113 protein-coding genes, 4 tRNA genes and 1 riboswitch (2 of these 118 cut by a window edge) are annotated in these 111,112 nt (G+C 69.4%); of the genes, 59 read left to right on the forward strand and 58 right to left on the reverse strand.

What is annotated here, in order from left to right:
* On the reverse strand, positions 1-238 hold the beginning of the coding sequence (locus tag RJQ01_RS02880; RefSeq protein WP_350475203.1) for a pyridoxamine 5'-phosphate oxidase family protein. The gene continues 284 nt to the left of window position 1, outside the view; the window shows 238 of its 522 coding nt (coding positions 1-238); the start codon lies at positions 236-238; its stop codon lies off the left edge, out of view.
* 29 nt (positions 239-267) lie between these two features.
* Complete coding sequence (gene clpX / locus RJQ01_RS02885) at positions 268-1,548, reverse strand: ATP-dependent Clp protease ATP-binding subunit ClpX (RefSeq protein ID WP_350475204.1); 1,281 nt, start codon at positions 1,546-1,548, stop codon at positions 268-270.
* 197 nt (positions 1,549-1,745) lie between these two features.
* On the opposite strand from clpX, the gene RJQ01_RS02890 reads away from it, so the two are divergent.
* The 3 genes from RJQ01_RS02890 (at position 1,746) to RJQ01_RS02900 (ending at position 3,783) form a co-directional block, all read left to right on the forward strand.
* On the forward strand, positions 1,746-2,372 hold the full coding sequence (locus RJQ01_RS02890) for a hypothetical protein (RefSeq protein WP_350475205.1): 627 nt from the start codon (positions 1,746-1,748) through the stop codon (positions 2,370-2,372).
* A gap of 106 nt (positions 2,373-2,478) precedes the next feature.
* Positions 2,479-3,186, forward strand: a complete 708-nt coding sequence (locus tag RJQ01_RS02895; protein ID WP_350475206.1) for a YcnI family protein — start codon at positions 2,479-2,481, stop codon at positions 3,184-3,186.
* A 3-nt stretch (positions 3,187-3,189) separates the two neighbouring features.
* The gene (locus tag RJQ01_RS02900; protein ID WP_350475207.1) at positions 3,190-3,783 is read left to right on the forward strand and encodes a copper resistance CopC family protein; all 594 of its coding nucleotides are present in this window, start codon (positions 3,190-3,192) and stop codon (positions 3,781-3,783) included.
* A gap of 74 nt (positions 3,784-3,857) precedes the next feature.
* On the opposite strand, the gene RJQ01_RS02905 is transcribed toward RJQ01_RS02900, so the two are convergent.
* From RJQ01_RS02905 to RJQ01_RS02915, 3 genes are all read right to left on the reverse strand, one after another.
* A complete protein-coding gene (locus tag RJQ01_RS02905) occupies positions 3,858-4,517 on the reverse strand; it encodes an ATP-dependent Clp protease proteolytic subunit (RefSeq protein WP_350475208.1) in 660 nt (219 codons plus the stop codon).
* Positions 4,518-4,536: 19 nt separating this feature from the next.
* A complete protein-coding gene (locus tag RJQ01_RS02910; protein ID WP_350475209.1) occupies positions 4,537-5,127 on the reverse strand; it encodes an ATP-dependent Clp protease proteolytic subunit in 591 nt (196 codons plus the stop codon).
* Between the two features lie 86 nt (positions 5,128-5,213).
* Positions 5,214-5,801 (reverse strand): TetR/AcrR family transcriptional regulator, encoded by a 588-nt coding sequence (locus RJQ01_RS02915; protein WP_350475210.1) that lies wholly within the window; start codon positions 5,799-5,801, stop codon positions 5,214-5,216.
* 96 nt (positions 5,802-5,897) lie between these two features.
* Between RJQ01_RS02915 and RJQ01_RS02920 the strand changes: the two genes are divergently transcribed.
* Positions 5,898-6,692: an SDR family NAD(P)-dependent oxidoreductase gene (locus RJQ01_RS02920; RefSeq protein ID WP_350475211.1), complete on the forward strand. Its 795-nt coding sequence runs from the start codon at positions 5,898-5,900 to the stop codon at positions 6,690-6,692.
* Positions 6,693-6,752: 60 nt separating this feature from the next.
* Here the strand turns inward: RJQ01_RS02920 and tig are convergent, their stop codons facing one another.
* A complete protein-coding gene (gene tig / locus RJQ01_RS02925) occupies positions 6,753-8,078 on the reverse strand; it encodes a trigger factor (RefSeq protein WP_350475212.1) in 1,326 nt (441 codons plus the stop codon).
* 35 nt (positions 8,079-8,113) lie between these two features.
* Positions 8,114-8,190 (reverse strand) — tRNA-Pro (locus RJQ01_RS02930).
* Between the two features lie 161 nt (positions 8,191-8,351).
* On the opposite strand from RJQ01_RS02930, the gene RJQ01_RS02935 reads away from it, so the two are divergent.
* Positions 8,352-8,422 (forward strand) — tRNA-Gly (locus RJQ01_RS02935).
* Positions 8,423-8,575: 153 nt separating this feature from the next.
* Complete coding sequence (locus RJQ01_RS02940) at positions 8,576-9,853, forward strand: hypothetical protein (protein ID WP_350475213.1); 1,278 nt, start codon at positions 8,576-8,578, stop codon at positions 9,851-9,853.
* Positions 9,854-9,895: 42 nt separating this feature from the next.
* Here the strand turns inward: RJQ01_RS02940 and RJQ01_RS02945 are convergent, their stop codons facing one another.
* The 4 genes from RJQ01_RS02945 to RJQ01_RS02960 form a co-directional block, all read right to left on the reverse strand.
* Positions 9,896-10,252: a hypothetical protein gene (locus RJQ01_RS02945; RefSeq protein ID WP_350475214.1), complete on the reverse strand. Its 357-nt coding sequence runs from the start codon at positions 10,250-10,252 to the stop codon at positions 9,896-9,898.
* Between the two features lie 233 nt (positions 10,253-10,485).
* Complete coding sequence (locus RJQ01_RS02950; protein WP_350475215.1) at positions 10,486-11,940, reverse strand: hypothetical protein; 1,455 nt, start codon at positions 11,938-11,940, stop codon at positions 10,486-10,488.
* A gap of 48 nt (positions 11,941-11,988) precedes the next feature.
* The gene (locus RJQ01_RS02955) at positions 11,989-12,489 is read right to left on the reverse strand and encodes an RNA polymerase sigma factor (protein WP_350475216.1); all 501 of its coding nucleotides are present in this window, start codon (positions 12,487-12,489) and stop codon (positions 11,989-11,991) included.
* 95 nt (positions 12,490-12,584) lie between these two features.
* A complete protein-coding gene (locus tag RJQ01_RS02960) occupies positions 12,585-14,459 on the reverse strand; it encodes a PAS domain-containing hybrid sensor histidine kinase/response regulator (protein WP_350475217.1) in 1,875 nt (624 codons plus the stop codon).
* Between the two features lie 173 nt (positions 14,460-14,632).
* Here RJQ01_RS02960 and RJQ01_RS02965 point away from each other — a divergent pair, with 173 nt between their 5' ends.
* Together RJQ01_RS02965 and RJQ01_RS02970 are read left to right on the forward strand one after the other, a co-directional pair.
* A complete protein-coding gene (locus tag RJQ01_RS02965) occupies positions 14,633-18,247 on the forward strand; it encodes an SCO7613 C-terminal domain-containing membrane protein (RefSeq protein WP_350475218.1) in 3,615 nt (1,204 codons plus the stop codon).
* A gap of 124 nt (positions 18,248-18,371) precedes the next feature.
* Positions 18,372-18,857 carry a Dps family protein gene (locus RJQ01_RS02970; protein WP_350475219.1) on the forward strand — a complete coding sequence of 162 codons (486 nt, stop codon included), beginning with the start codon at positions 18,372-18,374 and terminating at the stop codon, positions 18,855-18,857.
* Positions 18,858-18,884: 27 nt separating this feature from the next.
* Here the strand turns inward: RJQ01_RS02970 and RJQ01_RS02975 are convergent, their stop codons facing one another.
* From RJQ01_RS02975 to RJQ01_RS02990, 4 genes are read right to left on the reverse strand one after another with little or no spacing between them, the layout of a single operon-like run.
* Positions 18,885-20,381: an amidohydrolase gene (locus tag RJQ01_RS02975; RefSeq protein WP_350475220.1), complete on the reverse strand. Its 1,497-nt coding sequence runs from the start codon at positions 20,379-20,381 to the stop codon at positions 18,885-18,887.
* Positions 20,362-20,988 (reverse strand): FMN-binding negative transcriptional regulator, encoded by a 627-nt coding sequence (locus RJQ01_RS02980; RefSeq protein WP_350475221.1) that lies wholly within the window; start codon positions 20,986-20,988, stop codon positions 20,362-20,364. Before RJQ01_RS02980 ends, RJQ01_RS02975 begins: the two co-directional genes overlap by 20 nt.
* 28 nt (positions 20,989-21,016) lie before the next feature.
* Entirely contained in the window at positions 21,017-22,021 is a 1,005-nt protein-coding gene (locus RJQ01_RS02985; protein WP_350475222.1) for an Fpg/Nei family DNA glycosylase, read from the reverse strand.
* A 7-nt stretch (positions 22,022-22,028) separates the two neighbouring features.
* Positions 22,029-22,514: a ribose-5-phosphate isomerase gene (locus tag RJQ01_RS02990; RefSeq protein WP_350475223.1), complete on the reverse strand. Its 486-nt coding sequence runs from the start codon at positions 22,512-22,514 to the stop codon at positions 22,029-22,031.
* A gap of 90 nt (positions 22,515-22,604) precedes the next feature.
* Here RJQ01_RS02990 and RJQ01_RS02995 point away from each other — a divergent pair, with 90 nt between their 5' ends.
* Entirely contained in the window at positions 22,605-23,381 is a 777-nt protein-coding gene (locus RJQ01_RS02995) for an SDR family oxidoreductase (RefSeq protein ID WP_350475224.1), read from the forward strand.
* 79 nt (positions 23,382-23,460) lie between these two features.
* Here the strand turns inward: RJQ01_RS02995 and RJQ01_RS03000 are convergent, their stop codons facing one another.
* Together RJQ01_RS03000 and RJQ01_RS03005 are read right to left on the reverse strand one after the other, a co-directional pair.
* Entirely contained in the window at positions 23,461-23,808 is a 348-nt protein-coding gene (locus RJQ01_RS03000) for a cupin domain-containing protein (protein WP_350475226.1), read from the reverse strand.
* On the reverse strand, positions 23,805-25,226 hold the full coding sequence (locus RJQ01_RS03005) for an NAD(P)/FAD-dependent oxidoreductase (protein WP_350475227.1): 1,422 nt from the start codon (positions 25,224-25,226) through the stop codon (positions 23,805-23,807). Before RJQ01_RS03005 ends, RJQ01_RS03000 begins: the two co-directional genes overlap by 4 nt.
* 122 nt (positions 25,227-25,348) lie before the next feature.
* On the opposite strand from RJQ01_RS03005, the gene RJQ01_RS03010 reads away from it, so the two are divergent.
* Genes RJQ01_RS03010 through RJQ01_RS03030 form a run of 5 tightly spaced genes read left to right on the forward strand, consistent with a single transcriptional unit; the run spans position 25,349 to position 33,007 of the window.
* Positions 25,349-27,307, forward strand: coding sequence for an alpha-amylase family protein (locus RJQ01_RS03010; protein WP_502885219.1), 1,959 nt, complete (start codon positions 25,349-25,351; stop codon positions 27,305-27,307).
* Positions 27,308-27,365: 58 nt separating this feature from the next.
* A complete protein-coding gene (gene pepN, locus RJQ01_RS03015) occupies positions 27,366-29,909 on the forward strand; it encodes an aminopeptidase N (RefSeq protein ID WP_350475229.1) in 2,544 nt (847 codons plus the stop codon).
* A gap of 16 nt (positions 29,910-29,925) precedes the next feature.
* Positions 29,926-30,903, forward strand: a complete 978-nt coding sequence (locus RJQ01_RS03020; protein ID WP_350475230.1) for a mechanosensitive ion channel family protein — start codon at positions 29,926-29,928, stop codon at positions 30,901-30,903.
* Positions 30,900-31,316, forward strand: a complete 417-nt coding sequence (locus tag RJQ01_RS03025) for a globin (protein WP_350475231.1) — start codon at positions 30,900-30,902, stop codon at positions 31,314-31,316. Before RJQ01_RS03020 ends, RJQ01_RS03025 begins: the two co-directional genes overlap by 4 nt.
* Positions 31,317-31,354: 38 nt before the next feature.
* A complete protein-coding gene (locus RJQ01_RS03030; RefSeq protein ID WP_350475232.1) occupies positions 31,355-33,007 on the forward strand; it encodes an FAD-binding dehydrogenase in 1,653 nt (550 codons plus the stop codon).
* A gap of 6 nt (positions 33,008-33,013) precedes the next feature.
* On the opposite strand, the gene RJQ01_RS03035 is transcribed toward RJQ01_RS03030, so the two are convergent.
* A complete protein-coding gene (locus RJQ01_RS03035) occupies positions 33,014-33,682 on the reverse strand; it encodes a DUF8185 domain-containing protein (protein ID WP_350475233.1) in 669 nt (222 codons plus the stop codon).
* Positions 33,683-33,702: 20 nt separating this feature from the next.
* Between RJQ01_RS03035 and RJQ01_RS03040 the strand changes: the two genes are divergently transcribed.
* Positions 33,703-34,596 carry an acyl-CoA thioesterase gene (locus RJQ01_RS03040; protein WP_350475234.1) on the forward strand — a complete coding sequence of 298 codons (894 nt, stop codon included), beginning with the start codon at positions 33,703-33,705 and terminating at the stop codon, positions 34,594-34,596.
* A gap of 22 nt (positions 34,597-34,618) precedes the next feature.
* On the opposite strand, the gene RJQ01_RS03045 is transcribed toward RJQ01_RS03040, so the two are convergent.
* From RJQ01_RS03045 to RJQ01_RS03060, 4 genes are read right to left on the reverse strand one after another with little or no spacing between them, the layout of a single operon-like run.
* A complete protein-coding gene (locus tag RJQ01_RS03045) occupies positions 34,619-35,080 on the reverse strand; it encodes an acyl-CoA thioesterase (RefSeq protein ID WP_350475235.1) in 462 nt (153 codons plus the stop codon).
* Positions 35,077-36,390 carry a DUF2254 domain-containing protein gene (locus RJQ01_RS03050; protein ID WP_350475236.1) on the reverse strand — a complete coding sequence of 438 codons (1,314 nt, stop codon included), beginning with the start codon at positions 36,388-36,390 and terminating at the stop codon, positions 35,077-35,079. Before RJQ01_RS03050 ends, RJQ01_RS03045 begins: the two co-directional genes overlap by 4 nt.
* A 5-nt stretch (positions 36,391-36,395) precedes the next feature.
* Entirely contained in the window at positions 36,396-38,078 is a 1,683-nt protein-coding gene (gene ettA, locus RJQ01_RS03055) for an energy-dependent translational throttle protein EttA (RefSeq protein WP_350475237.1), read from the reverse strand.
* 5 nt (positions 38,079-38,083) lie between these two features.
* On the reverse strand, positions 38,084-38,581 hold the full coding sequence (locus RJQ01_RS03060; protein ID WP_350475238.1) for a DUF6993 domain-containing protein: 498 nt from the start codon (positions 38,579-38,581) through the stop codon (positions 38,084-38,086).
* A gap of 358 nt (positions 38,582-38,939) precedes the next feature.
* On the opposite strand from RJQ01_RS03060, the gene RJQ01_RS03065 reads away from it, so the two are divergent.
* Genes RJQ01_RS03065 through RJQ01_RS03080 form a run of 4 tightly spaced genes read left to right on the forward strand, consistent with a single transcriptional unit; the run spans position 38,940 to position 44,134 of the window.
* On the forward strand, positions 38,940-40,358 hold the full coding sequence (locus RJQ01_RS03065; RefSeq protein WP_350475239.1) for a hypothetical protein: 1,419 nt from the start codon (positions 38,940-38,942) through the stop codon (positions 40,356-40,358).
* Between the two features lie 55 nt (positions 40,359-40,413).
* Positions 40,414-40,806 (forward strand): response regulator, encoded by a 393-nt coding sequence (locus tag RJQ01_RS03070; RefSeq protein ID WP_350475240.1) that lies wholly within the window; start codon positions 40,414-40,416, stop codon positions 40,804-40,806.
* The gene (locus RJQ01_RS03075) at positions 40,803-43,481 is read left to right on the forward strand and encodes a hybrid sensor histidine kinase/response regulator (protein ID WP_350475241.1); all 2,679 of its coding nucleotides are present in this window, start codon (positions 40,803-40,805) and stop codon (positions 43,479-43,481) included. Before RJQ01_RS03070 ends, RJQ01_RS03075 begins: the two co-directional genes overlap by 4 nt.
* On the forward strand, positions 43,478-44,134 hold the full coding sequence (locus RJQ01_RS03080) for a response regulator (protein WP_350475242.1): 657 nt from the start codon (positions 43,478-43,480) through the stop codon (positions 44,132-44,134). Before RJQ01_RS03075 ends, RJQ01_RS03080 begins: the two co-directional genes overlap by 4 nt.
* Before the next feature lie 26 nt (positions 44,135-44,160).
* On the opposite strand, the gene RJQ01_RS03085 is transcribed toward RJQ01_RS03080, so the two are convergent.
* The 3 genes from RJQ01_RS03085 to msrA form a co-directional block, all read right to left on the reverse strand.
* On the reverse strand, positions 44,161-44,643 hold the full coding sequence (locus RJQ01_RS03085) for a single-stranded DNA-binding protein (protein ID WP_350475243.1): 483 nt from the start codon (positions 44,641-44,643) through the stop codon (positions 44,161-44,163).
* A gap of 183 nt (positions 44,644-44,826) precedes the next feature.
* Entirely contained in the window at positions 44,827-45,039 is a 213-nt protein-coding gene (locus tag RJQ01_RS03090; RefSeq protein WP_350475244.1) for a methyltransferase, read from the reverse strand.
* A gap of 92 nt (positions 45,040-45,131) precedes the next feature.
* The gene (gene msrA, locus RJQ01_RS03095) at positions 45,132-45,659 is read right to left on the reverse strand and encodes a peptide-methionine (S)-S-oxide reductase MsrA (RefSeq protein ID WP_350475245.1); all 528 of its coding nucleotides are present in this window, start codon (positions 45,657-45,659) and stop codon (positions 45,132-45,134) included.
* 63 nt (positions 45,660-45,722) lie between these two features.
* Between msrA and RJQ01_RS03100 the strand changes: the two genes are divergently transcribed.
* Genes RJQ01_RS03100 through RJQ01_RS03110 form a run of 3 tightly spaced genes read left to right on the forward strand, consistent with a single transcriptional unit; the run spans position 45,723 to position 48,567 of the window.
* Positions 45,723-46,742, forward strand: coding sequence for an aldo/keto reductase (locus RJQ01_RS03100; RefSeq protein ID WP_350475246.1), 1,020 nt, complete (start codon positions 45,723-45,725; stop codon positions 46,740-46,742).
* 7 nt (positions 46,743-46,749) lie between these two features.
* Positions 46,750-47,715 (forward strand): EamA family transporter, encoded by a 966-nt coding sequence (locus tag RJQ01_RS03105; protein ID WP_350475247.1) that lies wholly within the window; start codon positions 46,750-46,752, stop codon positions 47,713-47,715.
* Positions 47,716-47,769: 54 nt separating this feature from the next.
* Positions 47,770-48,567: a hypothetical protein gene (locus tag RJQ01_RS03110; protein WP_350475248.1), complete on the forward strand. Its 798-nt coding sequence runs from the start codon at positions 47,770-47,772 to the stop codon at positions 48,565-48,567.
* Between the two features lie 321 nt (positions 48,568-48,888).
* On the opposite strand, the gene RJQ01_RS03115 is transcribed toward RJQ01_RS03110, so the two are convergent.
* On the reverse strand, positions 48,889-50,568 hold the full coding sequence (locus tag RJQ01_RS03115; RefSeq protein ID WP_350475249.1) for a choice-of-anchor Q domain-containing protein: 1,680 nt from the start codon (positions 50,566-50,568) through the stop codon (positions 48,889-48,891).
* 127 nt (positions 50,569-50,695) lie between these two features.
* On the opposite strand from RJQ01_RS03115, the gene RJQ01_RS03120 reads away from it, so the two are divergent.
* Positions 50,696-52,147, forward strand: coding sequence for a class I adenylate-forming enzyme family protein (locus RJQ01_RS03120; protein ID WP_350475250.1), 1,452 nt, complete (start codon positions 50,696-50,698; stop codon positions 52,145-52,147).
* On the opposite strand, the gene RJQ01_RS03125 is transcribed toward RJQ01_RS03120, so the two are convergent.
* Positions 52,110-53,201 (reverse strand): serine hydrolase domain-containing protein, encoded by a 1,092-nt coding sequence (locus RJQ01_RS03125; protein ID WP_350475251.1) that lies wholly within the window; start codon positions 53,199-53,201, stop codon positions 52,110-52,112. The genes RJQ01_RS03120 and RJQ01_RS03125 overlap by 38 nt on opposite strands.
* 112 nt (positions 53,202-53,313) lie before the next feature.
* On the opposite strand from RJQ01_RS03125, the gene RJQ01_RS03130 reads away from it, so the two are divergent.
* Complete coding sequence (locus RJQ01_RS03130) at positions 53,314-55,125, forward strand: trypsin-like serine protease (protein ID WP_350475252.1); 1,812 nt, start codon at positions 53,314-53,316, stop codon at positions 55,123-55,125.
* Positions 55,126-55,211: 86 nt separating this feature from the next.
* Here RJQ01_RS03130 and RJQ01_RS03135 read toward each other — a convergent pair.
* Positions 55,212-55,284 (reverse strand) — tRNA-Arg (locus RJQ01_RS03135).
* Between the two features lie 73 nt (positions 55,285-55,357).
* Here RJQ01_RS03135 and RJQ01_RS03140 point away from each other — a divergent pair.
* Positions 55,358-56,077 carry a potassium channel family protein gene (locus RJQ01_RS03140; protein ID WP_350475253.1) on the forward strand — a complete coding sequence of 240 codons (720 nt, stop codon included), beginning with the start codon at positions 55,358-55,360 and terminating at the stop codon, positions 56,075-56,077.
* Here the strand turns inward: RJQ01_RS03140 and RJQ01_RS03145 are convergent.
* Positions 56,014-56,277: a thioredoxin domain-containing protein gene (locus RJQ01_RS03145; RefSeq protein ID WP_350475254.1), complete on the reverse strand. Its 264-nt coding sequence runs from the start codon at positions 56,275-56,277 to the stop codon at positions 56,014-56,016. The genes RJQ01_RS03140 and RJQ01_RS03145 overlap by 64 nt on opposite strands.
* A 167-nt stretch (positions 56,278-56,444) precedes the next feature.
* Here RJQ01_RS03145 and RJQ01_RS03150 point away from each other — a divergent pair, with 167 nt between their 5' ends.
* From RJQ01_RS03150 to RJQ01_RS03180, 7 genes are all read left to right on the forward strand, one after another.
* Positions 56,445-57,092, forward strand: coding sequence for a GDSL-type esterase/lipase family protein (locus RJQ01_RS03150; protein WP_350475255.1), 648 nt, complete (start codon positions 56,445-56,447; stop codon positions 57,090-57,092).
* Positions 57,093-57,101: 9 nt separating this feature from the next.
* Positions 57,102-57,722 carry an oligoribonuclease gene (gene orn, locus RJQ01_RS03155; RefSeq protein WP_350475256.1) on the forward strand — a complete coding sequence of 207 codons (621 nt, stop codon included), beginning with the start codon at positions 57,102-57,104 and terminating at the stop codon, positions 57,720-57,722.
* Positions 57,723-57,760: 38 nt separating this feature from the next.
* A tRNA-His gene (locus tag RJQ01_RS03160) sits at positions 57,761-57,836 on the forward strand.
* A gap of 94 nt (positions 57,837-57,930) precedes the next feature.
* Positions 57,931-58,236, forward strand: a complete 306-nt coding sequence (clpS, locus tag RJQ01_RS03165) for an ATP-dependent Clp protease adapter ClpS (protein ID WP_350475257.1) — start codon at positions 57,931-57,933, stop codon at positions 58,234-58,236.
* Entirely contained in the window at positions 58,233-58,760 is a 528-nt protein-coding gene (locus tag RJQ01_RS03170) for a DUF2017 family protein (RefSeq protein WP_350475258.1), read from the forward strand. Before clpS ends, RJQ01_RS03170 begins: the two co-directional genes overlap by 4 nt.
* Entirely contained in the window at positions 58,750-59,121 is a 372-nt protein-coding gene (locus RJQ01_RS03175) for a metallopeptidase family protein (protein ID WP_350475259.1), read from the forward strand. Before RJQ01_RS03170 ends, RJQ01_RS03175 begins: the two co-directional genes overlap by 11 nt.
* A complete protein-coding gene (locus RJQ01_RS03180) occupies positions 59,118-60,362 on the forward strand; it encodes a D-alanyl-D-alanine carboxypeptidase family protein (RefSeq protein ID WP_350475260.1) in 1,245 nt (414 codons plus the stop codon). Before RJQ01_RS03175 ends, RJQ01_RS03180 begins: the two co-directional genes overlap by 4 nt.
* 10 nt (positions 60,363-60,372) lie before the next feature.
* On the opposite strand, the gene RJQ01_RS03185 is transcribed toward RJQ01_RS03180, so the two are convergent.
* From RJQ01_RS03185 to RJQ01_RS03195, 3 genes are read right to left on the reverse strand one after another with little or no spacing between them, the layout of a single operon-like run.
* Positions 60,373-60,876: an AAA family ATPase gene (locus RJQ01_RS03185; protein WP_350475261.1), complete on the reverse strand. Its 504-nt coding sequence runs from the start codon at positions 60,874-60,876 to the stop codon at positions 60,373-60,375.
* Positions 60,863-63,112 carry an ATP-binding cassette domain-containing protein gene (locus RJQ01_RS03190; protein WP_350475262.1) on the reverse strand — a complete coding sequence of 750 codons (2,250 nt, stop codon included), beginning with the start codon at positions 63,110-63,112 and terminating at the stop codon, positions 60,863-60,865. Before RJQ01_RS03190 ends, RJQ01_RS03185 begins: the two co-directional genes overlap by 14 nt.
* Positions 63,113-63,116: 4 nt before the next feature.
* Positions 63,117-63,755 (reverse strand): ECF transporter S component, encoded by a 639-nt coding sequence (locus tag RJQ01_RS03195; RefSeq protein ID WP_350475263.1) that lies wholly within the window; start codon positions 63,753-63,755, stop codon positions 63,117-63,119.
* Between the two features lie 64 nt (positions 63,756-63,819).
* Positions 63,820-63,932: riboswitch (TPP riboswitch) on the reverse strand.
* Positions 63,933-63,963: 31 nt separating this feature from the next.
* On the opposite strand from RJQ01_RS03195, the gene RJQ01_RS03200 reads away from it, so the two are divergent.
* The 4 genes from RJQ01_RS03200 (at position 63,964) to RJQ01_RS03215 (ending at position 68,285) form a co-directional block, all read left to right on the forward strand.
* Complete coding sequence (locus tag RJQ01_RS03200) at positions 63,964-64,827, forward strand: TerC family protein (protein ID WP_350475264.1); 864 nt, start codon at positions 63,964-63,966, stop codon at positions 64,825-64,827.
* Positions 64,824-66,416: a GAF domain-containing sensor histidine kinase gene (locus tag RJQ01_RS03205; RefSeq protein WP_350475266.1), complete on the forward strand. Its 1,593-nt coding sequence runs from the start codon at positions 64,824-64,826 to the stop codon at positions 66,414-66,416. The genes RJQ01_RS03200 and RJQ01_RS03205 overlap by 4 nt, the downstream gene beginning before the upstream one ends.
* Positions 66,413-67,069, forward strand: a complete 657-nt coding sequence (locus RJQ01_RS03210) for a response regulator (RefSeq protein ID WP_350475267.1) — start codon at positions 66,413-66,415, stop codon at positions 67,067-67,069. The genes RJQ01_RS03205 and RJQ01_RS03210 overlap by 4 nt, the downstream gene beginning before the upstream one ends.
* A gap of 136 nt (positions 67,070-67,205) precedes the next feature.
* Positions 67,206-68,285 carry a baeRF3 domain-containing protein gene (locus RJQ01_RS03215; protein ID WP_350475268.1) on the forward strand — a complete coding sequence of 360 codons (1,080 nt, stop codon included), beginning with the start codon at positions 67,206-67,208 and terminating at the stop codon, positions 68,283-68,285.
* Here RJQ01_RS03215 and RJQ01_RS03220 read toward each other — a convergent pair.
* Positions 68,279-69,178, reverse strand: a complete 900-nt coding sequence (locus tag RJQ01_RS03220; RefSeq protein WP_350475269.1) for a glycosyltransferase family 2 protein — start codon at positions 69,176-69,178, stop codon at positions 68,279-68,281. The genes RJQ01_RS03215 and RJQ01_RS03220 overlap by 7 nt on opposite strands.
* Positions 69,175-69,699 (reverse strand): GNAT family N-acetyltransferase, encoded by a 525-nt coding sequence (locus RJQ01_RS03225; RefSeq protein ID WP_350475271.1) that lies wholly within the window; start codon positions 69,697-69,699, stop codon positions 69,175-69,177. Before RJQ01_RS03225 ends, RJQ01_RS03220 begins: the two co-directional genes overlap by 4 nt.
* A gap of 90 nt (positions 69,700-69,789) precedes the next feature.
* On the opposite strand from RJQ01_RS03225, the gene RJQ01_RS03230 reads away from it, so the two are divergent.
* Positions 69,790-71,232 (forward strand): dihydrolipoyl dehydrogenase family protein, encoded by a 1,443-nt coding sequence (locus tag RJQ01_RS03230; protein WP_350475272.1) that lies wholly within the window; start codon positions 69,790-69,792, stop codon positions 71,230-71,232.
* A gap of 114 nt (positions 71,233-71,346) precedes the next feature.
* Here the strand turns inward: RJQ01_RS03230 and RJQ01_RS03235 are convergent, their stop codons facing one another.
* Both RJQ01_RS03235 and RJQ01_RS03240 read right to left on the reverse strand, forming a co-directional pair.
* Positions 71,347-71,973, reverse strand: coding sequence for a CDP-alcohol phosphatidyltransferase family protein (locus RJQ01_RS03235; RefSeq protein ID WP_350475273.1), 627 nt, complete (start codon positions 71,971-71,973; stop codon positions 71,347-71,349).
* Positions 71,973-72,662, reverse strand: coding sequence for a TVP38/TMEM64 family protein (locus RJQ01_RS03240; RefSeq protein WP_350475274.1), 690 nt, complete (start codon positions 72,660-72,662; stop codon positions 71,973-71,975). Before RJQ01_RS03240 ends, RJQ01_RS03235 begins: the two co-directional genes overlap by 1 nt.
* A gap of 147 nt (positions 72,663-72,809) precedes the next feature.
* Here RJQ01_RS03240 and RJQ01_RS03245 point away from each other — a divergent pair, with 147 nt between their 5' ends.
* The 4 genes from RJQ01_RS03245 (at position 72,810) to RJQ01_RS03260 (ending at position 76,923) form a co-directional block, all read left to right on the forward strand.
* Complete coding sequence (locus RJQ01_RS03245; protein ID WP_350475275.1) at positions 72,810-74,054, forward strand: ABC transporter substrate-binding protein; 1,245 nt, start codon at positions 72,810-72,812, stop codon at positions 74,052-74,054.
* Between the two features lie 113 nt (positions 74,055-74,167).
* Complete coding sequence (locus tag RJQ01_RS03250) at positions 74,168-74,944, forward strand: ABC transporter permease (RefSeq protein ID WP_350475276.1); 777 nt, start codon at positions 74,168-74,170, stop codon at positions 74,942-74,944.
* 9 nt (positions 74,945-74,953) lie between these two features.
* On the forward strand, positions 74,954-75,862 hold the full coding sequence (locus tag RJQ01_RS03255) for an ABC transporter permease (protein WP_350475277.1): 909 nt from the start codon (positions 74,954-74,956) through the stop codon (positions 75,860-75,862).
* Positions 75,859-76,923, forward strand: a complete 1,065-nt coding sequence (locus RJQ01_RS03260; RefSeq protein ID WP_350475278.1) for an ABC transporter ATP-binding protein — start codon at positions 75,859-75,861, stop codon at positions 76,921-76,923. The genes RJQ01_RS03255 and RJQ01_RS03260 overlap by 4 nt, the downstream gene beginning before the upstream one ends.
* 19 nt (positions 76,924-76,942) lie before the next feature.
* On the opposite strand, the gene RJQ01_RS03265 is transcribed toward RJQ01_RS03260, so the two are convergent.
* From RJQ01_RS03265 to RJQ01_RS03285, 5 genes are all read right to left on the reverse strand, one after another.
* On the reverse strand, positions 76,943-78,424 hold the full coding sequence (locus tag RJQ01_RS03265) for a hypothetical protein (RefSeq protein ID WP_350475279.1): 1,482 nt from the start codon (positions 78,422-78,424) through the stop codon (positions 76,943-76,945).
* Between the two features lie 126 nt (positions 78,425-78,550).
* A complete protein-coding gene (locus tag RJQ01_RS03270; protein ID WP_350475280.1) occupies positions 78,551-79,231 on the reverse strand; it encodes a M23 family metallopeptidase in 681 nt (226 codons plus the stop codon).
* Between the two features lie 218 nt (positions 79,232-79,449).
* Positions 79,450-80,529, reverse strand: a complete 1,080-nt coding sequence (locus RJQ01_RS03275) for a VIT1/CCC1 transporter family protein (protein ID WP_350475281.1) — start codon at positions 80,527-80,529, stop codon at positions 79,450-79,452.
* A 98-nt stretch (positions 80,530-80,627) separates the two neighbouring features.
* A complete protein-coding gene (locus RJQ01_RS03280) occupies positions 80,628-81,125 on the reverse strand; it encodes a DUF427 domain-containing protein (RefSeq protein WP_350475282.1) in 498 nt (165 codons plus the stop codon).
* A gap of 1 nt (position 81,126) precedes the next feature.
* Complete coding sequence (locus RJQ01_RS03285) at positions 81,127-81,675, reverse strand: hypothetical protein (RefSeq protein ID WP_350475283.1); 549 nt, start codon at positions 81,673-81,675, stop codon at positions 81,127-81,129.
* Positions 81,676-81,936: 261 nt separating this feature from the next.
* Here RJQ01_RS03285 and RJQ01_RS03290 point away from each other — a divergent pair, with 261 nt between their 5' ends.
* Positions 81,937-82,140, forward strand: coding sequence for a cold-shock protein (locus tag RJQ01_RS03290; protein WP_047567327.1), 204 nt, complete (start codon positions 81,937-81,939; stop codon positions 82,138-82,140).
* Positions 82,141-82,374: 234 nt separating this feature from the next.
* Here RJQ01_RS03290 and RJQ01_RS03295 read toward each other — a convergent pair whose 3' ends face one another.
* Positions 82,375-83,247, reverse strand: a complete 873-nt coding sequence (locus tag RJQ01_RS03295; protein WP_350475284.1) for a DUF3097 domain-containing protein — start codon at positions 83,245-83,247, stop codon at positions 82,375-82,377.
* Between the two features lie 80 nt (positions 83,248-83,327).
* Here RJQ01_RS03295 and RJQ01_RS03300 point away from each other — a divergent pair, with 80 nt between their 5' ends.
* From RJQ01_RS03300 to RJQ01_RS03315, 4 genes are all read left to right on the forward strand, one after another.
* Positions 83,328-84,107 (forward strand): hypothetical protein, encoded by a 780-nt coding sequence (locus RJQ01_RS03300; protein WP_350475285.1) that lies wholly within the window; start codon positions 83,328-83,330, stop codon positions 84,105-84,107.
* A 148-nt stretch (positions 84,108-84,255) separates the two neighbouring features.
* Complete coding sequence (locus RJQ01_RS03305; RefSeq protein ID WP_350475286.1) at positions 84,256-84,612, forward strand: GntR family transcriptional regulator; 357 nt, start codon at positions 84,256-84,258, stop codon at positions 84,610-84,612.
* Positions 84,609-85,514 carry an ABC transporter ATP-binding protein gene (locus tag RJQ01_RS03310; protein WP_350475287.1) on the forward strand — a complete coding sequence of 302 codons (906 nt, stop codon included), beginning with the start codon at positions 84,609-84,611 and terminating at the stop codon, positions 85,512-85,514. The genes RJQ01_RS03305 and RJQ01_RS03310 overlap by 4 nt, the downstream gene beginning before the upstream one ends.
* Complete coding sequence (locus tag RJQ01_RS03315) at positions 85,511-86,263, forward strand: hypothetical protein (protein WP_350475288.1); 753 nt, start codon at positions 85,511-85,513, stop codon at positions 86,261-86,263. Before RJQ01_RS03310 ends, RJQ01_RS03315 begins: the two co-directional genes overlap by 4 nt.
* 12 nt (positions 86,264-86,275) lie before the next feature.
* On the opposite strand, the gene RJQ01_RS03320 is transcribed toward RJQ01_RS03315, so the two are convergent.
* Positions 86,276-87,781 carry a DUF7059 domain-containing protein gene (locus RJQ01_RS03320; protein ID WP_350475289.1) on the reverse strand — a complete coding sequence of 502 codons (1,506 nt, stop codon included), beginning with the start codon at positions 87,779-87,781 and terminating at the stop codon, positions 86,276-86,278.
* Positions 87,782-87,877: 96 nt separating this feature from the next.
* Between RJQ01_RS03320 and RJQ01_RS03325 the strand changes: the two genes are divergently transcribed.
* Together RJQ01_RS03325 and RJQ01_RS03330 are read left to right on the forward strand one after the other, a co-directional pair.
* The gene (locus RJQ01_RS03325) at positions 87,878-88,372 is read left to right on the forward strand and encodes an FBP domain-containing protein (RefSeq protein ID WP_350475290.1); all 495 of its coding nucleotides are present in this window, start codon (positions 87,878-87,880) and stop codon (positions 88,370-88,372) included.
* 27 nt (positions 88,373-88,399) lie between these two features.
* The gene (locus tag RJQ01_RS03330) at positions 88,400-89,185 is read left to right on the forward strand and encodes an alpha/beta hydrolase (RefSeq protein WP_350475291.1); all 786 of its coding nucleotides are present in this window, start codon (positions 88,400-88,402) and stop codon (positions 89,183-89,185) included.
* A gap of 48 nt (positions 89,186-89,233) precedes the next feature.
* Here RJQ01_RS03330 and RJQ01_RS03335 read toward each other — a convergent pair whose 3' ends face one another.
* Together RJQ01_RS03335 and RJQ01_RS03340 are read right to left on the reverse strand one after the other, a co-directional pair.
* The gene (locus tag RJQ01_RS03335; RefSeq protein WP_350475292.1) at positions 89,234-89,407 is read right to left on the reverse strand and encodes a hypothetical protein; all 174 of its coding nucleotides are present in this window, start codon (positions 89,405-89,407) and stop codon (positions 89,234-89,236) included.
* Positions 89,408-89,445: 38 nt separating this feature from the next.
* Entirely contained in the window at positions 89,446-90,054 is a 609-nt protein-coding gene (locus tag RJQ01_RS03340; RefSeq protein ID WP_350475293.1) for a hypothetical protein, read from the reverse strand.
* A 78-nt stretch (positions 90,055-90,132) separates the two neighbouring features.
* Here RJQ01_RS03340 and RJQ01_RS03345 point away from each other — a divergent pair, with 78 nt between their 5' ends.
* Together RJQ01_RS03345 and RJQ01_RS03350 are read left to right on the forward strand one after the other, a co-directional pair.
* Positions 90,133-91,161, forward strand: coding sequence for an NAD-dependent epimerase/dehydratase family protein (locus RJQ01_RS03345; RefSeq protein WP_350475294.1), 1,029 nt, complete (start codon positions 90,133-90,135; stop codon positions 91,159-91,161).
* 94 nt (positions 91,162-91,255) lie between these two features.
* Positions 91,256-92,266, forward strand: coding sequence for an SDR family oxidoreductase (locus tag RJQ01_RS03350; RefSeq protein ID WP_350475295.1), 1,011 nt, complete (start codon positions 91,256-91,258; stop codon positions 92,264-92,266).
* On the opposite strand, the gene RJQ01_RS03355 is transcribed toward RJQ01_RS03350, so the two are convergent.
* Complete coding sequence (locus RJQ01_RS03355; protein ID WP_350475296.1) at positions 92,238-94,241, reverse strand: putative bifunctional diguanylate cyclase/phosphodiesterase; 2,004 nt, start codon at positions 94,239-94,241, stop codon at positions 92,238-92,240. The genes RJQ01_RS03350 and RJQ01_RS03355 overlap by 29 nt on opposite strands.
* Before the next feature lie 206 nt (positions 94,242-94,447).
* Between RJQ01_RS03355 and RJQ01_RS03360 the strand changes: the two genes are divergently transcribed.
* Positions 94,448-95,416 carry an NYN domain-containing protein gene (locus RJQ01_RS03360; RefSeq protein ID WP_350475297.1) on the forward strand — a complete coding sequence of 323 codons (969 nt, stop codon included), beginning with the start codon at positions 94,448-94,450 and terminating at the stop codon, positions 95,414-95,416.
* Positions 95,417-95,425: 9 nt separating this feature from the next.
* On the opposite strand, the gene RJQ01_RS03365 is transcribed toward RJQ01_RS03360, so the two are convergent.
* Complete coding sequence (locus tag RJQ01_RS03365) at positions 95,426-95,995, reverse strand: cysteine hydrolase family protein (protein WP_350475299.1); 570 nt, start codon at positions 95,993-95,995, stop codon at positions 95,426-95,428.
* Between the two features lie 149 nt (positions 95,996-96,144).
* On the opposite strand from RJQ01_RS03365, the gene RJQ01_RS03370 reads away from it, so the two are divergent.
* Both RJQ01_RS03370 and RJQ01_RS03375 read left to right on the forward strand, forming a co-directional pair.
* Positions 96,145-96,696: a type 1 glutamine amidotransferase domain-containing protein gene (locus RJQ01_RS03370; protein ID WP_350475300.1), complete on the forward strand. Its 552-nt coding sequence runs from the start codon at positions 96,145-96,147 to the stop codon at positions 96,694-96,696.
* Positions 96,697-96,807: 111 nt separating this feature from the next.
* Positions 96,808-97,950 (forward strand): AI-2E family transporter, encoded by a 1,143-nt coding sequence (locus tag RJQ01_RS03375; RefSeq protein ID WP_350475301.1) that lies wholly within the window; start codon positions 96,808-96,810, stop codon positions 97,948-97,950.
* Positions 97,951-97,960: 10 nt separating this feature from the next.
* Here the strand turns inward: RJQ01_RS03375 and RJQ01_RS03380 are convergent, their stop codons facing one another.
* The 5 genes from RJQ01_RS03380 to RJQ01_RS03400 form a co-directional block, all read right to left on the reverse strand.
* Positions 97,961-98,494 carry a DUF1697 domain-containing protein gene (locus tag RJQ01_RS03380; RefSeq protein ID WP_350475302.1) on the reverse strand — a complete coding sequence of 178 codons (534 nt, stop codon included), beginning with the start codon at positions 98,492-98,494 and terminating at the stop codon, positions 97,961-97,963.
* A gap of 19 nt (positions 98,495-98,513) precedes the next feature.
* Positions 98,514-99,020, reverse strand: coding sequence for a hypothetical protein (locus tag RJQ01_RS03385; RefSeq protein WP_350475303.1), 507 nt, complete (start codon positions 99,018-99,020; stop codon positions 98,514-98,516).
* Positions 99,021-99,070: 50 nt separating this feature from the next.
* Complete coding sequence (locus RJQ01_RS03390; RefSeq protein WP_350475304.1) at positions 99,071-99,379, reverse strand: DUF1905 domain-containing protein; 309 nt, start codon at positions 99,377-99,379, stop codon at positions 99,071-99,073.
* A 95-nt stretch (positions 99,380-99,474) separates the two neighbouring features.
* Positions 99,475-100,230, reverse strand: a complete 756-nt coding sequence (locus RJQ01_RS03395) for a YidC/Oxa1 family membrane protein insertase (RefSeq protein WP_350475305.1) — start codon at positions 100,228-100,230, stop codon at positions 99,475-99,477.
* Positions 100,231-100,339: 109 nt separating this feature from the next.
* Complete coding sequence (locus RJQ01_RS03400) at positions 100,340-100,642, reverse strand: hypothetical protein (RefSeq protein ID WP_350475306.1); 303 nt, start codon at positions 100,640-100,642, stop codon at positions 100,340-100,342.
* A 63-nt stretch (positions 100,643-100,705) separates the two neighbouring features.
* Here RJQ01_RS03400 and RJQ01_RS03405 point away from each other — a divergent pair, with 63 nt between their 5' ends.
* Both RJQ01_RS03405 and RJQ01_RS03410 read left to right on the forward strand, forming a co-directional pair.
* Positions 100,706-101,350, forward strand: a complete 645-nt coding sequence (locus RJQ01_RS03405) for a hypothetical protein (protein ID WP_350475307.1) — start codon at positions 100,706-100,708, stop codon at positions 101,348-101,350.
* 104 nt (positions 101,351-101,454) lie between these two features.
* A complete protein-coding gene (locus tag RJQ01_RS03410) occupies positions 101,455-101,835 on the forward strand; it encodes a nuclease-related domain-containing protein (RefSeq protein WP_350475308.1) in 381 nt (126 codons plus the stop codon).
* 81 nt (positions 101,836-101,916) lie between these two features.
* On the opposite strand, the gene RJQ01_RS03415 is transcribed toward RJQ01_RS03410, so the two are convergent.
* From RJQ01_RS03415 to RJQ01_RS03435, 5 genes are all read right to left on the reverse strand, one after another.
* A complete protein-coding gene (locus RJQ01_RS03415; protein ID WP_350475309.1) occupies positions 101,917-102,870 on the reverse strand; it encodes an IS481 family transposase in 954 nt (317 codons plus the stop codon).
* A 35-nt stretch (positions 102,871-102,905) separates the two neighbouring features.
* The gene (locus RJQ01_RS03420; protein ID WP_350475310.1) at positions 102,906-103,217 is read right to left on the reverse strand and encodes a DDE-type integrase/transposase/recombinase; all 312 of its coding nucleotides are present in this window, start codon (positions 103,215-103,217) and stop codon (positions 102,906-102,908) included.
* A 145-nt stretch (positions 103,218-103,362) separates the two neighbouring features.
* A complete protein-coding gene (locus tag RJQ01_RS03425; RefSeq protein WP_350475311.1) occupies positions 103,363-104,016 on the reverse strand; it encodes a luciferase domain-containing protein in 654 nt (217 codons plus the stop codon).
* Complete coding sequence (locus RJQ01_RS03430) at positions 104,013-104,699, reverse strand: O-methyltransferase (RefSeq protein ID WP_350475312.1); 687 nt, start codon at positions 104,697-104,699, stop codon at positions 104,013-104,015. Before RJQ01_RS03430 ends, RJQ01_RS03425 begins: the two co-directional genes overlap by 4 nt.
* 7 nt (positions 104,700-104,706) lie before the next feature.
* On the reverse strand, positions 104,707-105,306 hold the full coding sequence (locus RJQ01_RS03435) for a TetR/AcrR family transcriptional regulator (RefSeq protein WP_350475313.1): 600 nt from the start codon (positions 105,304-105,306) through the stop codon (positions 104,707-104,709).
* Between the two features lie 97 nt (positions 105,307-105,403).
* Between RJQ01_RS03435 and RJQ01_RS03440 the strand changes: the two genes are divergently transcribed.
* Entirely contained in the window at positions 105,404-105,724 is a 321-nt protein-coding gene (locus RJQ01_RS03440; protein ID WP_350475314.1) for a MoaF N-terminal domain-containing protein, read from the forward strand.
* A 50-nt stretch (positions 105,725-105,774) separates the two neighbouring features.
* Complete coding sequence (locus RJQ01_RS03445) at positions 105,775-107,337, forward strand: glutamate synthase-related protein (protein WP_350475315.1); 1,563 nt, start codon at positions 105,775-105,777, stop codon at positions 107,335-107,337.
* Between the two features lie 271 nt (positions 107,338-107,608).
* On the opposite strand, the gene RJQ01_RS03450 is transcribed toward RJQ01_RS03445, so the two are convergent.
* Entirely contained in the window at positions 107,609-107,920 is a 312-nt protein-coding gene (locus RJQ01_RS03450; RefSeq protein WP_350475316.1) for a putative quinol monooxygenase, read from the reverse strand.
* Between the two features lie 133 nt (positions 107,921-108,053).
* Between RJQ01_RS03450 and RJQ01_RS03455 the strand changes: the two genes are divergently transcribed.
* Complete coding sequence (locus RJQ01_RS03455; RefSeq protein ID WP_350475318.1) at positions 108,054-110,147, forward strand: nuclease-related domain-containing DEAD/DEAH box helicase; 2,094 nt, start codon at positions 108,054-108,056, stop codon at positions 110,145-110,147.
* 7 nt (positions 110,148-110,154) lie between these two features.
* On the forward strand, positions 110,155-111,112 hold the 5' portion of the coding sequence (locus RJQ01_RS03460; protein WP_350475319.1) for a restriction endonuclease. 479 nt of this gene lie beyond the right edge of the window; the window shows 958 of its 1,437 coding nt (coding positions 1-958); it begins with the start codon at positions 110,155-110,157; its stop codon lies off the right edge, out of view.

The raw sequence follows: 111,112 nt of genomic DNA on the forward strand, positions 1-111,112 counted from the left end.
CCCACTGGCCTTCTGTGAGGTCCTTGAGGATGAGGGTGCGCGCTGTCACGTGACCGGTGGGGCCGGCCGTGGAGAGCGTGCAAGCGTGCGGTTGATGCACGCCGAAGTGCAAGGCCTCGTCCAGCCAATCGACGAAGAGGACTTCGGCCGAAGCGGGCGCCATGGTTGGGTCGAAGGTCGGCAGATCGTCGGGAAAGTCGGGCAGGGCGCGCAACCTGTCGCGCATCGACTCGCTCATGGCGTCAGCGTAGTCGCGCCACCTGCGAACTACGCCGACTTCTCGCGGCGCTGAGCCGAGCGGCGCGGCACGATCGTCGGCGCCGCGTTTTCCATGACCGCCTCGCGGGTCACGACGACACGGCCGACCTCGTCGCTCGAGGGCACCTCGAACATGATCGGCCCGAGCACCTCTTCGAGGATCGCGCGCAGGCCACGAGCACCGGTCTGCCGCAGCACGGCGAGATCGGCGATCGCGTCGAGCGCGTCGGGGGTGAACTCGAGCTCGACGCCGTCGATCTCGAACATGCGCTGGTACTGCCGCACGAGAGCGTTCTTGGGCGCGGTGAGGATCTCGATCAGTGCGGTGCGGTCGAGCGGCGTCACGGTCGTGACCACGGGCAGGCGACCGATGAACTCGGGGATGAGCCCGAACTTGTGCAGATCTTCCGGCAGCACCTCGCTGAAGAGGTTCTTCTCCTCAGCCTTGTCGTGCAGCGGGGCGCCGAAGCCGATGCCACGCTTGCCGGCCCGCTGACTGATGATGTCCTCCAGCCCGGCGAACGCGCCAGCGACGATGAACAGCACGTTCGTCGTGTCGATCTGGATGAACTCCTGGTGCGGATGCTTGCGCCCGCCCTGCGGGGGCACGCTCGCCACGGTGCCCTCGAGGATCTTGAGCAGCGCCTGCTGCACCCCTTCACCCGAGACATCGCGCGTGATGGAGGGGTTCTCGGCCTTGCGGGCGATCTTGTCGACCTCGTCGATGTAGATGATGCCCGTCTCGGCACGCTTGACGTCGAAGTCGGCGGCCTGCAGAAGCTTCAGGAGAATGTTCTCGACGTCCTCCCCGACGTAGCCCGCCTCCGTCAGGGCGGTCGCATCGGCCACCGCGAAGGGCACGTTCAGCCGCTTCGCGAGGGTCTGCGCGAGATAGGTCTTGCCGCACCCGGTGGGGCCGATAAGCAGAATGTTGCTCTTGGCGATCTCCACCTCATCGGCCAGCTGGTCGGCCGAGGTGAGCGACTGCCCGGCCCGAATGCGCTTGTAGTGGTTGTAGACCGCCACGGAGAGCGAGCGCTTGGCTGCCTCCTGCCCGATGACGTACTCGCCGAGGAAGTCGTAGATCTCTCGAGGCTTCGGCAGTTCGAACTCGGCCGCCTCGTTCTCGTTCGACTCAGCGAGGCGCTCTTCGATGATCTCGTTGCACAGCTCGACGCACTCGTCGCAGATGTACACGCCGGGGCCAGCGATGAGCTGCTGCACCTGCTTCTGGCTCTTTCCGCAGAAGGAGCACTTGAGCAGGTCGGCGCTTTCTCCGATGCGGGCCATGAGGCCCCCCTTCCCATGCGTGCGTGTACCGAGCCTAACCCGCGGTACCGACGATGTGCGCGCACCTCTCCCCGCCAGGGTGTCGCACGCGCCGCGGCCCTCGGCGCGGCTCGGTCCGCATCGCGACCCGTCGCCACCACCCAGGTCTCCGAATGCTGAGCAGAACCACAAGCCTGGTCACCTAGTCTGGAGCCCTCATGAGCACCCACGATCGCCTCGCCGCGCGACGCAGTCGCGTGGCCGCGTCGTGGCTCGTCGGGGTCGTCGCGACCGTCACCGCCGCCACCGCTCACGCGCTCGGGGGCGGGGGCACTCCGTCGATCGCGGCTCTGGCGACGGCACTCGTGACCTCGGGCCTCGTCGGCATGCTCGTCATCGGTGCGCGACCGTCGAGCCCGCGCATCCTCATCGGTGTCGCGATCGATCAGGCGATCTTCCACAGTCTTTTCTCTTTCTTCGCGGCGGCAGGCGCCAGCGGAACGGCCCTCGGAGTGGTCGGCTCTCACGCGGCGCACGGCGCTCCGTTGTCCCTCGTCGCGCCCGCGACGGCGGCGCACCATACCGCCTCCGGGCCGATGGTGTTCACCCACATCGCGGCCGGTGCTGCCGCGTTCCTTCTGGTGCGCTTCGGTCTCGGGGCACTCGCCCGCGCGCTCCGCACGCTCGCCCTGCGGGTCGCCGCCGCGCTGCGGGATGCTCCCGCCGTGGTGCCGCTGCCCCGTGCCCCGCGCTTCGCGCCCGCGGCGCCCATCGTGCCGCCGCTCGGCGGAATCCTCGAGCGTCTCGAACTGCGGCGCGGCCCGCCCGCTCACGCCGCCGTCTGACGCGGCACCCGCAACAAAACACTCTTCCCGGCGCCTCACGCGCTCACGACCGTGCCGTCGTGCACAGCCGAGCGCGCGCCTTTCGACTCTCAGCTAAGGACACACCATGAAGAACCGCACCCGCATCACCGCCGCCGCCCTTGCGGGCGGCCTGCTCGCTCTCGCCGCACCCGTCGCCGCGCAGGCGCACGTCACGGCGACCGCCACGAGCGACTCCGCAGGCTCCTACACCGTCGTCACCTTTTCCGTGCCGCACGGCTGCGATGGATCGCCCACACAGATCGTGACGATCGATATCCCCGAGTCGATCCCGAGCGTCACACCGACCGTCAACCCGCTGTGGAGCGTCGAGAAGGTCATGGTGCCGCTCGAGGAGCCGCTCGAGGCGGCCGAGGGCGCCGAGCCGGTCACGGAGCGCATCGGCCAGGTCGTCTACACCTCGACCACCGGGGGCCTCGCGGATGGATTCCGTGACTCGTTCGCGCTCTCCCTGCGCCTGCCCGATGGAGCACCCGGCGACACGGTGGAGTTCCCCGTCACCCAGACCTGCGACGAGGGCACGGCGGTGTGGGAGGGCGAGGATGTTCCGCTGGTGACCCTTGCAGCCTCCACGGGCGACGGGCACAGTCACGGAGACGACACGGAGATGGCGATGGCCGAGACGGCCAGCACGGAGACCGACGCTGTCGCGAGCACCACGCAGCCCGACGTGCTGGCGCGCGTGCTCGGAGCGCTCGGCATCCTGGTCGGCGCCGGAGGCCTCACCGCGGCGATCCTCGCCCGTCGTAGCGCGCGCACGACCGCGGAGCAGTAGGCCGTGCGACGCGCCTCCGCTCCCCTGGCAGCTCTCGGGCTGGGCCTCGCCGTCGTGGCGGGGCCCGCCCTGCCCGCCTCGGCGCACAACTCTGTCGTGTCGACCACACCTGAGGCTGGCGAGACCCTCACCGAGGTTCCCGAGTTCTTCGTCGTGACAACGAACGAGGCACTGCTCGACGTGGGGGGCGAGGGCGCGGGCTTCGCGATTCAGGTGACCGACGAGGCCGGGCTCTACTACGGCGACGGCTGCGTCGACGTCGGTGGGCCTTCCCTGTCGACGCGCGGCGCGCTCGGCGGGGCCGGCGAGTACACGATGGCCTTCCAGTACGTCTCCGCTGACGGTCACACGCTCTCCGACACGCTCGCGTTCCGCTACGAGCCCGAGCCCGGCGCGGAGGTCGGCACGGGGTCACCCGTCGCTCCCGAGTGCGGTGCGACTGCCGCGACGCCCACCGACGGCGAGCCAGCAACCGCAGTACCCGGAGACGAGTCGCAGGCTGTGCTCGGCGCGGCCGCTGCGATCGGCGTCGGCGTGGTGCTGCTCGGGGGCATCGCGGCGGTCGCCGTGTGGCTCGCCCGACGACGGCGCGCCTGAACCGGCACGCACGACGACGCGAGCCCCGCATCCCGAGACGGGGATGCGGGGCTCGCGTGCGCAGCGCCGCCTCGTTACGAGGCGAGGGCCGGCAGGTTCTTGCGGCTCGTGAGCACCTGGTCGATGAGACCGTATTCGAGCGCCTCCTGAGCGATGAGGATCTTGTCGCGGTCGATGTCTTTGTTGACCTGCTCGACGGTCTTGTTGGAGTGCTTGGAGAGCGTCTCCTCCAGCCACTCGCGCAGGCGGGCGATCTCGCGCGCCTGAATCTCGATGTCGCTCGCCTGGCCACGACCGGCGTCGCCGGTGGCGGGCTGGTGGATGAGCACGCGCGCGTTGGGCAGGGCCAGGCGCTTGCCAGGCGAACCGGCGGCGAGCAGCACGGCGGCCGCTGACGCGGCCTGGCCCAGCACGACCGTCTGGATCTCCGGTCGGATGTACTGCATCGTGTCGTAGATCGCCGTCATGGCCGTGAACGAGCCGCCGGGGCTGTTGATGTACATGACGATGTCGCGGTCGGGGTCTTGCGACTCGAGCACGAGCAGCTGCGCCATGACGTCATCGGCCGAGGCGTCGTCGACCTGCACGCCGAGGAAGATGATGCGGTCTTCGAAGAGCTTCGCGTACGGGTCCTGACGTTTGTAGCCGTAGGCGGTGCGCTCTTCAAAGCTGGGGAGGATGTAGCGGCTGCTCGGCATGGCGGGCTGGCCTGCGGAGAAAGTGGGCGTTTCCATGGGGTTCCGTTTCCGTCCTTTACTTGCCGTGCTCGGTGCCGCCGCCGCCGACGACGTCGCTCGCCGAGGCGCGGATGTGGTCGACGAACCCGTATTCGAGGGCCTGCTGCGCGCTGAACCAGCGGTCGCGGTCGCCGTCCTTGTTGATCTGCTCGACCGTCTTGCCGGTCTGCTCGGCGGTGATCTCGGCGAGGCGCGTCTTCATGTCATTGATGAGTTGCGCCTGCGTCTGGATGTCGCTGGAGGTGCCGCCGAAACCGCCGTGCGGCTGGTGCAGCAGCACTCGAGCGTTGGGCGTGATGTAGCGCTTGCCCTTCGTGCCGGAGGTCAGCAGCAGCTGACCCATCGACGCCGCCATGCCGATGCCGACGGTGACGATGTCGTTGGGCACGAACTGCATCGTGTCGTAGATCGCCATGCCCGCCGTGACGGAGCCGCCGGGAGAGTTGATGTAGAGATAAATGTCTTTGTCAGGGTCCTCCGCAGCGAGCAAGAGCAGCTTCGCGGCGATCTCGTTGGCGTTCTCATCGCGCACCTCTGATCCCAGCCAGATGATGCGGTCCTTGAGCAGTCGGTCAAAAACACTGTTGGGCAGTGTCGGTTCGGCCATGGGGGGAGCTCCTGTTCGTCTCGTGCTTCGAATCTACGCGAGGCGGCACGCGCATTCTGGCGTGTTCGCCGTGGGCAGAGTTCGCGTCATCCCCCGGCTGGAACGATGGCGTGCGCGACTCGCTCGATGTCGTCCTCCAGAGACCGCGGCCACTCCAGGGCGGGCTTGTGAATGCGCAGCAGCACCAGACCGTGCACGCTTGCCCACAGCAGCATGGCATCGGCTCGAGCGCTCTCGACGTCGCCGCTGCGACTGGCGGCGACGAGGTCTCCGAGCATGCCGATAATGTCGTTCTCCGGGTCGTCGCTCCCCGTGACCCCCGCCTGCGGCGCGGTCTCGAAGATCAGCTGATACGCGCCGGGGTGCGCGATGCCCCACCGCGCGTATCGGCGTCCGATGGCGACGATGTGCTCTCGGGCGGTGCCGCCCGAGTACTCCTCCAGCAGTGCCGAGCGCATCGACCGCAGCTGCGCATCGACCACGGCGCGCAGGAGGGCGACTTGCGAGTCGAAGTGCAGGTACACCGCCGATGGCGATACCCCGCAGGCCCGCGCCACCGCGCGCAGGGAGGGCAGCGCGACGGGCTGGGCGCTCGTGAGCATGGCGCTCGCGGAGGCGACGAGCTGGGCGCGCAACTGCTCGCCGGTGCCCCGCGGATTGGGTGATCGAGTCATGCCTGCGCTCCCCCCGACAAAGTAGGTGTACATGTGTCAACCTAATGGGAGAACACCTGTTCATCTTACTCATTCGCATCCGAGAGGAACCCCACTATGACCGTCGACTACCGAGGAACGACCGCCCTCATCACCGGAGCGAGCTCGGGGCTCGGCGCAGAGTTCGCGCGGCAGCTCGCCCGACGAGGCGCGAACGTCGTGCTCGTGGCACGACGCCTCGATCGGCTGACTCAGCTCGCCGCCGAGCTGCACGAGGAGCACGGCATCACCGCGACCCCGCTCGAAGCCGACCTCGTCGAGCCAGGCGCGGTCGACCGCGTCGTCGCGACCGTGACCGAGCGCGGCCTGACCATCTCGAGTCTCGTCAACAACGCGGGCTTCGGCACGCGTGGACGATTCGACGAGGAGGACCCTGCACGTATCCACGAGGAGATCACGCTCAACGTCACCGCCCTAGTCGACCTCACGCGGGCGCTCCTCCCCGGTCTGTACAGCGCCGGCCGCGGCTCGCTCATCACGGTCGCCAGCACGGCGGCCTACCAGCCCGTGCCCTACATGGCCGTCTACGGCGCGACGAAGGCCTTCGTGCTCAGCTTCACCGAGGCCCTGTGGGTCGAGGCTCAGGGCACCGGGTTGCGCGTGCTCGCGCTCTCCCCCGGCGCGACGCGCACAGAGTTCTTCGACATCGCTGGCGAATCCGCGCGCGTGGGCGCTTTTCGCGAACCGCGAGACGTGGTCGCGGCAGCCCTGCGCAAGCTGGACGGTCGCAATCCCGGGCCGAGCATGATCGACGGAGCCCGCAATCGCGCTACAGCGATCTCGACTCGACTGATGCGGCGTCGCGGCGTCGCCGCTCTCACCGGCCGCATCATGGCGCCCGACCAGGAATGAGGTACAGGATGCACGAGGGGCCCGGCACCTGCGGCGCCGGGCCCCTCGTGACGGGTGCCGCTAGTGGTCGTGGCCCTCGTGCTCGCCGCCGTCAGCCACCGGTGCGGTCGCCGCTGCCGTGAACGCACTGAGGTCGACCGTCGTGCCCTTCGTGTCGACGACCGTCACCTTGCTGAGCGCGACCGAGAGGGCCTTGGAGCGAGCGACCTCACCGACCATGCCGGGAATCTGCCCGTTCTGGTCGAGAATCTTGATGAACTCGCCGGGCTCCATGTTGTACTGCTGGGCGCCCTGGATGAGGTACTGGGTGAGTTCGTCCTGGCTGACCTTGACCTCCTCCTTCTCCGCAAGAGCGTCGAGGAAGATCTGGTTGCGGAACGTCGTGGTGGTCGACTCGGTGACCTCGGCGCGGTGCGCGTCGTCCTCGAGGCGATCCTCGTTCTCGAGGTGGCGGTGCACCTCGCCCTCGATGAGCGAGTCGGGAACGGGAATCTCCACCTGCTCGAGCATCGCGGCGAGAAGCTTGTCGCGCGCCTCGGCACCCTGGCCGAACGACTTCTGCTGGGCGAGCTGCGTGCGCAGGTCATCCTTCATCTCGGCGATCGTGTCGAACGGGCTGGCGATCTGCGCGAAGTCGTCGTCCGCCTCAGGAAGCTCGCGCTCCTTGACCGACTGGATGGTGACCTCGATCTGCGCCATCTTGCCCTCGTGGTCACCGCCGAGCAGCTGCGACTCGAAGGTGGTCGTCTCGCCCGCGGTCAGCGACTCGACAGCCTCGTCGATGCCCTCGATGAGCTCACCGGAGCCGACCTCGTAGGAGATGGAGTTGGCGGTGTCGACGGTGTTGCCCTCGACGGTCGCGACGAGGTCGATCTGCACGAAGTCGCCTGTCGCCGCGGGGCGGTCGACGGTGACGAGCGTGCCGAAGCGGCTGCGCAGGTTCTGCAGCTCCGCCTCGACCTCGTCGTCGGTGACCTCCGTCGCCTCGACCTCGATCGTGAGCCCCTCGTAGGCGGGAAGGTCGAACTCGGGCCGCACGTCGACCTCGACCTCGACCTGCAGGTCGCCGGAGAAGTCCTTCTCGCTCGGCCACTCCTTGACGTCGGCGCTCGGGCGGCCGAGGGCGCGCAGCCCCTGTTCGGCGATCGCGTCGCGGTAGAACTTGTCGAGGCCCTCGCTCACGGCGTGGTTGAGCACCTCACCGCGACCGACGCGCTGGTCGATGATGGGCGGCGGCACCTTGCCCTTGCGGAAGCCGGGAATCGTCACCGTCTCCGCGATGTGCTTGTAGGCGTGCTCGATGCTCGGCTTCAGCTCCTCCGGGCTCACCGTGATGGCGAGCTTGACGCGGGTGGGGCTGAGCTTCGTGGCCGTGGACTGAACCAAAAGGATCTCCTGAGTGTGTAGACGTCGTGTGGGCGTGGTCGGGGCGACAGGATTTGAACCTGCGGCCTCCCGCTCCCAAAGCGGGCGCTCTACCAAGCTGAGCTACGCCCCGTAACCGTGACCGTGCGGCCATGAGCGTCACGACGGGGGTCGCTCCGAAAAATGGCCTTCACGAGTCTAGCCGAGTCGGCACCCGAGACCGCCGAGAGCCGAGCTGGATACGTTAGGCTCATCCTTTGATACCGGAAGTCTCGCGGACAACCCGCCGATTTCGGGGCTGTAGCTTAGTGGTAAAGCCTCTGTCTTCCAAACAGATGATGCGAGTTCGATTCTCGTCAGCCCCTCCGTTTTTTGCCGTGATGTGCGCCGTGGTCACCACAGCCCACGCATTCTGCGCCGCGAGCGCGATCGCTCCTGAGCGGCCACGGCCCTTGTGTACGACGTGACATACCTGCAGGCTTGATCGAGTGACGATCCGGCGGAGCAGATCACCGTTCATGACCGCGGGCGTCGCTGCGCTATCGGCGCTGGCGGCACTCGCCGCCTGTTCCTCGCCGGCACCTGACGGTGGACTGTCCACACCCGAGGCGGAGGCACCTCGCGCGTTCGACGGAGTAGTCGGGCGCGACTGGGTCGAGATCGACACAGCCGGCGACGTATTCGACGATGTCTCCAGGATTGACTACGGACTCGGGGCCCTGTGGGCAATGCGCAACGACACTCTCCTGACAAGCACCGACGCCGTCACGTGGACGGAAGTACCTCTCGACCCTCGACGTCCCGCCGGTGCGTCCGAGTTCCCCCCGCTCCTGTACTTCGACGAGGAGCGGATAGTCGTCGCTGAGCGAGACAGCGGCGGTGCGGCACCGTGGATCGCCATCGGGGATGGCAGCGACTGGGACTTCTTTTCTCCCGACGAGATCGGCAGTCCGGTCGTGACCGGCGATAGCCCGCTGAGCATCAGGAATGTTGTCGACATCGCGCCCGTGGGTGACTCCCTACTTTTTCTCGTCGGCGTGAACTGGGAGGACCCGGGCCGAGGCACCGTCCCCTGCTCCTGCACGGCGCCCCTTGTCCTGCATCCGGACGGTTCGAGCGAGTGGGTCGCGGTGGAGAACAGCCTGTTGGGCACCCCCAACAACTCATTCGCCTCCCACGATCTCCTTCTTGTCGACGATGGCGTGCTGCTGATCACCATGGGAACGCGGGACGACGAGGCCGGGGTAGGGATCCAGACTTTCTTCAGTGCCAACGGAATCGACTGGGTGGACCGTACTGCGCCGTCGATCGCCTTGAGCGGCACAAACATTCTCGCGCCGGTGGTGCGGAAAAACTCACGCTGGCTGACCGCAGCAACGGTTCGCGATGGGGAGGTAACCGAACCCGACCGAGTCGTACTGCTCGCGTCCGACAACGGCATCGACTGGGAGCCCGTTTTCTACGGCGGTGACGACGAGTACGACGCGCCTCAGGGCAGCATCGGGGCTACTGTCGCTAGCGACGACGGGTTCTTCGTCTTTCTCTCGCACCCGAGACTCCGAGCGACCGATGTGCTCTACTCGGCCGACACCGTCGAGTGGACCACCTTCCGCGAGGCTTTCCAGTTTGAGACACCGATCGTGGTTGACTCGATCGTGGCGGTCGAGGGCGGGTTGATTGCCCTCAGCAGACACCTTCCCCTCACGACGGAAACGCCGTCTCGACTGTGGGTCTCGGGAGCGACGCCCTACACGCCAGAGCAACCGGAGGACGAGGACAGCAGCGGGAACGACTAAAGGGTCACGGCTCCGGCGTCGACATCAGCGTTGTGCCCGCGATCAGCTGCGTGTGCACCGGGCGGTCAACGCTTGGCCATCCTCCTCCTCTGTCGATGTGAGGGTGTCGATCTGGCAGTCCGTATCGAGGCTGCCGCTCCACGCATCCGTGGCCACTTCGCGCGGGTCGAGTTCCCCCGACACAGCATCGACCTCGGCGTTCACCGTAGTTGTGAAGTCCTCACCAGAGGGGGCCATCGCGAAGTCGGTGTCTCCCGTTGGCGTACAGGCGCCATCCTCCACGCCGTCGACGACGATCACGACATCCGCGTCAGCTCCGTTGCCGACCACGCGAGCATCCGTTGTGTGCTCGTTGGCGTGCGTTTCGTAGGAGCCGTCAGCCGACCACTCGAGCACCATGGGGTCGGACTCATCGAGCCAGTCCGGGCTCTGCGGCGCCGTGTCAACCTCGCCGTTCGGGCTCGAACTGTCGGCTACTGGCTGCTCGAACCGGCGTCTCCGGATCCCGACCCCGTGGGGCTAGAGCCCGCCAGCACAGCGATCATCGCCCCACTCGTGAAGGCTGCTGCCGTGCGCGGGATGCACGGCCCTGCAACCACGGAGCGCTCAAAGCATGGGCGTGGCGAGCGCGACTACTCCTCGACGGGCGCCGGCTCGATGACGCCGGGCTCGATCGTTGCCGGGTCGATCGGCTCGGGCAGGGCGATGACGCCCTCCACCAGAGAGACCACGGCGTTCCACCAGCCCTCCGGCTGCTGCATCGCGTAGCCCGGCACGAGCCAGGCGTTGCCCTGGGCATCCCACAGCATCAGCAGCGTCGCCTCTGCCTTCTCGACCGTGACGACGACCGTCTCCGGCTCGGGCAGCGGCTCGGGCAGCGGCTCCGGCTCCGTCGGGGTCGGCTCCCCCTCACCGGGCTCCACCGGCTCCGGCTGCTCTTCGTCGGGGGCACCTGCGCCACCACCGGCGCCGCCGCCGGGCTCCACCGGCATCGGCTCGGTCGGGGTGGGCTCCTCCGCACCCGGCTCAGCGGGCTCGGGTTCGACCGGCGACGAGACGGAAGCATCCGGATCACCGGCGACCGCGTCGCGCGCGACACCCGACTCCGCGGCCAGAATGCTGTAGCCGCCCTGATAGGCGGGGCCGGCGGCGCCGAACCAGCGCCAGTCGCTCAAGCGGTCGACCGCCGCGACCGCGGAGACCGTGTCGAAGGTGCCGCGCTCGACGACCTCGATCGCATGGCCGTAAGCCCACACCAGCTCGCCGGTCTGCGCCGACCAGGCGATGCCCCAGTCGAGAGCGGTCGTGACGCCGTCGACCGTCAGATTGGCGCTCGCCATTGTCTGATACGCATCGACGGCGACGGTGATGTCTGCGGGTGCGACCTCCAGCCCGGTCGCCGCGAAGGTCCCCGAGGCGAGTGAGCGTGCCTCCGCCTCGGCGGGCGCGAGCGAATCCTCCAGCCGCGGTTCGACGAACTCACTCTCGTCCTCGCGGATCACCGGCGGGTAGCCTCCCGGGTTGCTGTACCACCAGTTCGCGGTGCCCACCCACGAGATCGTCACCGACGGCGCAGAACCGTCCTCCGGCCCGACCACGTAGCTCGGGTACTGCTCATCGAAGTATTCGGTGCGCTCCACGGGGCCGTCGACGCCGTAACGTGCCGAGACCTGCCCGAGCACGCTCTCCGGGCTGCCGATGCGCTGCAGGGCATACACCGCGCCGCGCCCGCCGGTCGTGGAGAGCCCCTCGCCCGGCAGGTACTCGTAATCGATCCACTGCGCGATGCGCAGGTCGGCATCCGCCGACTCGGACGCCGCCGATAGCGCGCTCGATCCGCCCTGGCCCGAGGCGGTGAAGAGGGGCTGCGGGGCGAACGGGTTCGCGATCACCAGCGAGCCTACGGCGACAGCGGCGACCGCCGAGACGGAGAGGCTCGCCGCCCGCGTGACGCGGCCGTGGTTGACGAGGCGGGGGGCTCGGCGCTCGGCGGCGCCGCGCACGACGTCGGATGACAGTTCGGCACTCTGCTCGGTCGTGAAGGAGCGGCGCAAACGCTGCGACAGGTTCTCGGAAGAGTCATTCATACCCGGTTTATGTCGCGGCGGCCGACGATCTTTCGCGCTGCGCTCGCCTCACTCCGGGTCATAGCCTCCGGATGCGCCCAGCGCCGCCGCGAGCGACTTCTTCGCGCGGTGCAGCCGCACGCTCACCGCGTTCGGCGTCACCCTGAGCGCGACCGCAGCGTCCGCGACCGCGAGGTCGTCGATCACGACGAGGGCGAGCACCTCGCGCTCCGTCGCGCTCAAAGAGGCCCATGCCGCGGCGAGCGTCGGGTCGCCGTCGAGAGCCGCGTCGGCGGGCGGGGCCGAGTCGGGAACGGCGAACCAGCCCAGCACGGAGGCTCGTGAGGCGAGCCTGCGGCGGTGGTTGGCCACGAGGTAGCCGGCGATGCGGTAGAGCCACGGCAGCTCCTCTCCCGGCGCGACCGCGTCGCGCTTGCGCCAGGCGACCGCGAAGACGTCGGCAGCGAGGTCGTCGACATCATCGCGCGCGACACGTCGGCGCAGGTAGGCGTTCACGGCGGGAAGGTGCTGCTCGTAGAGCGCGGTGAACTGCGCGCGACTGACCGTCATGCGGCCATTCTGGCGAGCGGGTCGTCCCCGCGCGACCCAACGATTCGAGCGTGTCGAGCGTCTGCGGGTCGACGCTCAGATCTGCGGGTCGACGCTCAGAGCCGTGGGGCGCGAGCCGGTGAGTCCAGCGCCGCGCGCACCGCGTTGAGCAACGCAGGCGCAGTGAAAGGCTTTGCCAGAAAAGCCACGTCGCCCGCGTCCACCGCGCGAGCGATGGCGTCGTTGCTCGTGAAGCCGCTCGCCGCAATGACGCGCAGCTCGGGACGGTGCTGGAGGATGTGAGCGATCACGCCAGCCCCGTCGAGGATGGGCATGCTCACGTCGGTGAGAACCAGCTGCACGGGCGGATCGGCTGCTGCCAGAGCATCCAGGCCCGCCCGTCCATCGGCGGCCGTGATCGTCGAGTATCCAGCACCGTCCAGAAGCTCGCTCACCGTGCGCGCGATGTCGCTGTCGTCATCGATGACGAGGATGCGCTCGCCGCGACCCGGAGCAAGCTCGAAGCGGTGCGACCGCACGTCGGCCGGTTCACTGGGCACGACGCCGTCGCCCACGGGGAACCACAGGGTGAAGGTCGTGCCGGCACCCGGCTCGCTCGCGACATCGCTGCGGCCGCCGTGACTGGCGACGATCGCCTGCAGCGTCGGCAGGCCCAGACCCGTGCCCTGCCCGACGCCCTTCGTCGTGTAGAACGGCTCGAAAATGTGGGAGATCACCTCGGGAGTCATGCCGACGCCCGTGTCGGTGAGACTCACCCGCACCCACTCGCCCTCCTGCCGGGCCTCTAGGATCAGCTCGCCGCCGTCGGGCATCGCATCGCGGGCGTTCGTGGCCAGGTTCACGAGCACCTGCATGAGCTGCGTATCGTCTCCCATGAGCGGCGGCAGATGCCGATCGACGCGCTGTGTGACGCGAATGCTGCTCGGCAGCGTCTCGTGGCAGAACTGCACGAACTCATCCAGCAGGGCGTGCGTGTCGAGCAGGGCGTGCTCGCTGTCCGCACCGCGCGCGAAGGAGAGCACCTGCCGGATCATGTCGGCGCCGCGCACGATGCCGCGCTCCATCATGCGCAGGGTGTCGCGCCGGCGCGGATCGCTCTCGTCGCGGTCGAGCATCTGCACCGACATGAGGATGGGCGTGAGGATGTTGTTGAGGTTGTGCGCGATACCTCCCGCGAGCGTGCCGAGGCTCTGCATGCGCTGCGCGCGCACCCGCCCTTCCTCCGCGAGGCGGGCGTCCGTCACGTCGGTGTTGACGGCGAGGACGGAGACGGCGTCGCCCCGATCGTTGAGGATCAGCTGGCGACGGGAGTCGATTCGCCGGCGCGAGCCGTGCCGGGTGCTCTGCGCGATCTCGCCCGCCCAGTGCCCCTCGCGAGCAAGCTCCGTCGCGATGGCGTCCGCGACACCGTCGTCGGTCACCGTGAGGGCGTCGTAGTGCTCGCCGAGCGCCTCCTCGGCGGTCCAGCCGTAGATCGCCTCGGCGGCCGGGTTCCAGTACTGCACGATTCCGTCGAGGTCGCACAGCACGATTCCGTCGCGCGCGGCGTGCAGCAGCGCACCCCGCACCGTGAGCTGCGCCGTGCTCTCGAGCAGGCGCGCCCTGCTGTGCTCGTCGGCGGTCACGTCGCGCAGGATCACGGCCACCCCGTCGGCTGTGGGTTCGGCGCGCAGTTCGAGCCAGCGCTCGGTGCCGGGCATCCAGTGGCGGGTGGTGCTCGCCAGGCGTGTGCGGACCACGCGATCGAAGGCTTCGTCGAGAACGTCGTGATCCAGCTCGGGGAAGCGCTCGCGGAAGCTCGAGCCGGGAGCCGCCGAGAGCCGCTCGGCCGCACGATTCGCGTAGCGCACACGCCAGGCGCTATCGAGGAACAGCACGCCGTCGCCCAGCTCGTGCAGGGCCGCGACCAGCTGCGTCTCACTCAGGGGGTCGACCTGGCGAGATGCGGGGGTGTGGGGAGGATGAAACACCGGCTCTCTCGAAGACTCTGCACTGCAGCCGGTGCGGGGTGGACAACTCTGCGGAGAGCGACAAAGGCACAGAAACGTTCCGACGATTCTGCCTGATCGCGACCCGGTTCCGCCAGAGACGCCGAGCGTGGGTTGTCGCTATGCGAATACGCGCGGGCCAGTACGGTGTCGGTATGAGCGAGTCCGCCGACGGCGCGCGTCCCGACCGTGCGTGGGCGGGTACCCTGCGGTTTCCCCGCGGCCCCGGCGACCTGCGGTCGACGACCGCATGCCCGGCATGCTTCGCCGCCGTGCGCAGCACCCCGTGCGGTACCTGCGGCCTCGATCTCACGCATCCGGCAACGGCCGAGCTCGCCGCGCTGTCGGCGCGTATCGCCGACGAGCTGGATGCCCGGGCCGACATCGTCGGACGCATCCGGCGCGACACGGCAGACCGTGCTGCGGCCCGGGCCGCAGCACGCGCAGATTCCCCGTCTGCCGCAGCCCCTGCTCCGCGCGCGCCAGCGCACGGTCCTGCTGCGGCGCAGCCGGCCGCAGGGGCCACACGTCGCTCGAGCATCCAGATCGCCCTCGTCGTCGTCGGCGTCTCTCTGCTCGCCGTGTTCGCCGTCTTCGGCCTCGTCTTCGCCTTCGTCACCTACGGCGAGACCGTGCGCATGCTCATCATCGGTGCGGGCACTCTCGCGACGCTCGCCACAGCCGCGGTGCTCTCACGTCGGGGCCTCGCCGCGACCGCGGAAGGCGTCGCTGTACTCGGCACCATCGTGCTCGTGCTCGACGCCTGGGCACTCCGGCTGAACGACCCGGCCGGGCTCGGCGCGCTGCCTGAGCGCGGCTACTGGGGCGTGGCCCTGCTCGCGGTCGGCGTCATCGCCGCGACCTGGTCGCGATGGGGACGGCTCGCGAGCCCCGCCGTGGTGGCGGCCGCCCTCCTGCCGATCGGCGCGGGGCTCGCCACCTCTCATCTGGTGGCGCGGCTGGCCTCGACGAGCGTCGGCGACTCGGGGTCATCACTCGCAGCCTTCCTCGGTGCCCTCGCCGTGGTCGGCACGGCGGGATTCTCTGCCAGAACGGTCTCCCGCGCGCAGCCCGCGACGCGACGCGCGGGGCACGTCGTCGCGCGCCTCGTCGGCGCGGTCGCCGCGGTCGTGGCGCTCGCCGAGCTCGTCAACCTTCTGCCGGGCGAGCGCTTCGCCCCGCTGCTCGGCGGGCTCGCACTCGGCGGTCTCGCCGTCGCCCACCTCGCCCCGCTCGACCGCGAGGCTCGAGGCGCTTCCGACCGGCGCCGCACTCTCGACACGCTCACCGCGGCCGCGCTCGGCGCGGGCAGCGCCCTCGCGGCGCTCGTCGGCGGGCTCGTGACGACGCTGCGTGTCGACCAGGATCGCGCGACCGTCAGCATGCCCCTCCTCGTCGCGGTCGTGATCGCTGTCGTCGGCGAGCAACTCTGGCGACGTTCTCGAGCCCCCGGGGTCTGGCGAACCGGCTACGCCAGCGGCACCGTCGCGGCGTCAGCGGCCGCCGTCGTCGCGGCCGCGCTCGCGGGTCTCGTGGCGGCGTCGGCGTTCGCCGAGGCGGCCACCGCGGGCCTCCGCGTGCTGCCCGGCTCTGTCGGCGGCGCTGTGGCGACGCCCGAGCCCGCCGTGCTCGCCGCCCTGGGTGCGCTCGCCCTCAGCGCGGGTGCGCTGGCGGCGAGCTGGGCGAGCATGGGCCGACTGCGGTCGCGGGCTCGCGCGCTCGGCCCCGCCCTGGCCGTCATTCTCGTACTGACCGTGCCGCTCGCGGGCCCCTGGTGGCTCGTCATGCTGCTTCTCGCCGCCTTGTCCCTCGGCGGTGCGGTCACCGTGCACCGGGCAGTGCGTGTCGACGACGAGGAAGGGCGGCGCGCGCTCATCGCCTCGCTCAGCCCGCTCGTCGTGGGTTCCGCCTTCGGTGCGTTCGCGATCGGCTGGGCGGTGCAGCGCGGCTGGATGCTCGGACTCACGATCGCGCTTCTCGCACTGCTGCTCGCTCGCCCCGCGACGAGCGTGCGCTGGGTACGCGGGATCGCGCTCGGGGTGGCGGCCGCGCTCGTGATGGGCGTCGCCGCGGCCGCCGAGACCGAACTCGCTCGCCTCGGCCTCGACTGGGGAGTGCCCGCCGTCGCCCTCCTCACCGCTTCGGTGGTGCTGCTGGCCATCGGTGTCGGGAGGCTCGAGCTCGTCGAGCGCCTCGCCGCGGGGGGTGTCGCCCTGGGCGGTGCCCTGCTCGCGCTGGCGCTCCAGCCGCGCGGCCTCGACCCGAACAGCCTCAGCATCGGCGGCCTCGACATCGGCGCAGACGTGCCGTACGTCGCGGCCATCGTCGCGCTGCTCGGCGCGCTGACGGTGATCGGCGCACGCGGGCACCGCGTCGAAAGGTGGGCCGCCCGCATCGTGGTGCCGCTCGTCGTCGCGCGGGGCGCATTCGCATTGGCCGACGGGCAGAGCGTCGCCGATCTCACGCTCCCGCTGACCCTGTCGAGCCTCATCGTGGTCGCGGCGATCGCGCTCGCCGTGGTCGTGAGGCCACGAGAGGATGCCCGGCTGCGCCTCGCGACCGATCTCTCGATCGGCGCTGTCGGCGTCGTGGTGCTCGCCGCCACGATCGCGCAGCATGTCGAGCGCGCATCCATCACGGTGGCACTCGGTCTGCTCGCTGCATCGGTCATCGCGGTGATCCTCGCGACGAGTGCTGACGGTCTCGTCGGGTCGTCGAGCCCGCGACGCCACGTGGGCTGGCTCGCGGTCGCCCTCGCCACGGCGGCGCTGTGGTGGCTGCTGCTCGACGCCGAGATCACCCAGCTCGAAGCCTTCATCCTGCCCGTCGCCGGGGCGTTGCTCGTGATCGCCGCTCTCATCGCTCGCGCCGGACGGGGCACCACGGCGGGGGTTGCGATCGTGGTCAGCGCGGCCCTCGCCCTCGCCCTCCTGCCGCTCGCGGCCGCCAGCGGTGTGGACGCTCCGTGGCGACTCATCGTCGTCGGCGCTCTCGGCGCGGTGATCGCGCTCGTGCCGCTCGCGGTCGGCGGTCGACTCGAAGCGGCGTTCCGCGGCCTGTCTGTCGGCATGGTCGTCGTCGGGCTCGGCAGCACGACTCTCTCCGCCGCCGCCCAGGTGGTGCGTGCGAGCGAACTGCTCGGTTCGCCAGCAGGCATCGCGCTCCCCCCGCTCGAGCAGGTGCGCATGGCGCTGCTCGTCGCTCTGCTCGCGGCGCTCGCCCTGCTCGCCTGGTTCGCCCCTCCCAGCACCGCGCGCGTCGCGGTCACCGCGACCGCCGCGGGCCTCGCCGCCGCGGTCGCGGGCCTAGCGGGCGTGCTCGGCGCTGTGCAGCCTGTCGAGCTCGTGAGCGTGCCCCTCGCTCTGGCCCTTCTCGGCATCGGCGCACTGCAGCTCGGCCGGGAGGCGAGCGCCCGCAGCTGGCCGTGGCTCGGGCCGGGCATCCTCGCTCTGCTCGTTCCCTCCCTGCTGGCGGTCGACGGCGCCGGAGAGCCGCTGTGGCGCACCATCGCGCTCGGCGCGGTCGCGGTACTCGTCTTCGTGCTCGCCCTGCAGCAGCGTCTGCAGGCCCCCTTCGTGATCGGCGGCGCCGTGCTGCTCGTGCATCTTCTCGTGCAGTCCTGGCCGCTGCTGGAGCGCGTCGGCCGCGCGGTCGAGTGGTGGATCTGGCTGGGCCTGGCCGGCATCGTCGTCGTGCTGCTCGCCGCCCGCTACGAGCGCCGGGTGCAGAACGTGCGCAGCATCGCCCGCCGCATCGCCGACCTGCGGTGACCAGACGGCACCGACCGCCAACCTGAAGGCCGCCTGGGCAAGGAATGGATGCTCTCAGGGGCGTGTTCTATCGTGATGACCCGCACGGCACCGTGTGACGACCCCTACGCAAGAAGGAGTTTCCATGACCACCGTCGCCGACGCCCCCAAGGGCGCGAAGGACCCGGCCCTGACCTCCGGAGTCGCCCAGTACTTCACCCCCATCGTCATCGACCTGAGCGCGCTCTCGCTCGAGGGCAAGCAGGCGCACTGGCACGTGAGGGGTAGCAACTTCCAGCCCGTGCACGAGTTGCTCGACACCCTCGTGGAGCACACGCGCGAATGGACCGATCTCGCCGCCGAGCGCGTCGCCGCCCTCGGCCTGCCGATTGACGCGCGCACGGCGACGATCGCGCACAAGACGACAGTGCCCGGCGTCAGCACGGGGTTCCAGAAGACAGATGTGCTGATCGCCGACATCATCGCCGGCATCGACGCGACGCTCGTGAGCCTGCGGGCGGCGATCGAAGGCCTCGAGGAGATCGACCCGGTCAGTCAAGACATCGCGATCGAGATCACCAACGGCCTTGAGCAGGACCGCTGGTTCCTCTACTCCCACATCGCCGAGTAGCGTCGCTGCGCGGCGGGAGCGGCATCGTCAGAGTTCGACGATCTCGAGCGGTGTGCGCACCGTATCGATGATGCTGAACGTGACGCGCCCGCCGAGGAGCGTGAGCGCAACCGGCATCGTGCGCAGCAGAGCTTCGTCGGCCTCGAGAGGGTCGAACTCGACGGCGATGAGATCGGCGGGTTCTCCGACTTCGACGCGCGAGCGCGTCGAGCATCCGATGGCCTCGGCGACGCTGATGCACTGCTCGGGGTGGAACGGCTCGCGATGGTCGCGCGTGCGCGTGGTCGCGGCGGCGATCGCGCGCCACGGATCGAGATTCGCCACCGGGGCATCTGAGCCGAGCACGACGTGCGTGCCCGCATCGATGAGCGAGCGCACCGCGAAGGCACGCTGCGTGCGACCGCGCCAGTAGTGCGCTGCGACATCGCGATCGTCGAGAAGGTGCTCGGGCTGCACGCTCGCCGTCACCCCGAGCGCCGCGAACCGCGGAATGTCGGCCTCGTGCACGAGCTGCGCGTGCTCGATGCGACCCCCGCCGCCGAGCGCTGCGAACGCGTCCAGGGCCAGCCGATTGGCGGCGTCGCCGATCGCATGAACCGTCGCCGACAGCCCCGCGTCACGGGCCTTCACCAGCATCGGTTGGAGGTCGCACGGCGGCACGAGCAGTCGACCGTAGGGGTTCGGCGCCTCCTCGGGGTACGGATCGCAGCAGTACGCGGTGCGGGTGTTGAGGGAGCCGTCGGTGATGACCTTCAGCGGGCCCACCGAGACGGTTCCCCCCACGCTGTCACCCGTGCGCAGCCCGGCTTCGATCGCGCGATCGAGGTCATCGGGGTAGATGCCGAACTCCACGCGCAGCGTGTCGAACCCCTCCGCCACACGTCGCTGCCAGTCGGCGTGGTTCCAGCGCATCTCCAGATCGACGATGCCCACCACGCCGCGCGCCGCCGCATCCGCGGCGGCCTGCGCGACCCATCGGTCGAGCTCCTCGTGAGTCGACGCGTCGATCATCGCCGTGACGGCGAAGGCCTCCTCCTCCCGGAGGATGCCGTCTGGCGAGTCGAAGCCGTAGCGCTCGAGCGCGAGCGTGTTGAGCCACGCGCAGTGCACGTCGCCGCTGATCAGCACGACGGGTCGATCGGGAACGACGGTGTCGAGCAGCTCCGCGGTCGGCTCGTCGGGCCAGAGACCGTCGCGGAAGCCCCCGCCGATGATGACCGTGTCGTCCTCGAACTCGCCGTGCACGATCGCCGAGCGTACGATCGCGACCGCCTCTGCCGCGGTCTCGGCTCCAGAGAGATCCAGTCGGGTGATGTGCTGCGCCCACTGCGTGAAGTGGACGTGCTCGTCCCACAGACCGGGCAGCAACCAGCGGCCTTCAACGTCCACCGCTTCGCCCTCCGCGAAGGCGCGAGGGTCGACCGAGCCGGCAGGAGCGATGCTCGCGATGACGCCGTCGGCGATCGTAAGGTCAATCAGGTCGTGACCGCCGAGCGGTCGCGCGTTAAGGATCGCGCGGATCATGCACCCTCCTCATCTCGCGCGCCAGTTCCGACTGCGCGTACGGCCCGTCGCCCTCGAGCTCATCAATGATGCGCCGTGCGACAGGCTGCGGCTTGTTCTGGCTGAGCTTCGCGCGCGCGTCGACGCGGTCGATCGTCAGGCGCAGACCGACCGTGCCCCGTGCCACGCGACGAGAATACTCCGCGTCGAGGTGCAGCCCGCGCGGCTCGACGACGTGCTGCTCGAAGTGGTCGGTGAGGCGCGAGAGCACACGCAGGTTTTGGTCGTCGCTGAGAATCTGCGGAGTGCCGTAGAGATGCGCGGTCACGTGGTTCCAGGTCGGGATGATGTCGCCCGGCTCGTACCAGCTCGGCGAGATGTAGCCGTGCGGCCCCTTCACGATGACGAGAACCTCGTGGTCGCCGAGCTCGTGCAGCGTCTCGTCGGGGCGCCCTACGTGGCTCAGAAGCGTGAGCTGCTCGGCCTCCTCGTCCAGCAGGAACGGGTAGTGCGAGGCGACGAGACCGTGCTCGCTCGTGGCCGAGACGATCGTGCACCACGGGTTCTCGCGCACGAGCCGACGCAGCTCGACCTCGTCGTCGAGGATGTAGTGCGGCGTGTGCCTCATGGTCGAACCTCTCGAACGATGGTGACGATCACTGCTGGCACGACGGGCAGTAGTACAGCTTGCGCGCCGCGGCGAGCTCGAGCACGATGTGCGTGCCGCAGATGCGGCACGGCAGCCCCTCCCGCTTGTAGACCCAGTGCCGGTCGGCACGGCTGCGCCGGGCACGACGCTGGGCCTCCTCATCGAGGCCGTCCATCGTCAGCATCTGGCCTGTCTCGACGCCGACGCCCAGCAGATACCGCCAATCGCGCCACAGCTCGCGCACGACCTCCTCCGGCAGGCTCGCCCCCGGCGTGTGGGGGTCAAGCCTGGCGCGGAAGAGCAGCTCGGCGCGGTACACGTTGCCGATGCCGCTCACGACCGACTGATCCATGAGCAGAAGCCCGATCGGCACCCGCCGGCGGCGCACCCGCTCGAGCATGCGCTCCTCGCCCACCTCAGCGTCGTCGACAAGCGGGTCGGGCCCCAGACGGTCGACGACCTCCTGCACGGCGGCGGCGTCGAGCACTTCGCACGCCGTCGGGCCACGCAGATCGGCGACAGCCGTCGTCGTGAGCAGTCTCGCCCGTACCTGGCCGACCGGCTCAGCGGGAAACGACTCGAGCACCTCGGTGGTGCTCGACTGCTCGCCCATCCGCAGTCGTGCGCGGCGCGGCGCCCCGATCGAGGCGAGAGAGTTCTCGTGCTCGTCGACGACCGTGCCCGGAGCATCCGCGTCGTCGTCGCTCTCGACGCCGTGCTGACCGGTCTGGCCCATCCGGCCGCCCGACGACCGCGTCACGGGGTCATGGCCGACGGACCCGGCGAAGTCCCAGGCCCCGTAGATGCCCAGGTGCACGCGCAGGTACAGCGCCTGATCGAACTCGAGGAAGAGCTGCTTGCCAGCCGCTCGAGACTGCGTCATCGTGCGGCCGTCGAGCAGCGCCGCACCCTCGGCGAAGCGGCCCTGGGGCGAGCTGGCGGTCACGCGCTCACCGACGAAGTGCCGTGCGAACTGCAGCGCGATGCGGTGAACGGAGTGACCCTCGGGCACGGCAGCGTCAGTGGATCTCGTGGCCGACGATCGCGCCCGTCGACTCGTACTCGGCGAGCTGCGCGATGCGGCGCGCGTGGCGCTCCTCCCCGGGGAACGGGGTCGCGATGAAGACGTCGATGAGCGTCAGGACCTCGTCGACCGCGTGCTGGCGGGCGCCCACCGCGATCACGTTCGCATCGTTGTGCTCACGGGCCAGGCTCGCCGTCGCTTCGCTCCAGACAAGCGCCGCGCGGATGCCCTGCACCTTGTTGGCCGCGATCTGCTCGCCATTGCCCGAACCGCCGAAGACGACGCCGAGCGCCTCCACTCCCGCCATCTGGTCGCGCGCGACGGCGCGCGCGGCATTGATGCAGAAGCTCGGATAGTCATCGAGCGCGTCGAACTCGATCGGCCCGTGGTCGATGACCTCGTGCCCCTGCGCGGCGATGTGCGCGCGAACCGTGGCGCTGAGCTCGAGGCCGGCGTGGTCGGTGGCGACGTGGATGCGCATGGCCTCGATTCTAGGCCGGGACGAAAGGCCCTGGACGCGCGCGAGCAGGGCTGACACCGTGGGGCGCATCGAGACGAAAGGAGTCACCTCATGACTCGCACCTACGTCATCACCGGCGCGGCGAGCGGCATCGGCGCCGCACTCGCCGAGCTTCTGCGCGGCCAGGGCCACACCATCATCGGTGTCGACCTGCACGACGCCGACGTCACCGCCGACCTCACCACGCCCGAAGGCCGTGACGCCCTCGTGGCGGAGGCCACGCGGCTCAGTGGCGGCACGATCGACGCGGTCGTCGCCAACGCGGGGCTCGCGACGGAATCCGTGGCGACCGTCGCCGTGAACTACTTCGGCGCTATCGCGACACTCGAGGGGCTGCGCCCGCTGCTGGCGGGCTCGGATGCTCCGCGAGCGGTGGCCACGGCATCCATGGCCTCGCTCTTCCCCGTCGACGACGAGCTCGTCGATGCGTGCCTCGCGCACGACGAGAAGGCCGCGCTGCACCGCACGCAAGAGCTCCTCGACGCCGAGCAAGGTGCGCTCATCTACGGCTCGACCAAGCGGGCGCTCGTGCGCTGGATTCGCCAGAACGCGGCGACAAACGACTGGGCGGGGGCGGGCATTCCGCTCAACGCGGTCGCGCCGGGCGTCATCCGCACGCCCATGACGGCCGACCTGACGGCGACCGAGGAGGCGACGAAGGGCCTGCTCGAGATGGTGCCCATGCCTCTCAACGGCATCGCCGAACCGGCGGCAGTGTCGAACCTGCTCGCCTACCTCGTGAGTGTCGAGAACACCCACCTGTGCGGTCAGATCGTCTTCGTCGACGGAGGCAGCGACGTCGTCATCCGGGGGGATTCGACGTTCTAGCACCGCCTCGACGAACGGTCGCGCCAGGGCATTCGGGGCCCGCAGAGCGCGGTCGGCGCTGGGAGGTCAGCACGGGGCGCTACGCGATGTAGATCTTGCGCAGCGTCTCGTGCACCTCCCACTCGGTCTCCTCGCCGTCCTCGAGACGGCCGACCGTGCCGGCGACGAGCTCAGACTCGCTGCCGTCCTCGCGACGCAGGGTCGCGTGACCTCTGAGCACGACGAACACCTCGTCGACCTCGACATCGGTCACGATGCCGGGGGTGATCTCCCACACCCCGATCTCGACGTCGTCGAGCTCCGCGAGCGCCGCGATGCCCGTAGTCGGGCTGCCCGATACGACCTGATCGGCGTCCACGGGCTCGTGCTCGAGCTCGAGCGACAGTGCCTGCAGCACGGTCGCGGCGTCGAGCGGAAGTCGGGTCACGAATCGAACCCTAGCCCTACTGCGTCGAGGGTGCGAAGGAAAAGATTGCGGTGCCCCTCGCGGTGGTCGGCGCGGTCGAGCGCCCAGCGCACCGACTGCACTGACGGGTAGGTGGCGGGCTCGGGTGGGAACGGCAGGGGCAGCTCGTTTACCATGCGCAGTGCGGTGCGCTCGGTCTGCTCGCCGGCGAGCTGATCGAGCATGACGTTGGCCGCGAATCGCGTCGCCGCGACGCCGAGGCCGGTGAAGCCCGCCGAGTAGGCGACGCGCCCCTGATGCGCCGTCGCGTGGAAGGCGCAGAAGCGACTGCAGGTGTCGATGACGCCGGCCCAGCGGTGGCTGAAGCGCACACCTTCCAGCTGGGGGAAGGTTGTGAAGAAGTGGCTCGCGAGGGTCTCGAAGCTTTCGCGTCGGTCGTCGTACTCGGGCCTGATGCGCCCGCCGAAGTGGTAGATGGCGTCGTAGCCGCCCCAGAGGATGCGGTTGTCGGCGCTCAACCGGTAGTAGTGGAACTGGTTGGCGCTGTCGGCGATGCCCTGGCGGCCCTCCCACCCGATCGAGGCCAGCTGGGTGTCGGTGAGCGGCTCCGTCATGAGCACGTAGTCGTACACGGGCACGGTGTGCAGCCGGTAGCGTTTCAGCAGGGAGGGGAAGGCGTTGGTGGCGAGGGCGACTCTGTCGGCGAGCAGCACGCCTCCGGTGCGGATGCTCAGCTCGATTCCGTCTGCCTCCGCACGCAGCCCGCTCACGGCGGAGTGCTCGAACACCTCGACTCCCGCGTCGAGGCACGCGCGCAGCAGGGCGTCGGCGAGCTTGCCGGGATGCACGAGCGCCGTATCGCGCATCGACCAGAGCCCGCCCTCGTACGTCGGGGAGTGCACCTGCTCGCGCATGGCGGCCGCGTCGTAGAACCGTTCGGTCTCGCCGTCGTGGGCGGCGGCGAGCTCGGCCACCTGGTAGGGCTCGGTCGCGACGGCGAAGGAGCCGACGCGCTCAAGGTCGCAATCCCAGCCGCGGTCGCGCACGGTGCGCCCGATCGCGTCGAGGTTCTCCATGCCGAGCCGGTCGAGGGTGTCGAGCTCGGCGGGGAATCGCGTCTGGCCGTTCTTCTCGCCGTGGGTGAGGCTCGCCTCGACGAAGCCGCCGTTGCGGCCGCTCGCCGCCCAGCCGACGCTCTTGCCCTCCACGAGCACGATGCGCGCGCTCGGGTCGCGCTCCTGGGCGAGCAGCGCCGTCCAGAGTCCCGTGTAGCCGCCGCCGACGACCGCCAGGTCGGCGTGCATGCGGCCGTCGAGTGCCGGTAGTGCGGGACGCTCGGGCAGGTCGTCGAGCCAGAACGGGGAGAGGCGGGAGCCCTCGAGGGCGTCGGCGATGAGGCGGGCGTCAGGGCGGGCGCGCTCGAACACGGTCGTGGCCATGCCTCTATCGTCGCACGGGTTGTCCACCTGGACAACAGTTGATGCCTTGGGATGCCCGGAGTCGGCCCGCCTAGAATGGCCCCGTGACGCCGCTGCAGAACTGGCCGCGCGCGCTCGACGAGGTGCGCCGCCCTGAGACGACCGAGCAGGAGTGGGCCCGCTTCACGGCCCGCGTCGAGCGCGAACTGCCGCGCCTGCAGAGCCTCATCACCCGCGTCTACGGCGACTCCGACGCGACCTCCGAGCATCTCGACGCCCTGCTCGTGCAGCTCGCCGAATCCTGGCAGGAGCGCCCCCCCGACCTGCGGGCTCTCGACGCCGGTCGTGAGGATGACCCGGGCTGGTTCCTCAGCAATCGCATGCTCGGCGGGGTGTGCTACGTGGACCGGTACGCGACCAACCTCGAGGGTGTGCGCGCGCGCATCCCGTACTTCCAAGAACTGGGCCTCACGTACCTGCACCTCATGCCGCTGTTCCTCGCCCCCGAGGAGAACAGCGACGGCGGCTACGCCGTCTCCAGCTACCGGGAGGTGAGCCCCGCACTCGGCGACATGGCGCAGCTCATCGCTCTCGCCGCCGAGCTGCGCGCCCACGGCATCGCGCTCGTCGTCGACTTCATCTTCAACCACACCTCGAACGAGCACGAGTGGGCGCGGCGCGCCCTCGCGGGCGAGAAGGAGTTCGAGGACTACTACTGGGTCTTCCCCGACCGCACCATGCCCGACCGGTACGAGCAGACGGTGCGGGAGATCTTCCCCGACGACCATCCCGGTTCCTTCGTGCCGATGCCGGACGGCAGCGGTCGCTGGGTGTGGGCGACCTTCCACTCCTTCCAGTGGGACCTCAACTACTCGAACCCCGCGGTCTTCCGCGCCATGGCGGGCGAGATGCTCTTCCTCGCCAACCAGGGCGTGGAGATTCTGCGCATGGACGCCGTCGCCTTCATCTGGAAGCAGCTCGGCACGAGCAGCGAGTCGCTGCCCGAGGCGCACCTGCTGCTGCAGGCTTTCAACGCCGTGTGCCGCATCGCGGCGCCCGCCCTGCTGTTCAAGTCGGAGGCGATCGTGCACCCCGACCAGGTCATCGAGTACATCTCGCCCGAGGAGTGCCAGCTCAGCTACAACCCGCTGCAGATGGCCCTCATCTGGAACTCCCTCGCGACGCGGGATGCGCGCCTCCTGCAGCAGGCGCTCGACCGGCGTCACGCCCTGCCGCCCGGCACCGCGTGGGTCAACTACGTGCGCAGCCACGACGACATCGGCTGGACCTTCGCCGACGAAGACGCCGCCGAGCTCGGCATCGACGGGTTCGAGCACCGGCGCTTTCTCAACAACTTCTACGTCGGGCGGTTCCCCGGCAGCTTCGCGCGCGGCATCCCCTTCCAGGACAACCCGGCCACGGGCGACTGCCGCATCTCGGGCACGACCGCGTCCCTCGCGGGTCTCGACATCGGCGACGCGGGAGGCCTCGACCGCATCGTGCTCGCGCACTCGATCGTGCTCTCGACGGGCGGCGTTCCGCTGCTGTACCTCGGAGACGAGGTCGGGCAGCTCAACGACCCGGGCTGGGCCGAGGAGCCCGGCCACGCCGACGACAGCCGCTGGGCGCACCGCCCCCACTACCCCGCCGACCGGTACCGCGACCGCCTCGACCCGAGCACGGAGCCCGGGATGCTCTACTCGCGCCTACGCGCGCTGATCGACGTGCGCCGCCGCACCCCCGAGTTCGCCGGAGGCACCCTCATCGGCTTCGACGCGAAAGTGCCGAGCGTCGTCGGGTACCAACGACCCGGGTCGCACGCTGGCGTGGAGACGCTCGTGCTGTGCCTCGCCAACGTCGGCGACGACCCCGCCCGCATCGAGCCGCTCACCCTCTCCGGCCTGCCCGCGCGCGCCGTCGACCTGGTGACAGACAAGGATCACGACCTGACCCGCGGGCTCACGATCCCGGCTCACGGTTTTCTCTGGCTGCGCGTCGAGCTCGATCGCGGCGAGCCGTCAGCCATCAGCGGCCCCGACGGCACGAAGCTCGCCCCCAGCGCCCCCCGGCCCTCGCCGGGCGCGCCCAGCACGCGCCACTAGGCTGGGCCAGCGCGGCCACGAACCGCGCATCGCCCTGCAGCCGAAGGAGGCCACACCCGTGCCCGGAGACAACCTGACCCGCGCCGAAGCGCACGAGCGCACGAGCACCGTCTCGACCGAGAGCTACCACGTCGCCCTCGACCTGACGACCGGGGACGAGGTGTTCCGCTCGACATCGACGGTCACCTTCACGGCCACCGCCGGCTCGAGCACCTTCCTCGACGCCATCACACGCACCGTGCACAGTGTGGAGCTCAACGGCGAGCAGCTCGACCCCGCCGCGGTGGCCGACGGCACGCGCATCCAGGTGCCGAACCTCGCCGAGCGCAACGTGCTCACCGTCGTCGCCGACCACGAGTACACCAACACGGGCGAGGGCCTGCACCGCTTCGTCGACCCCGTCGACGGCGAGGTGTACCTGTACTCGCAGTTCGAGGTGCCCGACAGCCGTCGCGTCTTCGCCGTCTTCGAGCAGCCCGACCTCAAGGCCGTCTTCCACTTCACCGTGACCGCCCCGCAGAACTGGGCCGTCGTCTCCAACTACCCGGTCGCGACGCGCACCGAGGACGGCGACGCCGCGACCACGGTGTTCGAGCCGACCCAGCCCGTCTCGAGCTACATCACCGCCGTCATCGCGGGCCCTTACGAGAGCGTCCACAGCGAGCTGACCAGCAGCGACGGCCGCACGATCCCCCTCGGCATCTACGCGCGCGCGAGCCTGTTCGAGTACCTCGACTCCGACTACATTTTCGACATCACGCGCAAGGGCTTCGTCTACTACGAAGAGCAGTTCGGGGTTCCGTACCCGTTCGACAAGTACGACCAGCTCTTCGTGCCCGAATTCAACGCGGGCGCCATGGAGAACGCGGGTGCGGTGACGTTCACCGAAACCTACGTCTTCCGCAGCAAGGTCACCGACGCCATCAAGGAGCGCCGCGTCGTCACGATCCTGCATGAGCTCGCCCACATGTGGTTCGGCGACCTCGTGACGATGAAGTGGTGGAACGACCTGTGGCTCAACGAGTCGTTCGCCGAGTGGGCCTCGACCATCGCCACGGCTGAGGCCACCGAGTGGACGGAGGCGTGGACGACCTTCCAGGCCATGGAGAAGAGCTGGGCGTACAAGCAGGACCAGCTGCCCTCCACCCACCCCGTCGTCGCCACCATCAACGACCTGGAGGACGTGCAGGTCAACTTCGACGGGATCACCTACGCGAAGGGCGGCAGTGTGCTCAAGCAGCTCGTCGCGTGGGTCGGGCGTGAGGAGTTCTTCTCGGGCGTCTCGGCGTACTTCCGCAAGCACGCCTGGGGCAACACCGAGCTGAGAGACTTGCTCACCGAGCTTGAAGCCACGAGTGGGCGCGAGCTCAGCACATGGTCGGAGAAGTGGCTCGAGACGGCGGGCGTCAACACCCTGCGCCCCGAGCTCGAGGTCGACGACGAGGGCGTCATCACGAGTTTCGCCGTGCTGCAGAGCGCGCACCCCGACTACCCGACCATCCGTCCGCACCGCATGGCGATCGGCTTCTACGAACTGCAGGATGGCTCGCTCACGCGCATTCACCGTCACGAGCTCGACGTCGACGGCGACCGCACCGAGGTGCCCGAGCTCGTCGGCCGCGCACGCCCCGCGCTCATCCTCCTCAACGACGACGACCTCGCCTACGCGAAAATCCGCCTCGACGAGGCGTCCCACGCCGTCGCGATCGAGCACCTCGCGGCCATCGAGAGCCCCCTCGCCCGCGCACTCGTGTGGGGCGCGGCGTGGGATGCCACGCGCGATGCCGAGGCCCCCGCGCGCGACTATGTGCGCCTCGTGCTGAACAACATCGCGACCGAGACCGAGTCGACGACGATCCGCACGACCCTCATGCAGCTCGCCGCCGTGGCCCGCACCTACGTCGACCCCGCCACGCGCGCCGCGACGATCGAGAAGATCGCCGACGCACTGTGGCAGCTCGCCCAGGGTGCCGAGGCCGGCAGCGACGCGCAGTTCCAGTTCGTGCAGTACTTCGCGAACCTCACCGCGACGCCCGCCCACGGGCAGACGCTCGCGGGCCTGCGCGACGGGTCGATCACCCTGCCGGGGCTGGAGATCGACACCGACCTCGACTGGCTGCTGCTCGAGGGTCTCGCCCTCGTCGGGGCCGCGACGAGCGACGACATCGACGCCGCACTCGCGAAGGACAACACCTCGAACGGGCAGCAGGCCGCCGCACGCGCACGGGCCGCCCTGCCCGACGCCGCGAGCAAGCGCGCAACCTTCGACCGCCTCGTGGGCGACGACAGCGTGCCGAACGCAATCGTGCGCATGACGTGCCTCGGCTGGCAGCACGCCAACGACCCGAGCGCCTTCGAGAAGCTCGTCGAGCCGTACTTCGCCTCGCTCCTGGATATCTGGAACGACCGCAGCTACAAGATCGCCGAGTACCTCGTGCTCGGCCTCTACCCGGCGGCGCTCGCCAACCAGACTCTCGTCGACGCGACTCGGGCGTGGCTCGACGCGAACCCGGGCATCCCGGCCCTGCGCCGCCTCGTGACCGAGAACCTGGCAGGCGTCGAGCGAGCCATCGCGGCGCAGGAGCGCGACGCCCGCGGCTGAGTAGGCTGAGCGCCACATGGACGACATCGACTGGGCCACGATCTGGCAGAACCTCGCCGATTTCGCCGTGACCTACGAGGCGCCGCTGCGCATCGCGGGCGTGGTGGTCGGTGCGATCCTGCTGCGCTGGGTGCTGCTCATCGCCATACATCGCGTCGTCGATCGGGTGGTCCACGGCGTCAAGAAAGCGCAGAACGTCGAGCACACGACAGAGCTGACCGCCTCGCCCCTGCACGCTGTGCGCGTCGTGCAGCGCACCCGCACGATGGGCAGCGTCATGCGCAACCTCGTGACGTGGGCCATCGTCTCGGTCGCGTTCGTGCTCGTGCTCAGCGAGCTGAACTTCTCGGTCACCGCCCTCATCGCCTCCGCCGGCATTCTGGGGGCCGCCCTCGGCTTCGGCGCGCAGAGCGTCGTGAAAGACATGCTCAACGGCCTCTTCATGGTGTTCGAAGACCAGCTCGGCGTGGGCGACGTCGTCGATCTGGGCGAGGCCGTCGGGGTCGTCGAAAACGTCGGGGTGCGGGTCACGCAGGTGCGCGATGTCGGCGGCACCCTGTGGTTCGTGCGCAACGGCGAGATTCTGCGAGTCGGCAACAAGTCGCAGGGCTGGGCACGGGTGATCATCGACCTGCCCGTGCCGTACACGGCCGACGTGCACGCCGTCGAGGAGGTGCTGCTCGCGACCGCGGTCGACATGTCCAGCGACCCGGTGTGGAAGCGCAAAGTGCTCGAACCCCCCGAGATCTGGGGTATCGAGTCGATCTCGGCGGAGGCGCTCGTCGTGCGCCTGGTCATGAAGGTGCGCACGGCCGACCAGTGGGAGATCGCACGCGAGCTGCGCCTACGCCTCAAGCTGGCCCTCGACGCCATGGGCGTGAGCCTTCCCGCGCTCAACCGCGTCGTCATGGACGGCCTCGAGCGCCCCGCGGGCCGCAAGGGCTCCCCGCGCACGAAGCCCGTGCCGCTGCCCGACGAGGAGTCGCGCTCGTGAACCCCGCCCCGACCCCCGTCGGGCCACCTGAGCCGTTCTTCGAGCAGGTCGGCGGTCACGCCACCTTCGAGAAGCTCGTGCGGCGCTTCTACGACGGCGTCCGCGACGATGATGTGCTGCGCCCCATGTACCCCGACGACGACCTGGAGGGCGCCGTGTGGCGCCTCACCGCCTTCCTCGAGCAGTACTGGGGCGGGCCCACCACGTACAGCCAGCAGCGCGGTCACCCTCGGTTGCGGATGCGCCACGCGTCCTTCCACGTCAACCCCGACGCGCGCGACCGGTGGCTCGGCCACATGCGCGCGGCGGTCGACGAGCTCGAGCTCTCCCCGATGCACGACGCCGCCCTGTGGGACTATCTGGAGCGCGCCGCGCACGCCATGGTCAACACCTTCGAGGAGAATCCGGAGTAGGTCCCCCACGGCGGAGCGCCACCGACGAAGGAGTCAGCGTGACACAGCGAGCAGACGCGATCATCGTCGGCGCGGGCCTGGCGGGGCTCGTCGCCGCCGCCGAGCTCGTCGCCGCGGGCAAGCGCGTCACGATCGTCGACCAGGAGCCCGAGGCGACCTTCGGCGGGCAGGCGTGGTGGTCCTTCGGCGGGCTGTTCCTCGTCGACAGCCCCGAGCAGCGCAGGATGGGCATCCGCGACTCGATCGAGGTCGCCCAGCAAGACTGGGATGCAACCGCCGGGTTCGACCGGCCCGAAGACGACCATGCCCGCCAGTGGGCGGAGTCTTACCTCGACTTCGCCGCCGGTGAGAAGCGCGCATGGCTGCGGCAGAGGGGCGTGCGGTTCTTCCCCGTCGTCGGCTGGGCCGAGCGCGGCGGCGATACCGCCACGGGCCCCGGAAACTCGGTTCCGCGGTTCCACATCGTATGGGGCACGGGCCCCGGCATCCTCGAGCCGTTCGTCGCGACCGTGCGCCGCGGCGTCGACGAGGGCCTCGTGACCCTGATGTTCCGCCACCGCGTCGACGCTCTCACCGTCGTCGACGGGCGAGTCACCGGGATCAGCGGCAGCGTGCTCGCGCCCGACGACGCCGAGCGCGGCGCCGCCTCGAACCGCGAGATCATCGCCGACTTCGCACTCAGCGCCGACGCCGTCGTCATCGCCAGCGGCGGTATCGGCGGCAACCACGACCTCGTGCGCGCCGCGTGGCCCGACCGGCTCGGCACGGCCCCGACCCGCATGGTCAGCGGCGTGCCAGCACACGTCGACGGGCGCGGGCTCGGTATCGCTGAGACGGCCGGCGCGCGGCTGATCAACGGCGACCGCATGTGGCACTACGTGGAGGGCATCCAGAACCACAGCCCCGTGTGGGCGCGCCACGGCATTCGCATCCTGCCCGGCCCCTCCAGCCTGTGGCTCGACGCGACGGGACGCCGCCTGCCCGCGCCGCTCTTCCCCGGCTTCGACACGCTCGGCACCCTCGCCCACCTGCGCAGCACCGGTCACGACCACAGCTGGTTCGTCACCACCCAGTCCATCATCGAGAAAGAGTTCGCGCTCAGCGGCAGCGAGCAGAACCCCGACCTCACGGGGCGCAGCGTGCGCGAGCTGCTGCGGCAGCGCCTCGGCAGGGGCGCAACCGAGGCGGTCGAGCGGTTCATGCGCGACGGCGCCGACTTCATCGTCGCCGGCACGAAGGACGAGCTCATCGAGCGGATGCGCGCCCTCGACCCGGAGGCGCCGCTCGACCCCGCCCGTGTCTGTCACGAGATCGAATCGCGCGACCGGATGCTCGACAACGGCTTCAGCAAGGACGCTCAGCTCACGGCGATCCGCGGCGCGCGCGCCTATCGGGGCGACAAGCTCATCCGCGTCGCCGCGCCGCACCGCCTCACCGACCCCCGCCACGGGCCCCTGATCGCCGTGCGGCTGCACGTGCTCACGCGCAAGAGCCTCGGCGGCATCCAGACCGACCTCGACTCGCGCGCGCTCACGCCGACCGGGGAGGTGCTGCCCGGGCTCTGGGCCGTGGGCGAAGCTGCGGGCTTCGGCGGCGGCGGCATGCACGGCTACCGATCGCTCGAGGGCACCTTCCTCGGCGGGTGCCTGCACACGGGTCTGCGCGCGGGCCGCGCGATCGCCCGGATGTAGGCCGCATCAGGCGCCGAGCGACCAGGCGCCCTGCTTGACGAGCACGTGCCCGCGCTGCGTGCTCAAGCGAATCCACGGACCCGTCGCGAACTGCTGAACGGGGTCCTCGCCGAGGAACCCGAGAGCCTCCGCCGCGAACGCGACCCCCGCGGGCAGATGATCATGGCCCTCAAGCGGGCGACCCCAGACCTCTGAGCGCACCCGCTGCACGATCTGCTCGCCCGCGTTCGCGGGAATCGCGGCGGCGACCTCCTCGATGCCCGCGCGAGCGGCGGTCGCGAGCGGCGCCGGGTCGAGCGGGGTCATGCGCTGCCAGCCGCCGCGGGGCGGCGAGATGCCGGCCCACACCACGGTGTGCACGGCGGTCGGCACGCGCACGGTGACGGGACCGTCTGGGGCCGAGCCGAGCGCAGCATCCAGGCGTGCCTGCAGCGAGGCGATCGGCACGACCACGTCGAAGGAACCCTCCAGGAGCGCCGTCGTGCGCAGGCCCAGGACGGTGGGGCCCCGGTCGAGCAGGCCCTTCGGGGTGATGACCGCGACGTACATGGCCAGCACCCCCGAGTCGGCGATGAGGCGCACGGCGGCCGCAGCGTCGAGGCGTGCGGCGCGCCCGAGCAGCACAGCGAGATCCTGTGCGGCGGCGGGAGTGGGGAGGGTGAACGCGTCGTTCATCGATCTCTAGACTACGACGGATGACTGATGCGCCTCGCGACCCCGTCGCCGACCTCCTCGCCGCCCTCACCCTCACCGACACGGGTGCGCGCACGAGCGAGGACATCTTCACCGCGCCGAGCCTGTGGACGCCTCAGCGGCGCGTGTTCGGCGGCCAGGTCATGGCCCAGGCGGTGCTCTCGGCCATGCGCACGGTCGAGGCCGACCGGTACATCCACTCGATGCACGGCTACTTCCTGCGGCCGGGCGACATCGACAGGCCGATCACCTTCTCGGTCGACCGCATCCACGACGGCCGCTCGTTCTCGACGCGCCGTACCCAGGCCTATCAGCACGGGCGCCCGATCCTGTCGATGATCGCAAGCTTCCAAGACATCGACCCGGGGCTCGACCACCAGGCAGCGATGCCGATCGACGTGCCCGACCCGCAGTCGCTGCCGAGCGCGGCCGACATCCTGGGCGCCATCGACCACCCGGCCGCGCAGTACTGGGCGCGCGGCCGACCCTTCGACATGCGCCACGTCGACACGCCTGTCTACCTGCACGCGAGCGGCGATCAGGTCGCGCACCAGGCCGTCTGGCTCAGGTGCCTCGAGCGCCTGCCGGACGACGAGAACCTGCACCGCGCGGCCCTCGCCTACGCGAGCGACTACTCGATCCTCGAGCCGATCCTGCGCCGACACGGCCTCGGCTGGTCGACTGCGGGGCTCAAGATGGCGAGCCTCGACCACGCCATGTGGTGGCACCGCTTCGCGCGCGTCGACGAGTGGCTGCTGTACGTTCAGGAATCCCCCAATGCGATCGGCGGGCGCGGCCTGTCGACGGGGCGCATCTTCACCCGCGACGGGATGCTCGTGGCCTCCGTCGCACAGGAGGGCATGGTGCGCGTGCCCGAGTCGCCTGACCACCACTGAGCCGCGCGGGCGCCGCCCGACGTCAGTCGCGAAACGCGATCGGCGGCTCGACGTACGGCTGCCAGGCGGCGCGGGCGTCATCGCTGAGCCGGCGCGGGGAGCCCGTCGCGCGGTCGACGAGCACGATGGTCGTCGCCGCGCGGGTGTAGAGAGTGCGAGGCTCGTGATCCGACGGGCTGAAGATCTCGTAGCAGACCTCGAGACTCGCGCCGCCCAGCCGGCCGATCCAGAGTTCGACATCGAGCGGATCGCGGTGGAACGGGATGGGATCGAGGTACTCGATGCGCTGCGCCGCGACGAGCGTGATCGAGGGCGACCCGGGGCCCGTCTCGAGAACGGCCGTCGGCGCGCCGCCCGCCGGATCGCTCCAGAAAGCGGCGATGCGGGCCTCCTCCAGAAGCGTGAGCATGCGCGCATTGTTGACGTGCTCGTACGCGTCGAGATCGCTCCAGCGCACGGGCACCGGCACGTGCAGCCGCGTCACAGCGTCACACCCGTGTCGGCGCGCGCCGCCCGCACCTGCGCGAGATCGTAGGCGGCAGGCGAGCTCGCGGTGAAGTCGTCGACCAGTCGATCAGCAGCGGCCAGCAGCATCGGCCGGGCCGCGTCCGGCGCGCGCTCGACCACCCGGTGAACGAGCAGAATCGCCCGGCACACGACAGCGGAGTGAGAGATCGCATACGGACGCAGCAGGTCGAGCGCGTCGGTCGTCAGATCGCAGACCCGGCGGCGCACGACACGCACCCGGACATCGCCGTCGGCATCGACGAGCACGCGGGGCGGATCAGGGCGGCTGATGCCGTGAGCGAGCGCGGCCGAGAGGTCGTCGAGAGCATTGATCGCCGTCAGGGGGTCGTTCGTGCCCGGGCTGAGCGCCCGCACAGCGAGGTCGATGAGCTGGCGCACGAGATGCTCGAGATCCTGGTACGGAGTGCGCGCGTCCTCGAGAGCGACCGCGGTGCGCACCGCACTGACGATCGCGCGATCACCCGCCGCGTCATCGCCCGTGCGTTTGGAGCCCTCGACGGTGGCCAGCAGGTCACCCTCGACGACGTAGGTGCCTGGCTGCACGACGACGTCGATGCGCACGTCGTGGCGACGGGCGGCCTCGATGAGGTCGTCGGCGGCGATCGCCCCGACGTAGCCGTCGCGCCCTGCGCGCACGGGCCTGCCGGAGGAGTCGATCCACTCGCGCGAGGGCACGACCTCGGCCTCGGCGTCCAGCGGGAACTGCTCATCGAGCCGGCGGATGAGCTCGCCGCGCACCGCGGCCGACAGCGTGGAGACCTGAATGTCAGACGCGATGTGGTGGATGAAGTAGACGAGCAGACCAATGCCGGCCACCAGCAGCACCACCGCGAGATTCACCGCGAGGTGCGGCACGAATGACGAGCTGTCCACGTCCTCAATCCTGATGTGCCGCACGACGATGAGGGCGTACAGCGCGATGGAGACCAAGCCTCCCAGCACCACCTGATTGCCTCGGTCTGCCATGAAGTTGCGCACGAGCCTCGGACCGTAGTTCGACGAGGTCAGGGCGAGAACCGCGATCGTGATCGAGAACATCGTCGCGGCGGCACCCAGCATGGAGCCAGAGATCGCCGTGAGCAGGCCGCGCGCGCCGTCGGCACCCACCTCGAGAATGAGTCCGCCAGCCCAGGCAGGTACTGGCGCGAGCCGATCCAGCAGCACGACCAGCTCGGCGAGCACGATCGAGCCGATGACGAAGAGGCCCGGCACGAACCAGAACGAGTCGCGCGTGCGAGCGATGAGGTGCAGCAGACGACCCTTCATGGCGGTCAGTCGCGCGTGAGCTTGCGGTAGGTGGAGCGATGCGGCTTCGCCGCATCCGGCCCGAGACGCTCGATCTTGTTCTCCTCGTAGGCCTCGAAGTTGCCCTCGAACCAGTGCCAGTAGCTCGGGTTCTCCTCCGTACCCTCGTACGCGAGGATGTGGGTGGCGATGCGATCGAGGAACCACCGATCGTGCGTGATCACCACGGCGCAACCGGGAAACTCGAGCAGCGCGTTCTCGAGGCTGCCGAGCGTCTCCACATCGAGGTCGTTCGTCGGCTCGTCGAGCAGCAGCAGGTTGCCGCCCTCCTTGAGGGTGAGGGCGAGGTTGAGACGGTTGCGCTCACCCCCGGAGAGCACGCCGGCTTTCTTCTGCTGGTCAGGGCCCTTGAAACCGAATTGCGAGACGTATGCCCGCGACGGAATCTCCGTCTTGCCGACCTGGATGTAGTCGAGGCCGTCGCTCACGACCTCCCACAGAGTCTTGTTCGGATCGATGCCGCCGCGACTCTGGTCGACGTATGAGATGTCGACGGTGTCGCCGATCTTGAGGGTGCCGCCGTCGAGCTCTTCGAACCCCACGATGGTCTTGAACAGCGTTGTCTTGCCGACCCCGTTCGGACCGATGATGCCGACGATGCCGTTGCGCGGCAGGGTGAAGGAGAGGCCATCGATGAGGATGCGCTCGCCGAAGCCCTTACGCAGCTTCGACGCCTCGATCACCTGCGAGCCGAGCCGCGGGCCCACGGGGATCACAATCTCCTCGAAGTCGAGCTTGCGCGTCTTCTCTGCCTCCGCCGCCATCTCCTCGTACCGGGCGAGACGCGCCTTCGACTTCGCCTGCCGGCCTTTCGCGTTGGAGCGCACCCAGTCAAGCTCGCCCGCCAGTCGCTTGGCGAGCTTCGCGTCCTTCTTGCCCTGCACCTCCAGGCGAGCCGCCTTCTTCTCGAGGTAGGTCGAGTAGTTGCCCTCGTACGGGTAGAGCCGCCCCCGGTCCACCTCGGCGATCCACTCGGCGACGTGATCGAGGAAGTACCGGTCGTGCGTGATCGCGATGACGGCGCCCGGGTACTTCTGCAGGTGCTGCTCGAGCCACAGAACGCTCTCGGCATCGAGGTGGTTGGTGGGCTCATCGAGAAGCAGCAGATCGGGCTTCTCGAGCAGGAGCTTGCAGAGCGCGACACGGCGCTTCTCTCCTCCACTGAGGTGGGTGATCATCTCGTCGCCGGGCGGGCAGCGCAGAGCATCCATCGCCTGCTCCAGCTGACTGTCGAGATCCCAGCCGTTGGCGGCGTCGATCTCCTCCTGCAGGGTGCCCATCTCGGCCATGAGCGCATCGAAGTCGGCCTCAGGGTCGGCCATCGCGAGCGAGATCTCGTTGAAGCGGGCGAGCTTGTCGCTCAGCTCCCGCACGCCGTCCTGCACGTTCTCGAGCACCGTCTTCGACTCGTCCAGCTCGGGCTCCTGCATGAGGATGCCCACCGAGTAGCCGGGGCTCAAACGTGCCTCGCCGTTGGAGGGCTGGTCGAGGCCCGCCATGATCTTGATGATCGTCGACTTGCCGGCGCCGTTCGGGCCGACCATACCGATCTTCGCACCAGGGAAGAACGACATCGTGACGTCGTCGAGGATCAGCTTCTCCCCGACCGTCTTGCGGGCGCGGACCATGGTGTAAATGAATTCGGCCATGCCTATCAGTCTAGGGAGAGCGTGCGCCCCACCAGGCACCGCCCGGTGCTGAGCACCGGGGCGACGCCGGCGACCACCTGACCGTCCACGACCTGCCCGAGCAGGCAGTCGTCGCCCAGGCGAACCGCGACAAGGATCGAGTCGGCCGCCATGCCCGTCGGCGTGGTGTCGGCCGTCACCTCCATGGCAGCCTTGTCGAAGCCCGCGTCGACCACACTGTCGACCAGCTCGCGGCTGGTCGGAGACTGGACCTGCGCGATCAGGGCGTCCAGGCGGAACGCGAAGTAGTCGAGGTTCTCGGCGGCCGTGCCGCCCTCGACGAACTCGGGCACGATCCCCGGAGTGATGCGAGGCTGCTCGAACGGGTCGACGGGCGCATCGCTGCTGGGGCTCGGCACCGGCTCGCGCTCGACGGCGCAGCCAGCCAGAACGAAGGCCGACACGAGGATGCCCGCCGCACGCGCTGAGGCCCGCCCACGGCGAGAAGACGGGCGCGAGAGCATCCCGAACCTCCGTGATCTGCCAGCCTCATCGGAGCCGCGTCGCGGCCCGGGAGCGAGTCTACGCAGACGCCGTTCGGTATTCGAACACGCCTGACCGGCGGTGGTTGCCCGCATCGCGTCATGGGAGGAGACTCACTCCAACGCAAGCGGTAGGTGATCGGGGGGTCACCGGGGGACCGCGAACCGTGGTAGCGCTTCGGCCCGTTCGGGTCGGGCCCGAATCGCTCAGACAAGTGCCGGTGGTTCCTGATCTCTTCGGGTGAGATCAGGAACCACCGCCTTCCTCAACCATGATGTGCACCAGGGGCGTCGAACCGAGTCGGCCTACACTCCCTCTCGGCGAAGGGAGGCGAGTGCAGTGGGCGGTCTCACGGCGCGAGAGGCGCTCGGCGGGCCCTGGGCGACGCACTGGGCGGTCTGGGTCAGCCTGTACCCTCCGACGACGCTCCTCGTCATCCTGCGCGAGAACATCACCCCGTTTGCGGAGTGGTGGTGGCCGTTGCTCTCCGCCACGCTGCAGCACCTCGCCGTCGGCATCATCATTGCGCTTGGCGCGGCGATCGCTCGCCGGCGGCACGCGATCCTTCCGCTGACCGTCGTCGCAGCGATCTGGGGCACCGCCGCTGTCTCCCGTGCCGTCATCGGGGGATTCGTGGCGAACGCCGTGACCGGCGTCGACCCTGAGTACGCCTTTCGCATCGCGACGTGGGTGACTGCGAGTGCCCTCTGGGTGCCCATCTTCGTCTACACTCTCGCCCAGTTGGACCAGAGACGCCTCCTGCTCGGCGCGCTCGACGCGGCTCACCGCGACCTCGAGCGGGCCCGACACGCGTCGATCGAGTCGGCCGACGAGGTGCAGCGGAACCTGCGCGAGTCCGTGCGCCACACCGTGGAACCGGTGCTCGAAGATCTTCGGGTCAGTCTCTCCAACACAGGCACGAACCTCACGAGACCGCAGCTGGAGCAGTTGACCGCCCAACTCGGCCGCCTGCATGACGATGTCGCAGCCGTCGTCGACTCGGCCGGCGTCGACCCTCGTGCATCGCAACAGGCTCATCAGCGAGCGTCCCTTCGACGAGCTTTCGATGTACGACCCGAGCGCCCCGTGCTGACCGCGCTCCTGGTCACGGTGGCCACCATCGCTCTCATCGCGCCGGACGCCTGGCGCGTTTTCGGGGCGCCCGCCGCTCTCGAGGTCACCATCGCGGCCGTCGTCTCCGGAGTCTTCCTCGGTATCGGGCCCGCCGTCGCTGTGCACATCGGCCACAGCGTCTCCGTGTTCCCGGGGCAGGCCGTGACTGTCGTATCCCTCGTCCTCGCGCTCGGCGCCATGACCCAGATCATGCTCGCGAGCGAGATCGACCCGATCACCTGGCATGGTCTCCTCATTGCGCCGCTCATGGCGGTCTCCCTCATTCTCACCAGCACCGTGTTCGCGCTCGCGACAGCGCTGTACCGACTCAATGAGGATGCTGGAGCCGAGCTCGCGCAGACCAGGACCACCATCGAGGCCCTCGACCGGGAGCGCGCCGAGACCCGCCGGCGTGAGCGACGCAAGCTCGCCATCCTCTTGCACGGTCCCATTCAGGGCCGGCTTGCCGCGTGCGTCATGGCCCTGAACTTCCACACCGCTGCGTTGGCCGATGGCTCATCGGCGGGACCCACTTCCGCCGTGATCGATGCCGTCGCGCTTCACCTCGACGATGTCTCGCTCGGCCTCGTCTCCCTCGCGACCATGAGCGACGCGGACGGCCTGCGCACCCCCGAACAGGGGTAGGCGGGCCCGCCGGCTGCTCTCGCACCGAGGAGAGTGGCCGCCTAGACTGGCGTGCATGGCCGACCCCGAGCCGCTCGACACCGTCGTCCTGGTGGCGGACGACGACGACCTCGTGCGGACCGTCCTGGGCCTGGCGCTCGCGTCGCGAGGCCTCGCCGTGGTCGAATCCGCCGATGTCGACGGCACACGGCGCGCTGGGAAGGCGCACACGCTCGAGCTCGCCGTTCTCGATGTCAACATGCCCGGAGGAACGCTGCGCGACTCTCTGGACGCGGTGCGCACATCGCACCCGCGACTGCCGGTGCTCGTGCTGAGCGGCGAGCCCACCCGACCGGATGATCTGGATGACGTGGACGTCGAGTTTGCGCGCAAGCCCATCGACTTGGACGACTTCCTCGAGCGTGTGGATCGTCTTCTCGACCCCGCGCGCAACGAGCCGCGGCCATGACCTCTGCACTTCGCGACCCGACGGCCCTCGCGGCCGTGCTTGACAGCGCGCTCGCAGACCTCGCTGACGTCGCCTTCGTGACCGATACCGACGGCACGGTCATCGCGGCGAACACGACGCTTCTCACGCGATCGGGGCTGTCCCGCGATGAGGCCGTCGGGCAGCGGCTGCTCGACATCATCAACGGTGAGGATCGTGACGTCACCGGCGAGCACATGGCGCGCGCGCTGCGCGGGGAGGTTGCCGCGTTCCGGATCGTGCGAGCGATCAATGAGCAGACCCAGTACGTCTCGGATGTCACCCTGCATCCCGTGCGCGACGGTCGCGACGTCGTCGCCGTCCTCGGCACTGCACGAGATGTCACGGAGGCCATGGCCGTGGCCCGCGAACGCGAGTCGGCGGAAGAGCTCCTCCAGATCGCCGGCCGCATGGCGGGTTTCGGGGGTTGGTCGATGGACGCAGCCGACCGAGTGCTGCGGCTCTCCGACGAGGCGCGAAGCATCTTGACGATCGCCCCCGATGCGCAGATCGTTCTCGACGAGCTTCTCCATGCTCAGCCCTCGCACACTCGCGACGCTTTGCGCGGCGCGATGCGGCGGTGCCTCGAGGAGGGCGAGGGCTTCGACGTGCAGCTCGACATCGTCACCACGTCGGGCGCGCGGGTCGTCGCGCGCATCCTGGGGCGCCCGGAGCGCGACCACACGGGAGCGGTCGCGCGCGCACTCGGTGCGATCTGGGACGTCACCGAAGCGGAGGCCGAACGGTCTCGACTCGTCGAGCTGGAAGAGCGCCTGGCGCTCACCCTCAACACCATCAGCGACGGCATCATGTTCCTCGACCGCGACTGGCGCTTCACCTTCGTCAACCCTCGAGCACTCGAGCTCGTCGGAAAGTCAGAGGAGGAACTGATCGGGGCGTCCTTGCGGGAGGCCTTCCCGGAGTCAGAGGGCTCAGATTGGGAGCAGGCATACCATCAGGCGATCGAGACAGGTAGCCGCCAGCAGGTCAGATCGTTCGATGAGTCGTTGGGCATGTGGTTCGACGTGACCGCGTACCCGAGCGCTTCCGGACTCGCGCTCTACGTGCGGGATGCCACGGACGACGAGCGGACGCGTCAGCACATGATCGAGAGCCAACGACGCTTAGGGGAACAGGCCCGTCTGCTCGACGCCGCCCGAGACGCCATGATCGTTCGCGGCCTGGACCACAGGGTCCAGTATTGGAACCGCGCGGCAAGCGAGCTGTACGGGTGGAGCTCCACTGAGGCGATCGGTCGGCCGGTTACCGAACTGATCTTCGACGACACGACGGCGTTCGACAACGCCACCGCCGCCGTCCTGCGGGAGGGCTTCTGGAGCGGAGCGCTCGAGCAGCGGGCTCGCGACGGGCGGCCGCTCGTGGTGGACTGCCGATGGCAGCTCGTGCTCGACGAGACCCATCAGCCATCCGCGATCTTCGCCGTCAACAGCGACATCACCGAGCAGCGGAAGACAGACGAAGCGCGCTTGCGCGCGCAGAGAATGGAAAGCCTCGGCACGCTCGCCGGAGGAATTGCGCACGACCTCAACAATGTGCTCACACCTCTCCTGATGTCGGTACAGCTCCTTTCCCGCCGAGCACACGACGACGACGAGCGCCAGATTCTCGACGGCATGGAGGCTGCCGTCAAGCGAGGTGCCGACATGATCCGCCAGGTGCTCGCCTTCGCGCGGGGCGTGGAGGGCAGACGCATCCGGGTCTCGGCCCGTGACCTTCTCAACGACGTGACCTTCTACACCCGCACCGCGCTCCCGAAGGAGATCACGATCACGACCGCGCTCGAGGGCGGTAGCCGAGACACGATGGGCGACCCCACCCAACTGCTGCAGGTGCTCATCAACCTCGTCTCGAACGCGAGAGATGCCTTACCCGAGGGCGGCCACATCCATGTCCGACTGAAGAGCCTCGCGATCGACGAGCAGAACGCATCGGACGGCCTCTCGGGGCGTCCCGGGCAGTATCTCCTCTTCGAGGTAGAGGACGACGGCATCGGGATGCCTCCGGAGGTTGCCGCGAAGGTATTCGAGCCCTTCTTCACTACGAAAGCGCCCGGCCGCGGCACAGGGCTCGGGCTTCCGAGCTCTCTCGCCATCGTCCGCAGTCACGGTGGCTTCATGGAGGTCACGAGCGAAGCGGGCACCGGGACGACGTTCCGCGTCGCACTGCCGGTCGCGCCCGACGGCGAGGCACCTGCCGCTCAGGCCAATCAGAAGAAGGTCGGCGCACCACGAGGCAAGGGCGAGCTCATCCTCGTCGTGGACGACGAGCCGATGATCCTGGACGTGACGGCGCAGACGCTGCAGGCCCACGGGTACCGCGTCGCCACGGCCCGGAACGGGCAGGAGGCGATCGACCTCGTGGAGGCGGGCGACCAGCGCATCGACCTCGTGCTCACCGACATGATGATGCCCGTCATGGACGGAGCTGAGGCGAGCGCGTACCTCGAGAATCACCACCCGGATGTTCCGATCGTCGCGATGAGCGGTCTCACCTCGAACGGCTCGGCGCGGCGCGCTGTCGGCATGGGCATCACTCGATTTCTACCGAAGCCGTTCACGACGAGCCTTCTGCTGACAACCGTTGCTGACACCCTCCGCGGGGTGCCGGGAGATGGAGACCAGGAGGAGCAATCGTGACCGAAGCCGAATCCCACGCTTTGCGCGTCGTCGTTGCCGACGACGACCCCTTCACCCTCTCGCTCGTCTCGGGTGGGCTGGAAGCTCAGGGCTTCGCCGTCACCTCGGCGACGAGTGCCGAGGAGGCCCTGACCGCCGTTGCTCGTGTGGAGCCCCACGCGCTGGTGAGCGACCTCAACTTCGGCCATGGCCGCACCGGTGCCGCGTTGCTCGATCGGGTAGCGGCGGAGTTTCCCTGGATCGGCCTGGTTGTGCTGACATCACACCGCTCCCCCGAGCTCGCCGTATCCGATCCCGAGCTGATCCCTGCGACGGCGGTCTACCTCGTGAAGTCTCAAGTGAGCCGCGTCGACGAGCTCGCCGAAGCGGTGCATCGCGCGATCAGCGGCCAGATCGACGCGGAGGTGATCCGAGAAGACGACGTGCCCACCGTTACTGCCGCGCAGGCCGAAGTGCTGCGGATGCTCGCCGAGGGCGCATCGACGCGCGCGCTCGCCGAGCACCGCGGCACGACGGTGCGGGCGGTGGAGACGATGCTGACGCGCCTCTTCCTCGCTCTCGGACTCGACACCGGTGAGAACGCGAGCCCCCGAGTGGCCGCCGTGACTCTGTGGCAACGCGGGGGAATCCGCGTGCGCCGGCCCGGCACCTGACGCCAGGCGCCGCACGTTCGGATGCCCTAGAACGGCGTCGACTCGAGCAACTCGTCCTTGCTCTGCTCTGCAGAGTCGCGGTCTGACGCGGCATCCTGCGCGGTCGGCGCCTCGCCCGCTTCCGAGCCGTCGTCCCGGGCGGGGCTCTTCGCGATGACGCTGCGCGTGAACGTCGCCCGGCCCCACGTCAAGTCGTGCCCGATGGCCTCGGCATCGATCTCGACCGACGTGCCCGACTTCTCGTCGGTCTCCCAGTCGCGAATGCGCACGCGCCCCGTGACGAGCACGCGGTGACCCTTCTCGAGCGACGAGGCCACATGGGTGCCGAGTTGGCGGAACGCGGTGACCGTGTACCAGTTGGTGTCACCGTCGATCCAGGCGTTCTGACCGCGATCGAAGCGGCGCTGGTTCGAGGCGAGGCGGAAGCTCGTGATCGTGAGCCCCTCGCTGGTGACGATGTGGCGCGGGTTCGTCGCGACGAGCCCCGTGAGAGTGATGGTGTCGGTCATGGTGTCCTCCGGTCTGCCAAGGGTGGCGAGACGCCGGACGGTTCGTGCCGGAAGAGCGCCCGGCGTCTCGTACCGGAGAGTGTGGTCGCCTCGCTCCGTGGCCGCCCGCGCGGCCATGGAGCTGAGGACAACCGACCGTCTGCACCGTGATGGGGAGGGACCGGCCTCCCCCACGACCAGCGGTCAGTGCTCGGTGAACTCGGGGCGCTCCGCCCCGGGCCCGAGAGCGGCATGCAGCGCGCGCTTCGCGACGTCGAGCGATTCGTACGGCCCGCGCCGAGCATCCTCACCCGGCAGTGACACAAAGAAATCGTCGCCGCTGCGCTGAACGGCTCCGACGGCTCCTGCGGGGCCGTGCGCTGCCCAGGTCTGATCGATCTCGATCGGTGTGCTCATGGTTCGCTCCCTTCGGTCGGCGGACGCCTCGTGGTGCGTTCTCAGAAAATACGCCTCCGTGCGGGCGTCTGTCGAGGGGGTGCGGGCCTGTCTCAGCGCGCCGTCACGTACGGCGCGTACGCCCTGCGTACCTTCGTGACCTTCGGCAGCGCGACAGCGAGGCAGTAGCCCTGGCTCGGGTTCTTCGCGAAAAAGTCTTGGTGGTAGTCCTCGGCGATGTAGTAGCGGCCGAGCGGCGAGATCTCGGTCACGATGCCGCCCTCCCACGTCTCGGATGCTCGGTCGCGCGCCGCCTCGAACAGCGCCTTCTGCTCCTCGTCGGCGTAGAACATCGCCGAGCGGTACTGCGTGCCCACATCGTTGCCCTGCCGGTTCAGCTGGCGCGGATCGTGCAGGGTGAAGAAGATGTCGAGGATGACATCCGCAGGGACGACATCCGGGTCGAAGGTGACAGCGACGGCCTCAGCGTGACCCGTGGACCCGGTGCAGACGAGCTCGTAGCTGGGCGTCTCCACATGGCCGCCGGTGTATCCGGAGACGACGTCCGAGACGCCCTCGATGGTGCGGTAGACGGCGTCGAGGCACCAGAAGCAGCCCCCGGCGAGGTGGAATGTGCGCATGGTGAGAGTGTACGTCTGCCCGCCGTGCACGAACCGTGCGCTCGCCGGTCGTACGCTGGACGAATGCCCATCGAACGCACGCCGTACGCGGCCGCCGCCAACCGCTACGAGCAGCTCGACTACGCGCGCGTCGGGCGAAGCGGTCTGAAGCTGCCGCGCATCTCCCTCGGTCTCTGGAACAACTTCGGCGAGGACAAGCCGATCGCGACTCAGCGCGCGATTCTGCGTCGCGCGTTCGACCGCGGCGTGACCCACTTCGACCTCGCCAACAACTACGGCCCGCCCACCGGCAGCGCCGAGACCACCTTCGGGCGCATCTTCGCCGACGACTTTCGCCCGTACCGCGACGAGCTCGTCATCTCGTCGAAGGCCGGCTACTTCATGTGGGATGGCCCCTACGGCGAGTGGGGATCGCGCAAGCATCTGCTGAGCTCGCTCGACGCGAGCCTTGCCCGCCTCGGGCTCGACTATGTCGACATCTTCTACTCGCACCGGCCCGACCCGAGCACCCCGCTCGAGGAGACCATGGGGGCGCTCGCGACCGCCGTGACGAACGGCAAGGCGCTCTATGTGGGTGTCTCGAACTACGACGCCGAGCAGACCCGCGAGGCGCACCGCATCCTCGGCGAGCTGGGAATCCCGCTGCTCATCCACCAGCCCCGCTACAACATGTTCGACCGACGTCTAGAGGACGGGCTTCTGGATGCTCTCGCCGAGCTCGCGCTCGGCAGCATCGTGTTCTCCCCGCTCGCCCAGGGCTTGCTCACCGACCGGTACCTCGACGGCATTCCCGCCGACTCACGTGCCGCCCAGGGCCGCTGGATCACGGGCGACACCATCGACGACGTCTACCTCGAGCGAGCGCGAGCGCTCAACGAGCTCGCGCGGCAGCGGGGCCAGTCGCTCGCTCAGCTGTCGCTGCTGTGGGTGCTGCGGCACCCGCAGGTGACGAGCGCGCTCATCGGCGCGAGCAGCGTGCGCCAGCTCGACGACAGCCTCGACGCCCTGAACGGTGCCGCGCTGACCGTCGAGGAGATCGCGGCGATCGAGCCGCACGCCGTGCACGGCACCGGCACTCGGTAGCCCGACCGTGGGATACGTCTACGCCCTGCTGGCCGCGGTGCTGTTCGGCGCGAACGGCAGCGTCACCAAGCTCATCATGGCGGCGGGGCTGACGCCCGCGCAGGTCACGCAGTTCCGCCTCGTGGGCGCTGCTCTCATCGCCGGGGCGGTGCTGCTCGTGATCGACCGTCGGGCTTTTCGCATGCCGCGGCGGCAGTGGCCGATCATGATCGTGCTGGGCGTCGTGGGAGTCGCCTTCCTGCAAGGCACCTACGCCGCTGCGGTACAGCTGCTGCCGGTCGGCATCGCCCTGCTGCTCGAGTACCTGGCCGTTCTGCTCGTCGCCCTTGTGGCGTTCTTCTTCTTCCACGAGAAGGTGAAGGCACGGCTGTGGGTCGCGATCGGGCTCGTGCTCGTCGGGCTCGCGGTGGTCGCGCAAGTGTGGGCGAGCACTCTCAACGCGCTGGGGGTGCTTTTCGGCCTCGCAGCGGCGATCTGCCTCGCCACGTACTTCCTCGTCGGGGAGAAGCAGGTCGTGCGCACATCGCCGCTCGCCGTGTCGTTCTGGACGATGTCGTTCGCGGCGATCTTCTGGGCTTTCGTGAGCGGCTGGTGGCAGCTCGACCCGAGCGTGTTCACCGCGCCGGTCGACCTCGGCGGCCAGGGAGCCGAGCTTCTGGTACCGATGTGGCTGCCGCTCGCCTGGAACGTGGCACTCGGGTCATTCGCGCCGTTCATGCTCAGCCTCGCGTCGCTGCGATACCTGACGGCGACCGCGGCGGGCATCGTCGCCTCCTCGGAGGTGGTGTTCGCGTTCGCTGTGGCGTGGTTGTGGCTCGGGGAGACCTTGGGATTCGTGCAAGTGGCCGGGGCGGCGGTCGTGCTGGCGGGCATCGTCCTCGCCCAGACAGCCCGCAGTACGAAGACCGTCGTCGACGCCGATCTGGCCCTCAACACGGGGCCGATCACCACTGTCGATATCCCCGCGCGCTGATCTTTCGTCAGGTTGAGGCTCGCCACGACCCCTGTTCGGGGGTACAGTGCTGGCATGACATGGGGGAATGATGTCGTCCAATGGTGGGCCTCGGATGACGGCTGGCGCGTGCTCACGGGCGCGGTCATCCCCGCACTCTCGATTCTGGTCGCCGGAGTCGTCGCGGCGCTTATCGCCCGCGGCTCGACGAAGCGCCTGCTGAAGCACCATGATCGGGATGCTCTCACCAGCGCCGTCGGTGCTTTCGTACTCGCCGGGCGCACCGCAGCCGAGTGGCACGACCACGACGACGCCGAGCGGCGCCGTGTCGACCAGCTCATCTCAGAGGCGGAGACGCGCCTGCGCCTGCTGCCGATACCCGGCGCGGCCCTCGCCGCGAACTGGGCCAGCCACCAGCTGGAGTCGATGAAGGGTCACTCCTCGGGCTTCCGCTTCCAGGCCCAGCAGACTCTCGGCGACTATCGCGACGCGCTCATCACGTGGTCGCAGAAGCCACGTACGGCCAAGAAGCTGTTCGGCGCCGACCTCGAGCGCTGGCGTTACGAGACCGCCGAGACCGCCGAGCCGCCTGTGCACGACATGCCGCCCGTGTCGTCGGACGCGACCCCGACCGAGGCATCGTCTGACGCCTCCCCCTCGACCCGATCAGCAACCGCGCCCCAGCTGCCCGAGCCGCCCGCCACGACGGGCCCCGTGCGCGATCCCGCGCTCGCCGCCGCACTCGCCGCCGCTCCTCCCCCGAGCAGCCGCACCGCCGCAAGCCCGGCGATCGTCGACGATGCCGAGGATGCACCACGACCTATGGCCGCATCGATCGTGCGCGAGCGCATCACGTCCACCGACCAGGACTGAGCATCCGGCGCCGGCTCGCGGAGGAGCCGACGTCCCCAGCAGCGCCAGGCCGATCACGAGCGCTGCGATGGCTGCACCTGCGAGCTGCGCCGTGGGCGCGCCCGTTTCGGCGTGCTCGAGACACCGGGTATCCGCCGCGGCGACGACGAGAGTCAGGTCGCCCGGCGCGGTCACTCCGAATGCACCGCAGGAGAACCGTGCTCCCGCGACGTCAGGCATCACGATGCGCTGGGTATCGACACCCGTGATCACGCGCATTAGCGAGCGGAAGGCGCTCGCGGCCGGTGGAGAGGGAGTGCCCTCAGCCGGTCAGTCCGTTCATCAGCGCGTGGCGCGACGCGTGGCGCCGCGCGTCGACGCGACCACCATGGCGCCCGCGGCCAGCAGCGCAGCGCCGAGCCACCCGAGCGCGTTCGTCGACGCGGGGCCGGTCGCGGCGAGCTCGGCATCGCCGAACTCGAAGGCTCCCGCGTCGCGCAGTCCGGTGCGCTCCTCACCGCGCTGGTCGAGGTCTGGGCTGTCGGAGGTTGCCGCGAGCTCAGAGGCAGCGGCGAACTCCGATGCCTCGGCGAAGCCGGTCGACGCGGTCGGCCCGAAGCCGAAGCCATCCTCGAACACGTCTGCGGGCACTGCGTCGATGGCGGGGCTGCCCGGCACGAGAGCAACGGTCTGCGTGGTTCCGCCGTTGCCGGCGAGCGCGGGGCTACTGCCGAAGATCTCGGTCTTCGATCGTGAGAACAGCGTGCTCTCGGCCGGCGCGGTCAGTGCGGTCTCGACCGCCTGGGAGGTGGAGAAGACGTTGCCGCCCTCGTCGGCGAACTCAGGGGCGTCGACCTCGTCGATCCGACCCAGCTGCGGGAGACCACGCGAACCGGCGAAGATGCTGCCGCCGATAGACATCGTGTTGGAATCGTCGATGCCGGGGTAAATGAAGACCGCCTCCGCGGACTCTCCCCCTTCGTCGCCCTGCGCAGTGTTGTCGAGGAACGTCGACAAGGCGATCTGACCTTCCGCACCGGCGAGGGCGCCGCCGACCCCGTTCGTGTCGTTGCCGACGAAGGTCGAGTTCAGCACGAGTGCCGCGCCGTAGCCCGCGAACCCGCCGCCAGCGAGCTCAGCGGTGTTCTCCACGAAGGTCGTGCCGATCGCTGCTCCGTACGTCCCCCCGGCCACGCCGCCGCCGATCGGCGATTCGTTGCCCGTGAACGTGGAGTCGATACTCGCCATCAGGACGCCGTACAGCCCCCCACCGGCCTCGCTCGAGACGTTGTCGGTGAAGGTCGAATCACTGACGAGCACCGCATAGCCGAAGACAGCACCGCCGAACTCGCTCGCGGAGTTGCCGGTGAACGTCGAGCCCTGGATCGCGAAGAAGTCGCTCGAGCGGTTGTAGATCGCGCCACCCGAGTAGCCGTCGGGGTCGGCGACGCCCGTGGCGTTGTCGACGAAGACAGAATCAATGATCTCCACGTCGTTGCCGGAGGAGTCCTCGACGTAGATGGCACCCCCGTCGAGCACCGCTGAGTTTGAGTCGAACCGCGAGTTCTCGACGAGCAGATCGCCGTCGATGAGGATCGCGCCGCCGAACGCGCCAGAGCCGTCGACCATGGCGAGATTCTGCACCGTGAGCGACGAGCCGGTCGTTCCCTCGATGATGCGCGTGAGGTTCTGACCGTTGAGCTCTGCGCCGCTGAGCCCGAACAGCGTCAGAGAGTGGTCGAAGGTGAGCTGCTCGGTGAGCGGGAAGCTGCCGGAGAGGCACACGATGGCCGTGTCGGCATCGAGGAGCGCTTGGATGTCTGCGGCGCCGTCGCCGGGTGCCGTCAGTGTGTTCGTGCCATCGCAGTCATCCGAGGTCGCCGCGAAAGCGGGAGCGGCGCCGGCCGCACCCATGCCGACGATGAGGCCACCGGAGGCGACGGCGGCGGCGGCGCGCGTCGCGCGACGCCGAACAGGAGCACTCCGGGCGGGCAACGGCTCGTACCGCATCAGAACGGTCATGGCAGGGACTCCTCGGGCATCGGGTCCGGCGAAAGACGTGTCGTCGAGGCAGGCAGGGGCTCTCGTAGAACCCTACAGTGGTGATCGCCCCTGAAACAGTCTCTTTTCCGCGAGCGGAGCGCCGCCCATGTTCAGCCCCCTGCAGCGACTGACGCAGCATGCCGATGAGCGACCCGATGACCCGGCGCTCATCGCCGCCGAAGGAACGATGACCTTCGCCGAGCTCGACCGCGCCGTGAGCGCCGTCGCGGCACGACTGCGCGCGCTCGGTGTCGCGCCGCGCCAGGTCGTCGCGACCGACCTCGCGCCGGCCGACGACTGGATCGTCACGCTGGCCCTGCTGCGCATTGCGACACGCACGGTGTCGCTGACCGCGGTCGGTTCCGTTCCGGGGTTCGTGCCGGATGCTGTGCTCGCCCGACCCGGAAGCGACGCCGTCGAAGCGCCTCTCGTGCAGACGGTCGACCGGCTGTGGATCGAGCAGGTGGTGGCGGAGCACGACGAGAACGCGGAGACCGCTCGAGCCTCCACCGTGCTCTACCCGCGGTCGGATTCGATCTGCCGCCTCATCCTGACCAGCGGAACAACCGGCACACCGCGACCCGCAGAGCTGACGGTCGGAGCAGTGGAGCACCGACTGGCGAATCTGCACCACTACTGGACCGACCATCGTCGTGAGCTCAACCTCATGACGCTCTCCACCACGGGCGGGTTTCACACAGCGCTGGCCTGCCTCATGCACGGCACGCCCTACCTCACCGTGGATCCGGGAGGAGACCGGCACTTCGCGCGCGCCGCGAGCGCGCGCGTGCAGGTGCTCACCGGGTCGCCCGTGCAGGTCGGGCACGCGATGGTGGTGCTGCGTGAGCGAGGCATCGAGCTGCAGGGCCTCGAGGAGGTGCGCACCGCGGGCGCGGCGGCCTCGCCGACGCTTCTGGGTGAGATCGCCCGCACGCTCGCCGTGCCGGTGCGCGGTGTGTACGGCTCGACCGAGGGCGGTGGAGTGTGCACACGCATGCTGCACCGCGGGGGCGAGCCCGATGATGTCGGCGAACCCGTGCCGGGCATCCGGCTGGAGATCGTCGATGAGACGGGGCAGCCGGTGCCCGCCGGGGAGACCGGAGACGTGCGCTACCGGGGCCCAGCCCTCGCCTCCGGCTACTCCGGTGCCGACCCCGATCGCCGCTTTCGCGACGGCTGGTTCCACCCGGGCGACCGCGGGCGGCTCACCGCGGAAGGACATCTCGTGCTCGCAGGGCGGACGTCAGAGCTCGTCAACGTGGGCGGCGTCAAGATCGACCCCGCGAGCGTCGACCGAGCGATCGAGGGCTTCCCCGGGCTGAAAGACGGCGGAAGCTTCCTCATCGAGCGGCTCCCCGGCGTGCCCGAGCTGGGTCTCGCGGTCGTGGCCGACGCCTCCTGCGACCTCAGGGCCCTCGATCGCCTGCTGCGTCAGCGGTTGCCCGGCAAGCACCCGACCGTCTTCGGGCACGTCTCGGTCATCCCACGCAATCGCATGGGCAAGGTCGAACGCGGCCGGCTCACCGAGGAGTTCCGCCGACGGCTCGAGCTCGAGTGAGCCGAGAGGGGCGCGCGGCACGCAGCGCCCCGAGGAGGAGGCGGAACGACAGACGCGGCACGGCGAGCTGATTGATCGTGCCGACGACGCAGACGCCGCTCACGGGATCGGCGAACATGACGTGACCGGTCATGCCGGCATGGCCGACGAGCACCCCGGGTCGCGGAAGACCGGTGAGCAGGCGCGGCAGCGTGAGGGCCATGATGCCCACCCCGTACTCGACGCGGGGGAACAGTCTGAGCCGGTCGCGCAGCGCGAGCTCGAGGCCCGCCGGGTCGAGCGCCTCGCCATCCAGGAGCGCGCGCAGGAAGCGCATCGAGTCGGAGACGGAGGAGACCATGGCTCCCTCGGCACCGAGTGAGGCCAGGCGGCGCGTGCCGCGATACGACTGGAGACCGTGCAGGATGGGCGACATCGACTGCGCGGCCGTGAGGTTCTGCGGCGTGAGCAGAGCGGTGTCGCGCAGCCCCAGAGGCTCCAGCAGCTCCGACTGCAGCACAGCATCGAGCGGGCGGCCGTGCACTGCCTCGATCAGCCGCCCCACTAGCTGGTAGTTCGTGAAGCTGTACTGGGCGCGACCGCTGTGCGGCGCGAACGGCGCATCCATGCCGCGAGCCAGCTCGAGCGTCTCCTCGTAGGTCCACCCAGGGTCGGCCGCTGTGGCCACGGCGATGTCGCCGGAGGGATCGAGGGCTTTCTGCGCGTAGTAGTTGGGGATGCCCGAGGTGTGGGCGAGCACGTCCCGCACGGTGATCTCCTCCGCGTGATCGACGCCCCCGTAGCGGTTGAGGTCGCGAAGATCGTCGCGCGGCAGGATGCTCACGAGAGGCTGCTCGAGCGTCAGGTCGCCCGCGGCGACCCTCCGCAGCACGAGCGTGGCGGCGAACAGCTTGGTGGTGCTCGCGATGGCGTGCGTCCGCTGCGCCGACGAGGCCAGCCACTCGTAGTCGAGGTCTCCTCCCCGATGGGCGACCCGCAGCGCCAGCTCGCTCACTCTCACATCGGCGCTCATGCGTCGACACAGAGCGTCCAGTCGTTGCTCTGGAGTGCGCACGACCAGAGGGTACTCCACCGATTCACCGCAGCACTTCCCCTGAGCGGTGCTCACCGTTTAGGGTGACGATGACGCATCACCCTCGAGGCGCCGCGATACCTGCTGTAGGAAAGTGAGACGCCTCGTGTCCTTCCTGTCTGCGCGCCGAGCGCGCGTCGCTGCCGCCCTGACTGCTCTGGGAGGCGTCGTCCTCTCGGTCGCGATGGCCCCCGCCGCGGTAGGGCGCACTGCCGGTGATGACGCCTACGACCCGTCGATCGTCGGAGGCTCGCCCATCGCGATCTCTGCCGCACCGTGGCAGGCCGCCCTCGTCTTCGCCGGCTACAACGACTTCCAGGGTCAGTTCTGCGGCGGGTCGATCGTCTCCTCGTGGGAGATCGTCACCGCGGCGCACTGCGTCGACGATCCTGACGTCGGCCCGCTCCCACCATCGCAGCTGCGCATCGTGGTGGGCACATCCGAGCTCAGCACGTCCACGAGCACGGGCCTTGCCGTCGCGTCCATCGAGGTGCATTCGGAGTGGGATGACCGGCAGTATCTGTACGACCTCGCCATCGTGCGTCTGGCATCACCCCTGACCCTGGTCGAGGGCCGCACAGAGCCGATCGCGATCGCCGAGACCTCCCCCGCAGCAGGCGACCCCGTCGTCGTCACCGGGTGGGGCAGCACGTCACGAGACCAGGATGCTCCCGTCTGGCCGACGAAGCTTCGCACGGCAACCCTGCAGGCCGTCGCCGACAACCCGTGCGGCGCGGCTCTGTCTGCATACGGCAGCATCCTGAAGCCGACCGCCCTGTGCGCCGCGTCACCGACGTTCAGCGCCGACACCTGCCAGGGCGACAGCGGCGGGCCGCTCACGTACCTCCATGAGGGCCGTTGGGTTCTCGCGGGAGTCACCAGCTGGGGAGTCGGATGCGCCGAAGCATCGTTCCCCGGCGTGTACACCGAGGTGAGCTACTTCGCCTCGTGGATCGGCGAACGTCTGACCGGCAGCCCGCAGCGCATCGCCCGCATCTCGGGAGACGACAGGTATGCCACAGCCATCGCCATCTCGCGCGCGGCCTTCCCCGACCCCGTCGACGGCACTCCCGTCGTGTTCATCGCCTCCGGCGTGAATTTCCCTGACGCGCTCAGCGCGGGTCCGGCAGCGGCCGCGCTGGGCGGACCCCTCCTGCTGACCAGCCCGACGACGCTCCCCAGCTCGGTACGAGCCGAGCTCTCACGATTGAAGCCCGACAAGATCTGGGTGGTCGGCGGCACAGGCGCCGTGTCAGCGCGGGTCTACTCAGCCCTCGCCGACCTCGCCCCCGAGATCGACCGCGTGTTCGGATCAGACCGCTACGAGACCTCCCGAGCGGTGACCAGGCTCGGATTCACCTCCAACGATGACGGTGGCCTTCCCGGTGCGGCGACCGTGTACATCGCCACTGGTGCGGGTTTCGCCGATGCCCTGGCCGCGGGTGCCGCCGCCGGCTCAGCACCAGCCCCGGTCGTCCTGGTGCCGGGCACGGCGGCACGCGTCGACTCCGCCACGAGCGCGCTCCTCGCGGAGCTCGGTGCAACGAGCATCCAGGTCGTGGGAGGCACCGGGGCTGTCTCGGCCAGCATGTTCCGCTCGCTCGACGAGCGCGCGGCGGCTGAGCGTCTGGCCGGCGCTGATCGCATCGCCACCGCTGTCGCCGTGAATGCGTCCGCGTTCTCCTCGAGCGAGTTCGTCTACCTCACGAACGCGTACTCCTTCCCTGACGCGCTGGCGGGAGGTGTGCTCGCCACCCTCGAACCGGGGCCGATGTTCACGGTTCCTGCCACGTGCGTGCCCCGCGCCGTGCTCGCCGCGATCGCGAACCTCGGAGCGGACGAGGTGCGGTTGCTCGGGGGTACCGGAGTGCTCTCCGTTCGGGTGGCCCAGCTGCGCCGCTGCTAGAGCGGCACCGCGAGACTCGCTCCGCGCCCCCGGCAGGAATCGAACCTGCGACCAAGAGATGAGACAGCACCGCGAGACTCGCTCCGCGCCCCCGGCAGGAATCGAACCTGCGACCAAGAGATTAGAAGGCTCCTGCTCTATCCGCTGAGCTACGGGGGCATCGCGCGCGACCAGGATACTGGTCGCCCGCCGCCTCTGGCCGAGTCGGACGGTGATTCCGTAGCCTCGGGTGATGACCTACGCACACTGGACCCGCGTCTCGGAGTGGCCGCTCGCGGCCGCCGCTCTCGTCTTCTTCGGCATCTACGCCTGGCTCGTGATCGGTGAACCGCCCACCGCTTTGGAGATCGCGATCGAGGTGGTGCTCGTGATCATCTGGGCCGTCTTCGTGCTCGACTACGTCATGCGCCTCGCACTGACCACGAATCGTGTGCAGTGGTTCGTGCGGCATCTGCACCTGCTGGCGATCGTGATCCTGCCGTTCTTCCGGCCGCTGTACCTCATCCGCCTGATCAGTCTCGTAGGACTGCTGAGCAAGGCGAGCGCGTTCCGCGGACAGGTGACCATGTACTTGGTGACCGCGTCGAGCATGCTCATCCTCATCGCCTCGGTTGCGATCCTCGACGTGGAGCAGGATGCGCCCGGCGCCCTCATCACCTCCTTCGGCGACGCGATCTGGTGGGCATTCGTGACGATTACGACGGTCGGCTACGGCGATCTGTACCCCGTCACGACGGCCGGTCGACTGGTCGCGGCAGGCCTCATGGTCGCAGGCATCGCCCTGCTGGGCTCGGTGACGGCGACGTTCGCATCATGGTTCGTCGAGCGCGTCGCGGCACCGGCGACCGCGGCAGCGGCGGAGACGGACGAGGTGGACGAGGACAGGGTTCAGTCGGCCGCGGAAGCGAGTGCGGCGAGCAGCCGCGGCAGCGGCGGAACTCCGTCGGCCTGAATGACCACCTCGCCGTCGTCGTCGAGGATCACAACGGTGGGGGTGCGCGTGACGCCCCGCGATTCTGCGCGTTCGAGGTGGTGGGCCACGTCGAGATCTTCCCAGTGCAGCGCCGACACGAGCCGAGCGGCCTCGGCGACGACATCGCGCGCGCGGTGGCAGGGCTCGCAGAACGCTGACGTGAAGAGCTCAAGACGCATGGGTCGAGCCTAGAGGCGCAGCATCCGCGCACGCTGGTGTTGGCGTGCAACGCGAACGCGCCGCGTCTCGCGTAAGGAGGCGAACGCCGGATGAATACTGTGTGACCTCTAATTCTCGACCGCGCGCGTGTCGCCGCGTGTTCACCCGCAGGGGTGAGACTCGTGGGATGGCACGCTGGGGGAACTACTGCGCGCTCGGCGACTCGGTGAGCGTCATGCGTCGCGGTGCGAGCGATCTCGCGTTCGACTCCCCGGCGTGGTCGTGGACGGACCGCGTGGCCCTCGCGGTGGAGAGCGTGGCGCGACTGCGCGGCGAAGCGGCTCGCGGATGCTCGCTCGCACGCCCCGGCGCCACGGTCGAGCACGTCGTGCACGACCAGGTTCCTCGGGCGATCGCCGAGGGCGCCGATCTTGTGACGATCCTCATCGGCACCTCGGAGCTTCTGGATGGTTCTGCACGGCCCGCTCCGCTCGCCCGCCGCCTCGAGTCGGGCGTGCGCGTTCTGGCCGCGGCCGGTATCGACGTCGTCCTCGCGACGTGCCTGAACCCGGCAACCGCGATCGTGCCCCGAAGACGGCGTGTGCGCACGGCCGAGTTCACGGCCGAGCTGTGGTCGATCGCCCGCACCCACGACGCGTCAGTCGTTGACGCCTGGTCGCTGCGCGATGCACGCCTGCGGCCACTCGGCTCCGGTGATCGCGTGCAGCTCGGGGAGGACGGTCACCGCCAGCTGGGCACTCGCGCGGTTCACGTGCTCGGGCTTCCGTTCGTCGAGCTGGGCAGCCGCCCTCGAGCGTCGGCGGGCGACGGCTAGACTGCCCGGGTGAGTGCCGCTACCGATCGTCTCGTCTGGATCGACTGCGAGATGACGGGGCTCGATCTCGCCGTCGACGACCTCATCGAGGTCGCGGTGGTCGTCACGAACTACGATCTCGAGCCCGTGCACGAGGGCTTCTCGATCGTGATCGCCCCGACCGAGCGCGGTCTCGCGAGCATGAGCGATTTCGTGCGCGACATGCACGCCTCGAGCGGGCTTCTCGACGAGCTTCCCGAAGGCGTGCCGCTCGACGATGCCCAGGCGCAGATCATGGCGTACCTCACCGAGCATGTTCCGACCGCCGGTCAGTCTCCCCTGGCGGGCAACACGATCGGCACCGATCGAGCGTTCCTTGCCCGCTCCCTCCCCGAGGTCGACGCGCACCTGCACTACCGCAGCGTCGACGTCTCCTCCATCAAGGAGCTCGTGCGCCGCTGGTTTCCCCGCATCTACTTCAATGCGCCGGCGAAGGACGGCGGCCACCGCGCCATGGCCGACATTCTCGAGTCGATCCGCGAGCTCGACTACTACCGCCGGGCAGGCTTCGTCGCCGAGCCGGGGCCCAGTTCTGACGAGGCCCAAGCGGTTGCGGCCGACATCGTGCAGAAGTGGGAGCCTCGCCTGTAATACACTGGGGCGGCAGCGTGCGCGAGCACGATGGCACGGTGGGTATAGCTCAGCTGGTAGAGCGCCTCGTTGTGGTCGAGGAGGCCGCGGGTTCAAGCCCCGTTACTCACCCCACTCATCGATCGGGCCCGGGATCCTCCCGGGCCCGATCGCACTCCCACCCCGCGTCCCGGCGCGTTTCTGCAGGAGGCTGCGGGAGACTGGTGGGGTGACTCCCCCCGCCGGCACCTCCTCGTCCGTCGCCGAGAGGCTCGACGAGCAGACACTCCATGCCTCGCAGGTTCCGTGGTCGACGGTGATCTGGAACGACCCGGTGAACCTCATGAGCTATGTCTCGTGGGTGTTCCGCCGGCACTTCGGCATTTCGCGCGAGGACGCCGAGCGCGCGATGCTCGCCGTGCACACCGACGGTCGGGCCACGGTGGCCGAGGGCAACCGCGAGGCTATGGAGCGGCATGTGGAGGCGATGCACGAGTACGGGCTTTGGGCGACCGTCGAGCGGGCTCCGCGATGAGGGGCTTCCAGCCGACGGCGGCGGGGTGGCAGGCCGTACTGGAGCCGGAGGAGGCGCGCATCCTGCTCTCGCTGAGCCGTCAACTGCAGTCTCTGCTCGCCGACAGCCTCGAACCGGATGCTCTCGCGGACGGAGCGGTGCGTCGACTGCTGCCCGATGCCTACCGCGATGACCCGGACGCCGCGGAGGAGTGGCGGCGGCTGAGCCGTCGCGGGCTGGTCGAGCGCAAGGTCGCGCATGCGGCCACCCTCAGCAGGGCTCTCGCGGGCCCCGCCGCGGCCGCCGAGCCGTCGACGATCACGATCGACGCGGACGACGCGCTCGACTGGGTGCGCGCCGTGGGCGACCTGCGGCTCGTGATCGCCGACCGCATCGGCATCGTCGTCGACGGCGATGAGGGCACGACGTCGGAGCCAGGTCTGCAGGAGCTCTACGACTGGCTCGCGTGGATTCAGGATGACCTCGTGCGGGCGCTCGACGGTGACGGGAGCGGTCTCGGGAACGGTGACGACGGTGTCGAGTGAGCCCTCCGCGCTCGACCTGGACGAGGCCGCGTTCGAGCGGCTCGTCGTGGAGGAGCTCGACGCGCTGCCCGACGAGATGGTGGAGGGTCTCGACAACGTCATCTTCGTCACGGAGTCGAGACCCGAGGACGGCTCTCTCGACCTGCTAGGGCTGTACGAGGGGGTGGCGCTCACCGATCGCGGCCAGTACGGCTTCGGCGAGCTGCCCGACCGCATCATCCTCTTCCGGGAGCCTCTGCTCGCGGCCGCCGACGGCGATCTCGAGGAATTGCGCGCGCAGATCCACGTCACCCTCGTGCACGAGATCGCCCACTTCTACGGCATCGACGACGACGAACTGCATCGCCTGGGGTGGGCGTGAGCAGCGGTGCGCGGCGCGCGCGCGCGATCGTGAGCGGCGTGATCGCCGTCGTCGTGGTCGGCGGGGCCGCCTACGCTGCCGCAGCGCTCCTGAGTCCGCTGCCGGCGCTGAGCGTGGAATCGCGCGCACTCGACGTGAGCGGGGTGGGCGCCTCGCTCGACCAGCTCGTGCTGCCAGAGGCCGGCGCGGCGGCGGTGTCGCTGCCCTCAGGCGAGCCGGTTCTCGCCGGCGACGTCGAGCCGCGGCCGATGGCGGGTGTCGCCAAACTCGTGCTCGCGCACGTCGCCCTCGACGCTGAGCCGATCGAGGCGGGACGCACCGGCGAGGCCGTCGAGATCGATGCCGCGACCGCGGCCCGCTTCCGCGAGCTCTCGGCGGCCGGCGCGCGCACCGTGCCCGTGCAGCAGGGGCAGGTCTGGACGCGCCGCGACCTGCTCGCGGCGACCGTCATCGGCTCGGGCAACAACACCGCCGAGCTGCTCATGCTGGAGGTCTTCGGCGGCCTCGGCACCTACACGGCGGCGGCCGCGAAGTGGCTCGACGTCGCCGGGCTCTCGGATACCGACGTCGTCGACGCGACGGGCCTCGACTCGGGCAACGTCTCGACGGCGCACGACCTCGCGCGGCTGGCCCAGCTCACCCTCGCGCACCCCGTGCTCGGTGAGCTCATGTCCGACCGTCCGCTCAGCGCCACCTCGGGCGCAACATGGGGCGATGAGGCCGCGTACGTGGTCGACACCGGAGCGATCGGTCTTGCCCGCACCTACACGGATGCGGCCGGTGTCGTGCTGCTCCTGGCCGTGCCCGTCGTACCGGTCGGCGCGGACCCCGAGTCGGCTGTGCCCGTCGCTCTCGCGCTGCAGGGCCAGCCAGGCTACCCCCGGGCGGAGGAGGCCGTGCGCGCGCTGATCGCCTCCCTCGCCGATGTCGTCGCGCCGACGACCCTCGTCGAGGCGGGCGCCAGCGTCGGCGAGCTGCGATCGTCGTGGGGCCAGAGCTCGAGCATCATCGCCCGTGACGCGATCGCCGTCACCCAGCTGGACGCCAGCACGATCGACGTGCGCCTCGACGTGCCCGAGCGCCAGACGGTGCTCGAGGGCACGACCGTCGGGCGCCTCGTCGTCTCGACCCCCGACGGTGAGCAGGTCTCCCCACTCGTGGCGGGGGCCACGATCGCGCAGCCGGGCGTCGCCTGGCGCTTCGCCGATCCGGCGACGGTCATCGGCCGCTGGACGGGCTGAGGGCCAGCTCTCAGCCCGGCACGAGTTCGTCGGCGACCCCGCGCGGGTCGTGCAGGTGGGCGTGCCACTCCTCCTGCCGCGCCCACCGCTGCCAGTGGCGCGCGAACTCTTCCCCGTCCCGCGCAACCGCGCGGCGCTGCCGCTCGACCTCGTCGGGGAGCTCGATCCAGACGGCGTGGTCGGCGAGGGAGCGAGCCGCCGTACTGATCGCGCCGCAGCCCTCGATCACGAGCGGTCGCCGTGGGTCGAGCTCGTGCCACGGGCCGGGCCGGGCATCCGCCCAGTTCCATGCCCGCCACCGAGGCGTGCGCCCGTCAGCGATTGCCCGCAGCACATGGTGGAGCACGTGCGACTCCGCCGCCTCAAGGCCGTCCCACCCGGGGTAGACGTCGTCGAGGCTCAGCAGCTGCGCCCCGCTCGCCCCTGCGAGCGCGGTGGCCCAGGTGGTCTTGCCCGAGCCCGACCGCCCGTCGACGAGGGTGAGTCGCGGGCGGGCGCCGTCAGCGGAGGACACCCGTGAAGCTTCCCGTGAACACGGCCACGGCGAGCGCGACGCTCGAGACGAGCATCCCGAACACGACGACGACCGTGTCGAGCGCCGTCCACGTGGCGGGGCGCGTCCAGGTGCGGCGAACGGGCGCGCCGAACCCGCGGGCCTCCAGGCCGATGGCGAGAGCGGAGCCGCGCCGCAGCGACAGCACGAGCAGCCCGAGCAGGATGCCGGCGAACCGGCGGATGCGCCCGCGGTCGCCCAGGCCTCGGGCGCGGCGCGCCCGCTCGAGCGTCGCCGCGTCGCCGCGCAGCAGCGTCACGAGGCGCAGAGCAGCGACCGCACCGAGCACGAAACGGGCTGGCAGCCGCAGGGTCTGGCCGAGGGCATCACCCAGGCGGGTCGCGTCGGGTCGCGAGAAGAGCGCGATCGCGGGCAGACCGATGGCGAGCACCCTCAGCAGAGTCGCGAGGGCGAGCTCGATCGAGCCGTCGCTGATGCGCACGAGCAGGAACTCGACGTACACCTCGCCCGAGGGTCGCCCGTAGAGCACGATCGTGAGCGCCGTGAAAGGGGCCGCGATGAGGATGGGGAGGCTCCGGCGCGCGAGCGTGCGCACGGGCACCCCGAGCAGTGGAAGCAGCAGCAGCTGGAGTGCGAGCGCCGTCGCCGCGGAGACCGGGTCGATCGAGATGACCAGCAGCAGTGCGGGGATGAGCGAGGCCGCGAGCGCCGCCACGGGGTTGATGCGGTCGACGAGCGGCGGTCGAGCAGTCTGGCGCGGCGCAACGGGAGTGGACGCGTGGTCGACGGGCGGCAGGCGCACTTCGCGGGCGTGCAGTGCGTCGACGAGGGCGCGATCGTGCGTCGCCATGACGACCGCACCTCCGGCGTCGCGGTGCGCCGCGAGCAGTGCGGCGAGCTCGGCCCAGGTGCGAGAATCCTGCCCGAAACTGGGCTCGTCGAGCAGCAGGATCGGCGGCGCCGTCGCGAGGGCCGTCGCCACGGAGAGGCGACGTTGCTCGCCACCGCTCAGGGTGTACGGGCTCGCCCCGGCGCGGGGCGCGAGCCGCAGCTGGTCGAGCAGCGCAACCGCCCGCTGCTCGATGCGCGCGGGCTCCTCGCCGAGCGCCCGGGGCCCCACGGCGAGCTCGTCGCGCACGGTGGCGCTGACGAACTGATGCTCGGGGTTCTGGAACACGACGCCGAGCCGCGCGACCAGCTCGCGGGAGCTCCACCCGGCCGGTTCGCCGTGCTGCGCGACCTCCACGCGCCCGTCGGCGCTGGGCATGAGCCCAGCAAGGGCGAGCAGCAGTGTGCTCTTGCCCGACCCGTTGGGGCCGGTGAGCGCGACGACCTCACCTGCACGCACCTCGAGGTCGATCCCCCGCGCGAAGACCTCGCCGCCGGGCTGGCGCAGGGCGAGGTGGCGCGCCGCGAGGAGCGTCTGGCCGGGCGGCCGTGGAGCCGGAGCAGGATGCTCGGGCTCGTGCCCGGGAACCCACACGCCTCCGCGCGCGAGCGGCACGCCGCGATCCCGCAGCACGCGCGCGACCGGACCATCGGCGACGACCCGACCCTGCTCGAGCACGATGACGCGGTCGACGAGCGGCGCCCACACGTCGACGCGGTGCTCGACGACGACGAGCGTCATCTGCCGGTGCTCGAGGAGCCCTGCCACCGCCGCGGCCACCTCGTGCACCCCGGCCGGGTCGAGCTGCGCCGTCGGCTCATCGAGCAGGAGCGCGCCGGGGCGCATCGCCAGCACACCCGCCAGAGCGAGCCGCTGCTTCTGGCCGCCCGAGAGCCGGGTCGTGTCGTGGTCGGTACTCACTCCCTCGAGTCCCACCGCGCTGAGAGACTCCGGCACACGGTGCGCGATCGTCTCGAGCGGTACGCCGAGGTTCTCGGGCCCGAAGGCGACATCGTCACCGGTGCGCGCGAGCACGAGCTGTGCATCGGGATCCTGCAGCAGCAGGCCCGTGCGTCCCCGCACGGCGCCGACCGCGATGCCGTCGACGGTCAGTGCGCCACGCTGCAGACCTTCATCGTCGCCGCCGAGCACGCCCGCCCACGCCTGCAGCAGCGTCGACTTGCCGCTGCCGGAGGCTCCCAGCAGCAGCACCCGCTCGCCGGGCGAGATGCTCACGTCGAGGCCGTCGAGCACGGGCTGGCGCCGGCCGGCGGGGGTCCAGCTCCAGTCGTGCGCGGCGAGGGACGCGGCGTGCGGGGATTCCCCGTGCGCCGCGTCCCGCGTCATCGCGTCAGGATTCGGCACGCGAGCCGAGCTCGCGTCCGGCCGCGAAGCGGCTGAGCGCGCCCGTGCGGGCCAGCCCGCGCATGATCAGCCAGGAGCCGAGGCCGGCGAACACCGCTCCCGAGAGGATGCCGCTCACGGCATAGATCATGGCGAACTCGACAGCCGCGCCCGGGTACCAGACGATGAGGTCGAGGACGACCATGCCCACGCCGGCGCCCGCCCCGGCGACGATCGCCGGTACGAGGCCCCAAGCCTTGTAGAGAAGGATCGCGAGAACGAGCTCGGCACCGAGACCCTGCACGAGGCCGGAGAGCAGCGTGAGGGGGCCCCACTCGGTTCCGCTGATGAGCACCGAGGCGCTCGCCGCGACGATCTCGCCGTACAGCGCCGCGCCGGGCTTACGCACGATCAGGGCGACGAGCACGCCCGGAAAGAGCCAGACGCCGTGGAAGAGCGCCTGCAGGCCAGGCAGGAAGGCCTCCAGCGGCGCCGTGACGGGGTTGTAGGCGAGGTTCCACAGCACGAAGACGAGCCCGCCGGCGACGCCGAGGACGCTCGCGATCACGATGTCGACGACCCTCCAGCGCATCGAGGGGCGGGGGGAGCTGGTGGCGGTGGCGGTGGCGGGTTCTGGAGCAGCCATGAGGGTGTGCCTTTCGCTCTGCGCGGGCACGCTCGCACGGCCCGCGAATCGGTGCGGCACGGGTGATGTGAGATGGAGTCCTCCCTGCGCCGGCATGATCCGGATCAGGTTCGACGGTCGAAGCGTCTCTTACGCTTCCTCTCAGCCCGGTTCCACCGGACTCCCGTGTACGAACGCCAGTGTATCCGCACTCGCTAGGATCGCGGGCATGGAACTCGACTTCGTCTTCAGCCCCGAGCTGCTCATCGCGTTCGCGACGCTGCTCGTCCTGGAGATCCTCCTGGGCATCGACAACGTCATCTTCATCTCCATCCTGGCGAGCAAGCTTCCTCCGGAGCAGCAGAATCGCGCGCGCATCACCGGTCTCTCGCTCGCAATGCTCATGCGCATCGCCCTGCTCTTCGCGGCGAGCTGGATCATCGGTCTCACGGCCGATCTGTTCAGCGTGCTCGGTATGGGCATCTCGGGCCGAGACCTGATCCTGATCATCGGAGGACTGTTTCTCGTCTACAAGGCGGTCATCGAGATTCACGAGAAGCTGGAAGGCGAGAAGGAGCACGCGTCGGGCGCACCGAGCAAGGCGGTGACCTTCGGCGGGGTGATCGTGCAGATCCTCCTCATCGACATCGTCTTCTCACTCGACTCGGTCATCACGGCGGTCGGCATGGTGGACGAGTTGTGGGTGATGATCGCCGCCGTGGTCCTCGCGATCGTCCTCATGCTCTTCACCGCGAAGACGATCAGCGACTTCGTCAACAAGCACCCCACCGTGAAGATCCTGGCGCTCGCCTTCCTGGTGCTCATCGGCACCACCCTCATCGCCGAGGGCCTCGACGTCCACGTCGACAAGGCACTCATCTACGGCCCGATCGCCTTCGCGATCAGCGTCGAGGTGCTCAACCTCATCTACCGCGGCCGTCAGGCGAAGCGACGCGACGCAGAGATCGAGCCGGTGGAGCTGAGGCCGTTCCTCGTCAAGGACGCCCCCGAGGGGCGCCTCACGCCGATTCCGGTGGGGGCGGAGCGCCGTGCGGTCGACCGTTCGATGAACCATCCCGACGGAGCCCCGTGACGTCATCCTCGCGGCGCCCGCCGCTGACGAGCCCGACGACGAGCGTCGCGATCGAAGCACTCGTACGACGCGTGCTCGACCGTGCCTCGAGCCCCGAGGAGGGGCACCATCGGCTCGCCGTGCTGCTGAGCGCCGCGGGGTCGGTGACGCAGGAGCTCGACCTCACCGCTGCCCTGCAGAGGATCGTCGAGGTCGCCCGAGAGCTCGTCGGCGCGCGCTACGGCGCCCTCGGCGTCATCGCCCCGGACGGCGGGCTCGAGCGCTTCCTCCACGACGGCTTCACGCTTGAGCAGGTGGCGGCGCTCGGACCTCCCCCGAGCGGCAAGGGCATTCTCGGCGCCGTCATCAGCGAGCGGAAGAGCATCCGGCTCGATCGTCTGGCCGATGATGCGCGGTCGGTGGGGTTCCCCGCGCACCATCCACCCATGGGATCGTTTCTCGGTGTGCCGATTCCGGTCGGCGACGCCGTGTTCGGCAACCTGTACCTGACCGAGCGCGCCGACGGCCCGTTCGACGATGTGGACGAGGCGGTCATCGCCTCGCTCGCCGCGATGGCGGGCACCGCGATCGCGAATTCCCGCCAATACGAGCAATCGCGGGATGACCGGCGCTGGCTCGCCGCCTCGGAGCGCCTCAACCAGCGACTGCTGGCGGGCGAGCTCGGCCCCGACGATCTGACAGCCGTCACGGACGTGGTGTCGGAGCTCACCGGCACCGCGACGGTCGTCGCGATCGACTCGTCGGACGACGCTCACGAGCATGCGCGAACGGAACTGCTGCGGCGCGCCGCCGGATCCCCGGTCGGCCCCGTGCTCATCGTTCCTCTCGAGGGCGGTCCTGACGGGGAGCCCGGTGCCCTCGCCGTCGCGCGCGGCGAGCGCGGGCACCCCTTCACCGCCGCGGAGCGCGAGACGATCACGCGGTTCGCGCGCTCCGTCGCGATCGCGCGCGAGCTCGCCCGCATTCGCAGCGACGAGGAGCGCATCGCCCTCGCCGACGAGCGCGACCGCATCGCGCGCGACCTCCACGACCATGTCATCCAGAGCCTGTTCGCCGTGGGCCTCTCGCTCCAGAGCGTCGTCGGCGATCCACGCACCCCGGTGGGCGGCCGCCTCGCGGCCCAGGTCGAAGCGATCGATGCGACGATCCGTCAGATTCGCCACGCGATCTACCGGCTGGATTCGCCTGCGGGAGCGAGCGACTACAGCCTGCGCACCCGCATCACCACGCTCGTGCGCCAGACCCTCGAGGGCGAAGAGCTCGACTCGCGGCTCGAGTTCTCCGGCCCGGTCGACACCCTCGTCGACACCGAGCTCGGCGACGAGGTAGCGGCGGTCGTTCGGGAGAGCCTCTCGAACGCCGTCCGGCACGCACGCGCTTCCCGCGTGGCCGTCTCGATCGCCGTGCGCGGGGCTCAGGTGACCGTCACCGTGGCCGATGACGGCGTGGGCATCGCCGCGCACTCTCGGCGCAGCGGCCTCGACAATCTGGCCGCCCGAGCCCGGCAGCGCGCGGGAGAGTTCGCCGTGACGGGTGCGGATCCGCACGGCACCGTGGTCAGCTGGACGGTACCGTGGGAGGCACGATGAGTGTGCCCGTGAGCGTCTTCCTCCTCGACGACCACGAAATCGTCCGCCGTGGTCTCAGCGATCTCCTCGAGCACGAGGACGGCATCGTCGTCGTCGGCGAAGCGGGCCTCGCCCGAGGTGCTGCCGCGGCGATCCTCGCCTCGGGAGCCCGCGTCGCCGTGCTCGACGGCCGCCTCCCGGACGGCAGCGGCATCGACGTCTGTCGCGATGTGAAGTCCCTCGACCCCGATATCGGCTGCCTGATCCTCACGTCGTACGACGACGACGAGGCCGTGCTCGCTGCCGTGCTGGCCGGCGCCAACGGCTATCTGCTCAAAGAGCTGAGGGCGTCTGCACTCGTGGATGCGATCCGGCGCGTCGCGACCGGGGAGTCGCTGCTCGAGCCGGGCGTGACCGAGCGCGTCACCGCGCGGTTGACCCAGACCGTCGACGGTCCCTCCCCTTTGGACGCGCTCACACCGCGCGAGAAGGACGTCTTGGCGCTCATCGCCGAAGGGCTCTCGAACCGGGAGATCGGTGCCAGGCTCTTCCTCGCCGAGAAGACGGTCAAGAACAACGTGAGCGCGATCTTCGCGAAGCTCGGCATGCAGCGACGCACGCAGGCGGCCGTGCTCGCCGCGGAGTGGCTGCCGCGCGAGCGTCCCAGCGACTGAGGCCGTCACCGCCGCGGGCGACGGCTCGCCGACCCGCCGAGAGCTGGGCGAAACCTGAGAGCCGCCCAGACGACCTCGCTATCGTGGGCCGCCCCGCGCCGAGGCCAGCGCGCGGCGCCGACGAGAGGAGCGCAGCATGATCAGTCGAGCCGACGTGACCGAGCTCATCATCGCGACGCCCGATCCGGGTGTCTCCATTCTTCTGCCCATGCACATCACGGGCACGGAAACGACGCAGAACCCCATCCGCTTCGGCAATGCCCTTCGTGAGGCCGAGCGAGGGCTCTCGCACTCCGGGATCGACGACGACGGCATCGACGCGATGCTCGCGCCCGCGCGCGACCTGCTCGACGATCACGACTTCTGGCAGCACCAGAGCGCGGGTCTGGCCGTGTTCGCGAGCGGTGAGGGCGTGCACGTGCACAGGGTCCCCTTCGCCCTGGATGAGCGCGTCGTCGTGGGGGGACGATTCCACTCCGCGCCGCTCCTTCGCCTCGTCGTCGAGAACGACAGCGCTCTCGTGCTCACCGCGACAGCCTCGGGCGCGCACCTCTACCGCGCGACGCGCGACAGCCTCACCGAGCTCGAGGTCGACCTTCCCGCAGGTGTCGACGACGACGCCGCCGAGAACGACTACGAGGCGCCCGCGCAGGCGAGTCCTCCCGCACGCCCCAACACCGGCTCGGCCAATATCAGCCGCGCGCAGGTCTACGGAGACGGCCCACCCGAGTGGCGGGAGACCCGTGTCGACGACTTCGTGCAGAGGATTGCGAGCGAGCTCGAGCGGGTCACGGCCGCGGAGAAGCCCCCCGTCGTGCTTCTCGCGGGCGCCGACATCATCGGTCGGCTGCGGCCGACCGGACTGCTGACGGCAGACGTGGAGGTGAATCCCGACGGTCTCGACGAGACGGAGCTGCACGAGCGCGCGTGGGAGGCGCTGCGGCCCGCGGCGGAAGAGAGCCTTCGCGAGCTGCTCGACCGCTATCGCTCCCTCGTCGGCTCGGGCGACGGCCGCGGTGCGAGCCGGCCGGGTGCGGTGCGCTCGGCGGCGAGAGACGGCCGCGTGGAGTCGCTCTTCGTGCCTCGGTCGAGCCTTGATGAGCCGGACGAGAGCCTCGCCGAGCTCGTGGCCGACACGGTCAGCGCGAGCGGCAGCATCCACCTCGTCGACGAGGAGGATGAGATCGAGCATCCCGTCGCGATCCTGCGCTACTGAGCGGGGGCGAGCTCAGGCCCCGTCGGCGGCACGCCGGGCCGGCGCCGCGCCGCGATCTCGCTCTGCCCCCAGCGGATGCCCTTGAGCGCCGGGTAGACGGCGAGGAACACCCAGGCGGGCACCCGCAGGGCGCGGTTGCGCACACGATGGTGCGTGTAGGTGCGATCGAACCGACCCACGTACGAGTAGTAGTCGCGGGGGCTGTCGTCGATGCGCCGGGCCGACATCCCGGTCACCATCGTCGGCACGTAGACGGCCTTGAGCCCGCAGTCGTGCAGGTGCACGGAAATGTCGATGTCCTCGTGGAAGAGGTCCTCCTCGTCCCGACACACCTCCCCGCGGATGCGCTGCCAGGCCGAATCGCGCAGCGCCATGTTGCTGCCGAAGACGAAGTGATACTCGCGAGCGAGCAGAAGCATGGCCCGCCGGAGGGTGTCGTCGGCCTTCAGACCGAATCGCCGCAACGGCATGTCGTAGTAGATCACCGGCCCGGTGGCCGCCGCCACCGACTCGTCGGCGAACGCCCGCTGCACCTCCGCCACCCAGGTCGGCTCGAGCACGGAGTCGGCATCGATGCGCCCGATCACCTGCCCGGTCGCGGCGTCGAGACCGAGATTGCGCGTGGGCACGAGGCCCTGCTCGTCGAACTGCCGGAGGTACCGCAGAGGAGCATCCGGATGCTCGACCTGCAGCTCCGCGACGATCTCCGCCGTGCGATCCGACGACCGGTTGTCGACCACGATGATCTCGTGCGCTGGCACGGTCTGCGCGAGAGCGGCCAGCACGCACGGCCCGATCGTGAGCTCCTCGTTGAACGCGGGGATGACGATCGAGACGGTGAGGGGCGCCGCCGCCGACTCGTCGGAGGCAGGCCCCCGTGCCGACGGCGTCACAGCGGCGCGCTCAGGAGAGCCACGGTCACGGTGCCGCCCTTCGTGGGCTGGCTGCCGAGCTCGCGGAAGCCTCGCCGACGGTGGAAGGCCATGCTGCCGGGATTCGGCGGGTCAAGGTTGACCTCGCAGGTCACCTCGGCGCGGCCCTGCTCGCGCGCCGCGTCGAAGACGGCATCGTAGAGAAGCGCCCCCAGCCCGTGGCCGCGCTCCTCATCGGCGATGACAATGCGGTCGACGTAGAGGTGGTCGACGTCGCGCGACTCGAAGAAGCGGTAGTTCTCGCTCGCGTAGTCCGCACCGGGCGCGAGTGCGAGCACGAAGCCCACGAGGGAGCCGTCGCCCCTCTCGACGCCGAGGGCGAGCGACGACAGAGCGATGAGGGCGGCGAGCTGCGGCACCGGAGTGAGGGGAACAGCAGGAGCGGCGGCATCGTTGAGCGGCTGGAGGAAGGCTGCGTCCGCCGCGGAGAGCGGCCGAACCCGGTACTCCGGGGATGCGTCGCTGTCGCGAAGAGTGGTCACGACTGGTCAGCGTAGCAACGGCGGCACCCGACGAGGGCGGTGGGCACTGCCGTTCACGCGCACGCCAGAGCAGAGCGATACTCTCGGCGCATGACTCAGACTCGCTCCGAACGCGCCGTCGACCTGCTCGTGATCGGCGGCGGCACCGCCGGCATCGTCGCGGCGAAGACAGCGGCGCGCTTCGGCGCCGACGTTCTGCTCGTCGAGCGTGACCGCATGGGCGGAGACTGCCTGTGGACCGGATGCGTGCCCTCCAAGTCGTTGATCGCCGCCGCCGACGCCGCCACGCGCGCACGCACCAGCGCCGAGCTCGGCGTGAGCGCGAGCGTCGTGGCGGTCGACTTCGCCGCCGTCATGCGGCACGTGCGGGATGCGATCAGCGCGATCGAGCCGGACGACTCCCCTGAGGCGCTCGAGTCCGTCGGCGCTCGGGTCGAGCGCGGCTCGGTGCGCTTCGTGGGCCGCCGCGAAGCGGAGGTCGACGGTCAGCGCATCCGCTTCGGGCAGGCGATCATCGCCACGGGCTCGGCGCCCGTCATGCCCGGCATCGACGGGCTCGAGCGCGTCGAGGCGCTCACGAGCGAGACGGTGTGGGATATCGACGAGCTCCCCGACCGGCTGCTCGTGCTCGGCGGTGGTGCCATCGGTTGCGAGCTGGCGCAGGCGTTTGCCCGGTTGGGATCGCGCGTGACCCTGGTGCAGCGCAACGCGCGCCTCCTGCCGAAGGAGGATGAGGCCGCGTCGGCGGTCGTCGAGGCTGCCTTGACGGCCGACGGCGTCGACGTGCGCACGCGCACGGAGCTCGAGTCGGTCGAGCCCGCCCCGGGCGGCGGCGGCACCGCGGCACTCTCGGTCGGCGGCGAGGTGGCCTTCGACCGCATCCTCGTCGCCCTCGGGCGCACCCCCCGAGTGGACGACCTCGACGTCGCGGCCGCGCACGTGCGACTCGACGATCGGGGCTACGTCGACGTCGACGATGCGCTGCGCTCGAGCAATCGACGCATCTGGGCCGCTGGTGATGTGACCGGGCTCCCGGCCTTCACCCACCTTGCCGGCGTCGGCGGCAGCACGGCGGCGACCAACGCGGTGCTCGGCCTGCGTCGGCGCATCGACCGTGATGCTGTGCCGCGAGTGACCTTCACCCACCCCGAGGTCGGCGCGGTCGGCGTGCTGCCCGACGATGCCGCCTCCCACGGGTGCACCGTGAGCGAGATTCGGCACGAGCACACCGACCGCGCGATCGCGGAGAGCGAGACGAGCGGCTTCACCCGACTCGTGATCGACCGTCGCGGCCGCGTGCGCGGGGCCACCATCGTCGGGCCCCGAGCGGGCGAGTCCCTCGGGGAGGCCTGCCTGGCCGTGAGCGCGGGCCTCACCACGAGCGCGATCTCCAGCGCCACCCACCCCTACCCGACCTACAGCGACGCACTGTGGAACGCGGCGATCGCCGACGTGCGCTCGCGCCTGGAGCGGGGCGCCCTCGCCACCGTGATCGGGCTGCTCGCCCGGCTTCGCCGACTCGCCACCCGCTGACCGCGGCGTTTGTGACACATCACGTCGAACGTACGGCGTGATGTGTCACGAACGGAGTGACGAGGTGGCCGGCGGGTGACGAGGGGCCACGCGACCGGCGCCGAGCATCCTGCCTCAGCGCAGAGCGCGGAAGCCCGCGATCATGCGCTGCACCGCACTCACGGCCACGAGCGCCGCCCAGCCGACGGCGATCGGAGCGGCCCAGAAGGGAAGGATGAACCAGAGGCTGTGCACGACGATCGTCTCGGTGCCCTCCGCGATGCGACCGAGGAACGACAGCGAGCGGCCGTCGTCGATCGTTCGGCCCGTGCGCTCGGCGATCGACGAGAACGCGAGGAATGCCGTGCCGTTGATGTAGTACGCGAACAGGACCAGTAGGAACGGCCACCACGGCGCCGCGAAGGCCGCCGTAGCGCCCACGGCGACTCCGACGACCGTCGCTCCGTAGGCGACGAAATCGGCGGTGATGTCGAGGAAGCCGCCCGCTTCGCTCTCGCCAGCACGCCCGTCTGATCTGCGCAGGCGCGCAAGAGCGCCGTCGAGCCCGTCGACCACGCGCGACACGAGCCACAGGACGAGAGCCGCACCCCACCATTGCAGTGCGGCGGCGGCGGCGGCGGCGAGTCCGAGCGCAAGACCCGTCATCGTGAGTCCGTTCGGCGACACCCAGGGGCGGTCGAGAGCTCGAGCCAGCACGTCGACCGGTCGGGCGAGCACGGAGCGCAGGGGTCGGTCGAGCATCAGGCGCGCTCCCCCTGGTCGGCGGAGGCCGGCCGGGTGATGTCCGCCGGAGCGGCTGGCTGCTGGACCGCGCGACGGCGACGGAGGCCAGCGAACACCGCCCCGGCCACGGTCAGCGCGCCCAGCAGTCCGACAGCCGTCCACGCGGGCCAGCCGAACTCGAGCCCGTAGGCGCCGAGCGCCACGTAGGCGACGGTGCCGGGAAGGATGCCCAGGGCGGTGCCGAGCGCGTAATCGCGACGCCGCACCGCCGTGAGGCCTGCTCCGTAGTTGATCGCGGTGAAGGGCAGCACGGGGATCAGCCGCACACCGATCACGGCGAGAAGCCCTCGGCGGCGCAGGATGTCGTCGAGACGCGCGACGCGGGCGCCCGTGAAGTGCTCCACCGCGTCGCGGCCGAGCGTTCTGCCGAGCGCGAAGGCCACCGCAGCACCCGCGAGCGCCCCCGCGTAGACCGCGGCGAGCGCCGCGCCGAAACCGAAGAGCAGGCCGGCGGCCACGGAGAGCACGTTCTTGGGTGCGGGAGTGAGCGTGATCGCCGCGTACAGCAGGGCGAAGCCGACGCCTCCCGCAGGCCCCAGCTCGGCCGTCCAGCCACGAACGTCCTCCAACTGGGGAAGGGGAAGGAGAACCCCAACCGCGATGGCGAGGGCGACGAATACTGTCAGAGTGACGGCACGCAGAATCACGCCGCGACGACGAGCGCCACTGTCGCCTCGGGCGGGAGATACTGGGACACCGCTCATCATCAGTCAGTGTAGGAGCATGAAGATGGACGCGATCGCTCACGACCGCGCGCAGCTCGCCAGCCCTTCCACCCACCGCCAAGGAGAATCGTGAACAGTCACCACCGCGCTCGCGCCGGCCTCGCTGCGAGCCTGACGCTCGGCCTCGTCGCCGCGCTCGCCGCCTGCTCGGCAGATGCCCGTCCAGTGGACGACCAAGACTACGCATCGTGGGAGGAGGTCGTCGAGGCGGCCCAGGGTCAGACGGTGAAGCTGTGGATGTACGGCGGTGATGAGCAGGGCAACGCCTACGTCAACGACGTGCTCGTTCCCGCTGCCGCCGAGCAGGGCGTCACGCTCGAGCAGGTTCCGATCGCCGACACCCCCGATGCTCTCAACCGCATCCTCAGCGAGGTGCAGGCGGGCGAGACCGACGGCGAGGTGGACCTCGTCTGGGTGAACGGCAACAACTTCGGAACGGGCAAGGAGGCGGGCGCCTGGGAGTGCGGCTGGACCGATCTGCTGCCGAACATGGCGCTCACCGACCCCGCTGACCCGCTGCTGCTCGACGACTTCGGCACCCCGGTCGACGGCTGCGAGGCTCCGTGGCACAAGGCGCAGTTCACCTTCGTGTACAACAGCGACACCGTCACGAACGTGCCGAGCACGCTCGACGAGCTGCTCGACTGGGCTCGCGCCAACCCGGGGCGCTTCACCTACCCTGCGCCACCGGACTTCACGGGCTCGGTGTTCGTGCGCGAGGTGCTCTACAGCGTCAACGGCGGCTACGAGAACGTGCCGCTCGCCTACAGCGAGGAAGCGTTCGAGCAGCTCACCCCGGCGCTCTTCGAGGAGCTCAATAACCTGGCCCCCTCGCTGTGGCGCGGCGGCGAGACCTATCCGCAGAACTCGAACGAGCTCAACGAGCTGTACGCCAACGGTGAGGTTGACTTCACGATGACCTACGGGCCGGCGACGCTCACCGATCTCGTCGCGGACGGCACCTACCCCGCCGGTACGAGGGTGCTGACGCTCGAGGAGGGCACCGTCGGCAACGCGAGCTTCCTCGGCCTCGCCTCGACCTCGGGCAGCAAGGCTGGCGCGATGGTCGTCGCCAACCTGGCACTGTCGGTCGAGCAGCAGGTCGCCAAGGCCGAGCCCGACGTCTGGGGCCAGTTCACGGTGCTCGACCTCGATCGGTTGAGTGACGAGGACCGCGCGCTCTTCGAGGCCCTGCCCGACTCGCCCGTCGTGCCGAGCTACGACGTGTTGAGCGAGAACGCCAACCCCGAGCTCGCCGCCGCCTGGGTCACGCCCATCGACGAGGCCTGGCGCGCGCAGGTGCTCGCGCGGTAGGGCCGACCATCACCGCGCTCGACCGCCCGGCGGCGGGAGCCCCCCCGAGGGGTTCCCGCCGCTGGTCGTCGATCGCGCTCGTCGCCCCTGCAGTTCTCATTGCGCTCTTCGTCGTGGGCGGAGGCATCGGTGTCTCCCTCGTGCAGAGCCTCGGCCTGCTGCCCCTCGTGGGCGACGCGTCGCTGAGCCTCGACGCCTATGTCGCGAACGGCGACGATCTCGTGCGCGGCATCGGCCTCTCGCTCGCCATCGCAACCGCCTCGACAGTGCTCTCGTGCATCATCGGCCTCACCGCCGCACTCGTCATCACGCAGGGTCGCACGACGGGTCGGCTCGTCGCGGGCCTCAGCGCCCTCACGATCCCCATCCCGCACCTCGTGGGCGCGGCGTCCGTCGGCCTTCTGCTGAGCGATGCGGGCATCATCCCGCGCCTGTTCGGCATCCCGGGAACCGAGTGGCCCGACATCGTCGGCGGCACGTGGTGGATCGCCGTCGTGCTCGAGTACACGTGGAAGGAGTCAGCGTTCGTCGCTCTCGTCGTCGCCGGGGTGCTCGCGAGTCGTGTCGCCCGCTACGACGAGACTGCAGCGCTGCTCGGCGCATCCCGCGCCCGCCGCCTGCGGCACGTCGTCATCCCGCTCGCCCGCCCCGCCGTCATCGTGAGCGCGATCATCATCTTCGTCTACACGCTGGGCTCCTACGAGGTGGCCTGGCTATTGGGCAGGCCCTACCCCGAGCCGTTGCCCGTGCTCGCCTTCCGCCTGTTCACCTCGATCAGCCTCACCGCACGGCCCGAGGCGGCTGCTGTCGCGGTGGTCACGACCGTCATCGCGCTCGCCGTCGTCGCGCTCGGCATGGCGGCGCTGCGGCGCACGCCGCTGTGGAAGTAGGGCTGAGCGATGACCATGATGATCCCGTACGGCCAGCGCGTCACGCCCGACAGTCAGGCGACATCTCGCGGGCTCATGCGGCCGCGCCCGGCAGGCCGCGCTGCGCGCATCATCCTCAGCGGGATGCTCGCGCTCTGGTTCGCGCTGCCCCTCGTGCCTCTGCTGCTGTGGTCGGTCGCCGACCGCTGGTCGTTCCCCGCCCCGCTGCCCACGCAGTGGGGCTTCGACGGTCTCAGTACCGCGCTCGAGCAGGGCGGTGTCGAGGCGTTCGGGCGCTCGCTGGTGCTGAGCCTCGCGGTCGCCGCCATCGCAACGCCGGTGGGAGCCATGGCGGCTCGAGCCCTCGCCGTGGGCTCGGTGCCCGCGCCGCGGCTCGTGAGCGGCATCCTGCTCTCGCCCCTCGCCCTTCCGGCTTTCGTCGCCGTGATGGGCCTCACGGTCGTCCTCCTTCGCCTGCGCGTGCCCGCGATCGTCGGTGTGCTGCTGTTGCTCGTCGCCGCCGCCCTGCCCTACACGGTGTACACGATGCGCGTCACCTACGCCGCTCACGACCTCGCCTTCGAGGAAGAAGCGCGCACCCTGGGGGCCTCCCGCTGGCAGGTGCTGTGGAGGGTGCACGTGCCGCTCATCGCTCCGGGTCTCGCGCGTGCCGCCTTCCTGGCTTTCCTCGTCGGCTGGAGCGATTACGTCATCACCGTGCTCGTGGGCGGCGGCACCATCGTGACACTGCCCTTCCTCGTGGGCTCCTTCGCCGCGGGGGTCGGCAACGACGCGATTGTCGCGGTGCTCTCCCTGAGCGCGATCGTGCCGCCCCTGCTGCTGCTGCTCGCGCTCGGCCGCTTCGGTCGGCGTTACGCCGGCGGCACCCGCACCCCGAGCGCCTCGCCGCTCGCCCGATCGGAGAAGGGCTTCCTGTGAGCACCACCCTGCACCTCGACGCGCTGACCAAGAGCTTCGACGGCCGCACCGCCGCTGTCGACGACGTGACCCTGACCGTGGAGGCAGGCGAATGCCTCGCGATCCTCGGCCCGTCGGGCTCGGGCAAGAGCAGCGTGCTGCGGGCGATCGCGGGACTGGACACGCCCACGAGCGGTCGCATCCTCGTCGACGGCGCCGATGTCGCCGGCGTCGCGCCGGAGCGCCGTGGCATGGCCATGGTCTTCCAGCGCCCGCTCCTCTTTCCCCACTTGAGCGTGCTCGACAATGTCGCGTTCGCCGCGACCGTCGCCGGCACGCCCCGCCGCGAAGCGAGAGAGGATGCGCGCCAGTTCCTGGCGCTCGTGCAGCTCGAGGGCTTCGGAAGCCGACCGGTCACGGCACTGAGCGGCGGCCAGGAGCAGCGCGTCGCACTCGCCCGCGCTCTCGCTGCTCGGCCGCGCGTGCTGTTGCTCGACGAGCCGTTCAGCGCCCTCGACCCCGAGCTGCGGGCCGACATGCACGATCTGCTGGGTGCGCTGCGGGAGCGACTGCGGCCCACCGTCGTCATGGTCACGCACGATCGGGACGAAGCGGCGATCGTCGCGGACCGGGTCGCGCTGCTGCGCTCTGGGCGTCTGCTGCAGCACGACACGGTGGAACGGCTCTACACACGACCGGCGTCTCTCGACGTCGCGCGCCTGATGGGAGGCCGCATCGAGGTGGAGGGCGTGGTGAGGCAGGGAGTGCACCACTCAGCACTCGGCAGCATCGAGGCGCCCGCGGGCGAGTCGTGGGCCGACGGCGAGGGTGTGCTCGTGGTCCGCCACGAGGCGGTGCACCTGGCCTCGCCCCCGGTGCCGGCTCCCGGCGGCATGACCGGTGTTGCGGCGGTCGTGACGGCGCGGCACGCGCGAGGCCCGCGCGCCGCGATCGAGCTCGCGGTGGGAACCGCCATGCTCGCAGCCGAGGTGCCGGCGAGCCGGCCCCTCGCGGTCGGGCACGAGGTCGCCGCGCACATTCCACGCTCAGCATGCACGGTCGTACCCCCCGCCCTCCTCTAGAGAGGCGGTGGGAGGAGCGCTACCAGCGTGAGGCGGGCTCCTTCATGAGCTCGTCGACACGGCCGTTCGAGATGCCCGTCGCGGCATTGTTCTTCGCCGCCTTGTCCTTGGGCTCGAGCGGCAGCAGCTTGCGCAGGCCGATGTTCTCGATCGGGTCGAGCACCGAGTGCTGCGTGCACGCCGGAACCAGGCGGCCGGTCTCGGGGTGGCTCATCGCATACATGCACGAACCGAGTCGCTCCTGCGTCTCCCGCAGCGTGGGGTCGTCAGCGACGATGCCCTTCTCCATCATCTCCCAGGCGGGCTTGACCTGCTCGGCGTCCATGAAGTTGTGCACGACGAAGGTCTTGAAGCTCACCTTTCCCTTGCGGGCAGCGCGCAGCACCGCTCGCAACCCGCCGCCGCGCCGGACGATGCGGTTCATCAGACCGATAAGGGGCGGGAGATCCTGTGGGTGGCTGAGAATCGCGCGCAGAACCTTGATCGTGAGCGCCCACCGCGGAATGTCGCCGAAGATCATGCCGCCGTAGTGCTTCAGGAAGCGATCCCGAGCGGCGATGTCTTTCGGCTCGTCAGAGTCGAGCACACTCGCGAAGCGGCCGTCGACCATGACGCCGACCGTGTGGCGATTGCAGCGGGGGTCGCCGAACTGCACGGCCTTGTGCGGCAACCGCTGGCCTGCGCCCGCCTCGATGCGCTCCCAGACCGCGTCGATCGTGACCTCTTCGAAGTTCTCCTTCCAGCGGCGGTCGTCGCCGATGAAGGCGGCAGGCTGGAACGACATCATGTCGTAGGGCATCTGCAGCACGTCGCGCGTGACCTCCTCGACCTCATCGAGGTTCGTCGGCGTCACGGTCATGTTGTGCGCGAGATAGGAGTCGACCTTGTGCTGCTTCTTGAGGTCGAGGAACATCTGCGCGAACTTCTCGCGGAACGGGTTCAGCTCGGCCTCGCTCTTCGGACGCACGGCGCCCGTGCGGCCGCGCATGAGCGAGTCGAAGTGCGCCGCGAACGACACCTTCTTGAACGCGGGCTTGCCCGTCTCATCGAGCACGACGTCGAGGAGGTACTGATAGTCGAAGTCGCCGTGCGTCATCGACATCGGCTCGCGGCCCACGGCGCGCATCGCCTGGAGGGCAGCGCGGTGATCCTCAGGCGCGAGCAGGCTGACCTCGCCGCCGATCAGCTGAGCGTGGGCGCGCGGGCCGCGCACCTCGCGCAGGTAGTTCATCTGCTTCGTGACCTCGGAGACGGTGTGATTGCCGTCGATGCGCACCTTGTTCGCGTCAGCCGAGTGGTAGCAGGGCGAGCAGGTCAGGTTGCACTTGGGGAACACGCCGTGCGTCCCCTCGCAGCCGACGGCGCACTTGCCCAGCAGTTGCTCGGGTGTCTTGGCATGCTCCGGCAGCTCCGCCCAGCGCTTGTCGAGCGCCCTCCGCGTGTCTGGGTGGATGGGCCGGGTCTCCAGCTCGATGCGGCGGGCGAATGCTGCCAATGACATGGGCTCTCCTCGTGCGATGGGTCGGCTGCGGCCTCACGCTGACGCGTGTGGGCCAGTCTATGCAGGAGAGATTCGGAGCGGTGGCCTGCGCGGTTGGGTTCTCGGGAAGAGCGCAGGAGAGCAGGGTCAGCCTGCGGCGCCCATCGCCCTCAGCCACGGCAGCGGGTTGACCTGGATTCCGTCGAGGTGCAACTCGAAGTGCAGGTGAGGCGCCGTGGTGACGCCCGAGGTGCCGATCTGGCCGATGACGTCGCCCACCCGCACCTCGTCGCCCGCGCGGTGCGGGTTCGAGCCGGGCACCATGTGGGCGTACAGGCTCGTGACGCGCTGGCCGTCGATGATGTGGTCGATCGTCATCCAGTGCCCGAGGGTGCCCGCGATGCCGCCCGGCGTGCCCACTTCCGACACGATTCCATCGGCCATGGCCTTGATCGGCGTGCCGTACCCGAGAGTCCAGTCGACTCCACGATGGTCGGTCGAGCATGCATCGCATGCCGCCGCGCGCAGTCCGAATCCGCTCGCCACCGCGTAGTCACCGACGGGGAAGATGATCGGCGGGCGCACGTCCATGGTGACCTCCTCGCGCTCGAGGAGAGGCATCGTCGCGAGCTCGCTCGCCTCGAAGGTCTGGCTCGGCGGCTCTGCCGAGGCACGCTCGGTGGAGGTCGCCGCGATCGCCGACACACCGGAGGGCAGGAGGGCCGCGATCGCCACCAGCGCGGCGGCGGCCACGAGCATCCGGTGACGGAAGCGGTAGGGGTCGAGGTGCGCCGCGCGCACGGCAGAGACGTAGAGAGAGTGGATCATAGAGGTATCGGCAATCTTGGTGGCGGCCATCGGGGCCGTGGACACGGTCGGTGCACGTCATTGCGCAAGGGCTCCAGAGGGAGCCGGAGGTCACCGTGACAGGTCCGGCGGTTTACTCACACCGGGATCACTCGCTCCTGTGCCGACCGGGTGGCCGACCCTTCATCGTACGACACGAGCATGGGAAAACCCTGATCGGGGTGCGCTGCCGGTGTTCGCTAGACGAACGCCGCTCCGAAGGCGAGCCCCAGCAGGTACGTAGCGGCGGCCGCGCCGTAGCCGATCGCGAGCTGGCGCAGCGCCCTCTTGACGGGCGACGCGCCCGACAGCAGACCGACGACTGCTCCCGTCAGCAGCAGTGCGCCGCCGACCAGGGTCGCGGCCATCAACACGGCGAGCGGGCCGCTGAGACCCACCAGGTACGGGATCACGGGAATGACCGCACCCGAGGCGAAGAAGGCGAAGCTCGACCCTGCGGCACCCCACGCCGAGCCGACCGCCTCGTGCTCGTCGGGTGCGACCGCCGAGGTCAGCCGCGCGCTCGCACCCTCACTCGTGCGGGCGAGGGCCGCCCGGGCTCGCACCTCCGCCTCCTCGACCGGGATGCCCCGGGCTCGGTACACGAGCGCGAGCTCATTCGCGTCGACGTCGAGGTCGGCGAGCGCCGTGTGCGCATGCGGGTCGGGCGTGGACGCCGCCAGCAGCTCGCGCTGCGAGCGCACCGACACGAACTCCCCCGCCCCCATCGAGAGCGCACCCGCGAGCAAACCCGCGAGCCCCGTCACGAGCACGGTGCCCGTCGACACGCCCGTCGCCCCGATGCCGAGCACGAGCGCGAGATTGCTGACGAGACCGTCGTTCGCGCCGAACACCGCCGCGCGGAAGGAGCCCGCGAGCCTCTGCCGTCCGCGCGCCGCGAGCCCGCGCACGACCTCGCCGTGGATGCGCTCGTCGGCGGCCATCGCGGCCGTGGCATCGGCATCCCCCTCGTACGGCGACCGCGATTCCGCGCGTTGGGCGAGAGCCAGGACGAAGACGCTGCCGAAGCGCCGCGCGAAGAAGGCTAGGATGCGCGTGCGCAGCGATACCGCCGGAACGCGGGCGGCATGAGCCCCCAGGAGCGCGAGCCAGTGGGCCTCGTGGCGTCCCTCGGCGTCGGCGAGGGCGAGCAGGATTGCGCGCTCCTCGCCCTCGCGGCGAGCTGCGAGGTCGCGGTAGACCGCCGCTTCAGCGCGCTCGTCGGCCAGATAGCGACGCCAGCGGCGGATGTCGACGGAGCGCGGCGCGGTGACTGTCACCCGGTCATCCTGCCAGCGGGTGCCCGCCCTCCGCAGTTCGGCAGCCCGAAACGGGCTCAGCCTCGCCCGGGTGAGGGCACCCGATCACCACGGTGCGGCTACCAGCCCCAGGTGCCCGGCGCTCCCTTGAAGGGACCGACGATGTTGGCCGTGATCCAGCCGCCGTAGAAGTCGCCCTCCTGCGCCTGCACGACCTCGCCGTCGACGGTGCAGCGATCCATGCGGCCCGGGTAGACGGAGACGAAGCCCGCGATCGACGCGAAACCCGGGCTCGGGTTGGCGTAGTACCAGGCGCTGCGCGGCGCCGAGAGGTCACCGCCCACGACGTCGTAGTACTGAGCTCGGCCCTTGAACTCGCAGAACGATGTGCCCTCGGCCGGAACCAGGGCACCCGCCGCGAAGTCCTCCGGCGGCAGGTAGTACGCGGGCGGGTGGCTCGTCTCCAGCACGCGCACGGCCCGCGTCGACTCGGCGATCTGTCGACCGCCGAGCTCGATCGTCACGCGCGCGTGCACGGGCTCCACCCGTGGCGGCCGCGGGTAGTCCCACACCGACTCCTGGCCGGGCCCCGGCTTCTGCCGCTGCGGTCGAGGCATGTCAGAACCCGAAGTCGCCGAAGTCGCCGAACCCGCCGCCGACATCGCCGAACGCATCAGCGCCCGGGTCAGCGCCCGGGTCGGCGCCCGCCTGGGTCGCGCCGGCATCAGCGAGCCCCGCATCGACCGGCGGCAGGAAGGCGCTCACGATCGCTGAGCCGATCACGTACCCCGCGACCGTGCCCAGCAGTGACGCACCGAGCATCTGGCCGAACCCCGGGCCGACGAGCGAGCGCTCCATCGTGCCCGGCTGCCGCAGCTCCGACCGGGTGGCCGCCTGCGCGAGAGACTGCGGGTCGTCGGCGCGAGGCGCATCCCCCGCCGGCGCGTTCTCGGTGAGCTGCGCGAAGACGAGCTGACGCTGCTCGGGCGTGAGCTTCGCGAACGCTTCCGCGTGCACCTGCTCGATGGCCTCCGGGGGCGCCGTCTCGAGCAGATAGCGGTAGCGCTCGACAGCGCGCTCGTCGTCGCCGCGCACACCGCTGGCGGCCTGCGCGCGGGGCTCCGGCTCGGGCGTGGGGGCGCCGAACAGGCGGTCGAAGAAGCTCATGGGTCCTCCCAAGGGTTCAATGACCTTCACGCTAGGGCTCGGCCATAGGGAAGTGCTGAATGACAGCCCGATAACAACTCGGTGAAGGATGTTCTGCCGTGCACCTTTGTGCACTACTGTGAGCGATGAAGTTGATACGCCTCGGCGATCCGAAACATGCAGTGTCACAGCGGCAGGTTGCTCTCGTATAGAGCAGGATTCATGAGTGGTTCGACTGGTGGTTTCGACAGTCGAAACTCCGTGAGTAACAAGGAGTCAGCAATGACGACAGGCACTGTGAAGTGGTTCAACGCCGAAAAGGGTTTCGGCTTCATCACCCCCGATGACGGAAGCGCCGACGTGTTCGCGCACTTCTCCGCCATCCAGTCGAGCGGCTACCGCTCGCTCGACGAGAACCAGAAGGTCGAGTTCGACGTCGCGCAGGGCCCCAAGGGCCTGCAGGCGGAGAACATCCGTCCCCTCTAGTTCCACCCTCGTCGCGTCGGGTCCGCCCGACGCCGACTGAACGACAGCCGCCTCCCGACGACGTGGGGCGGCTTTCGTCGTTCTCGGGGCACGGGGCGTCGCCAGGGCGTCGCTCTCAGCCGACGGAACTCGTCGCCCGATGACACCGGTCGCGCTCCTCGCACCGTCACCGACACCTCGCACGCTCGCACACGTGCGAGGCGTCGTGAACCGCGAGAAAAGCCTGAGGTCTGCCTAGTCGGCGGTCACGAAGTCGATGAGCTCTTCGACGCGGCCGAGCAGCGCCGGCTCGAGGTCGGCGAAGCCGCGCACGCTGCCGCGGATGCGCCGCCAGGCTGCCGCCCGATCCGCGGCCGACTTGTGGGGCCACCCCAGGGCCCGGCAGGTGCCGGTCTTCCAGTCGATGCCGCGCGGCACGTCCGGCCACGCCGCGATGCCCACCCGCTCGGGCTTCACCGCCTGCCACACGTCGATGAACGGGTGGCCGACGACGAGCACGCTGCTCGCCGACGCACGCCCGTGGCCCGCGAGCGCCTCGCGCGCGAGGCGCTCCTCCTTCGACCCGGCCACCCAGTGGTCGACGAGCACGCCCACCCGTCGCCCCGGGCCCGGCGCGAACTCGCGCAGCCGCTCGCTCAGGTGGTCGACGCCCTCGAGGTACTCGACGACAACGCCCTCGACGCGCAGGTCGTGGCCCCACACCTGCTCGACCAGCTCCGCATCGTGGCGGCCCTCTACCCAGATGCGGCTCGCGCGGGCGACCCGCGCGGGCGCATCCTCGACGGCGAAGGAGCCGCTCGCCGTGCGGGCGCGCCCTGCGGATGCTCCGCTCGACGGCGCGGGCTTCACGAGCGCAACCGGCGCGCCGTCGACGAGGAAGCCGCCGCCCAGTGGGAAGGCCCGAACCCGTCCTCGCCGGTCCTCGAGGTGCACGTTTCCCGCGCCGACGTGCACGACCGTGCCGACGAAGCCCGATCCCTCGAGACCGTCGTCGGGCAGCTCGACGACGAGATCACGCACTGCGGGCACGTCGGGCACGACGCGTCGGCCCGCCGCGCGCCAGTCGCCGGAGAGCACGTCGCTGCCGTATCGATCGCCGTGGGTCACGACGCGACTGTACGGGGCCCTGGTGGCGGCCGAGCCGCTCCACGCCGGTATCGCTACAGTGGGCTCGTCGAGGGGAGATCATGAGGATGCGCGCTGCCGCTCTGTTCCGCTGGGGGCTCACGTGCCTCGCACTCGTGCCGTTCGCGCTCCTCGCCTGGTGGGTGTTCCCGGTGGGAGCCGCTCTCGGCTGGGTCGCTCTCGCTCTCATCCTTGCCGGCGGGGCGCTCAACCTCGCCGCGGTCGCGCGCGGCCTGCGCGGCCTGCGGCCTGCCGAGCTGGACGGCTCCGGCAGCGCCGGAAGCACGCCGCTCGAGCCTCGGCAGCGCATCCTGTACCCCTTCGAGCCGGAGCCCCTGCCCGACCCCGCCGTGCGCCGCCGCATCGGCACCGGCTCCGCGCTCGCCCTTCTCGGGCTCATCGCCTTCGGTGCCTGGACTCTCGCCATCGAGCAACCGCTCGCGATCGCGCAGGGTCAGCTGACGCTTGAGCAGACCTATGCGGCGTGGGGCGACGTGGCGCAGACCGGGTTCTTCGTCGCCCTCACCGTGTGGGCCCTGCTCGGAACCGTCCTCGCCGGTGGCCTCGCCGTTCTGGGGCGCCTCGACGGCCCCACCCTCGAGCGCGTTCTCGCCCCGCGCCGTTTTCTCGCTCTCGCCGCGATCGTCGGCAGCGCCATCGTCGCCGCGGCGTTCGCCCCCTTCTTCGCGGTCGGCATCAGCCTGCCTGACGACCTGCCGTTCGTCGCGGGCGGTACGCAGAGCCCCGGGTCGATCCTGTTCGGGATGCTCGGCTTCGCCCTCAGTGCAGCGGCGATCCTGCTCACCGTGCCGTCGTGGCGCGCGCGACCGCGGTCTTTCTGACGACGCGCCTCCCGCGACCGCCCGCCCGCCCCCTCAAGGCTTCTGCGCGTCGGGCGCCGGCTTGACACGCGCTCGGTTGTCTGGTTAGTTACTCTAGTAATTAACCAATACGGAGGGTGTGCGCTCCACGACAAGAAGGGAGGTGGCCATGGACGACAGTCGCCCGATCTTTCGGCAGCTCGCCGAGCAGATCGAGAACCAGATCATCGACGGCTCGCTGGTGGAGGGCGCACAGGTGCCGTCGATCAACGAGTTCGCGGCGTTCCACCGCATCAACCCCGCCACCGCCCTCAAGGGCATCACCCTGCTCGTCGAGGCCGGCGTGCTCTACAAGCGCCGCGGCATCGGCATGTTCGTCGCCGACGGCGCCCGAGCCGCCCTCATCGCTGAGCGTCGTCAAACGTTCCACGTCGAGTTCATCCGCCCCCTCCTCGCCGAAGCCCGAGCCCTCGGCATGAGCGCCGACGAGCTCGCCGACCTGATTCGAAAGGACACCACCCCATGACCCCCGCACTCGAGGCCCGCGGTCTCACCAAGCGATACGGTTCGCTCGCCGCCGTCGACGACGTGACCTTCACGATCGCCGAGAACGCGATCACGGGCCTGCTCGGTCGCAACGGTGCCGGCAAGACGACCCTCATGCGCCTCATCACCGGGCAGGAGTTCCCCACGAGCGGAAGCGTTCGGCTCTTCGGCGCCCCGCCGGTCGAGAACGCGGCCGTGCTCCAGCACACGTGCTTCATCGCCGAGAGCCAGCGCTACCCCGATGAGTTCCGCGTCAAGCACGTTCTCGCCGGCGCCCCGCGGTTCTTCGCGAACTGGGACGCAGAGTTCGCCGACGAGCTCGTCGACGAGTTTCGGCTCTCGACGAGGCAGCGCATCAAGAAGCTCTCCCGCGGCCAGCGCTCTGCCGTCGGCGTCATCGTCGGTCTCGCCTCGCGCGCACCGCTGACGATCTTCGACGAGCCCTACCTGGGTCTCGACGCCGTGGCCCGGCAGATCTTCTACGACCGACTCCTCGCCGACTACGGCACGAACCCCCGCACGGTCATCCTCTCGACGCACCTCATCGACGAGGTCAGTCAGCTGCTCGAGCACGCGCTCGTGATCGACTCCGGCCGCATCGTCATCGACGCTCCCGTCGACGAGCTGCGCTCGAGCGCGGCGACGGTGAGCGGCACCACCGAGGCGGTCAACCGCTTCACGGCCGGCCGCGAGGTCGCGCACCGCGAGCAGCTCGGCGGGCTGCAGAGCGCCACCGTTTCGATTCTCTCCGACGCCGACCGAGAGGCGGCCCGCAGTGCCGGTCTCGAGGTCGGGCCCGTCTCGCTGCAGCAGCTCATCGTGCGCCGCACCGGCGGATTCACCACAGCACCCACCACGATCCCCGAGGAGGCGACGGCATGACCGCGCTCACCGCAAACACCCTGCCCACCACGGCGCGCCCGCTGGGGCGCCGCACCGCGACCATCATGCTCCTGCAGCTCACCAACCCGATGACGCTCATCGGGTGGCCGCTGGCGATCCTGGGGTTCATCTACGGGCTCAACGTCGCCATCTACGCGCTCATCTCCTCTGCGACCGGAGGGGCGTCGTCGGTGGAGGTGAACGGAGGTGTCGGCTTCATCTGGGTCTACACGCTGGTCATGGCCGTGCAGAGCGTCAACCAGACCTTCCCGCTCGCCCTCGGGTTCGGCGCGACCCGGCGCGACTACCTCCTCGGCACCGGCGTGCTGTTCACGCTGCTCTCTGCGGGATACGCGGCGCTCATCGCTACGCTCGCCATCGCCGAGCGCGCCGTCGACTACTGGGGCATCGGCCTGCGCTTCTTCGACACCGTGCCCAGCTTCACGTGGGTCGACTTCTTCCTCGGCAACCTGCTGATCCTGCTGCTCTTCGCCTCCATTGGGGCGGCAACAGCATCGGTCTACGTGCGATGGAAGGCGACCGGCATGTACGTGTTCTGGGCTGCGCTCGTCATCGCGCTCGTCGGCCTGGTCTTCGTCATCACCTGGACCGAGTCGTGGGGCGCCGTCGGAGAGTTCTTCGCCGCCGCCGGCGTGCTCGGCACTCTCGGCTGGAGCCTCGTGATCTCGGCACTCGGCGCGATCGCCGCGTACCTCATCCTGCGCCGGGCGACCCCGACGAACACCTGAGCCGCGACAGGCTCACTCGACCAGAGCCAGGAACCCCGTCACCAGCAGCTCACGCACCTGCGGCAGCACCTGCTCGAGCAGAGCGCTCTCGTCCACCTCCAGCAGCTGGGCGAGGGCGCTCGCGATCTCGCCCACGGTGAGATCGCCGTCGCAGGCGCCGACGAGGCCCGCGAGCGCAGCATCCGCCTCAATCACGCGACCCAGGCCGCCGCCCTGCCGCAACCTGATGACCGTAGGCCCCTCAGCGCCTGGCCAGTAGTGGCGCTCTTCGGTGACATCACCCGCGACCGCGCAGCGCAGAACGGCCAGACCCGCCTCGCCCAGCGGCGCGAGCCGATCGTGCATCGCCACCCCTGCGAGGAGGGCATCGCCGAGCCCCCCTGCGTCATCGAGGCGCGGCGAATCCACCGCCTCCGTGCGGCGCAGCGTGGTCGTGCCCGGGCCGGGATTGCGCAGCACGAGGTACCCGAATCCGACGCCGACGACACCGCGGGCCGAGAAATCATCGAGCCACTCCCCCGCCAGTCGCTCGAACTCGGCAGTGCCGACGCGCGTGCCTCCGTCTCGGATCCAGGTCGCCGCGTACTCGATCGGCGACTGCCGCTCCCTCTCGATGACCCAGCCGTCGAGGCCTGCCTCCTCGAGCCAGCGGGCGACTCGTGCGAGGCCATCCTCGTCGTCGCGGTACTCCCAATTGCCGAGCAGGTGCGCCGTACCTCCCGGCACCAGGTGCTCGGCGGCGCCGCGCACGACCTCCTCGACGATCCCGTCGCCGACCCGACCGCCGTCGCGGTAGTCGTAGACCGGCACGCCATCCCGGCGCGGTGTGATGACGAACGGCGGGTTGCTCACGATGCGGTCGAAGCGCTCCCCCGCGACAGGTGCGTAGAGGTCGCCCCGCCGCAGCTCTACCGCGTCGACGGCGCAGAGCGCGAAGGTCGCCGAGGCCAGCTCAAGGGCGCGCTGCGAGACGTCGGTGGCGACGACTCGGCTGGCCCGTGCGGCAGCGACGAGGCTCTGCACTCCGCACCCCGTGCCCAGGTCGAGCACCGCGCCGACCGGGGTCGTGGGCTGCAGGCCCGCGAGCGTGAGCGAAGCGCCACCCACCCCCAGCACGTGGCCGGGTGGCAGCGCGCCACCGAGGGCGAGCTCGTCCAGATCGGAGACGATCCACCAGTCGGCGGCGCCGGTGCCGTCGATCGCGGAGAGCGGTGCTACATCGAGACGCGCGCGGCCCGCATCGTCGACGAGCCCCAGCCTGCGCGCGCCTTGCAGCCCCAGGGTGGGCAGCGCCAGCGCGAGCTCATGGTGCGCGAGCGCGTCGTGCAGACGGAAAAGGCGCGCGAGCAGCGCGAGCGGTTCGGCACCCGCGGCGAGCGCCCGTCGCAGCGCGAGCACGCGATCACCGCGGTGCAGCGCGTCGTCGGCGTCGGGCCCCCACAGCTGCTGCAGCCGGTCGACGGTGTATGCCGCCGCGGCGAGGTCGCCGCGCAGCAGCAGGAGCAGGTCAGAATCCACGACCCCATCCAACCGTGAATGGGGCCTGGCGCGCGGACGGTGACGATTGACGTGAGCGCCGGCAGCGCTGAGGTGGGTGTCGTACGCTGTCGCAGGATGAGAGAACTGACTGCCGAGCAGATTCGCGAGTCGATGGTGAACGCCACCGAGGCCGAGATCGAGAAGATGCCGCTCCCGGGTCTTTACGAGACTCTGTGGGATGAGCGTGAGTATCTGGGCTGGCGCGACCCAGACGGCTCGCCGCGCGGGTACATCGTGCACTGGGTCGACGACCGACCGGTCGGCTTCATCGTGCGCGCCGCATCGTCCACCCTTCGCTCCGGCATCGGGGCCATGTGCTCGTTCTGCCACACTCCGCAGCCGTCCACGCAGGTGCTCATGTTCAGCGCCCCCAAGGGCGGCGCTGCCGGTCGCGACGGCAACACGATCGGCACCTATCTGTGCGCCGATCTGGCCTGCTCCATGATGATTCGCATGCTGCCCGCCACGAGCGAGCTCACCTTCAGCCGCACGGAGATCGTCGCCCGCCGCAGTGCCGGACTCACCGAGCGCTTGCAGCGCTTCACAGCCAACCTGCTCAAGACCGCCTGACCTTGGCCGTGCCAGCGATAATGGGGCATGACCTCTGAGAGCTCGCCCACAGCCCGGCGCCGCACGGCAAGCACGCGTCGGCGTCGCGTGCGCGCCATCGGGCTCGGTGCCCTCGGAGCACTCATCGTCGTCATTTTCGGTTTCACGCTGTGGGCCAACAGCCCGTACCGCGCTGATCGCACCGCCACGCTGGAGGTGTTCGGCAACCCCGCGATCTCCGTCTCGACGGTCGACGAAGGCGTCTTGCTCGAGCCGGTCGGTGACGCAGCAGCCACCGGCGAGCAGGTCGGGCTCGTCGTCGTTCCCGGCGCCCGAGTCGATGCCTGGGCCTACCTCTATCAGATGAGCGGCATCGTGGAGCAGAGCGGCGTCACCGTTCTCATCACTCGGCCTCCTCTCAATCTGGCCTTCTTCGACCTTCGCGGGCTCGACGAACTCACGACTGCCGCCCCGGGTGTCGAGCGATGGTTTCTCGCTGGCCACTCGCTCGGCGGCGTGCGCGCATGCCTCATGGCGCAGGACGCCGAGGTAGAGGGTGTCGTGCTGCTCGGCAGCTACTGCGCGAACGACCTGAGCGACACCGGTCTGGCCGTGCTGAGCGTTGCCGCCGAGAACGACGGCCTCACCGAGCTCGAGACGATCAGCGATACTGCCGACCTGCTACCCGGCGACGCGCGGTTCGAGGTGATCGAGGGCGCCAACCACGCCGCCTTCGGCGACTACGGTCCGCAGTCCGGAGACGGGGAGCGCACGATCACGAGCGCGCAGATGCGCGAACAGCTCACCGCTCTGCTCGCCGAACTCGTGCGCTAGCGGGAGGGACGCCCCGCGCGTCAGCCCGGCGATGCGGCCGCTGGTGCGCTACTCGCGGCTGCCGAGAATGTGGAACGGAATCGCGAGCGACAGCGTGATCGACATGATGCCCGTGAAGAACATGATCGCCTTGAACTCGTCCGGCACCGCGAAGGAGTAGGCGAAGAGCAGGAACGAGGCGAAGAAGAGCGCGAGAGACGCGATCACGGCGGCGATTTTCATGATGCGTCCATTCTGCCAGGTCGACGGCGGTTCACGGGTCAGGCTTCGGCGGGAGTGACCGGGGCGGGAGAGGCGGGGGCCGCATCCCCGTCAGCACCATCTCCCTCTCCGTCTCTGCTCTTGTCGCGGAAGGCGTGCGCGATCGCCCACCACACGAGCGCGCCGAGCAGGATACCCCCCACGAGCGCGAACACCGGCGTCAGCAGCACGGGGCCAGCGACGGGCGAATCGGTGACCACGGTGGCCAGCCAGACGTACAGCCAGAACAGACCGATGTCGAGCACCGCGGTGATGCCGAGCGACGCCCAGGTGACCGCCCACGGCTTGCGCTGCTCGGTGAGGCGCAGCAGCCAGACGCTCACGACGACGGCGAGCAGCACGAGAACGAGGCTGCCGATGAGCATCGCGATGAGAACCCAGAAGAGAATGTCGGCGCCGACACCGAGCGAGGAGAACAGGCTCGGCAGCACATCGCTGCCGATCGCATCGCCGAGCACGTCGATGAGGTTGCCGAACAGTGCAGCCGCCGCGAGCCCGGCGAGCGACATGCCGAAGCCGAACCAGCCGGTCTGGAACATCGTGTGCGCGACAGCGCCGGCGATGAGGCTGCTGGAGAACTGGGTGCGGGTCATCGGCGAGTTCGCCATGGGTGCTCCTCGGGGTGGGGAGTGCGGGGTGGGGAGAGGGCTGGTGACGCTTTGCGTGCGCGCCTTAGAGTTCAGCCTATGCAGAAGCGGGCGATTCTTCTCGGCGGATCCGGACAGATCGGCACCGCCGTCGCCCACGCGCTTCTCCCGCACGGCTGGGACGTCGCCATCGCGCACCGCGGCGAGCGCCGCGGCGTCGTCGACGGCGTGCGCACCATCACCCTCGATCGTGAGGATGCGGCGGCCGTGCGCGCGGCGGCATCCGGCGCCGACCTCGTTCTCGACTGCGTCGCCTACACCGCCGAGCACGCCGAGACCTTTGCACCGTTGGCCGGCGATATCGGCTCCCTCGTCGCCATCTCCACGGCGTCCGTCTACGCAGGGCTCGACGGCTCCTCCCCCGACGACGCGACCGGGGCCGACGACTTTCCCGTCTACCCCGTGCCCATCGCCGAAGACCACCCCACTGTCGGCGAGGCGACGCCCGGCGCGCGCACGACCTACTCTGCGGGCAAGGCGGCCCTTGAGCGCGCTCTGCTCCGGATCGACGGGCTGCCGGTGACGATCCTGCGCCCGGGCGCCATCCACGGGCCGCAGTCGCCGGCGCTGCGCGAGTGGTACTTTCTGGGCCGAGCGCTCGACAGGCGCGAGCGGGTTCCGCTGGCGTACCGCGGCGAGAGCAGGATGTCGACGTCGGCGACGGTGAACATCGCGGAAATCGTGCGGCTGGCGGCCGAGCATCCGGGTCGGCGGGTGCTGAACGCCGTCGACGAACCCGCCCCGTCGGTGCTCGAGATCGGGCAGGACGTTTTCGCGCACGTCGGCCACACGGCTGAATTCGACCTGCTCGCAGGGCCCCCCGTCGACGGCGTGGGTGCGCACCCGTGGGCGGTGCCGACGCCCATGGTGCTGACGATGCAGGCGGCTCGCGAGCAACTCGGCTACGAGCCACTCGGCACCCACCGGTCGACGATCGGCGCCGCGCTCGACTGGATGCTCGCACGCGTTGTGGAGGGCGACTGGCGCGAGCTGTTCCCCGGCCTCGCACGCTACGGTGCTGAGCGCTGGTTCGACTACGCTGCGGAAGATCGCGCCCTCGGCGCCTGAGTCCGGCACCCGACGGCACGGAACTCCCCCGGCTCTGCTCCCAGCGAGCACCGTGCTCCCACCCAGGGCGCCGTGCGCTCCGAATGATGAAGTAGTGTCCGTCCTCACCGTCACCTTTAGGAGCCTCATGCCCCGCAACGCCCTCGACACCACCGTGCCCGACCTCACCGGGCGCCTCGCCGTCGTCACGGGCGCCAACAGCGGTCTTGGCTTCGGCCTCACCGGCCGGCTCGCCGAGGCGGGGGCCGAGGTGGTCATGGCGGTGCGCAATCGCGCCAAGGGTGAGGATGCTCGCACGCGGCTCCTCGAGCGGCACCCGGCCGCGACGTTGCGACTGCTCGACCTCGACCTCGCCTCGCTCGACAGCGTGCGCGCCGCGGCACAGTCCCTCCTCGCAGAGGACCGCCCGATCGACCTGCTCGTCAACAATGCCGGCATCATGGCGGTGCCCGAGCTCGAGCGCACCGCGGAAGGCTTCGAGCTGCAGTTCGGCAGCAACCACCTGGGCCCCTTCGCCCTCACCGGGCACCTGCTGCCCGCCCTCGTGCGCACCGACGCCCCGCGTGTCGTGTCGACGAGCAGCCTCGCCGCGAACGCGGGCCGCTGGCAGTGGGACAACCTGAACGCCGAGCAGGGCTACAGCGCCTGGGGCGCCTACGGCCTCTCGAAGCTCGCCAACCTGTCCTTCGCGCGCGAACTGCAGCGCCGCAGCGACGCCCACGGCTGGGGCATCGTGAGCACGGCCGCGCACCCGGGTGGCACCCTCACCAACCTGCAGACGACGGGCCCGCGGCGCGGCGTCGAGCCGAGCGAGAGGCGGCAGCGCCTGTCTGCCCGCATCATGCAGACCGTCGACGTCGGCATGCTGCCCTCTCTGTACGCGGCGACGAGCCCCGATGCCGAGCCCGGCGGCTACTACGGACCGAAGGGATTCCTCGAGGTGCGCGGAGAGCCCGCGCCCGCGCGCCTACCCCGCCCGGCCCGCGATCGCGCCGCCGAGGCTCGCCTGTGGGCGGTCTCGGAGCGCCTCACCGGCGTGCGCTTCGTGGAACAGGTGCCGTGGGCCTCTCCCGACCTCAGTGCCGGCCCGCGACCTGCTCGATGAGCCACGACAGGAGAAGCGCGCTGACCTCTGGGGGATGCTCGGCATTTTCGTGAAGTCGATCGTGCAGCGCTGAGCCCTGTGCGTCGTGCCCGGCGAAGTAGCCGGTGAGCGGGCACTCGGCACGGGGCTGGTGATGCATGCCTCCGGCGCGCGTTCTGCTCCAGTGATATGCGAGCGCGCCGAGGGCTGTTGTGATGGCGATCTCACCGCCAGGCAGGTCGGCTTCAGCCGACCATGCGACGACCTCATCGGCTGGCATGGGTCGCGCGAAGAGGTACCCCTGCCCGTAGCGAGCCCCGAGTACGGAGCTGACCTCGAGGCGTTCGCGGTTCTCGATGCCCTCCACTGTGACTCCGTAGCCGAAGTCGGCCCCGAGTTTGGTGATTGCCGCGAGCACCGTCATGACGTGCAAAGACCGCGTGTGGATGTTGTCGAAGATCTGGCGATCGATCTTGATGACATCGAAGGGTAGCTCGGTGACTCGCTTCAGGGTGCTGTATCCCGAACTAATGTCGTCGAGATTGAGCTTCACGCCCAACCGCACGAGCTCGTCGATGGCCTCGTCGCTGACGTGCGGGGCGAGCTCACTCGATTCGAGCAGCTCGAGGCTGAGCTTGCTCGGTTCGACGTCGAGCAGCGTGAGAGCGTCGATGACGAGCTGAGTACTGTCGGGCGCGGCAAAGACCTCTGGTGGAACGTTGAGCGACACGCCCCAGTCGTGACCGGCCTCCTGCCACCGTGCGACCCACCCGAGGGCCTGGTGCATCCCGATCCAGAAAAGCTCGCGCAAGTGATCGGTGGTGTACTGGGGCAGGAACTGATCGGGCAACATAATCGAACCGTCGGGCCGACGAATGCGCGCCAGCGCTTCGAACTGGCTCACCCTGCCGGTGCGCAGCTCTACGATGGGCTGCATATACATCTCGAGGTGCCCGTCGACGTGGTGCCGCGGCGCACCGGGATAGCTGAACGCGGGCTTCTGGGGCGGCTGCGTCTCGGACGGCGTGTCTCTCGGTGCCGAGCTCGGTGCAGTCAGCTCCCACCACTGCTCGGATCCCCGGCGCCCTTTCGCGCGGTACAGGGCGCGGTCGGCCGCCGCGTAGAGGGACTGGCTGTCGCTGCCGTCGGAGGGGTAGAGGGAGACACCCATGCTCGTCGTCACCGTGATCTCCGACCCGTCGGGCAGCCGGATGGGGCGCACGATCGCCTCGCGGATGCGCTGCGCGACCTCAGCGACCTGGTGTGCGGCGTGCTCGGGGTCGAGGTCGGAGACGATAATGACGAACTCGTCGCCCGACACCCGCGACACGGAGTCGTTGCGACGCAGAGCCGCCGGGATGCGGTGCCCCACCTCGATGAGCACCTGGTCGCCGGCGGGGTGACCGTGACGGTCGTTGACCTGCTTGAAATGATCGAGATCGAGCAGCCCGATCGCCACGACGTCGCCGCGCTCATCGGCCGAGCTCATCGCGCGCCGCAGGAGTCCGCGCAGGCCGGTCCGATTCGGCAGGCCGGTGAGAGCATCGTGCCTCGCCTCGTGCGAGAGACGATCGCGCTCCTCGATAGCGTCGCTGACGTCGCGCTGCACGCTCACGAAGTGGGTGATCTCGCCCGCCTCATCGTGCAGCGGGCTGATCGTGAGGTGGTTCCAGAACGGGGTGCCGTCTTTGCGGTAGTTCAGGATCGTGCCCTGAAAGACGGTGCCGGCGTTCAGGCAGTCGCGGATGCGCTGCACATCGTCCGGGCCGGTGGCGGGTCCCTGCAGGAATCGGCAGTTGGTGCCCATGATCTCGTCTGCCCGATAGCCGGTGATGGTCGTGAAGGCGGCATTCGCGTAGATCGTGTTGCGGTGAACATCAGTGATGAGCGACCCTTCGCTGACGGTGTCGAGGGCGCGAGCCAGAAGCTGCTCCGTGGCCGCACTCGAGGAAGGATCAGGACGAACTGTCCCCGCACCGCGGAGTTCGGCGGTCACGGCACCTCACTTTCGTCGAACAGGAACGGGGCGACTCTCGACCGCACCATCAGCAGGTCAGGAGGGAAACTAGTACGCCGAAACCCGCGAGTACCACTCGGCTCGTTCGCAATGCGAATGAGCCGCCTGAGCCTGCCTTCCCACCCGCGGTCAGCAGGACTGACAGGATGGAGCCACCACGCACCTCACCCTGAAGGAGCCGACCCATGGCTGAACCGTTCGAGGGTCGCGTCGCGGTCTACATCGACTTCGACAACATCGTGATCTCCCGCTACGACCAGGTGCACGGCCGCGGCGCGTGGCGCAAAGACAACGTCTACCGGCTACCCGCGGGCCTCACGGGCGCGACGGACGAGATCAAGGACAAGCTGCGGCACGCCGAGGTCGACATCAGCGCGATCCTCGACTTCGCGTCGAGCTTCGGCACGATCGTGCTCTCGCGCGCCTACGCGGACTGGTCGATCGGCGTCAACGCCGCCTACCAGGGGCAGCTCATGGAACGCGCCGTCGACCTCACGCAGCTCTTCCCGGCCACGCAGCAGATGAAGAACGGCGCCGACATCCGCCTGTCGGTCGACGTCGTCGAAGACCTGTTCCGCCTGCCCGACATCACGCACGTCGTCATCGCCGCGGGCGACAGCGACTACATCGCGCTCGCGCAGCGCTCCAAGCGTCTCGGCCGCTACGTGGTCGGCATCGGCGTAGCGGGCGGCACGAGCAAGTCGCTCAAGGCCGCGTGCAACGAGTTCGCCGACTACGACGGCCTGCCGGGCATCCGCCCCGCATCGCGCATCGCCGCCGATCTCAGCAGCGCGGTCGAGGCGGAGGACGCGTCGGATGCGGCCGACGCCGCAGCCGCCGAGGGTAGCGCCGCGACCAAGCCGAAGCGCCGCCGGGCAACGAAGGCCGCGACGACGTCGACCGGCGCGGCGAAGCAGTCTCCGCAGGATGAGGCGACCGGGCTGCTCGTGCGCGCCCTGCGCCTCGCGCACGAGAAGGACGACAGCGACTGGCTGCACAACTCGGAGGTGAAGAAGCAGATGGTGCGCCTCGACCCCGCCTTCAACGAGAAGGTGCTCGGCTTCTCCTCGTTCAGTGCGTTCGTGAAGTCGCGCGAAGACGTGGCTGAGCTCGACGAGAGCTCGCAGAACCGCCGCGTGAGGTTGCGCGACTAGCTGTCGGGGTCAGCGACGGCCCTGCAGAACCTCGGCCGTCGAGCGCACGGTGGCGAACTCTCCGTGCAGGTTCGCCGCGGTGACGCGCGCGAGCTCGGTGGCCGGGATTGTCGCGCCGTCGAGGTCGACGGCGTCGAAGGTGTGGGTCGCGTCGAGCACGAACGTGGTGTCGTAGCCCAGGTTGCCGGCCATGCGGGCCGTCGTCTCGCAGCACTTGTTGGTCTGGATGCCGCAGATCGCCAGCTCGGTGATGCCGCGCTCCTGCAGCCACGCGTGCAGGTCAGGTTCACCGTAGAAAGCCGAGTTGACGCTCTTCGTCACGAGCACGTGGTGCGCGCCGTCGATGCCGGGCTTGAAGACGTTGCCAGGCTGACCGGGGCGCAGGGGCGAGCCCTCGCTCACCGAGTCGTGGCGCACGAGCACGACCGGGTCGCCCGCATCGCGCCATGACTGCAGCAGGGCGAGGATGTTGGCCTCGCAGCCGGGGTTGTCGCGCGCACCCCAGCGCGCGTCGTCGAAGCCGCCTTGCACGTCGACGACGATGAGGGCGGGCCGGGCTGCAGCAGGAGCGGAGGGCATGACGTGAGCCTAGTGCGGGCCGGTTCCTGAGCATCCGCCGACCGCGGGGCTGGACGCGGGCTGAGCGCGCGCCCCACGCGGCCGCGTTCCTGCCTAGCGTGGAAGGTGACTAACGAACCACTCACCACGCTCACCAGGGGGACACCACCATGGCTCACGACATCACCGGCAAGACCGTCGCTTTTCTGCTCACCAACGGCTATGAAGACAGCGAGCTGACCGAGCCGTGGAAGGCCATCACCGAGGCGGGCGGCACAGCCGTGCTCGTCTCACCGGCGGGAACCTCTGTCGCGGGCAAGAAGGGCCACATGCAGTCGGTCGACCAGCCCGTCGGCCAGGCGGATGCCGACAGCTTCGACGCGCTCATGCTGCCCGGCGGCGTCGTCAATGCCGACCACCTGCGCATGGACGCCGACGCGGTCGCCTTCACCCGCGCGTTCTTCGAGCAGCACAAGCCCGTGGGCGTCATCTGCCACGGCGCATGGATTCTCATCGAGGCCGACGTCGTGAAGGGCCGCGAGCTGACGAGCTACCCGAGCCTGCGCACCGACCTCGTCAACGCCGGTGCCGAGTGGGTCGACGAGGAGGTCGTCGTCGACGCGGGACTCGTCTCCAGTCGCACTCCCGACGACCTGCCCGCCTTCTGCGCGAAGCTCGTGGAGGAGGTCGACGAGGGCGAGCACGTCGGCCAGACCGCCTGATGACTGCTGAGACGCGCTCGACGCGAGCGGTCTAGTCTGGTCGGGCGTCGCGCTGCGCTGTGCGACGCCCCACCAGCGTCCCTGACCACGTCACCGGAAGGACGGCCCCGCATGATCTTCCGTCGAAAGCTCGGGACCGGCTCTCCTGAGGACGAGACACCGCGCACGTCGTTGCGCGAGATGTGGACGGACCGGCTGGGCGCGCTCAGCACGCGCAGCCTGCAGATCCTTCTCGTCATCACGCTGACGGCGCTCATCGTGTTCGCGATGGTGCAACTGCGCATCGCCGTCATTCCGCTGCTGCTGGCGATCATCATTGCCGCCGCGTTCAGCCCCGTCATCCGCTGGATGCGCGCCCGCGGGCTACCCGCCCTCGCCGCAGCGTGGATCACGCTGCTGGGCTCCCTGCTCATCCTCGGTGGCATCGTCACCGCGATCGTGTTCGCGGTGCGCAGCCAGTGGACCGAGCTGTGGACGCAGGCGCAGACGGGCTTCGACCAGCTCATCGAGTGGGTGCAGGGCCTGCCGCTGCCTCTCGACACGATCGACTTCGACGAGCTGCGCGACCAGGCGATCGACTTCGTCACGAGTGCCCAGTTCGGCTCGGGAGCGCTCTCGGGAGCGGTCGCGGTCGGCGAGTTCGTCACAGGCTTCCTGCTGTTCCTCGTCATCCTGTTCTTCTTCCTGAAGGACGGCGACAAGATCTGGGCATTCTTCCTGCAGCCGCTGAAGGCGAAGCAGCAGGCGCGCGGGCAGCGTGTCGGGCGCACGGCCGTGACGACTCTCGGCGGCTACATTCGCGGCACGTCGATCATCGCCCTCGTCGATGCCGTCGGCATCGGTATCGCCCTGTGGATTCTCGGCGTGCCGCTCGCGCTCCCCCTCGCGGTCATCGTGTTCATCGCCGCGTTCATCCCCATCGTCGGTGCGACCGTGGCGGGAGCCCTCGCAGCGCTCGTCGCGCTCGTCGCCGTGAGCCCGTTCGTGGCGCTGGTGGTGGTGATTGTCGTCATCGCGATCAACCAGCTCGAAGGCAACCTGCTGCAGCCGGTCGTCATGGCGCAGTCGCTCAAGCTGCACCCGCTCGTGATCCTGCTCGCCCTGAGCGCGGGAACGATTCTCGGCGGCATCGTCGGTGCCGTGCTCTCGGTGCCGATCGCGGCGACCGCGTGGGCGATCGTCAAGACGTGGGACACGCCCGACTGGCAGCTCGAGCAGCCGAAACCGTTGCGCCGCACGGCCGCGAAGGGCTAGCGGCGCCGGGCTACGGCGCCTCGCCCGCCCGGGTCTCGAGTTGCGCGACCGTGCGCAGGTTGCGCGCCGTACCCACGACGTCGAGGGCGCGCAGCAGGCGGTCGGTGCTGAGCGTGGCCCGCCCTGCGCCGTGCACGAATCGCACGTGCAGGTGCTCGCCGACGACGGCCCACTCGTCGTCGCCCGTCTCGACGGCCTGCGCCGCGTCGACCGCGGCAGCGGCGGGCACCGCGTCGAGGAACGTCACGTACGAGCGGGCGGGGTCGTCGACGTCGAGGGGATGCTCGCGCAGAGCATCCCGCAGCTGGGCAGGCGTGCGGTGCATAACCTCCCGGTCGAAGCCGTACCTCTGCCGCACGGCTGCGCGCAGCTCATCGGCGAAGGCTGCGGGGTCGCCCGGAGGCGTGCACAGCAGGTTGCCGGAGGTGATGTAGGTGCGCACGTCGGTGGCACCCAGTTCGGTCGCGAGGGAGCGCAGGTCAGCCATCGGCAGCTTCGCAGTACCGCCGACGTTGACGGCTCGAAAGAGGTAGACGTCGGTCACGACGCCCAGTCTGCCAGCGTCAGTGCGGTCGCCGCGCGGGGCACAGCGAGACGTACAGTACCGCGAGCATGACGAGCCCCGCGTACTCGTTGAGGGCGGCGCCCGGAGCGGTGCCGAGAGTCTCGAGGGGCTTGAGAGTCGCGGAGACGAAGCGCAGCACGGGCTCGATGGCGAGCGCGAGGGCCATGAAGGGCACGAGCCCGCGGTAGCGCGCGACGAGCACGATCATGACGAGCGCGAGCAGCAGTTGGATGGCACCCCACTGGCCGAACATGGCGACGATGTTGTCGGCGCCGTCGACGCTCAGGTCGACGGAGGCGATCGAGCCGGCCCCGCCGTCGGGGGCGAACAGGTGGATGGCCGAGCGCACGGCGACGAGCAGAAGGTAGGCGGCGAGCAGCCAGGTGGCCAGTCGCGGGCCGTGGAAGGTCGCGGGGTCGGCGGGCAGGAGCCGGGAGAGGTCGGGCACCCAGCGAGTGGGGAGCACGCGCGTGCGGGCAGGTGAAGCCGTGTCGGGTTCGCTCATGAGGCCATTCTGCTGAGGTCAGCGGCGCGCTGCGGCGATTCTCGGCGGCTTCATGGGCGCAGGTCGACGAGCTCGAGATGCACGCGGGCGACCGTGCCGACGCTGAGGTTCTCGGCCTCACGCACCGCCTTCTTCATGGGCAGGATGTACGCCTCGCGGCTCGAGTCGGGGAAGACGCTCGTCGCCCACTGGCTACCGCCGACCCTCACGCGCACGCGCACGCTGCCGAAGCCGCGCGTGAAGCCCTCCATACGCGCGGCGATCTCGTCGCTCACGTCGACCGGCACGGTGAGGAAGTGCCAGGCGGCCTTGCCCTCCCACTCCCAGAGCTCGGCGGTGAAGTCGTACGCGATGGCCATGCGGCTAGTCTGCCCGCTCGCGCATCCATCGGGCCCGTATTGCGATCACCCTGTCTAGTGGCGCCCATACGGGACCGATGGATGCGTGCCCTGCACTACGCGCCGGGCGTCCACTCCGCCTCGCTCCACAGCACGCGGCGCAGCACGGGCCGCTCGATCGCGCTCCACAGGCTGCTCACCGCGAGGTAGATCGCGGCCCCGAACGGCACGATGAGGGCCGGGATGATGGCGATGAACGGCAGGATGCCGAGCATGGGGGCGACTGCGGCGGGAATCTCGGGGGTGGGCAGGCCCTGCTGGAGCATCCGCATGGCGCGCCGTTGCAGCAGCCCCGAGAGGGTCAGCAGCACGATGACCGATGCCGTGAGAACGATCGCGCCCGCCCCGCCCGTGACGACGGCGAACCCGAGCGCGTCGCCGAAGCCGACGCCGAGCAGCTCTTCGACGCGCAGCGGGTTCGGCTCGCCCGCGATCGCCGGGCTCGCGAGCACGAGGTAGAGCAGCGACACGATCGGGGCCTGCGCGAGCATCGAGCCGAAACCGGCGACCGGCGAGACTCCGGCGTCGCGGTAGAGCTCCATGGTGCGGCGCTGCAGCTCCTCCGGCTTCTTCTTCCACCGTGTGCGCAGGGCGGCGAGGGCGGGGGCGAGCCGGCGGCGGGCGCCTTCTGCGCGCACCATGCGCACGGCGAGCGGGATGAGCAGCGCGCGCACGGCGAGCGTGATGAGCACGACAGCGAGGGCCGCGGCACCTGCCCCGGCCAGGGGTTCGAGCAGGTCGATGAGGGTGTGCAGGCCGGCGGCGCCGAGCTGCACGAGGGGCCCGATGAGGGGCCAGGTGGTGATATCCATGAGGGTTCTCCTGAGAATCGAGGGAGTGCGGAGGCGTATGGCCGCCGCATCCCTCACGCTCAGAGAGCTCGAGCGAGGGTGCGTGGTGAGGGCAGGTGCGGGTCTGCGCTCAGGCGGCCGGGAGGGCCGCGCCGGGAGCGCGCGCGAGGGGGCGCCCCGCCGTCAGAGGATGCGCAGGCTGCGCCTGCTCGCCGAGCGACTCGCGGTGGGCCCGCGCGCGGCTGCCCACGGCGAGCTCGACGCGGGCAAGGGGCCGCGCGGCGGCGCGGGCCAGCAGGGTGAGGCTCGCGGCGAGCAGCACGCCCGTGGCGAGCGCCGACGCCGTGTCGAGCGGTGAGGCGTGCCCGAGCGCGAGGGCGACGAGCAGCGCGCCACCGCCCGCGAGGGCGAGGCGCTGCAGCTGCTCGATCATGCGGTCATGCTACTGCGGCGGGCTATGCCCGCGCCGAGCGTGGTGCGCGTGCCATCCTGAAGCGTGCACCCCGCTCTTGCCGACCCGAAGATCAACGCGCCGCAGTGGCCGTGGCTGCGCCTTCTGGCGGCGGCGGGCATCGCCTACGCGGTCCTCTCGGTGCTGAGCCGGCTTGCCCGCACACTCACCGAAAGCGGCCTGGCCGCGCTCGTCTTCGTGGCCGGTGCCGGTGCGATCGTCGTCCTCCTCGTCGCGCTCGCGTTCACGGCGCTCGCGGTGCGCACCCTGCGCGCCCTCGAGGCCGGCCTGCCGCCCGAAGGCCCCGACCGGATGCTCTTCCCCACCTTCGGCTTCGGCACGACGGGCATGCGGCTCCTGGCGATCGACGGTGCTCAGGCCTCGCCGCGCGGGCTGTGGGGCTGGAAGCTCGTGGAGATCACGCCGCACGGCGTCCACGTGCACAGCCACCCCAAATACCGAGACGAGGCGCGCTTCTTCGCCGCGTCCGAGATCGAGGATGCCGCGCTCGGCGCCATCACCGACGGCATGCTCCGCATCCCCACCCTGAACCTCGCGGTCGACAGCGGGTCGGGCGTGGTCGGCCTGCCGCTCGGGCTCCTGCGGCACCCGCTCGCGGTCATGAGCGTGGAGGAGCGTCAGGCCGCGCTCGCGCGGGTACGGCAGCTGCTCGGGGTGCCGCGGGCGTAGCGGGTTGCCCCCGCTCAGGGGGTGCCGCTGCCGCGCCCCGCCGTGCAGACTAGAGCGAGGCTCGGGTTCCGCGCAGAGGTGGCCTGAGCGGCACGGGGGGCGGCATGAGCGAGGCAGGCAGGTCGGCGGGCGTCGAAGCCCATCGACTCGTGGCGCTCGCCGACGCCCACGACGCGCGTGCGGCTGCTGCCCGAGAGGCCGCCGAGCGCTGGATGATCGCCCACCGCACCGAGCGGCAGGTAGCCGGCACGCTCGCGCCGTTGAGCGCGTGCGGCTTCACGTTCTTGCACGACCGCGGCTGGCCGGGCGCCCGCCGTGGCAGCCGCGCGCAGATCGATCACGTGCTCGTCGGGCCGGGCGGCGTCTTCGTCGTCGACACGAAGGGCTGGAAGGACGTCACCGTCGCCGGAGGACGCATCTTCCGCGGGCAGGCAGACGTCACCGATGACCTCGCCGGGCTCGCCGACGGGCGCTTCATGTTCTGATGCTGCTCCGTGTTGTGAAACGCGGCTAGGGTGAGCTCTTCGATCACGGTCTCGAGTGCTTGAGCTAGATGTATTCGGCAGTCACGTTGGTGACACTCGGCTGACCGGCGTGGCCCCGATGGCTGAGTGGATGCGTCGAGTGTTGTAGTACTCAAGCCAGGGCGCAAGCGCGGCAGCGCGTTCATCGTTGAAGGTGAACACCTGCCGGTATGCCCACTCGATCTGAAGGGTTCGGTTCAGGCGTTCGACTTTGCCGTTCTGCCAGGGGCAGTGCGGGCGGATGAAGACCTGTTTTGCGCCGAGTGTGGTCGCTGCCGCAGCGAGGGACTTGCGGTAGGCGAGAGCGTTGTCGGTCATGATCCGCTCGATGCGGGTGATGCCGTGCCTGGCGAAGTATTCCGCGGCACGAAGCAGGAACTGCGCGCACGTGGCGCTCTTCTCATCGCCGAGGATCTCGGAATACGCCAACCGGGAGTGGTCATCGATCATCGAGTGCACGTAGTCGAACCCGATGCCGCGACCTCGAACCTGTTCGCTGCGTCCGTGCGCGCGCCAGCCGCCACCGTCCGGGATCCGGCCGAGTTTCTTCACGTCCATGTGGACCAGCTCGCCGGGCCTGTCGCGTTCGTAACGCAAGCCGGTTCGGCGGGAGGCTCGGATCACGATCCCGGTCAACGGGTCGCACTCCCTCAGCAGCGGCACGGCATGCCGGTGGAGGATCGCGCCGATTGTGCGGGTTGGGATTCCCAACTCCTCGGCAAGCCTCGCTGGCCCGACACGGCGCTGTCGTCGCAAATCCAGTACCTGCCGCTCGAGGTGAGCCGGCGTCCGATTCGGGGAGCTATGCGGACGCGAGGAGCGATCCTGCAGCCCCGCGGCGCCTTCTTGCCGGAAACGGCCGACCCATCGATGAGCGCATTGGCGCGAGACTCCGAGCTCGGCAGCGACATGGGCGACCGGACGGCCCTGACCGATCACGCGATCGATCAACAGCAGCCTCCCGCGTACGTTGAGGCGAGCATTACCGTGGGACACGAGACCTCCTGGCAGTGAAGAACTAGACAGCTCCACTAAGCCAGGAGGTCTCCCTGTCTCACAACGGTCGAGTCACCAACGTCCCTGCCGAGTACAGCTAGATCGGTGATCACTTCGTCGGGTTCACCGTGAGCGTTGAGCGCTCCTCGGAAGAACCCCCGCGCTGCCACGAGATCGCGTAGTCGTGAGACGTACACGTCGATGACTTGGCCGCGCTCATTAATGGCTCGGTAGACGTACCGCCACGTGCCCGCCGCCTTCACGTAGAGGAGTTCTTCTTCGTGAAGTTCGATGCTTCGGAGGAACGAAGCGCTCGGACGATCGTGGCAATGTCTTAATTGGACCATGCGAGTCTTCGTTGCGCTTCGAGGACAACCTTGGTGTCGATGACTCCTTCGGGCGCTGGCCAGAGGTCTCGGCGGTCGGGCGGTGAACGACAGGACCTCTCAACCTCGTTGATGCGGGAAGCCGCCCCTGGGTCTTTGACCTTGTTTAGTCGAGGCTTACAGGATCGAGTTCGACGCCGACGATGTAGTTGTAGGCGTCAATGACAAGTTGTAGGGCTACGTCGGCTTCGGCGAATGTTTCCGGGACGTAGATCATGACGACGCCGTCCCAAAAGTTATCGCGCTCGACTAGCGGGTGAAGCTCTCCCCATTGTGTTTCGTTGACTTCGAGGGCGCGGTCGACGGGCAACCACAGATGAAGGCTGCCATCGGGGTGAAAGTGGCCGAACTCTCGTCCGCCTGGGAGGACCTCAGGTCTTGCCAGCTCAAGGTCGTCGGACAGCAGAAGACTTCGTGCACCGGGGAGAGACAATGAAGACTCGCCTTCGTCGATTCCGGGAATCGAGAACACGCTGCGTCGCAACTCTGCATCGACGTCTGGAACCGGTACTGCATCGGTTTGGATATGAGGCACGCTGCCGGTCGTCTGGCTGCGGGGGCCTTCCCGAACCGGCAAGACCACAAGGCCATCGCTCCCACTCGACGCGGTGGAATCAGCAATGCCCTCTGTCGTGACTGCTTCGGCGGTAGGGGCGGCAGTCGCTTCGTCTGCGGCTTGTGGCGTGTCGCTGCTGCAGGCAGCGAGGAGCAGCAAGACGCCGAGCGACAAGTACCGGGCTTGGTATGGCCAGAGAGTCATGCTCTCGATACCTGTTCGGTAGGTGTACCAGTCCAGATCGAGTACTCGGTTCCGCCCTTCAGCGTGATCGATGACGAGACGAATCCGTGTGCTGGATCGCGCACCCACGTTGGGTACGGATGGTCCTCGTCGTCGACGTTGTCGGCGATCACCAATGCCCCCGGCCGGAGGTTGGGGATGAGTAGTTGAAGGATCTCGGCGTAAAGGGCCGGGCCACCGTCGAGCAACACGATGTCGACGGGGCCCCCTGGGTCCTTGAGGGTCTGTCGGGCGTCGCCGGTTCGAATGTCGGCGAGGTCGCCGAGGCCTGCCGTTGCGAGGTTCTTTCGAGCCGTCGCAGCCTTCTGCTCAATGAGCTCGGAGCCAACGACGGTGCCAGCGCCGTTGTCCCGCAAACCGGCAGCGATGTAGATGGCCGAGATGCCAAAGGACGATCCGAACTCAACAACCCGTTCTGGTCGTACAGCGCGGACGGTCTGGTAGAGGAATCGTCCCTGCTCGCGGTTGACAGGCAGGTAGAAGTCTTGAAGCTTGTCGTACCAAGCCTCGGGTGTCTGATCGCTTCCGTCTTCGGCTTCTCGAGTGGCCCTGATCGTGCTGCGAAGTTCGGGCATCTGGGCGTCGGCCTCTGCGTGGAGGCGTTCCAGGAGTTCCGACACGGTGGGGACGGCAAGTGAGTTCATGATGTCGTCACTTCAGGGCTGAGGGGTGTTCGTGGGCGAGGAACCGTTCGACCGTGCTGGTGATGAGGTCGTCGGTGATGCGCTCTCGGAGCATGACGTGTTGGTGGAACAGCGGGCCCGCAAGGGTTGCGCAGGCTTCGTCAACGTCGATCGAGGGGGAGAGTTCGCCCCGATCCACGGCGGCGGTGAGGATGTCGTGAATCGGTTGGAGTACACCGTTCACGAAACGCTGTTGGGCGGGGACAAACGTTTGGTCTTGGTTGGCGTAGGTGAGGAGTGCAGCGAAGAGTTGCCGAAATGGTCGCTTGGCCATTCGGGCACGGAGGCTGGAGAGCGCCCCGGCGAGGTCGGCTTCAAGATCATCGGTGACGGTCGTGGGCGCGTGCGGCGAGACCACCGAGTCGACTGTGTCGAGTAGCAGGCTGGATTGGTCTGGCCAGTGGCGGTAGATCGTTGTCCGTGCGACACCCGTCTCTTGGGCGATACGCATTGCGGTCACTTCACTCGCCCCATGCCCGACGAGCAGATTGACGGCAGCGTCGAGGATCACTTGGCGCACCCTGGTGGTGCGGGGGTTCTCGCCTTGGTGCGTCGTCGGGTTCGCCATCTGGCCTCCGATTCCACGTTGCGGTTTTAGACTACAATCTGTAGCTTTAGCTACATCATGTACTTTAGCTCAATCTTTCTCGCCACGGAGGTAACCCGTGACTCAATCTGATCCGATCGCTCGCTTCGATGGGAAGACCCTTAGCTACACCTACGACAACGGCTGGGACTTCAGCAATAGGTTCGAAGGCAACATTCGCGTCACCATGAGTCCTCGTCGGGGAGAGTTGCGCGAACCAGTGCAGATGCGAGAGCTACGTCCAGACGTTTTCCTCGTTTCATGGATCGACGGCGAGATGGGAATGCTCGCTCAGATCATCGATCTCGAGAACGGCACCGTCCTCGCCACGATCCCATCCGAGGATGAGCCGAACACTACCGAAATCATCAGTGCCGCGATCTCCAGCTTCGTCGGCTGACCACCTCACAACAACGCTCGTGACCCCGTACACAACTCTGAGGATCCACCATGTCTCAACCGATCATTGCTGACAACTCACCGAAGGCTGTCGATGTGAAGGCGGGTCATGAATATCACTGGTGTGCGTGCGGCCAATCGAAGAACCAGCCGTTTTGTGACGGTTCCCACGCGGGAACTGAGTTCACGCCTGTCGCCTTTACGCCCGACGCTGACCGTGAGGCATACCTGTGCGTCTGTAAGCGCACTGGCAGCGCACCGAATTGTGATGGCACCCACACCCAGTTCACGGCCGATCAGGTCGGCACCGACGGCACAGGCGGAGACCCGGTAGAAACGCCAGTTGCTCGAAGCGACTCGGGCAGTCCCGTCGCTCGGGCCACTCCAGAAGAGCCAACCGTGGCGTTCATTCATGAACTCGCTCGCGACGGGCTCTCGAAAGTCGGCCATCACGGCCCGATGACCTCGATGGGTGTGCCCCGCAAGGATCTGCCTCATTGGGACGATCTGCAGATTATGGCCGCCCAAATGGCGACCAAACCGCTGCTCGAAGACGTCGACGTCGCCACCGAGCTGATCATGGGCCCGGAGGCTGACAAGCCGCTTCGACTCGAGATTCCGTTGTTCGTTTCCGACATGAGCTTCGGTGCGCTCTCGGAAGAAGCAAAGGTCTCGTTGGCGAAGGGCGCCGAACTCGCCGGCACCGGAATCTGTTCGGGCGAGGGCGGCATGCTCCCAGAAGAACAAGCAGCCAACTCCCGCTACTTCTACGAGCTTGCAAGTTCGAAGTTCGGTTACCGCGAAGATCTACTTCCGCTCGTGCAGGCGTTCCACTTCAAGGGTGGTCAGGGTGCCAAGACGGGAACAGGCGGTCATCTTCCGGGTTCGAAGAACATTGGCAAGATCTCCGAAGTTCGACAGATCCCGGAAGGCGAATCAGCAATTTCGCCATCGACGTTCACCGACCTGGATTCAATCGACGACTTCCGTCGGTTTGGTGATCGGGTCCGCGAGGTCACCGGCGGTATCCCCATCGGTATGAAGCTGAGCGCAAACCACATCGAAGCTGACATGGGTTTCGCTCTCGATGCTGGTGTCGACTACATCATCCTCGATGGTCGTGGCGGTGGAACTGGAGCGGCTCCGGCGATGTTCCGTGATCACATCAGTGTCCCCACGATTCCCGCCTTGGCTCGCGCCCGTCGATTCCTCGATGAACGCGGAGCAAGCGGACGGGTCACGCTCATCATTACCGGCGGTCTGCGTGTGCCGATCGACTTTGTCAAAGCCATGGCTCTCGGCGCAGACGGAGTCGCGGTGTCGAACTCGGCCATGCAAGCAGTCGGCTGCGTCGCTGCACGAATGTGCAATTCAAACAACTGCCCGGCCGGTATCGCCACGCAGAAGCCTGAACTGCGTGCTCGTCTCGATGTGGAGGCGGCGAGCCAGCGTCTCGCCACATTCTTTGGGGCATCGACGGAGCTCATGCAGGTCATGGCCCGGGCGTGTGGGCACGACCACCTTGGCAAGTTCACCAAGAACGACCTCGCCAGCTGGGACGACAGGATGGCCAAGCTCACCGGCGTTCGCTACTCGGGATTCACCAAGCCATGAACCAGCACGTACCCTGAAGCGCCCTGAGTTTGGTGGAGACTCCTGACGTCGGAAACGAGGATGGAGTCATGGTGTCAATTCAGGGATCTGGGAAGCTGACTGCACGTCGATATTCGCCCGAAGAGAAAGCCCCAGCGGTGCGCATGGTGCGAACCCTGCGGGCCAAGCTAGGGACCGAGCACGGGACGGTATAGCCCGAGCCGGTGGTAGCGCCGCACGGCACTGAGCGTGGCGCCCGCCCGTTTGGCGGGCTGCCGGGCGGTCCGGACCTTCAGCCCAGGTCGTCCCGCAGCGGTGACCCCGCGACCTCGAACCGGTACCCGCCCATTTGGCCCGACAGCATCGGGCGCGCCTCGGCGATCGCAGCCTGCACCTCGGGCAGCTGCAGCGACGCGGCATGTTGCTCGGCGCTCTGCCACAGCTCGACGACGAAGACGGTGTTGGGCTCGCTCTCGTTCACGCCGACCTCGTAGAGCAGGCATCCGGCGCCCGCAAGCGCGGCATTGCGCCGGGTGAGGATGTCGACGAGAGATTCCCGATGGCCGGGAGTCGCTCCGAAGGTTCCGACATTCGCGAAGGTCATGCGGTGACGGTAGCAGGCGCGCCCCCACCTCAGGGGGTGCCGCTGCCGCCGCGCAGCCGACAGACTGGAGCGAGGCTCGGGTTCGACGCTTCGGCGACACCCGGCGGCAACGGGGGCGGCAATCGGGGGCAGCATGAGCGAGGCAGGCAGGTCGGCGGGGGTCGAAGCCCACCGACTCGTCGCGCTCGCCGACGCTCACGACCAGCGTGCGGCTGCGGCCCGAGACGCCGCGGCGCGGTGGCTGATCGCCCACCGCACCGAGCGGCAAGTGGCCGGCACGCTCGCGCCGTTGAGCGCGTGCGGCTTCACGTTCCTGCACGACCGCGGCTGGCCGGGCGCCCGCCGCGGCAGCCGCGCCCAGATCGACCACGTGCTCGTCGGGCCGGGCGGCGTCTTCATCGTGGACACGAAGGGCTGGCGCGATGTGACCGTCGCGGGCGGGCGGCTCTTCCGCGGCCAGGCGGACGTCACTGACGACCTGGCGGGGCTCGCCGATGTGGGCGTGGGCACCGAGGCGGTGCTCGCCGAGTTGGGGCTCGCTCCGGGTGAGGTGCGCGTGGTCGTGGTGCTCGCCGGTTCCGCGATGGAGGCGGTAGCGCTCTCGAGCCTGGGCGGCCTGGTGGTGGTCGGCGAGAGGCGAGCATCCGCGTTCATCAATGGGTTCGGGCGCCGCCTGACGGAGCGCCAGCAGCATGCCGTGCTGGGCGCGGTCATGGCGCACTTTCCGCCGCTCGGCGAGGAGGCCGTGCCGCTTGATCTGAGCGTTCCCGACCCGGTGATCGAGGAGCCCGCGCTGCTGACGGTCGACGAGGTGGCCGATACGTTCCTGGCGGGGATGCTCGCCGCCCCGATCGAGGAGTGGATGGCCTTCCTGCACCCCGATCAGGCGAAGCTCGTGCGACGCAGCTTCTCGGGCCCGGCGAGGATTCGCGGGGCCGCCGGCACGGGCAAGACCGTCGTCGGGTTGCACCGGGCTGCGTACCTGGCGCGCGGCACGACGGGGCGCGTCATCGTGACGACATATGTGCGCACGCTGCCCGACGTGCTCTCGACGCTGCTGCAGCGGCTCGCGCCGGAGGTCGCCGACCGCGTGGAGTTCACGGGCATCCACCAGTTCGCCATGCGGGTGCTGCGCGAGCGCGGGCACCGGGTCGAGCTCAAGCTGCCGGAGGCGACGCAGGCGTTCAACCGCGCGTGGGCGGTCGTCGGTCGCACCGGTCCGCTCGGTGCGATCGACGCCAACAGCAAGTACTGGCAGGACGAGCTGCTCAAGGTCATCAAGGGCCGCGGGCTGACGAGCTTCGAGCAGTACGCCGACCTGGCCCGCAGCGGGCGGCGCCGACGACTGGGCGTCGACCAGCGCCGCGAGGTGTGGCGGCTTTACCTGCAGTACGAGCAGAACTTGCGCGCCGCGGGAGTGGTCGACTTCGAGGACGTGATCCTGCACGCCGAGGCCTCCCTGCGCGAGCGCCCGCTCGAGGGCATCAGCGCCGTCGTGATCGATGAGGCGCAAGACCTGTCGTGCGTCATGCTGCGCATGCTGCACGCCCTAGTCGGCGACCGCCCCGACGGCCTGACGTTGATTGGCGACGGCCAGCAGACCATCTACACGGGCGGCTACTCGCTGTCGGAGGCGGGCATCTCGGTCGCCGGTCGCGGTGTCGTCATGTCGACGAACTATCGCAACACCCGCGAGATCGCGTCGTTCGCGGCGCAGATTGTAGAGGGTGACGAGTTCGTCGACATCGAGGGCGGGCCGGGCCGGGCGGATGCCGCGCTCGCTGTCCCCCGCACCGGCCCCTCCCCCGTGCTGTCGTCCTTCTCGTCGCACGCCGCGCACGATGCCGCCCTCGTCGCCCACGTGCGGACGCTTGCGGCGTCGGGAGTCGATGCCGGCGACATCGGCGTGCTGACCGCCACGAATCGGGATGCCCAGGCTCTCGCCAACGCGCTGCGCGTAGCCGGGTTCGGCGTGGTCGAGTTGACGACCTACTCGGGGTCGACGGCCCCGCTTGTGAAGGTCGGCACGATCAAGCGTGCAAAGGGTCTCGAGTTCAAGCACGTGCTGCTCGGGCGCGTGGTCGGCGAGTTGCTCGCGCCGGCGGTCGAGGGTCTCGACGATGGGGCGCGCGAGCGCCGTGAGATCGAGCGGCGGGAGTTGTACGTCGGCATGACCCGCGCCCGCGACGGGTTGTGGGTTGGGTCAATCCACAACTACGGGAGATGATGAATCCGTGACAAGTCCCGGTGTCGACGACTTTTTCGAAGCAGAGGAACTCGAAGAGCGAATTCAGGCCGTGACCGACCACCTCCGAGATGGATTGCGCTCGGCGAGTCTGCTCGTCGGTTGGACGCCGACCCTGGTGCTATCCGCACGGGCACTGCGAGGTCGACCGAGACCTATTGCAATGCCCCGCTTTGATGAGTTGCCCCATCTGGGCGCGTGGGCAAGCACGTTCTGGGGTGTCTACAGTCGCAAGCGTCGGTCGCGCGAGTACGAGCGAAACGAGCGCCTGATGCGTGCGTGGAACACGCATCAAGCCCACTGGAAGAATCAGATCGAACTGCGCGGCAAGGAGATTGAGCAGTTCGATGCCGCCATCGAGGCTCGAAAACGTGCCGCCGACGAATACAACCTGCGAGCGCTCCAACTGCGGAATGCGGCTAGCGAGGGAGATCGCGAGTCGCAGTGGGAGTACAGCAAGCTACTCGTAGCCGAGTACTTAAAGAGGAACTTGCCGAGGGATCGTCTGCGCGCTTCTATCTCGTTTGAATCCAAGCGGGCGGTGCTCGAGGTCGAGGTGCCGAACGTTTCGATTGTCCCCCGCGAGAAGTCAGTTCGACAGCTCAAGACCACGGGCGAGATCCGATACTCCAACCGAACTGATGCTGACGTTCGAAGGCTCTATTCGGGCTTTCTCGCGCAGGTTGCGCTGTCGACGGTCAACGCATTCTTCGTGCTCACTGGCGATGAGCTTGTTGAGACGGCTGTCGTCAACTTGTATGTAGTCGCCCCGGACCCGGCGACGGGCCAAGTCGGCGAAACGACGCTCCTCAGCCTGATGGCGTCTCGACGCGAGATCGACGAAATCGATCTATCGGCCGTCGACCCGGTGACCTGTCTTCGACACCTCTCAGCGACAGTGTCGAGGAGTCCCTCGGAGGTGGTGCCGGTTCGACCCATCGCGTCCG

Origin of the sequence: Microcella sp. (assembly GCF_040286215.1) — a bacterium.
Classification (GTDB): domain Bacteria; phylum Actinomycetota; class Actinomycetes; order Actinomycetales; family Microbacteriaceae; genus Microcella.

Excerpts from the sequence above, each read along its gene's own strand:
- RJQ01_RS02940 (WP_350475213.1), top strand. The coding sequence starts at position 8,576 with ATGACCGCGGGCGTCGCTGCGCTATCGGCGCTGGCGGCACTCGCCGCC.
- RJQ01_RS03090 (WP_350475244.1), bottom strand. The coding sequence starts at position 45,039 with ATGAGCACACCGATCGAGATCGATCAGACCTGGGCAGCGCACGGCCCC.
- RJQ01_RS02950 (WP_350475215.1), bottom strand. The coding sequence starts at position 11,940 with ATGAATGACTCTTCCGAGAACCTGTCGCAGCGTTTGCGCCGCTCCTTC.
- RJQ01_RS02965 (WP_350475218.1), top strand. The coding sequence starts at position 14,633 with ATGAGCGAGTCCGCCGACGGCGCGCGTCCCGACCGTGCGTGGGCGGGT.
- RJQ01_RS03060 (WP_350475238.1), bottom strand. The coding sequence starts at position 38,581 with ATGCTCTCGCGCCCGTCTTCTCGCCGTGGGCGGGCCTCAGCGCGTGCG.
- RJQ01_RS03115 (WP_350475249.1), bottom strand. The coding sequence starts at position 50,568 with ATGACCGTTCTGATGCGGTACGAGCCGTTGCCCGCCCGGAGTGCTCCT.
- RJQ01_RS02970 (WP_350475219.1), top strand. The coding sequence starts at position 18,372 with ATGACCACCGTCGCCGACGCCCCCAAGGGCGCGAAGGACCCGGCCCTG.
- RJQ01_RS03200 (WP_350475264.1), top strand. The coding sequence starts at position 63,964 with ATGGAACTCGACTTCGTCTTCAGCCCCGAGCTGCTCATCGCGTTCGCG.
- RJQ01_RS03005 (WP_350475227.1), bottom strand. The coding sequence starts at position 25,226 with ATGGCCACGACCGTGTTCGAGCGCGCCCGCCCTGACGCCCGCCTCATC.
- RJQ01_RS03075 (WP_350475241.1), top strand. The coding sequence starts at position 40,803 with ATGACCTCTGCACTTCGCGACCCGACGGCCCTCGCGGCCGTGCTTGAC.
- RJQ01_RS03265 (WP_350475279.1), bottom strand. The coding sequence starts at position 78,424 with ATGTCATTGGCAGCATTCGCCCGCCGCATCGAGCTGGAGACCCGGCCC.
- RJQ01_RS03210 (WP_350475267.1), top strand. The coding sequence starts at position 66,413 with ATGAGTGTGCCCGTGAGCGTCTTCCTCCTCGACGACCACGAAATCGTC.
- RJQ01_RS03395 (WP_350475305.1), bottom strand. The coding sequence starts at position 100,230 with ATGGATATCACCACCTGGCCCCTCATCGGGCCCCTCGTGCAGCTCGGC.
- RJQ01_RS03300 (WP_350475285.1), top strand. The coding sequence starts at position 83,328 with ATGAGGATGCGCGCTGCCGCTCTGTTCCGCTGGGGGCTCACGTGCCTC.
- RJQ01_RS03150 (WP_350475255.1), top strand. The coding sequence starts at position 56,445 with ATGGCACGCTGGGGGAACTACTGCGCGCTCGGCGACTCGGTGAGCGTC.
- RJQ01_RS03365 (WP_350475299.1), bottom strand. The coding sequence starts at position 95,995 with ATGCCCTCCGCTCCTGCTGCAGCCCGGCCCGCCCTCATCGTCGTCGAC.
- msrA (WP_350475245.1), bottom strand. The coding sequence starts at position 45,659 with ATGCGCACATTCCACCTCGCCGGGGGCTGCTTCTGGTGCCTCGACGCC.
- RJQ01_RS03110 (WP_350475248.1), top strand. The coding sequence starts at position 47,770 with ATGACATGGGGGAATGATGTCGTCCAATGGTGGGCCTCGGATGACGGC.
- RJQ01_RS03330 (WP_350475291.1), top strand. The coding sequence starts at position 88,400 with ATGACCTCTGAGAGCTCGCCCACAGCCCGGCGCCGCACGGCAAGCACG.
- RJQ01_RS03035 (WP_350475233.1), bottom strand. The coding sequence starts at position 33,682 with ATGAACGACGCGTTCACCCTCCCCACTCCCGCCGCCGCACAGGATCTC.
- RJQ01_RS03325 (WP_350475290.1), top strand. The coding sequence starts at position 87,878 with ATGAGAGAACTGACTGCCGAGCAGATTCGCGAGTCGATGGTGAACGCC.
- RJQ01_RS03310 (WP_350475287.1), top strand. The coding sequence starts at position 84,609 with ATGACCCCCGCACTCGAGGCCCGCGGTCTCACCAAGCGATACGGTTCG.
- RJQ01_RS03315 (WP_350475288.1), top strand. The coding sequence starts at position 85,511 with ATGACCGCGCTCACCGCAAACACCCTGCCCACCACGGCGCGCCCGCTG.
- RJQ01_RS02990 (WP_350475223.1), bottom strand. The coding sequence starts at position 22,514 with ATGCGCATCCACGTCGCCACCGACCACGCCGGCCTCGAGCTCAGCGCC.
- RJQ01_RS02920 (WP_350475211.1), top strand. The coding sequence starts at position 5,898 with ATGACCGTCGACTACCGAGGAACGACCGCCCTCATCACCGGAGCGAGC.
- RJQ01_RS02980 (WP_350475221.1), bottom strand. The coding sequence starts at position 20,988 with ATGAGGCACACGCCGCACTACATCCTCGACGACGAGGTCGAGCTGCGT.
- ettA (WP_350475237.1), bottom strand. The coding sequence starts at position 38,078 with ATGGCCGAATTCATTTACACCATGGTCCGCGCCCGCAAGACGGTCGGG.
- RJQ01_RS03455 (WP_350475318.1), top strand. The coding sequence starts at position 108,054 with ATGAGCGAGGCAGGCAGGTCGGCGGGGGTCGAAGCCCACCGACTCGTC.
- RJQ01_RS03145 (WP_350475254.1), bottom strand. The coding sequence starts at position 56,277 with ATGCGTCTTGAGCTCTTCACGTCAGCGTTCTGCGAGCCCTGCCACCGC.
- RJQ01_RS03285 (WP_350475283.1), bottom strand. The coding sequence starts at position 81,675 with ATGAGCTTCTTCGACCGCCTGTTCGGCGCCCCCACGCCCGAGCCGGAG.
- RJQ01_RS03290 (WP_047567327.1), top strand. The coding sequence starts at position 81,937 with ATGACGACAGGCACTGTGAAGTGGTTCAACGCCGAAAAGGGTTTCGGC.
- RJQ01_RS03445 (WP_350475315.1), top strand. The coding sequence starts at position 105,775 with ATGTCTCAACCGATCATTGCTGACAACTCACCGAAGGCTGTCGATGTG.
- RJQ01_RS03430 (WP_350475312.1), bottom strand. The coding sequence starts at position 104,699 with ATGAACTCACTTGCCGTCCCCACCGTGTCGGAACTCCTGGAACGCCTC.
- RJQ01_RS02915 (WP_350475210.1), bottom strand. The coding sequence starts at position 5,801 with ATGACTCGATCACCCAATCCGCGGGGCACCGGCGAGCAGTTGCGCGCC.
- RJQ01_RS03305 (WP_350475286.1), top strand. The coding sequence starts at position 84,256 with ATGGACGACAGTCGCCCGATCTTTCGGCAGCTCGCCGAGCAGATCGAG.
- RJQ01_RS03400 (WP_350475306.1), bottom strand. The coding sequence starts at position 100,642 with ATGATCGAGCAGCTGCAGCGCCTCGCCCTCGCGGGCGGTGGCGCGCTG.
- RJQ01_RS03050 (WP_350475236.1), bottom strand. The coding sequence starts at position 36,390 with ATGAAGGGTCGTCTGCTGCACCTCATCGCTCGCACGCGCGACTCGTTC.
- RJQ01_RS03255 (WP_350475277.1), top strand. The coding sequence starts at position 74,954 with ATGACCATGATGATCCCGTACGGCCAGCGCGTCACGCCCGACAGTCAG.
- RJQ01_RS03120 (WP_350475250.1), top strand. The coding sequence starts at position 50,696 with ATGTTCAGCCCCCTGCAGCGACTGACGCAGCATGCCGATGAGCGACCC.
- RJQ01_RS02975 (WP_350475220.1), bottom strand. The coding sequence starts at position 20,381 with ATGATCCGCGCGATCCTTAACGCGCGACCGCTCGGCGGTCACGACCTG.
- RJQ01_RS03280 (WP_350475282.1), bottom strand. The coding sequence starts at position 81,125 with ATGCCTCGACCGCAGCGGCAGAAGCCGGGGCCCGGCCAGGAGTCGGTG.
- RJQ01_RS02945 (WP_350475214.1), bottom strand. The coding sequence starts at position 10,252 with ATGGTGCTCGAGTGGTCGGCTGACGGCTCCTACGAAACGCACGCCAAC.
- RJQ01_RS03190 (WP_350475262.1), bottom strand. The coding sequence starts at position 63,112 with ATGACGCGGGACGCGGCGCACGGGGAATCCCCGCACGCCGCGTCCCTC.
- RJQ01_RS03070 (WP_350475240.1), top strand. The coding sequence starts at position 40,414 with ATGGCCGACCCCGAGCCGCTCGACACCGTCGTCCTGGTGGCGGACGAC.
- RJQ01_RS03100 (WP_350475246.1), top strand. The coding sequence starts at position 45,723 with ATGCCCATCGAACGCACGCCGTACGCGGCCGCCGCCAACCGCTACGAG.
- RJQ01_RS03420 (WP_350475310.1), bottom strand. The coding sequence starts at position 103,217 with ATGGTCCAATTAAGACATTGCCACGATCGTCCGAGCGCTTCGTTCCTC.
- RJQ01_RS03390 (WP_350475304.1), bottom strand. The coding sequence starts at position 99,379 with ATGGCCATCGCGTACGACTTCACCGCCGAGCTCTGGGAGTGGGAGGGC.
- RJQ01_RS03425 (WP_350475311.1), bottom strand. The coding sequence starts at position 104,016 with ATGACTCTCTGGCCATACCAAGCCCGGTACTTGTCGCTCGGCGTCTTG.
- RJQ01_RS03340 (WP_350475293.1), bottom strand. The coding sequence starts at position 90,054 with ATGGCGAACTCGCCGATGACCCGCACCCAGTTCTCCAGCAGCCTCATC.
- RJQ01_RS03230 (WP_350475272.1), top strand. The coding sequence starts at position 69,790 with ATGACTCAGACTCGCTCCGAACGCGCCGTCGACCTGCTCGTGATCGGC.
- RJQ01_RS02895 (WP_350475206.1), top strand. The coding sequence starts at position 2,479 with ATGAAGAACCGCACCCGCATCACCGCCGCCGCCCTTGCGGGCGGCCTG.
- RJQ01_RS03360 (WP_350475297.1), top strand. The coding sequence starts at position 94,448 with ATGGCTGAACCGTTCGAGGGTCGCGTCGCGGTCTACATCGACTTCGAC.
- RJQ01_RS03450 (WP_350475316.1), bottom strand. The coding sequence starts at position 107,920 with ATGACCTTCGCGAATGTCGGAACCTTCGGAGCGACTCCCGGCCATCGG.
- RJQ01_RS02910 (WP_350475209.1), bottom strand. The coding sequence starts at position 5,127 with ATGGCCGAACCGACACTGCCCAACAGTGTTTTTGACCGACTGCTCAAG.
- RJQ01_RS03170 (WP_350475258.1), top strand. The coding sequence starts at position 58,233 with ATGAGGGGCTTCCAGCCGACGGCGGCGGGGTGGCAGGCCGTACTGGAG.
- RJQ01_RS03410 (WP_350475308.1), top strand. The coding sequence starts at position 101,455 with ATGAGCGAGGCAGGCAGGTCGGCGGGCGTCGAAGCCCATCGACTCGTG.
- RJQ01_RS03215 (WP_350475268.1), top strand. The coding sequence starts at position 67,206 with ATGATCAGTCGAGCCGACGTGACCGAGCTCATCATCGCGACGCCCGAT.
- RJQ01_RS03140 (WP_350475253.1), top strand. The coding sequence starts at position 55,358 with ATGACCTACGCACACTGGACCCGCGTCTCGGAGTGGCCGCTCGCGGCC.
- RJQ01_RS03020 (WP_350475230.1), top strand. The coding sequence starts at position 29,926 with ATGGACGACATCGACTGGGCCACGATCTGGCAGAACCTCGCCGATTTC.
- RJQ01_RS02955 (WP_350475216.1), bottom strand. The coding sequence starts at position 12,489 with ATGACGGTCAGTCGCGCGCAGTTCACCGCGCTCTACGAGCAGCACCTT.
- RJQ01_RS02905 (WP_350475208.1), bottom strand. The coding sequence starts at position 4,517 with ATGGAAACGCCCACTTTCTCCGCAGGCCAGCCCGCCATGCCGAGCAGC.
- RJQ01_RS03270 (WP_350475280.1), bottom strand. The coding sequence starts at position 79,231 with ATGATCCACTCTCTCTACGTCTCTGCCGTGCGCGCGGCGCACCTCGAC.
- RJQ01_RS03335 (WP_350475292.1), bottom strand. The coding sequence starts at position 89,407 with ATGAAAATCGCCGCCGTGATCGCGTCTCTCGCGCTCTTCTTCGCCTCG.
- RJQ01_RS03040 (WP_350475234.1), top strand. The coding sequence starts at position 33,703 with ATGACTGATGCGCCTCGCGACCCCGTCGCCGACCTCCTCGCCGCCCTC.
- RJQ01_RS03085 (WP_350475243.1), bottom strand. The coding sequence starts at position 44,643 with ATGACCGACACCATCACTCTCACGGGGCTCGTCGCGACGAACCCGCGC.
- clpX (WP_350475204.1), bottom strand. The coding sequence starts at position 1,548 with ATGGCCCGCATCGGAGAAAGCGCCGACCTGCTCAAGTGCTCCTTCTGC.
- RJQ01_RS03375 (WP_350475301.1), top strand. The coding sequence starts at position 96,808 with ATGATCTTCCGTCGAAAGCTCGGGACCGGCTCTCCTGAGGACGAGACA.
- RJQ01_RS03370 (WP_350475300.1), top strand. The coding sequence starts at position 96,145 with ATGGCTCACGACATCACCGGCAAGACCGTCGCTTTTCTGCTCACCAAC.
- RJQ01_RS03195 (WP_350475263.1), bottom strand. The coding sequence starts at position 63,755 with ATGGCTGCTCCAGAACCCGCCACCGCCACCGCCACCAGCTCCCCCCGC.
- RJQ01_RS03435 (WP_350475313.1), bottom strand. The coding sequence starts at position 105,306 with ATGGCGAACCCGACGACGCACCAAGGCGAGAACCCCCGCACCACCAGG.
- RJQ01_RS03345 (WP_350475294.1), top strand. The coding sequence starts at position 90,133 with ATGCAGAAGCGGGCGATTCTTCTCGGCGGATCCGGACAGATCGGCACC.
- RJQ01_RS03385 (WP_350475303.1), bottom strand. The coding sequence starts at position 99,020 with ATGAGCGAACCCGACACGGCTTCACCTGCCCGCACGCGCGTGCTCCCC.
- RJQ01_RS03235 (WP_350475273.1), bottom strand. The coding sequence starts at position 71,973 with ATGCTCGACCGACCCCTGCGCTCCGTGCTCGCCCGACCGGTCGACGTG.
- RJQ01_RS02890 (WP_350475205.1), top strand. The coding sequence starts at position 1,746 with ATGAGCACCCACGATCGCCTCGCCGCGCGACGCAGTCGCGTGGCCGCG.
- RJQ01_RS02995 (WP_350475224.1), top strand. The coding sequence starts at position 22,605 with ATGACTCGCACCTACGTCATCACCGGCGCGGCGAGCGGCATCGGCGCC.